112 protein-coding genes and 1 pseudogene (1 of these 113 running past the window's edge) are annotated in these 113,096 nt (G+C 73.9%); 46 read left to right on the top strand and 67 right to left on the bottom strand.

The window, feature by feature from the left end; all coding sequences use genetic code 11:
- Positions 1-280, top strand: the 3' portion of a protein-coding gene (locus tag ACI79T_RS13875; RefSeq protein WP_456610655.1) for a cation:proton antiporter regulatory subunit. The gene continues 215 nt to the left of window position 1, outside the view; 280 of the gene's 495 nt are visible here — the last part of the coding sequence; its start codon lies off the left edge, out of view; the stop codon is at positions 278-280.
- A 7-nt stretch (positions 281-287) separates the two neighbouring features.
- A complete protein-coding gene (locus ACI79T_RS13870) occupies positions 288-1,454 on the top strand; it encodes a cation:proton antiporter (protein ID WP_456610654.1) in 1,167 nt (388 codons plus the stop codon).
- 4 nt (positions 1,455-1,458) lie between these two features.
- On the opposite strand, the gene ACI79T_RS13865 is transcribed toward ACI79T_RS13870, so the two are convergent.
- From ACI79T_RS13865 to ACI79T_RS13800, 14 genes are all read right to left on the bottom strand, one after another.
- Positions 1,459-2,082, bottom strand: coding sequence for a GDSL-type esterase/lipase family protein (locus ACI79T_RS13865; protein ID WP_456610653.1), 624 nt, complete (start codon positions 2,080-2,082; stop codon positions 1,459-1,461).
- Positions 2,083-2,128: 46 nt separating this feature from the next.
- Positions 2,129-3,712 carry an MDR family MFS transporter gene (locus ACI79T_RS13860; RefSeq protein WP_456610652.1) on the bottom strand — a complete coding sequence of 528 codons (1,584 nt, stop codon included), beginning with the start codon at positions 3,710-3,712 and terminating at the stop codon, positions 2,129-2,131.
- Between the two features lie 57 nt (positions 3,713-3,769).
- A complete protein-coding gene (locus tag ACI79T_RS13855; protein ID WP_456610651.1) occupies positions 3,770-4,378 on the bottom strand; it encodes a TetR/AcrR family transcriptional regulator in 609 nt (202 codons plus the stop codon).
- A gap of 64 nt (positions 4,379-4,442) precedes the next feature.
- Positions 4,443-5,216, bottom strand: a complete 774-nt coding sequence (locus tag ACI79T_RS13850; protein WP_456610650.1) for a crotonase/enoyl-CoA hydratase family protein — start codon at positions 5,214-5,216, stop codon at positions 4,443-4,445.
- Positions 5,217-5,319: 103 nt separating this feature from the next.
- Positions 5,320-6,093 (bottom strand): 3-oxoacyl-ACP reductase FabG, encoded by a 774-nt coding sequence (gene fabG, locus ACI79T_RS13845; RefSeq protein ID WP_456610649.1) that lies wholly within the window; start codon positions 6,091-6,093, stop codon positions 5,320-5,322.
- A 135-nt stretch (positions 6,094-6,228) separates the two neighbouring features.
- On the bottom strand, positions 6,229-6,636 hold the full coding sequence (locus tag ACI79T_RS13840) for an AAA family ATPase (RefSeq protein WP_456610657.1): 408 nt from the start codon (positions 6,634-6,636) through the stop codon (positions 6,229-6,231).
- A 20-nt stretch (positions 6,637-6,656) separates the two neighbouring features.
- Positions 6,657-8,066, bottom strand: a complete 1,410-nt coding sequence (locus ACI79T_RS13835; protein WP_456610648.1) for an AI-2E family transporter — start codon at positions 8,064-8,066, stop codon at positions 6,657-6,659.
- A gap of 56 nt (positions 8,067-8,122) precedes the next feature.
- Entirely contained in the window at positions 8,123-8,521 is a 399-nt protein-coding gene (locus tag ACI79T_RS13830; RefSeq protein WP_456610647.1) for an ankyrin repeat domain-containing protein, read from the bottom strand.
- A gap of 71 nt (positions 8,522-8,592) precedes the next feature.
- Entirely contained in the window at positions 8,593-9,084 is a 492-nt protein-coding gene (locus ACI79T_RS13825; RefSeq protein WP_456610646.1) for an N-acetyltransferase family protein, read from the bottom strand.
- Positions 9,077-9,841: a dienelactone hydrolase family protein gene (locus tag ACI79T_RS13820; RefSeq protein WP_456610645.1), complete on the bottom strand. Its 765-nt coding sequence runs from the start codon at positions 9,839-9,841 to the stop codon at positions 9,077-9,079. The genes ACI79T_RS13825 and ACI79T_RS13820 overlap by 8 nt, the downstream gene beginning before the upstream one ends.
- A gap of 35 nt (positions 9,842-9,876) precedes the next feature.
- Positions 9,877-10,422, bottom strand: a complete 546-nt coding sequence (locus ACI79T_RS13815; RefSeq protein WP_456610644.1) for a hypothetical protein — start codon at positions 10,420-10,422, stop codon at positions 9,877-9,879.
- Between the two features lie 73 nt (positions 10,423-10,495).
- On the bottom strand, positions 10,496-11,014 hold the full coding sequence (locus ACI79T_RS13810; protein WP_456610643.1) for a hypothetical protein: 519 nt from the start codon (positions 11,012-11,014) through the stop codon (positions 10,496-10,498).
- Positions 11,011-11,598 carry a hypothetical protein gene (locus tag ACI79T_RS13805; RefSeq protein WP_456610642.1) on the bottom strand — a complete coding sequence of 196 codons (588 nt, stop codon included), beginning with the start codon at positions 11,596-11,598 and terminating at the stop codon, positions 11,011-11,013. The genes ACI79T_RS13810 and ACI79T_RS13805 overlap by 4 nt, the downstream gene beginning before the upstream one ends.
- A gap of 38 nt (positions 11,599-11,636) precedes the next feature.
- Positions 11,637-12,104: a PPOX class F420-dependent oxidoreductase gene (locus tag ACI79T_RS13800; RefSeq protein WP_456610641.1), complete on the bottom strand. Its 468-nt coding sequence runs from the start codon at positions 12,102-12,104 to the stop codon at positions 11,637-11,639.
- A gap of 76 nt (positions 12,105-12,180) precedes the next feature.
- Here ACI79T_RS13800 and ACI79T_RS13795 point away from each other — a divergent pair, with 76 nt between their 5' ends.
- Entirely contained in the window at positions 12,181-13,512 is a 1,332-nt protein-coding gene (locus ACI79T_RS13795) for an AI-2E family transporter (RefSeq protein WP_456610640.1), read from the top strand.
- A 114-nt stretch (positions 13,513-13,626) separates the two neighbouring features.
- A complete protein-coding gene (locus tag ACI79T_RS13790) occupies positions 13,627-14,580 on the top strand; it encodes a proteasome assembly chaperone family protein (RefSeq protein WP_456610639.1) in 954 nt (317 codons plus the stop codon).
- 208 nt (positions 14,581-14,788) lie between these two features.
- Here ACI79T_RS13790 and ACI79T_RS13785 read toward each other — a convergent pair whose 3' ends face one another.
- The 10 genes from ACI79T_RS13785 to ACI79T_RS13740 all read right to left on the bottom strand — a co-directional run bounded on the left by ACI79T_RS13785 (position 14,789) and on the right by ACI79T_RS13740 (position 24,991).
- Positions 14,789-16,447 (bottom strand): catalase, encoded by a 1,659-nt coding sequence (locus ACI79T_RS13785; protein ID WP_456610638.1) that lies wholly within the window; start codon positions 16,445-16,447, stop codon positions 14,789-14,791.
- Entirely contained in the window at positions 16,444-16,950 is a 507-nt protein-coding gene (locus ACI79T_RS13780) for a Fur family transcriptional regulator (RefSeq protein WP_456610637.1), read from the bottom strand. Before ACI79T_RS13780 ends, ACI79T_RS13785 begins: the two co-directional genes overlap by 4 nt.
- 98 nt (positions 16,951-17,048) lie before the next feature.
- Positions 17,049-17,930 (bottom strand): formyltetrahydrofolate deformylase, encoded by an 882-nt coding sequence (purU, locus tag ACI79T_RS13775; protein WP_456610636.1) that lies wholly within the window; start codon positions 17,928-17,930, stop codon positions 17,049-17,051.
- An 80-nt stretch (positions 17,931-18,010) separates the two neighbouring features.
- Positions 18,011-19,537 (bottom strand): DUF222 domain-containing protein, encoded by a 1,527-nt coding sequence (locus ACI79T_RS13770; protein WP_456610635.1) that lies wholly within the window; start codon positions 19,535-19,537, stop codon positions 18,011-18,013.
- A gap of 39 nt (positions 19,538-19,576) precedes the next feature.
- The gene (locus ACI79T_RS13765; RefSeq protein ID WP_456610634.1) at positions 19,577-20,224 is read right to left on the bottom strand and encodes a DUF6518 family protein; all 648 of its coding nucleotides are present in this window, start codon (positions 20,222-20,224) and stop codon (positions 19,577-19,579) included.
- An 83-nt stretch (positions 20,225-20,307) separates the two neighbouring features.
- On the bottom strand, positions 20,308-20,736 hold the full coding sequence (locus ACI79T_RS13760) for a hypothetical protein (RefSeq protein ID WP_456610633.1): 429 nt from the start codon (positions 20,734-20,736) through the stop codon (positions 20,308-20,310).
- Between the two features lie 9 nt (positions 20,737-20,745).
- Positions 20,746-21,678 carry a non-homologous end-joining DNA ligase gene (ligD, locus tag ACI79T_RS13755; protein ID WP_456610632.1) on the bottom strand — a complete coding sequence of 311 codons (933 nt, stop codon included), beginning with the start codon at positions 21,676-21,678 and terminating at the stop codon, positions 20,746-20,748.
- Positions 21,675-23,159 (bottom strand): non-homologous end-joining DNA ligase, encoded by a 1,485-nt coding sequence (ligD, locus tag ACI79T_RS13750; protein ID WP_456610631.1) that lies wholly within the window; start codon positions 23,157-23,159, stop codon positions 21,675-21,677. The genes ligD (ACI79T_RS13755) and ligD (ACI79T_RS13750) overlap by 4 nt, the downstream gene beginning before the upstream one ends.
- Position 23,160: 1 nt before the next feature.
- Entirely contained in the window at positions 23,161-24,258 is a 1,098-nt protein-coding gene (ku, locus tag ACI79T_RS13745) for a non-homologous end joining protein Ku (RefSeq protein ID WP_456610630.1), read from the bottom strand.
- A gap of 148 nt (positions 24,259-24,406) precedes the next feature.
- Complete coding sequence (locus ACI79T_RS13740; RefSeq protein ID WP_456610629.1) at positions 24,407-24,991, bottom strand: DUF1360 domain-containing protein; 585 nt, start codon at positions 24,989-24,991, stop codon at positions 24,407-24,409.
- Between the two features lie 194 nt (positions 24,992-25,185).
- On the opposite strand from ACI79T_RS13740, the gene ACI79T_RS13735 reads away from it, so the two are divergent.
- Both ACI79T_RS13735 and ACI79T_RS13730 read left to right on the top strand, forming a co-directional pair.
- Positions 25,186-25,599, top strand: a complete 414-nt coding sequence (locus tag ACI79T_RS13735) for a hypothetical protein (protein ID WP_456610628.1) — start codon at positions 25,186-25,188, stop codon at positions 25,597-25,599.
- 262 nt (positions 25,600-25,861) lie between these two features.
- Positions 25,862-26,260, top strand: coding sequence for an STAS domain-containing protein (locus ACI79T_RS13730; RefSeq protein WP_456610627.1), 399 nt, complete (start codon positions 25,862-25,864; stop codon positions 26,258-26,260).
- A 110-nt stretch (positions 26,261-26,370) separates the two neighbouring features.
- Here the strand turns inward: ACI79T_RS13730 and ACI79T_RS13725 are convergent, their stop codons facing one another.
- Together ACI79T_RS13725 and ACI79T_RS13720 are read right to left on the bottom strand one after the other, a co-directional pair.
- Positions 26,371-27,378, bottom strand: coding sequence for a DNA topoisomerase IB (locus ACI79T_RS13725; RefSeq protein WP_456610626.1), 1,008 nt, complete (start codon positions 27,376-27,378; stop codon positions 26,371-26,373).
- 58 nt (positions 27,379-27,436) lie between these two features.
- Positions 27,437-29,254, bottom strand: coding sequence for a SpoIIE family protein phosphatase (locus ACI79T_RS13720; RefSeq protein WP_456610625.1), 1,818 nt, complete (start codon positions 29,252-29,254; stop codon positions 27,437-27,439).
- Between the two features lie 220 nt (positions 29,255-29,474).
- Between ACI79T_RS13720 and ACI79T_RS13715 the strand changes: the two genes are divergently transcribed.
- Both ACI79T_RS13715 and ACI79T_RS13710 read left to right on the top strand, forming a co-directional pair.
- On the top strand, positions 29,475-29,972 hold the full coding sequence (locus tag ACI79T_RS13715) for an ATP-binding protein (RefSeq protein WP_456610624.1): 498 nt from the start codon (positions 29,475-29,477) through the stop codon (positions 29,970-29,972).
- Positions 29,969-30,889 carry an RNA polymerase sigma factor SigF gene (locus ACI79T_RS13710; protein WP_456610623.1) on the top strand — a complete coding sequence of 307 codons (921 nt, stop codon included), beginning with the start codon at positions 29,969-29,971 and terminating at the stop codon, positions 30,887-30,889. The genes ACI79T_RS13715 and ACI79T_RS13710 overlap by 4 nt, the downstream gene beginning before the upstream one ends.
- Positions 30,890-30,973: 84 nt before the next feature.
- On the opposite strand, the gene ACI79T_RS13705 is transcribed toward ACI79T_RS13710, so the two are convergent.
- Positions 30,974-32,182, bottom strand: a complete 1,209-nt coding sequence (locus ACI79T_RS13705) for an SPFH domain-containing protein (protein ID WP_456610622.1) — start codon at positions 32,180-32,182, stop codon at positions 30,974-30,976.
- Positions 32,183-32,260: 78 nt separating this feature from the next.
- Positions 32,261-32,695, bottom strand: a complete 435-nt coding sequence (locus tag ACI79T_RS13700) for an NfeD family protein (RefSeq protein WP_456610621.1) — start codon at positions 32,693-32,695, stop codon at positions 32,261-32,263.
- Positions 32,696-32,769: 74 nt separating this feature from the next.
- Here ACI79T_RS13700 and ACI79T_RS13695 point away from each other — a divergent pair, with 74 nt between their 5' ends.
- Positions 32,770-33,504, top strand: a complete 735-nt coding sequence (locus ACI79T_RS13695; protein WP_456610620.1) for a hypothetical protein — start codon at positions 32,770-32,772, stop codon at positions 33,502-33,504.
- An 84-nt stretch (positions 33,505-33,588) separates the two neighbouring features.
- Here ACI79T_RS13695 and ACI79T_RS13690 read toward each other — a convergent pair whose 3' ends face one another.
- The 7 genes from ACI79T_RS13690 to ACI79T_RS13660 form a co-directional block, all read right to left on the bottom strand.
- Positions 33,589-34,737, bottom strand: a complete 1,149-nt coding sequence (locus tag ACI79T_RS13690) for a ferrochelatase (RefSeq protein WP_456610619.1) — start codon at positions 34,735-34,737, stop codon at positions 33,589-33,591.
- 69 nt (positions 34,738-34,806) lie between these two features.
- Positions 34,807-35,580, bottom strand: coding sequence for an enoyl-ACP reductase FabI (fabI, locus tag ACI79T_RS13685; protein WP_456610618.1), 774 nt, complete (start codon positions 35,578-35,580; stop codon positions 34,807-34,809).
- Complete coding sequence (fabG, locus tag ACI79T_RS13680; protein ID WP_456610617.1) at positions 35,580-36,293, bottom strand: 3-oxoacyl-ACP reductase FabG; 714 nt, start codon at positions 36,291-36,293, stop codon at positions 35,580-35,582. Before fabG (ACI79T_RS13680) ends, fabI begins: the two co-directional genes overlap by 1 nt.
- 117 nt (positions 36,294-36,410) lie before the next feature.
- Positions 36,411-36,827 carry a DoxX family protein gene (locus ACI79T_RS13675; protein WP_456610616.1) on the bottom strand — a complete coding sequence of 139 codons (417 nt, stop codon included), beginning with the start codon at positions 36,825-36,827 and terminating at the stop codon, positions 36,411-36,413.
- Between the two features lie 21 nt (positions 36,828-36,848).
- Positions 36,849-38,120, bottom strand: a complete 1,272-nt coding sequence (locus tag ACI79T_RS13670; RefSeq protein WP_456610615.1) for a hypothetical protein — start codon at positions 38,118-38,120, stop codon at positions 36,849-36,851.
- The gene (locus tag ACI79T_RS13665) at positions 38,110-38,658 is read right to left on the bottom strand and encodes an RNA polymerase sigma factor (protein ID WP_456610614.1); all 549 of its coding nucleotides are present in this window, start codon (positions 38,656-38,658) and stop codon (positions 38,110-38,112) included. The genes ACI79T_RS13670 and ACI79T_RS13665 overlap by 11 nt, the downstream gene beginning before the upstream one ends.
- Positions 38,659-38,743: 85 nt before the next feature.
- Positions 38,744-39,664: a diacylglycerol/lipid kinase family protein gene (locus tag ACI79T_RS13660; protein WP_456610613.1), complete on the bottom strand. Its 921-nt coding sequence runs from the start codon at positions 39,662-39,664 to the stop codon at positions 38,744-38,746.
- 236 nt (positions 39,665-39,900) lie between these two features.
- On the opposite strand from ACI79T_RS13660, the gene ACI79T_RS13655 reads away from it, so the two are divergent.
- The 4 genes from ACI79T_RS13655 to ACI79T_RS13640 all read left to right on the top strand — a co-directional run bounded on the left by ACI79T_RS13655 (position 39,901) and on the right by ACI79T_RS13640 (position 44,990).
- Complete coding sequence (locus ACI79T_RS13655) at positions 39,901-41,652, top strand: SpoIIE family protein phosphatase (RefSeq protein WP_456610612.1); 1,752 nt, start codon at positions 39,901-39,903, stop codon at positions 41,650-41,652.
- Between the two features lie 108 nt (positions 41,653-41,760).
- Complete coding sequence (locus tag ACI79T_RS13650) at positions 41,761-42,210, top strand: ATP-binding protein (RefSeq protein ID WP_456610611.1); 450 nt, start codon at positions 41,761-41,763, stop codon at positions 42,208-42,210.
- A gap of 87 nt (positions 42,211-42,297) precedes the next feature.
- Complete coding sequence (locus ACI79T_RS13645) at positions 42,298-44,553, top strand: diguanylate cyclase domain-containing protein (protein WP_456610610.1); 2,256 nt, start codon at positions 42,298-42,300, stop codon at positions 44,551-44,553.
- Entirely contained in the window at positions 44,550-44,990 is a 441-nt protein-coding gene (locus ACI79T_RS13640; protein ID WP_456610609.1) for a hotdog fold thioesterase, read from the top strand. Before ACI79T_RS13645 ends, ACI79T_RS13640 begins: the two co-directional genes overlap by 4 nt.
- A gap of 12 nt (positions 44,991-45,002) precedes the next feature.
- Here the strand turns inward: ACI79T_RS13640 and ACI79T_RS13635 are convergent, their stop codons facing one another.
- Together ACI79T_RS13635 and paaK are read right to left on the bottom strand one after the other, a co-directional pair.
- Positions 45,003-45,602: a TetR/AcrR family transcriptional regulator gene (locus tag ACI79T_RS13635; protein WP_456610608.1), complete on the bottom strand. Its 600-nt coding sequence runs from the start codon at positions 45,600-45,602 to the stop codon at positions 45,003-45,005.
- A gap of 149 nt (positions 45,603-45,751) precedes the next feature.
- A complete protein-coding gene (gene paaK, locus ACI79T_RS13630) occupies positions 45,752-47,089 on the bottom strand; it encodes a phenylacetate--CoA ligase PaaK (RefSeq protein ID WP_456610607.1) in 1,338 nt (445 codons plus the stop codon).
- Between the two features lie 115 nt (positions 47,090-47,204).
- Between paaK and paaA the strand changes: the two genes are divergently transcribed.
- Genes paaA through paaE form a run of 5 tightly spaced genes read left to right on the top strand, consistent with a single transcriptional unit; the run spans position 47,205 to position 51,097 of the window.
- Positions 47,205-48,197 carry a 1,2-phenylacetyl-CoA epoxidase subunit PaaA gene (gene paaA, locus ACI79T_RS13625; RefSeq protein WP_456610606.1) on the top strand — a complete coding sequence of 331 codons (993 nt, stop codon included), beginning with the start codon at positions 47,205-47,207 and terminating at the stop codon, positions 48,195-48,197.
- A complete protein-coding gene (gene paaB / locus ACI79T_RS13620) occupies positions 48,194-48,559 on the top strand; it encodes a 1,2-phenylacetyl-CoA epoxidase subunit PaaB (RefSeq protein WP_456610605.1) in 366 nt (121 codons plus the stop codon). Before paaA ends, paaB begins: the two co-directional genes overlap by 4 nt.
- Before the next feature lie 22 nt (positions 48,560-48,581).
- Positions 48,582-49,493: a 1,2-phenylacetyl-CoA epoxidase subunit PaaC gene (paaC, locus tag ACI79T_RS13615; RefSeq protein WP_456610604.1), complete on the top strand. Its 912-nt coding sequence runs from the start codon at positions 48,582-48,584 to the stop codon at positions 49,491-49,493.
- The gene (gene paaD, locus ACI79T_RS13610) at positions 49,490-50,002 is read left to right on the top strand and encodes a 1,2-phenylacetyl-CoA epoxidase subunit PaaD (RefSeq protein WP_456610603.1); all 513 of its coding nucleotides are present in this window, start codon (positions 49,490-49,492) and stop codon (positions 50,000-50,002) included. The genes paaC and paaD overlap by 4 nt, the downstream gene beginning before the upstream one ends.
- A 3-nt stretch (positions 50,003-50,005) precedes the next feature.
- On the top strand, positions 50,006-51,097 hold the full coding sequence (gene paaE, locus ACI79T_RS13605) for a 1,2-phenylacetyl-CoA epoxidase subunit PaaE (protein ID WP_456610602.1): 1,092 nt from the start codon (positions 50,006-50,008) through the stop codon (positions 51,095-51,097).
- Positions 51,098-51,118: 21 nt separating this feature from the next.
- On the opposite strand, the gene ACI79T_RS13600 is transcribed toward paaE, so the two are convergent.
- Positions 51,119-52,369, bottom strand: a complete 1,251-nt coding sequence (locus ACI79T_RS13600; RefSeq protein ID WP_456610601.1) for a 3-deoxy-7-phosphoheptulonate synthase — start codon at positions 52,367-52,369, stop codon at positions 51,119-51,121.
- 163 nt (positions 52,370-52,532) lie between these two features.
- On the opposite strand from ACI79T_RS13600, the gene ACI79T_RS13595 reads away from it, so the two are divergent.
- Complete coding sequence (locus tag ACI79T_RS13595) at positions 52,533-52,736, top strand: zinc-ribbon domain-containing protein (RefSeq protein WP_456610600.1); 204 nt, start codon at positions 52,533-52,535, stop codon at positions 52,734-52,736.
- A 54-nt stretch (positions 52,737-52,790) separates the two neighbouring features.
- Here the strand turns inward: ACI79T_RS13595 and ACI79T_RS13590 are convergent, their stop codons facing one another.
- Positions 52,791-53,576, bottom strand: coding sequence for a substrate-binding domain-containing protein (locus tag ACI79T_RS13590; RefSeq protein WP_456610599.1), 786 nt, complete (start codon positions 53,574-53,576; stop codon positions 52,791-52,793).
- On the opposite strand from ACI79T_RS13590, the gene ACI79T_RS13585 reads away from it, so the two are divergent.
- Positions 53,488-54,594 (top strand): MFS transporter, encoded by a 1,107-nt coding sequence (locus ACI79T_RS13585; RefSeq protein ID WP_456610598.1) that lies wholly within the window; start codon positions 53,488-53,490, stop codon positions 54,592-54,594. The genes ACI79T_RS13590 and ACI79T_RS13585 overlap by 89 nt on opposite strands.
- Before the next feature lie 257 nt (positions 54,595-54,851).
- Here the strand turns inward: ACI79T_RS13585 and ACI79T_RS13580 are convergent, their stop codons facing one another.
- The 9 genes from ACI79T_RS13580 to ACI79T_RS13540 all read right to left on the bottom strand — a co-directional run bounded on the left by ACI79T_RS13580 (position 54,852) and on the right by ACI79T_RS13540 (position 68,551).
- Positions 54,852-56,372, bottom strand: a complete 1,521-nt coding sequence (locus ACI79T_RS13580; protein WP_456610597.1) for a PucR family transcriptional regulator — start codon at positions 56,370-56,372, stop codon at positions 54,852-54,854.
- 127 nt (positions 56,373-56,499) lie between these two features.
- Positions 56,500-57,603: a CaiB/BaiF CoA transferase family protein gene (locus ACI79T_RS13575; RefSeq protein WP_456610596.1), complete on the bottom strand. Its 1,104-nt coding sequence runs from the start codon at positions 57,601-57,603 to the stop codon at positions 56,500-56,502.
- A complete protein-coding gene (locus tag ACI79T_RS13570) occupies positions 57,600-59,081 on the bottom strand; it encodes an aldehyde dehydrogenase family protein (protein ID WP_456610595.1) in 1,482 nt (493 codons plus the stop codon). The genes ACI79T_RS13575 and ACI79T_RS13570 overlap by 4 nt, the downstream gene beginning before the upstream one ends.
- A 29-nt stretch (positions 59,082-59,110) precedes the next feature.
- Positions 59,111-60,475, bottom strand: a complete 1,365-nt coding sequence (gene gabT, locus ACI79T_RS13565) for a 4-aminobutyrate--2-oxoglutarate transaminase (RefSeq protein ID WP_456610594.1) — start codon at positions 60,473-60,475, stop codon at positions 59,111-59,113.
- 147 nt (positions 60,476-60,622) lie between these two features.
- On the bottom strand, positions 60,623-62,980 hold the full coding sequence (locus ACI79T_RS13560) for a penicillin acylase family protein (RefSeq protein WP_456610593.1): 2,358 nt from the start codon (positions 62,978-62,980) through the stop codon (positions 60,623-60,625).
- Positions 62,981-63,000: 20 nt separating this feature from the next.
- Positions 63,001-63,843 carry a polysaccharide deacetylase family protein gene (locus ACI79T_RS13555; RefSeq protein WP_456610592.1) on the bottom strand — a complete coding sequence of 281 codons (843 nt, stop codon included), beginning with the start codon at positions 63,841-63,843 and terminating at the stop codon, positions 63,001-63,003.
- Between the two features lie 40 nt (positions 63,844-63,883).
- Positions 63,884-65,497, bottom strand: a complete 1,614-nt coding sequence (locus ACI79T_RS13550) for a thiamine pyrophosphate-binding protein (RefSeq protein ID WP_456610591.1) — start codon at positions 65,495-65,497, stop codon at positions 63,884-63,886.
- A complete protein-coding gene (locus ACI79T_RS13545) occupies positions 65,494-67,122 on the bottom strand; it encodes an amidohydrolase (protein WP_456610590.1) in 1,629 nt (542 codons plus the stop codon). The genes ACI79T_RS13550 and ACI79T_RS13545 overlap by 4 nt, the downstream gene beginning before the upstream one ends.
- A 127-nt stretch (positions 67,123-67,249) precedes the next feature.
- The gene (locus ACI79T_RS13540) at positions 67,250-68,551 is read right to left on the bottom strand and encodes an IclR family transcriptional regulator domain-containing protein (protein WP_456610589.1); all 1,302 of its coding nucleotides are present in this window, start codon (positions 68,549-68,551) and stop codon (positions 67,250-67,252) included.
- Positions 68,552-68,775: 224 nt separating this feature from the next.
- Between ACI79T_RS13540 and ACI79T_RS13535 the strand changes: the two genes are divergently transcribed.
- The gene (locus tag ACI79T_RS13535) at positions 68,776-69,513 is read left to right on the top strand and encodes a 2-oxo acid dehydrogenase subunit E2 (protein ID WP_456610588.1); all 738 of its coding nucleotides are present in this window, start codon (positions 68,776-68,778) and stop codon (positions 69,511-69,513) included.
- A gap of 179 nt (positions 69,514-69,692) precedes the next feature.
- Here the strand turns inward: ACI79T_RS13535 and ACI79T_RS13530 are convergent, their stop codons facing one another.
- Genes ACI79T_RS13530 through ACI79T_RS13515 form a run of 4 tightly spaced genes read right to left on the bottom strand, consistent with a single transcriptional unit; the run spans position 69,693 to position 73,596 of the window.
- Positions 69,693-70,769 (bottom strand): extracellular solute-binding protein, encoded by a 1,077-nt coding sequence (locus tag ACI79T_RS13530; protein WP_456610587.1) that lies wholly within the window; start codon positions 70,767-70,769, stop codon positions 69,693-69,695.
- A 58-nt stretch (positions 70,770-70,827) separates the two neighbouring features.
- Positions 70,828-71,964 carry an ABC transporter ATP-binding protein gene (locus tag ACI79T_RS13525; protein ID WP_456610586.1) on the bottom strand — a complete coding sequence of 379 codons (1,137 nt, stop codon included), beginning with the start codon at positions 71,962-71,964 and terminating at the stop codon, positions 70,828-70,830.
- Complete coding sequence (locus ACI79T_RS13520; protein ID WP_456610585.1) at positions 71,961-72,788, bottom strand: ABC transporter permease; 828 nt, start codon at positions 72,786-72,788, stop codon at positions 71,961-71,963. The genes ACI79T_RS13525 and ACI79T_RS13520 overlap by 4 nt, the downstream gene beginning before the upstream one ends.
- Entirely contained in the window at positions 72,781-73,596 is an 816-nt protein-coding gene (locus ACI79T_RS13515) for an ABC transporter permease (RefSeq protein ID WP_456610584.1), read from the bottom strand. The genes ACI79T_RS13520 and ACI79T_RS13515 overlap by 8 nt, the downstream gene beginning before the upstream one ends.
- A gap of 290 nt (positions 73,597-73,886) precedes the next feature.
- Here ACI79T_RS13515 and ACI79T_RS13510 point away from each other — a divergent pair, with 290 nt between their 5' ends.
- The 6 genes from ACI79T_RS13510 to ACI79T_RS13485 all read left to right on the top strand — a co-directional run bounded on the left by ACI79T_RS13510 (position 73,887) and on the right by ACI79T_RS13485 (position 78,285).
- On the top strand, positions 73,887-74,987 hold the full coding sequence (locus tag ACI79T_RS13510) for an NADH:flavin oxidoreductase/NADH oxidase (protein WP_456610583.1): 1,101 nt from the start codon (positions 73,887-73,889) through the stop codon (positions 74,985-74,987).
- Entirely contained in the window at positions 74,978-75,817 is an 840-nt protein-coding gene (locus ACI79T_RS13505; RefSeq protein ID WP_456610582.1) for an SDR family NAD(P)-dependent oxidoreductase, read from the top strand. The genes ACI79T_RS13510 and ACI79T_RS13505 overlap by 10 nt, the downstream gene beginning before the upstream one ends.
- Positions 75,814-76,611: an SDR family NAD(P)-dependent oxidoreductase gene (locus ACI79T_RS13500; protein ID WP_456610581.1), complete on the top strand. Its 798-nt coding sequence runs from the start codon at positions 75,814-75,816 to the stop codon at positions 76,609-76,611. Before ACI79T_RS13505 ends, ACI79T_RS13500 begins: the two co-directional genes overlap by 4 nt.
- 46 nt (positions 76,612-76,657) lie before the next feature.
- Positions 76,658-77,071, top strand: a complete 414-nt coding sequence (locus ACI79T_RS13495; RefSeq protein ID WP_456610580.1) for a nuclear transport factor 2 family protein — start codon at positions 76,658-76,660, stop codon at positions 77,069-77,071.
- 57 nt (positions 77,072-77,128) lie between these two features.
- The gene (locus tag ACI79T_RS13490) at positions 77,129-77,725 is read left to right on the top strand and encodes a TetR/AcrR family transcriptional regulator (protein WP_456610579.1); all 597 of its coding nucleotides are present in this window, start codon (positions 77,129-77,131) and stop codon (positions 77,723-77,725) included.
- A 122-nt stretch (positions 77,726-77,847) separates the two neighbouring features.
- Positions 77,848-78,285 carry a hypothetical protein gene (locus ACI79T_RS13485; protein ID WP_456610578.1) on the top strand — a complete coding sequence of 146 codons (438 nt, stop codon included), beginning with the start codon at positions 77,848-77,850 and terminating at the stop codon, positions 78,283-78,285.
- A gap of 26 nt (positions 78,286-78,311) precedes the next feature.
- Here the strand turns inward: ACI79T_RS13485 and ACI79T_RS13480 are convergent, their stop codons facing one another.
- Both ACI79T_RS13480 and ACI79T_RS13475 read right to left on the bottom strand, forming a co-directional pair.
- On the bottom strand, positions 78,312-79,541 hold the full coding sequence (locus ACI79T_RS13480) for an MFS transporter (protein WP_456610577.1): 1,230 nt from the start codon (positions 79,539-79,541) through the stop codon (positions 78,312-78,314).
- A gap of 38 nt (positions 79,542-79,579) precedes the next feature.
- Positions 79,580-79,975, bottom strand: a complete 396-nt coding sequence (locus ACI79T_RS13475) for a sensor histidine kinase (protein WP_456610576.1) — start codon at positions 79,973-79,975, stop codon at positions 79,580-79,582.
- Between the two features lie 234 nt (positions 79,976-80,209).
- On the opposite strand from ACI79T_RS13475, the gene ACI79T_RS13470 reads away from it, so the two are divergent.
- The 5 genes and pseudogenes from ACI79T_RS13470 to ACI79T_RS13450 form a co-directional block, all read left to right on the top strand.
- Positions 80,210-80,716 (top strand): hypothetical protein, encoded by a 507-nt coding sequence (locus tag ACI79T_RS13470; protein ID WP_456610575.1) that lies wholly within the window; start codon positions 80,210-80,212, stop codon positions 80,714-80,716.
- A gap of 107 nt (positions 80,717-80,823) precedes the next feature.
- Complete coding sequence (locus tag ACI79T_RS13465) at positions 80,824-81,915, top strand: peptidoglycan-binding domain-containing protein (RefSeq protein ID WP_456610574.1); 1,092 nt, start codon at positions 80,824-80,826, stop codon at positions 81,913-81,915.
- Positions 81,912-82,625, top strand: a complete 714-nt coding sequence (locus ACI79T_RS13460; RefSeq protein ID WP_456610573.1) for an ABC transporter ATP-binding protein — start codon at positions 81,912-81,914, stop codon at positions 82,623-82,625. Before ACI79T_RS13465 ends, ACI79T_RS13460 begins: the two co-directional genes overlap by 4 nt.
- A 107-nt stretch (positions 82,626-82,732) precedes the next feature.
- Positions 82,733-83,839 (top strand): ABC transporter permease, encoded by a 1,107-nt coding sequence (locus tag ACI79T_RS13455; RefSeq protein WP_456610572.1) that lies wholly within the window; start codon positions 82,733-82,735, stop codon positions 83,837-83,839.
- Positions 83,840-84,232: 393 nt separating this feature from the next.
- Positions 84,233-84,439, top strand: a pseudogene (locus tag ACI79T_RS13450) (FCD domain-containing protein); the annotation flags it as partial.
- A gap of 290 nt (positions 84,440-84,729) precedes the next feature.
- On the opposite strand, the gene ACI79T_RS13445 reads toward ACI79T_RS13450, so the two are convergent.
- The 3 genes from ACI79T_RS13445 to ACI79T_RS13435 all read right to left on the bottom strand — a co-directional run bounded on the left by ACI79T_RS13445 (position 84,730) and on the right by ACI79T_RS13435 (position 87,798).
- Positions 84,730-85,815, bottom strand: coding sequence for a sensor histidine kinase (locus ACI79T_RS13445; protein ID WP_456610571.1), 1,086 nt, complete (start codon positions 85,813-85,815; stop codon positions 84,730-84,732).
- Positions 85,812-86,513, bottom strand: coding sequence for a response regulator transcription factor (locus tag ACI79T_RS13440; RefSeq protein WP_456610570.1), 702 nt, complete (start codon positions 86,511-86,513; stop codon positions 85,812-85,814). Before ACI79T_RS13440 ends, ACI79T_RS13445 begins: the two co-directional genes overlap by 4 nt.
- A gap of 160 nt (positions 86,514-86,673) precedes the next feature.
- Entirely contained in the window at positions 86,674-87,798 is a 1,125-nt protein-coding gene (locus ACI79T_RS13435; protein WP_456610569.1) for a VanZ family protein, read from the bottom strand.
- A gap of 510 nt (positions 87,799-88,308) precedes the next feature.
- Here ACI79T_RS13435 and ACI79T_RS13430 point away from each other — a divergent pair.
- From ACI79T_RS13430 to ACI79T_RS13385, 10 genes are all read left to right on the top strand, one after another.
- Entirely contained in the window at positions 88,309-89,292 is a 984-nt protein-coding gene (locus ACI79T_RS13430) for a tripartite tricarboxylate transporter substrate binding protein (protein WP_456610568.1), read from the top strand.
- A complete protein-coding gene (locus tag ACI79T_RS13425) occupies positions 89,289-89,861 on the top strand; it encodes a tripartite tricarboxylate transporter TctB family protein (protein ID WP_456610567.1) in 573 nt (190 codons plus the stop codon). Before ACI79T_RS13430 ends, ACI79T_RS13425 begins: the two co-directional genes overlap by 4 nt.
- Positions 89,858-91,363: a tripartite tricarboxylate transporter permease gene (locus tag ACI79T_RS13420; protein ID WP_456610566.1), complete on the top strand. Its 1,506-nt coding sequence runs from the start codon at positions 89,858-89,860 to the stop codon at positions 91,361-91,363. Before ACI79T_RS13425 ends, ACI79T_RS13420 begins: the two co-directional genes overlap by 4 nt.
- Positions 91,335-92,255 (top strand): sugar kinase, encoded by a 921-nt coding sequence (locus ACI79T_RS13415; RefSeq protein WP_456610565.1) that lies wholly within the window; start codon positions 91,335-91,337, stop codon positions 92,253-92,255. The genes ACI79T_RS13420 and ACI79T_RS13415 overlap by 29 nt, the downstream gene beginning before the upstream one ends.
- A 20-nt stretch (positions 92,256-92,275) precedes the next feature.
- A complete protein-coding gene (locus ACI79T_RS13410; RefSeq protein WP_456610564.1) occupies positions 92,276-93,019 on the top strand; it encodes an IclR family transcriptional regulator in 744 nt (247 codons plus the stop codon).
- Complete coding sequence (locus ACI79T_RS13405) at positions 93,016-93,648, top strand: bifunctional 4-hydroxy-2-oxoglutarate aldolase/2-dehydro-3-deoxy-phosphogluconate aldolase (RefSeq protein ID WP_456610563.1); 633 nt, start codon at positions 93,016-93,018, stop codon at positions 93,646-93,648. Before ACI79T_RS13410 ends, ACI79T_RS13405 begins: the two co-directional genes overlap by 4 nt.
- Positions 93,649-93,672: 24 nt before the next feature.
- Positions 93,673-94,707, top strand: a complete 1,035-nt coding sequence (gene mgrA / locus ACI79T_RS13400) for an L-glyceraldehyde 3-phosphate reductase (protein WP_456610562.1) — start codon at positions 93,673-93,675, stop codon at positions 94,705-94,707.
- Positions 94,704-95,195 carry a heme-degrading domain-containing protein gene (locus ACI79T_RS13395; RefSeq protein ID WP_456610561.1) on the top strand — a complete coding sequence of 164 codons (492 nt, stop codon included), beginning with the start codon at positions 94,704-94,706 and terminating at the stop codon, positions 95,193-95,195. The genes mgrA and ACI79T_RS13395 overlap by 4 nt, the downstream gene beginning before the upstream one ends.
- 265 nt (positions 95,196-95,460) lie before the next feature.
- Complete coding sequence (locus ACI79T_RS13390) at positions 95,461-95,838, top strand: helix-turn-helix domain-containing protein (protein WP_456610560.1); 378 nt, start codon at positions 95,461-95,463, stop codon at positions 95,836-95,838.
- A gap of 98 nt (positions 95,839-95,936) precedes the next feature.
- The gene (locus ACI79T_RS13385) at positions 95,937-98,348 is read left to right on the top strand and encodes a phosphoketolase family protein (RefSeq protein ID WP_456610559.1); all 2,412 of its coding nucleotides are present in this window, start codon (positions 95,937-95,939) and stop codon (positions 98,346-98,348) included.
- Positions 98,349-99,032: 684 nt separating this feature from the next.
- Here the strand turns inward: ACI79T_RS13385 and ACI79T_RS13380 are convergent.
- From ACI79T_RS13380 to ACI79T_RS13355, 6 genes are all read right to left on the bottom strand, one after another.
- A complete protein-coding gene (locus tag ACI79T_RS13380) occupies positions 99,033-99,449 on the bottom strand; it encodes an MGMT family protein (protein ID WP_456610558.1) in 417 nt (138 codons plus the stop codon).
- A 38-nt stretch (positions 99,450-99,487) separates the two neighbouring features.
- Complete coding sequence (locus ACI79T_RS13375; RefSeq protein ID WP_456610557.1) at positions 99,488-100,630, bottom strand: DNA alkylation repair protein; 1,143 nt, start codon at positions 100,628-100,630, stop codon at positions 99,488-99,490.
- Positions 100,631-100,686: 56 nt separating this feature from the next.
- Complete coding sequence (locus ACI79T_RS13370) at positions 100,687-101,472, bottom strand: SDR family oxidoreductase (RefSeq protein WP_456610556.1); 786 nt, start codon at positions 101,470-101,472, stop codon at positions 100,687-100,689.
- Between the two features lie 84 nt (positions 101,473-101,556).
- Positions 101,557-102,207, bottom strand: coding sequence for a trimeric intracellular cation channel family protein (locus ACI79T_RS13365; protein ID WP_456610555.1), 651 nt, complete (start codon positions 102,205-102,207; stop codon positions 101,557-101,559).
- Positions 102,208-102,291: 84 nt separating this feature from the next.
- Positions 102,292-103,041, bottom strand: coding sequence for an alpha/beta fold hydrolase (locus ACI79T_RS13360; protein ID WP_456610554.1), 750 nt, complete (start codon positions 103,039-103,041; stop codon positions 102,292-102,294).
- A 118-nt stretch (positions 103,042-103,159) separates the two neighbouring features.
- Positions 103,160-104,128: an alpha/beta hydrolase gene (locus tag ACI79T_RS13355; protein WP_456610553.1), complete on the bottom strand. Its 969-nt coding sequence runs from the start codon at positions 104,126-104,128 to the stop codon at positions 103,160-103,162.
- Between the two features lie 227 nt (positions 104,129-104,355).
- Between ACI79T_RS13355 and ACI79T_RS13350 the strand changes: the two genes are divergently transcribed.
- Positions 104,356-107,112 (top strand): AAA family ATPase, encoded by a 2,757-nt coding sequence (locus ACI79T_RS13350; RefSeq protein WP_456610552.1) that lies wholly within the window; start codon positions 104,356-104,358, stop codon positions 107,110-107,112.
- Here the strand turns inward: ACI79T_RS13350 and ACI79T_RS13345 are convergent.
- From ACI79T_RS13345 to ACI79T_RS13335, 3 genes are all read right to left on the bottom strand, one after another.
- The gene (locus ACI79T_RS13345) at positions 107,105-107,824 is read right to left on the bottom strand and encodes a hypothetical protein (RefSeq protein WP_456610551.1); all 720 of its coding nucleotides are present in this window, start codon (positions 107,822-107,824) and stop codon (positions 107,105-107,107) included. The genes ACI79T_RS13350 and ACI79T_RS13345 overlap by 8 nt on opposite strands.
- Positions 107,817-107,984, bottom strand: a complete 168-nt coding sequence (locus ACI79T_RS13340) for a hypothetical protein (RefSeq protein WP_456610550.1) — start codon at positions 107,982-107,984, stop codon at positions 107,817-107,819. The genes ACI79T_RS13345 and ACI79T_RS13340 overlap by 8 nt, the downstream gene beginning before the upstream one ends.
- Before the next feature lie 117 nt (positions 107,985-108,101).
- Positions 108,102-110,858: a helix-turn-helix transcriptional regulator gene (locus ACI79T_RS13335; RefSeq protein ID WP_456610549.1), complete on the bottom strand. Its 2,757-nt coding sequence runs from the start codon at positions 110,856-110,858 to the stop codon at positions 108,102-108,104.
- Positions 110,859-111,001: 143 nt separating this feature from the next.
- On the opposite strand from ACI79T_RS13335, the gene ACI79T_RS13330 reads away from it, so the two are divergent.
- Positions 111,002-111,685 (top strand): GntR family transcriptional regulator, encoded by a 684-nt coding sequence (locus ACI79T_RS13330; protein WP_456610548.1) that lies wholly within the window; start codon positions 111,002-111,004, stop codon positions 111,683-111,685.
- A gap of 14 nt (positions 111,686-111,699) precedes the next feature.
- On the opposite strand, the gene ACI79T_RS13325 is transcribed toward ACI79T_RS13330, so the two are convergent.
- Positions 111,700-112,053 (bottom strand): nuclear transport factor 2 family protein, encoded by a 354-nt coding sequence (locus ACI79T_RS13325; protein WP_456610547.1) that lies wholly within the window; start codon positions 112,051-112,053, stop codon positions 111,700-111,702.
- Positions 112,054-112,117: 64 nt separating this feature from the next.
- On the opposite strand from ACI79T_RS13325, the gene ACI79T_RS13320 reads away from it, so the two are divergent.
- Both ACI79T_RS13320 and ACI79T_RS13315 read left to right on the top strand, forming a co-directional pair.
- Entirely contained in the window at positions 112,118-112,453 is a 336-nt protein-coding gene (locus ACI79T_RS13320) for a MerR family transcriptional regulator (RefSeq protein WP_456610546.1), read from the top strand.
- A gap of 43 nt (positions 112,454-112,496) precedes the next feature.
- Positions 112,497-113,096, top strand: a 600-nt coding sequence (locus ACI79T_RS13315; protein ID WP_456610545.1) for a DUF4062 domain-containing protein, incomplete at its 3' end; no start/stop codon positions are given.

Below are 113,096 nucleotides of genomic sequence, written 5' to 3'. Positions count from 1 at the left end.
CCGGCTGACCCAGCGGTTCGCCGACCTCTCCCGGGAGGTGCCCGGGCTGGAGTCCGGCCGGATCACCGTCCGCGAGGGCTCCCCCTTCGCCGGTCGCACCCTGGGTGACACCCGCGCGCGGACGCTGACCGGCTGCTCGGTGGTCGCGATCGTCCGCGGTGCCGACGTCGTCCCCTCCCCCTCCCCCGGCGACCCGCTGTCCGCCGGCGACGTGCTGGTCGCCATCGGGTCGGCGGCCGGGCTGGAGCAGCTGGACCGGCGGCTCGCGGGCACGGGGTAGGCCGGCGGTGGACCACGTCGCCGCCCTGCTGCTCGAGCTGGGCCTGCTCTTCCTCGGGCTCTCCGCGCTCGGGCTGCTGGCCCGGCGCCTGGGGCTCTCCCCCATCCCGTTCATCCTGCTGGCCGCGCTGGCGCTCGGCGAGGGCGGCCTGGTGCCGGTGGAGAACGCCGCGCCGTTCCTGGAGGCGGCCGCGGAGATCGGCGTCGTCCTCCTGCTGCTGACCCTCGGCCTGGAGTTCTCCGCCACCGAGCTCTTCGCGTCGTTCCGCCGGCACGCGCCCTCGGGGCTGGTCGACCTGGTGCTCAACGGCCCACCCGGCTTCGTCGCCGGGCTGCTCCTCGGGCTGCCCTGGGAGGGGGCGCTGGCGCTGGGCGGGGTCACCTACATCTCGTCGTCGGGGATCATCGCGCGACTGCTGGGCGATCTCGGGCGGCTGGCCAACCGCGAGACCCCGGCGGTGCTCTCGGTCCTGGTCCTCGAGGACCTCGCGATGGCCCTCTTCCTGCCGCTGCTCGTGGTGGCGCTGGCCGGCGAGGGGCCGGTGCAGGCCGCCGGCGGCATCGCGCTGGCCGTCGGGGCCGTCCTGCTGGTGCTCCTGGCCGCGCAGCGGCACGGGCACCGGCTGGGCCGGCTGCTCACCCACGACGACGACGAGCAGGTGATGCTCCGGCTGATCGGGCTGACCCTGCTGGTCGCCGGGGCCGCGCAGGCGATGGGGGCCTCGGCGGCGGTCGGTGCGTTCCTGGTCGGGCTGGCGCTGCCGGCGTCCTTCGCCGAGCGCGCCCGGGCGATCCTCGGCCCCCTCCGGGACCTGTTCGCCGCGACCTTCTTCGTCGCGTTCGGCCTGGCCACCGATCCGGGGGCGATCCTGCCCGTGCTGCCCGCCGCGCTGGCGCTGGCCGCGGTCACCACGGTCACGAAGATCGGCACCGGCTGGTTCGCCGCGAAGCGGGACGGGGTCGCCGTCCCGGGCCGGCTGCGCGCCGGCACCGCGCTGGTGGCCCGCGGCGAGTTCTCCATCGTGATCGCCGGGCTGGCGGTCACCGCCGGGCTCCCGGCCGTGGGCCCCGTGGCGACGGGGTACGTGCTGGTGCTCGCGGTGACCGGGCCGGTGCTCACCCGCTTCGTCGAGCCGCTGTCCGCCCGGCTGGTGCGCGCCCCCGCGCCGGCCTGAGCGGTCAGGCCGCGGCGTCGTCCCGGCGGGCGCGGGCCGCGGCCAGCACGGCGGGCGCCAGCAGCTCGGCGATGCGCGCGTAGCCCGCCGAGGACGGGTGGAACCGGTCGGCGGAGAACAGCGCCGGCTCGGCCGAGAAGGCGCGCGCCACCTCGGCGGCCACCGGCACGACCGTGGCGCCGCCGGTGGCGGCCACCTGCGACTGCCGCTGCTGGAGGACCGCGCAGGCGCCCCGGACCAGCGCCCGCAGCGCCGGCGGCACGAACGGCACCATCGACATGTCCGGCGCCGGGACCACCACCACGTCGGTGCCGGCGGCCCGCAGCGCGGTCACCGCGGCCGAGAGCGCGGTCGCGGCCTGCTCGGCCGGCACGAACCGGGCGAGGTCGTTGGCGCCGATGACGACGACGGCGAGGTCGGCCGACAGCGGCAGGGCCCGGCGCACCTGCTCGGCCAGCCCGGCCGAGACGGCGCCGGGGACGGCGAGGACGTGCAGGTCGACGTCGAACCCGTCGTCGGCCAGCGCGCGGGTGAGCCGCGGTCCGAGGGCGTCGGCCGGGCGGGCGGCGCCGGTGCCAAAGGCGAGGGAGTCACCGAGGAGGAGCAGGCGGAGAGCGGGGCGGTCCACGTCGTGGAGAACGACGCGGACCGCCCCGGTATGCCTGCCCGGCACCTCAGTGCAGCGGCACGCCGGACCGCTCCTCGGCCAGCCGCTGGCTGCCCGACGTCGTCTTGAGCGCCCGCTCCTCGATGAACAGGACGGTGACCAGGGCGAGCGCCGCCAGCGGCGTGGCGATCAGGAACAGCTCCGCCGTCGCGTCGCCGTAGGCGTTCTCCACCACCGCGCGCACCGGCTCGGGCAGCACCGAGACGTCGGGGACGGCACCGGCCTCCGACCCGCTCGCGGCCCCCAGGACGCGGAGGTCGTCGCTCACCCGCCCGGCCAGCAGGGCACCGAGCGCGCTGACGCCGATCGTCCCGCCGAGGCTGCGGAAGAAGGAGACGACCGAGGTGGCCGCCCCGAGCTCCTGCGCGGGGACGTCGTTCTGGGCGGCGAGCACCAGGTTCTGCATGAGCGCACCGACCCCGGCGCCCAGGACCACCATGAAGACGCCGAGCAGCCACGGTGACGTCTGCGCGTCGATGGTCGAGAAGAGCCCGAAGCCGATCGTCATGAGGAGGGCTCCGCCGACGAGCCAGCCCTTCCACCGGCCGGTCTTCGTGATCAGGGCACCGGCCACCGTCGACGACACCAGCAGACCTCCGACGAGCGGCAGGGTGAGCATGCCGGCCGCGGTCGGCGAGTAGCCCTGCGAGATCTGCAGGTACTGCGCGAGGAACACCGTGCCGCCGAACATCGCGACGCCGACGAGGGCGCTGGCGACGACCGACAGGGTGACCGTCCGGCTGCGGAAGATGGCCAGCGGGATGATCGGCTCGGGCACCCGCGACTCGACCAGCACGGCGAGCCCGAGCAGCAGGACGGACCCCCCGACCATGAGCGCGGTCGGGCCGGACAGCCAGGCGAACCGGTCGCCGGCGAAGGTGACCCAGACCAGCAGCAGGCTCACCCCGCCGGTGAGCAGCAGGGCGCCGAGCCAGTCGATCGAGGCCTTGCGGCGCGCGACCGCGGGCAGCTTGAGGGTCCGCTGGACCAGCACCATCGCCAGCAGCGTGAAGGGCACACCGAGGAGGAAGCACCAGCGCCACCCCAGCCAGGAGGTGTCCACGATGACCCCGCCGATCAGCGGCCCGCCGACGGTCGCGACGGCGAAGATGGCGCCGAAGACGCCGGCGTAGCGGCCCAGCTCGCGCGGCGGGATCATCGCCGCCATCACGATCTGCACCAGCGCGGTGAGCCCGCCGGCGCCCATGCCCTGCAGCGCCCGGGCGACGATCAGCATCGTCGTGTCCTGGGCGAACCCGGCCAGCAGCGAGCCGGCGATGAAGAGCGCGAAGGACAGCTGGAGCAGCAGCTTCTGGCTGAACAGGTCGGCCAGCTTGCCCCAGAGCGGCACGGTGGCCGTCATCGCGAGCAGCTCGGCGGTGATCACCCAGGTGTAGACCGACTGGCTGCCACCGATCTCCGGGATGATGACCGGGAGGGCGTTGGACACGATCGTCGCGGCCAGAATGGCCACGAACATGCCCATGAACAGGCCGGACAGCGCCTGCAGGACCTCGCGCCGGGACATCGGCGCGAGCGCCGTCCCGTCCGGCCCCGCCGCGGCGGCGGGGGGCTCGGCAGTGGTGGACACGGTTCTCCTCTGGACGGACGACGGAGGGGCGGGCACGGCGGGCGCCGTGCCCGGGGCTCAGCTCGGCGAGCCGGGGTCGGGCAGCCCGGCCGCGAGGGCGTCCAGGGCGTCGTCGAGCAGTCGCGGGAGCGGCTCGCGCCCCGCCAGGCGGTGCCAGCGCGCGAGGGTGACGCGGACGGCGCAGCCGAGGACGGCCCCCACCAGCGCCGGGTAGAGGTCCCGCTCGGCGTCCAGCCCGGTGCGCGCGGCGACGGCCGCGGTCATCTCGCGCTCGCCGGTGGCCCCGAGCTCGACCAGCCGCGGGAGCAGGGCCTCGTCGTCGGCGATCACGGTGAGCCGCAGGTGCCAGGCGGCGCGGTCGGACTCCAGGACGGCGAGCTCCTCGTGCAGCGCCGCCCGGGCGGCGGCGAGCACCGGGAGGGCCGGGTCCTGGGCGAGCAGCCGCGGACCGAACGTGCCCGCCTCGGCGCCGCCGGGGCGCAGCAGCGCCTCCTCCTTGCCGGAGAAGTAGTTGAAGAACGTCCGGTAGGACACCCCGGCGCGCGCCGCGATCTGCTCGACGGTGACCGCGGCCAGCCCGTGCTCGGCAGCGAGCTCGAGGGTGGCCGCGGCCAGCGCGGCACGCGTGTCCTGCTTCTTGCGCTGGCGCAGGCCCGGTTCGGTCACCGGCCCACTACAGCAGTTTCTTGCACACCGTGCAATGTTGCTCGGTGTGCAACCTGTCACCCGGTCAGCGGCCGCGCCACACCGGTGGACGGCGTTCGGCGAAGGCGGTCGAGCCCTCGCGGGCGTCCTCGGAGCCGAACACCGGGCGGACGACCTGCTCCTGGCGCTCCCACGCCTCGTCCGCCGGCCACGAGGGCGCGTCGAGGACGACCTGCTTGGTGGCGGCCACCGCCAGCGGGCCGTTGGCGGCGATCACCTCGGCCAGGGCGACGGCCGCCTCCACGGCGTCCCCCTCGTCGACCACCCGGTTCACCAGCCCGACCGCCGCGGCGCGCTCGGCGTCGATCGGCTCACCGGTCAGGAGCAGCTCCAGCGCGACGGCGCGCGGCACCCGCTGCGGCAGCAGCAGCGCGGCCCCACCGGCCGCGACGAGCGAGCGCTTCACCTCCGGCACCCCGAACCGGGCGCCGCGGCCGGCCACCACCAGGTCGCAGGCGAGGACGAGCTCGAACCCGCCGGCCAGGGCCCAGCCCTCGACGGCGGCGACCAGGGGCTTGCGCGGCGGCGTGCGGGTGATGCCGCACAGGCCGCGCCCCTCGATCGCCGGGCTCTCGCCGCGGAGGAAGGCCTTGAGGTCCATCCCGGACGAGAAGGTGCCGCCCGCGCCGGTGAGCACCCCCGCCCGCAGGTCGCCGTCGGCGTCCAGCTCGTCGACCGCGGCCGCGACCGCCCGGGCGACGTCGCCGTCGAGGGCGTTGCGCGCGGACGGCCGGTTGATCGTGATCACCTGGACGGCGCCGCGGCGCTCCACCAGGACCTTGTCGTCGTCGTCGACCATGACGCCTCCTCGGGGATGGGGTGGAACGGCGCGGGGCCGGGCAGCCGGTGCGGCTGCCCGGCCCCGCGGGAACGGCCCGTCCGGCGAGGGACGGGGTCCGAGCTCAGGCCTTCGGGCCGCCGGCGGCGTAGACCACCTGGCCGGAGACGAAGCCGGCGCCCTCGCTGACGAAGAACGACACGAGGTGCGCGATGTCCTCCGGCTTGCCCGTGCGGGCCACCGGGATCATCGCGGCGGCGCCCTTGATGAAGTCGTCGAACGGGACGCCCATGCGGTCGGCGGTCGCCTTGGTCATCTCGGTCTCGATGAATCCCGGGGCGATGGCGTTGGCGGTGACGCCGAACTTGCCCAGCTCGATGGCGAGGGTCTTGGTGAAGCCCTGCAGGCCGGCCTTCGCCGTCGAGTAGTTGGCCTGACCGCGGTTGCCCAGCGCCGAGGTGCTGGACAGGTTGACGATCCGGCCCCACTTCTGGTCGATCATGTGCTTCTGGGTGGCCCGGGTCATCAGGAAGGCGCCCTTGAGGTGCACGTTCATCACGATGTCCCAGTCGGAGTCCGACATCTTGAACAGCATGTTGTCCCGGAGCACACCGGCGTTGTTGACCAGGACGGTCGGCGCGCCCAGCTCGGTGGCGATCCGCTCGACGGCGGCCTCCACCTGCGCGGCGTCGCTGACGTCGGCGCCGATGGCCAGCGCGCGGCCGCCGGCGGCCTCGATCGCCTCGACGGTGCCCTTGGCCTGCCCCTCGTCCAGGTCCAGGACGGCGACGGCGAAGCCGTCGGCCGCCAGCCGCTGGGCGGTCGCCGCGCCGATGCCGCGGGCCGCGCCGGTCACGATGGCCACGCGGGACGCGCCCGTGGTGCCTGCCTCGCTCATGAGAGTTCCCTTCGTCATGGATGCCGGCGGTCACCGGGGCGGGGGCCCCGGCGCGCGGCGAGCTGCGCCCGACACGTTACGGCCGCCGGTCGAGGCGCCGGTCACAAGGTCCGGCCGGCATCGCACCCGTGCCGGTCAGGGCCCGCCGCGGACGACGTCGACCCGGTCGAACCCCTCGCCGGTGGACGGGGGCACGAAACGGGCGCGGGTGCCGAGCAGTCCGGCCAGCGGTACCTGCGCCCGCCCCTCGCGCGCGGCGTTGCGGTCCAGGCAGACCTCCAGCGGGGTGTCGATCCACACCGCGCGCACGGGCACCCCCGCCTCGCGGGCGAGCGCGACCAGCGGTGCGCGCTCCGCCGGCGAGGGGTTGGTGTTGTCGACGACGACGCTGCGGCCCTCGGCCAGGAGGCCGGCGACCACCCGCTGCTGGCGGGCCTCGCGGCGCCGGGCGTTCGGCCAGTGGTCCTTGCTGACCACGGCGTGGGTCCCGACCAGGGACCGGGCGGTCCAGGTGCTCTTCCCGCTGCCCTGGAGCCCGACCAGGACGACCAGTTCGGCGCCGCTCAGGCCAGGCCCGCCGGGCTGCTGGTCGTCTCCTGCGCCGCCGGGTCCCTGCGGTCGGCCCCTTCGGGCTCGGCGGGGCCCGGGCGGCGGTGCGGGTGGTGGGGCAGCCGCCGCATCGAGGCCAGGGTGGCCCGGCGGGCGTCCATCCGCCGGCGCGCCCGCATGGTGCGGGGCGCCCGGGGCTCCTCGCGCAGCAGCGCGTCCAGCCAGTGGCCCCGCGGGTCGACGTCGACGAGCAGCGCCTTGACCAGCAGGGTGAGCGGGATGGCCAGCAGGGCGCCGAGCGCGCCGAGCACCCAGCCCCAGAACAGCAGCGCCACGAAGGTGACGGTCATGGACAGGCCCACCGAGTCGCCGACGAAGCGCGGCTGGATGAGCGTCTGCACGACGAAGTTCAGCAGCGAGTAGACGACGATGATCGCGACCAGCTCGCCCCAGCCGCCGGCGAGCAGGCCCAGCACGGCCGGGGGCGCGACGCCCAGCAGGAAGCCGATGTTGGGCACGTAGTTGGTGATGAAGGCCAGCAGCCCCCACAGCGGCGCGGCCGGGACCTCGAGCCACGCGAGGGCGATGGTGTCGCCGACCGCGACGATCGCGCCGAAGACGGTGCTGACCAGCAGGTAGCTGCGGGTCCCGCGGGTGAAGAGCGTCATCGCCACGGGCAGGTGCGGGCGCTCGGCGCCGACCAGCGCCATCCGGCGGCCGAAGCCGCTGCTCTCGATGGACATGAAGACCAGCGCCGACAACAGGAGCAGCAGCGTCGTCGCCGCGTCGGTGAGCCGGCTGAGCAGGTCGGTGGCGAGGCCGACCAGCGAGCCGTAGTCGATCTGCTCGACGAGGTCGGAGAGCTGACCGGAGACGATGCCGCGGCTGTTCAGCTCGGCGACGACGTCGTTGATCAGAAACTGGGCGCGATCGGCGTAGTCGGGCAGCAGGGCGGCGAACTGGGCGACGGAGGCGACCAGCAGCGCGACGAAGGCGAGCAGCACCGCCCACACCAGCAGCAGCAGGACCGTGGTGGCCAGCCAGCCGGGTACCCCGATCCGCCGCAGCCACCGCTGCACGGGGGTCAGCGCGATGACGACGACGAGCGCCAGGAACACCGGCGCCACGAGCCAGGCGACCGCCTGCAGGCCGGCGATGGCGATGGTGGCGGCGGCCACGCCCCCGACCAGCAGCAGCCAGCGCGGCAGCCCCGACGACGGCGCCTGCGCCAACGGCTCCCCGGCGTCGGCCCCGGCGGGCAGGTCGGCTGCGGGCAGGTCGGCTGCGGGCAGGTCGGCTGCGGGCAGGTCGCCGTCGGGCAGGTCGGCTGCGGGCAGGCCGGCCGAGCGCTCGGGATTGCCCGGCTGCTCCGCACCGTCCGGCGGCAGCGGCCCGGCCGCCGGCAGGTTCCCTCGTGCCGCCATGCCCTCCCCCTCGGTCCCGCGTGGTCCCGCCCCGCCGCCGCGGCGGGGCGGGCTGGTCAGCTCCGGGCGTCCAGCATCGCGGTCATGGCCGGCAGGTCGAAGAACGTCGCGGTCTCCCGGGCGCTGGGGCCACCGCCGTCGGGGTCGGCACCGGCATCCAGCAGGAGCTGCACGGTCTCCGCCGACTGCTTGAAGACGGCCGCGGCCAGCGCCGTCTGGCCGCGGTCGTTGGCGCGGCTGTGGTCGGCGCCGCGCTCCAGCAGCGCGGCGACCGTGCCGGCGTGGCCGTAGTAGGCGGCGAGCACGAGCAGGGTGTCGCCCTTGTCGTTGGTGAGGTCCACCGGAACGCCGGCGTCGACGTACGCCGCCAGCTCGTCGGTGTGACCGTTGCGGGCCAGGTCGAAGACCCGCCCGGCGAGTTCGATGACTCCGGGATCGATCGGCTGGCTGCTCACGGCACCAGCCTAGGAGACCGCCGCCAGCCGGGCCGCGACCACGGCACCGGGCCGCCACCCGCGGCGGCCCCTCAGAGCTCCAGCTTGTAGCCGACGTGCGACCCGACGAAGCCGAGCTGCTCGTAGAACCGGTGCGCATCGGCGCGCGACCGGTCGGTGGTGAGCTGCACGAGGCCGCACCCGCGCCGCCGGGACTCCGCGATCGCCCACCGGAACAGGGCGCGCCCCACGCCGGTGGACCGCCGGTCCGCCCGCACGCGCACCGCCTCGACCTGGGCCCGGAGCACGCCCCGGCGGGAGAGGCCCGGCACGAAGGAGAGCTGCAGGGTCCCGATGACGTCATGCCCCTCGGCGGCCACGACGAGCAGGTGGGCAGGGTCGGCGTCGATCCGCTCGAACGCCGCGCGGTACGGCTCCGGGTCGGCGGTCTGCTCGCGCTGCCGGCCGAGCGGGTCGTCGGCCAGCAGGGCGGCCAGCACCGGCAGATCGGCCGCCGTGGCCGGGCGCACGAACGCAGCCACGTCGGGCAACGGCCCCCAGGCCGGGCCGGGTGGCTCAGCCACCGCGGCGCTGCTCGCCGACGCGGTCGGTGAGCGCGAGCACGTGCTCCCAGGCGTCGCGGCAGGCGTCGGCCCAGTCCGCTGAGGCCCGGTCGAAGAAGGAGTGCGGCGCCCCGTCGTAGACGACGGCGTCCACGTCGGCCCCGGCTGCGCGCATCCGGTCGGCCAGGGCCAGCTGGTCGGCCAGCGGCGTCACCGCGTCGGCCCCGGCGATCAGCAGGACCGTCGGCAGGACGGTCCGGTCGGCGGCGTCACCCACCAGGGCCGGCCGGCCGTAGAAGCCGGCGCAGCCGGCGAGGTCGGGCCCGCCGGCGGCCAGCCGCCAGGCGTGGCTGCCGCCGAAGCAGAAGCCGACCGCCACCACCGGCAGGTCGGCGCCCGCCTGCTCGCGGAGGTGGGCGATCGCCGCGGCGACGTCGGCATCGATCCCCTCCGGCGTCGTGCGCGGGATGTGCGCCTGCCAGTCGAAGTCCTCGGGCCGGGCGCCGTCCGCGCAGACGCCGGCGGTGCGCCCGAACCAGTCGATGGAGACCGCGGCCACGCCGGCCTCCGCGAACCGCTCGGCCAGGGCGACGTAGTACGGGTGCAGGCCCCGGATGTCGGGGAGGATCACCACACCCGTCCGCGGGGTGCCCTCGGGCAGGGCGGTGGCAGCCGAGAAGGCGGTGCCGTCGGCGGAGGTGAGCGTGGTGGTGGATCGCTCCCGCACCGGCCCGCTGCGCGGCGGGGCCGGCGGGCGGCTGTCGTGGCTGTGGCACATGGCGCGGACTCCCTGCTCAGATGTCGGTGGCTTGCTCAGATGTCGGCGGCGTCGCCGGCGGCCTGCGGCTGCCCGCCGAACACCGACGCCGCGACGTCGCGCCGGGCCTCGGAGAGCCAGCGGTGCTGCGCGTCGGCCTGGTCGATCAGCCGCTCGAACAGCGCGGTGTCGATGCGGTCGTCGACCTCGCCGAGGGCGCGGAGGGTCTCGAACCCGGCCCGCTTGGCCACCACCGCGGTGGCGATGAACTCGAACTCGACCAGGTCGCTGAGCGGCGACCGGGTGAGCACCCGCCCGTTGAGCTTGCCGCGGGACAGCTTCTCGGCCACCCAGACGCCCAGCTGCTTGTACTGGGCGACCGGCAGGCCCAGGGCGCCCAGCGTCGTCCGCAGCGCGGCGCGCTCCTCGCGGAGCTCGTCCAGCAGCTGCTCCAGCGGGCCCTCGTACCGGCCGCCGCGGTGCCGGCCCAGCATGCGGACGACCAGCTCGACGCCACCGGTGGCGGCGGCCAGGTGGTCGTCGCAGTAGATGGTCAGCAGGTCGGGGTTGCGGCCGACACCGGTGGCGGGTGTCTCGGGCACGGGGCCTCCAGGAGGAGCGGCGTCGGTCGCCCGCCATTGTGGTTGCCCCGGGATCGCCGCGCTCGGTGTGCGGTCAGCCGCGGAGCAGCACCGCGACGCCCACGCAGGCCGCCGCCCACAACCCGCTGGCCAGCGTGCCTACGATGAAGCGCTCGGCCGCCGCGGGGGCACGCAACTCGGAGAACCGGCCCAGCCCCTTGACGGCGAGCACGACGGCGAGCCCCTCGGGCCAGCCGACCAGCAGCGTGCCGGCGATCGCGCCGCGTTCCAGCACTCCGATCCAGGCGCCACCGCGGAGGATGTCGGGGTCCTGCGGGCCACCGGACACCCCGGCGGCCGCGGGATCGGCGGCGTGCAGCACCGCCGTCGCCACCGGGCCGCCGCCGGTGACGGCCGCCAGCACGGCGAGGACGGCGCCGGTCTGCACCGGACCCGCGCTCCCCTCCGCGGCCCAGGCGAAGGCCCCGGCGACGGCCAGCGCGGCGACCAGGACCACGGCGCCGGCCGCAGCCCCCGGCCGTTCGCCGCGGACCATGAACGCCAGGCCGGCGAGCGCGACCAGCCCGAGCAGCACCAGGACGGCCGCGGTCATCCGGCGGCTCTCCCCAGCAGCCGCGCCGCCGTCGGCCGCAGCTCGCGCTCCAGCTCCCAGGACGCGGCGGCCAGCCGCTGCCCCACCGCCTGGCGCGTGATGCCCAGCGCCGCGGCGGCCTCGGCCTGCGTCCGTCCGTCCTCGACCAGCTCGATCGCCTCCCACGCCTGCTCGCTGCGCCGCCCCACCAGCACCGCCAGGGCGCTCAGGACCGCCTGCGCATCCGCCGCGTCCGGGGGCATCGCGCCCCGCACGGCCAGCCTCACCGACCGTTGCTTCGCCGCATCGACGGCGCGCCGAGCGCTCAGGAAGGCCGGGCCCGCCGCGGCCCGGGTGCTCGACGGCAACGGGGACTGGACGGCGCCCGCACCGATGCCGATGCTCCAGCCGCCGAGGCGGACGAGTCGCAGGGCGACGTCGACGGCGGTCTCGGGCGTCGCCAGCACGCCCTGGAACTCGTCACCGGCGGTCCGCTCGAAGGCGAGCACGGCGCGGACCTCGGCGTTGAGCCGGTCGAGGACCTCGGCCACCCGGTCGGGCCCACGCCGGCTGGCACGCTGGTCGACGGTCAGCACGAACGGCATTGCGCAAGTCTGGCATCTTTCCCAGCCCTAAGCAAGGCTCACACCTTGTCGGCCACATCGGCGGGGAAACCGCCGGTGGCGACGGGCCCCCACGCGGTGACGGTGACGCGCAGCAGCGACTTCCCCTGCCGCGCCATGGCGGCGCGGTACTCGTCCCAGTCGGGGTGCTCGCCGCTGATGGCCCGGTAGTAGTCGACCAGCGGCTCCAGGGCGTCGGGCAGGTCCAGCACCTCGGCCTCGCCGTCGAGCTGCACCCAGGGCCCGTCCCACTCGTCGGAGAGCACGCACAGCGACACCCCGGCGTCCCGCCGGGCGTTGGTCACCTTGGCCCGCTGCGGGTAGGTCGCCACCACGACCCGCCCCTCGGCGTCGACCCCGCAGGTGACCGGGGACAGCTGGACGGCGCCGTCGCGCCGCCGGGTGACGAGCACCGCGCGGTGACGGGGGCGGAGGAATTCCAGGAGCGCGTCCCGGTCGACCCGGTCGGCGGTCGCGATCTTCGGCATGACCGAACGCTACGACGCGGGTGTGATGATCGTTTCCCGACCGGCCCCGTCCGCGCATGTGTGCTGGGATCGCTGCATGAGGATCCGCCTGCCCGGTCGCACCGACCCGTCCCCGGAGGAGGCGGCCGACGTCGAACCCGACCAGCCGTCCCCGGAGTCCGGTGTCCGCGCCGGGACGCACGCGCCGGCCCCGACCACCATGCGCGGGCAGCGTCTCCAGCGGGCGAGCCGGGCGGTGGCCATCGCCTCGGCCGAGCTGCTGCTGATCGTCGGCGGGCTGATCGTCGTCGGGTACGTCATCGGGAAGCTCTGGGTCGTCCTGCTGCCCGTCGTCCTCGGGCTGCTGTTCACCACCGTCCTGTGGCCGCCCACGCGCTTCCTCCGCAACCACGGCTGGCCGTCGGCGCTCGCCGCGATCACCGTCCTGATCACGTTCCTCGCCGCCTTCGTGGGCATCATCGCGCTGATCGCGCCGCCCGTCGTGGGCCAGGTCGAGGAGCTCGCCGCCGGCGTCAGCGTCGGCCTGCAGCAGCTGCAGGAGTGGCTGACCGGCCCGCCGTTCAACCTGGGCCAGGAGCAGATCGGCGGCGCCGTCGACCAGGCGATCGACTCGATCCAGGGGAACGCACAGAACATCGCGCAGTACGCCGTCACCGGCGCCACGGCGATCGGCGGCCTGCTGATCAACCTGGTGCTGGCTCTCGTGCTGACCTTCTTCTTCCTGAAGGACGGTCCGCGCTGGGTGCCGTGGCTGGCCGCCCAGACCGGCCCGCCCGCCGCCCCGCACGTGGCCGCGCTGTCCTACAAGACGTGGTCGACGCTCTCGGAGTTCATCCGCCAGCAGGCCATCGTCGGGTTCGCCGACGCCTTCTTCATCGCCCTGGGCCTGTGGATCCTCGGCGTGCCGCTGGTGCTGCCGCTCGCCGTGCTCACCTTCTTCGGCGCGTTCATCCCGATCATCGGTGCCTTCGTCGCCGGCGGTTTCGCGGTGCTCATCGCACTGGTCGACAGCGGCCTCACCACTGCGCTGATCGTGCTGGGCATCGTGATCCTCGTGCAGCAGCTCGAGGGCAACGTCCTGCAGCCGATCCTGCAGGGCCGCGGGCTCAACCTGCACGCCGGCGTGGTCATCCTGGCCGTCACCGCGGGCGCCAGCCTGGCCGGCATCATCGGCGCCTTCCTCGCCGTCCCGGTGACCGCGCTCATCGCCGTCTCCTACCGCTACGCGCGGGACCAGCTGGACGGGAAGTCGCCGGAGATCCTGCCCGACGGCACCCGCGCGCAGATCGCCGCCGACGAGACCGGCGCGCACCTGGTCAGGGAACCGGCGACGACCCCGGAGGACGACCGGACCGACGCGCGGAGCGACGACCGGACCGACGCGCGGGAGGACGAGGCGGCGCGCTGAGCGGCCACGTCCGGGGGACGGCGGCGGCGCCCGCGGGAATGCGGCAGCCCACGGCGGGGCTGTTACCGGCAGGCGCGACCTGGTGTCGCGCCGTCGACCCCCAGGAGGACCACCGTGCCCCAACGACCGGAGGATCTCGTCGAGCTGCTCCCGGCGGCGGAGCCCTTCCTCGCCCGCGAGTCAGCCATCGAGGACCCCACGCAACGCCGCGGGCTCGTGCTGGTGCACGACCTCGCCGGTGACTTCGACGCCGCATCGGCCGGCACGCTGGCCGGCGCCCACCTGCTGGCCACCCTGCCGCACGAGGTCGTCGCCCGTTTCGACGCCGACAGCCTGGTCGACTACCGCGCCCGCCGGCCCCGCATGACCTTCAACGCCGACCGCTACGAGGGCTTCACCGCGCCGGAGATCGCGCTGTACGCGGTCGAGGACGACGCCGGCGAAACCTTCCTGCTGCTGCACGGGGCCGAGCCGGACTACGCGTGGGAGCGCTTCGTCGCCGCCGTCGGGCAGCTCGTCGACCGGCTCGGGGTCACCTCCGTCGTCGCCCTGCAGGCCATCCCGATGCCGGTGCCGCACACCCGGCCGGTCACGGTCACCGCGCACGCCACGCGGCGCCAGCTCATCGAGCCCTATCCCGTGTACTGGGGCGAGATGCGCATCCCCGGCAGCGTCTCGGCCCTGCTCGAGCTGCGCCTGGGCGAGGCCGGCGTGGACGCCCTCGGCGTGGCCGCGCACGTCCCCCACTACCTCGCCCAGGCGACCTACCCGGCCGCCTCGGTCACGCTCCTGGAGCACCTCGGGCGGCTGACCGGTCTCCGCCTGCCGACCGAGTCGCTGCAGGAGGCCGCCGAGGCCAACCGCACGGAGATCGACGAGCAGATCGCGCGGTCGACCGACAACACCGCCGTCGTGGCCGCCCTGGAGCAGCAGTACGACTCGTTCGCGGCCGCCCGGGAGGGCAGCGACCTCCTCGGCAGCGGCGGCCAGGTGCCCAGCGCCGAGGAGATCGGCGCGGAGTTCGAGCGGTTCCTGGCCGACCAGGACCGCAACCGCCCCCGCGACTGAGCCGAGCGCGTACCCCGCGACGCACGGCGACCGAGGCCGGTTCCCACACCTGTGGGAGCCGGCCTCGGCCGTGTTGCGGCGAGCACAGCGCCTGGACCGCTCCCTGCGCACGGATGCGGGAAGGGGCCACCCGGACGGCGGACGGGCCGCGACCGGAGATCCCGGTCGCGGCCCGCCGCGGTGGTGCTGTGTTCCCGAACGCCTGAGGTCAGGCGACGGTGACGTGCTCGTTCGGCACGCAGTGCGTCATGACCAGGCCGGTCACGTCGCGCGGACCGTTCTTGCCGAGGTTGGCGGCGCGCTGCAGCTCCTCCTCGGAGAGGGTCTGCGTCTGCAGCGGCGGCAGGCCGCGGACGTCGTCCGCGGTGATGCCGAGCGCGTCACCGACGCGCTGACCCCACTCGTCCTCGCACATGAAGAAGTGCCAGACCATCCGCTCCTGGATCTCGCGGCGGCACTGCTGGAGGGCGCCGACCAGGTTGGCCACCAGGTCGTCCTTCTCCCACTGCTCCGACAGCAGGTAGCGCTCGCCGGCCTGCTTGTAGTCGTTGGTGCGCGGGATCCGCTTGCGGGTGAGCCGGCCGTTGATGACCGGGCCCTGCTCGTCGTGCGTGGGGTAGGTGGCCTCACGCAGGCCGCCGGTGATCGACGGCTCGTAGTTGACGTGCGGGTTGTCACCGACGTTGTCGCGGCCGTAGGACATCGGGCCACCCTGCTGGTTGGTGTTCACGCCCACCTTGGGGCGGTTCACCGGCAGCTGCAGGTAGTTCGGGCCCACGCGGTACCGCTGGGTGTCCGAGTAGGAGAACGTCCGGCCGACCAGCATCTTGTCGTCGGAGAAGTCCAGCCCGTCGACGAGGACACCGGTACCGAAGGAGATCTGCTCGTTCTCGGCGAAGAAGTCCTCGGGCATCCGGTTCAAGGTCATCGTCCCGACCTTGCGGAGCGGGAAGACCTCCTCCGGCCACACCTTGGTGTCGTCGAGCGGGTCGAAGTCGAGCTCGGGGTGCTCGTCGTCGCTCATGAGCTGCACGTGCAGGTCCCACGACGGGAAGTCGCCGTTGGCGATCGAGTCGTAGAGGTCCTTGGTGTGGGCACCGAGGGTCTGCGCCTGGACGGCGGCACCGTCAGCGGCGGTGTAGGACTTCACGCCCTGCTTCGGCAGCCAGTGGTACTTGACCAGGACGGTCTCGCCCTGGGCGTTGACCCACTTGTAGGTGTTCACGCCGAAGCCCTGCATGTGCCGGTAGCTGGCCGGCAGGCCGCGGGGGCTGAAGACCAGGGAGACCATGTGCATGGCCTCGGGGGTCTGGCTGAAGAAGTCGAACGCCCGCTCGGCGACGCTGGCCTCGAACGTGACCGGGTCCGGCTTCTGCGAGTGGATGAAGTCGGGGAACTTGATGGCGTCCCGGATGAAGAAGACACCCAGGTTGTTGCCGACGAGGTCCCAGTTGCCCTCCTCGGTGTAGAACTTCACGGCGAAGCCGCGCGGGTCGCGCGCCATCTCCGAGGAGTCCCGGCCACCGGCGACGGTCGAGAAGCGCAGCGCGACGTCGGTCCGCTTGCCCTTCTCCTGGAACAGCTTCGCGCGGGTGTACTTCGAGACGGGCTCGTCGCCGACGGTGCCGTCGGCCTCGAAGTAGCCGTAGGCGGTCACGCCGCGGGCGTGGACCACGCGCTCCGGGATGCGCTCCCGGTCGAAGTGGCTGATCTTCTCGAGGAACTGGTAGTTCTCCAGGGTGGCGGGGCCGCGAGCTCCGACCGTCCGCTGGTTCTGGTTGTCGTAGACGGGGTGGCCCTGACGGTTGGTCAGGACCGGCTTGCCGGACTGGCTGGGCGCGGTGCCCTGCGATGCGACGTCGGTCATGCTCCTGCTCCTCCTCGGATGTGGTGCTGGTGTTCGACCTGCATGTGTTCGACCTGCATGGCGTCGGGAAGTGCCGCGACCTCGCGGTCACGGCTCCGACAGGTGGCACAGAGCCCCCAGAACACGACCTCGGCCTCGTCCACGACGAAGCCGGCGGTGTCCGAGGGGCTCAGACAAGGGGCCGCGCCCACGACGCAGTCGACATCGGCGACCGCGCCGCACGAGCGGCAGACCAGGTGGTGGTGGTTGTCGCCCACCCGCAGCTCGAACAGCGCAGGCGCCCCGGCGGGTTCGATCCGGCGGGCGATCCCCGCGGAGACGAAGGCCTTGAGCACGCCGTAGACCGCCTGCGGGGAGAGCGAGGGGTGCAGCTGCCGCGCGCCGGTCACGATCGTGTCGGCGTCGGCGTGGGGGTGGTCGGCCAGCACGCTCAGCACGGACAGGCGGGGCCGCGTCACGCGCAGCCCGGCCTCCCGCAGCTGGTGCGTCCAGGTCGTCTCCATCGCGGTTCATCCAACGCGCTTTTCTTGAACGAGTCAAGACAAGCGCGTGAACGATCGCGGACGTGTACCTCTGTGGGGGCCCCTGATCGATCCGGGGATCAGGCGAAGACGATGGTGCGGTCGCCCTCGGCGATGACCCGGTCCTCCACGTGCCAGGTCACCGCCTGGGCCAGCACCTGGCGTTCCACGTACCGGCCGACGCGCCGCATGTCCTCGACCGTCGCCCGGTGGTCGACCCGCGCGACCTCCTGCTCGATGATCGGCCCGGCGTCCAGCTCCGGGGTCACGTAGTGCGCGGTCGCCCCGATCAGCTTCACGCCCCGGTCGTGCGCCGCCTGGTACGGGTTCGCGCCCACGAAGGCCGGCAGGAAGCTGTGGTGGATGTTGATCAGCCGCTCGGGGAACCGCGCGCAGAACTCCGGCGAGACGATCTGCATGTAGCGGGCCAGCACGACCAGGTCCACGCCGCCCACGATCTCCAGCGCCCGCGCCTCGGCCTCGGCCTTGGTGTCCGGGGTGACCGGGACGTGGTGGAACGGGATGCCCGCGGCGGCCGCGACCGGCTCCAGGTCGGGGTGGTTGGAGACGACGGCGACGATCTCGGCGCGCAGGTCACCGGCGCGCACCCGGTAGATCAGCTCCTGCAGCACGTGGTCGGCGCGGCTGACGAAGACCGCCACCGTCGGCCGGTGGGTGGCCTCGGTGAGGCGCCAGGTCAGCTGCCACTTCCCCGCCAGCTCCGCGAGCCGCCGCTCCAGCTCCGGCCGCCGCTCGACGAGCCCGGCCAGCACGAACTCCAGCCGCAGCGTGAACGTGCCCCCGCTGGGGTCCGAGGAGTGCTGCTGCGAGTCGGTGATGTTGGCGCCGACCTCGGCCATCAGCCCGCTGAGCACGGCGACGATCCCCGGCCGGTCGGGGCATCGGACGACCAGCCGTCCGACGTCGGTGGTGCGGGGATCCTGCGGACCTGCGACTGACATGGGCGAATGGTCTCATTCCGGACGGCCATGATCATCGCCGCGGCTCGAGGCGCACCCACGGGCCGCCACGACGACCGTCCTCAGAACGGTGGTGGCGTGACGTCCGGTGGCAGCGGTGGTGGCGGGGGTAGCGCGGGTTGGCGCGCGGGGTCGCGCAGGCCCGGTGGCCGAGTGCTGCGGGTGATCCCCGAGGGCGTTGTCACGGTGAGCATGCCGCCGGGCTGCAGCCGGAACCGCCAGCCGCGGGCGAAGGTCTTGAGCCGGTGGTGCGTGCGGCACAGGCAGCACAGGTTGTCGCACCCCGTTCGCCCGCCGCAGTCGTAGGGCACGACGTGGTCGAGATCGGTGCGCCCGGCCGGTTGCGCGCAGCCGGGGTGCCGGCAGGTGCGGTCACGCAGCCGGACGAAGCGTTCCTGCGCGGCCGACCGGTCATAGCCGGGGCTCTCTCCCGGCGGCCCGAGCAGCGGGCAGCTGCAGGCGTCCCGGCCGTGGGCGGGGCAGCCGCGGGCGGCCAGCCGGGCCAGCTCGGCCGGGGTGGAGGTGGCCAGCAGCGCGCCGTGCTCGTCGGAGATCGCCACCGCCAGGCTGCCGCCGGGAGGGGCGTGGAGCCCGAGCGCGCCGATCCCGGCCATCAGTTCCCGCAGGTGCGCTGCGGTGATGGGCTGCCCGGTTACCGCCGGCCCGCACTCCCCTGCCGGCGGCCGCCCACCGTCGGTCTCCGCCGTGGCCGGCTCGTCGCGCCGGTCCTGCAGCGCCGACAGCGGGGCGAGCACGGTGACGTGCGCAGTGAACCCCGCGCCCTCCGCCCCACCCGGGTTCAGCACCAGGGCGGCGTGCGCTTCGGCGCGCAGCAGCCCGATCGGCCGGTCGTCCCCGGCGGTGCGGGCCAGCTGCGCGGCCTGGTCGATCACCGACCACATCGCTGCCGCCACCGACGACGGCAGCTCGCTCGCGAGCACCGACATCCCGTCGGCAGTCGGGTAGGCCCGGACTCCCGCGCGGCGCTCCGCCTGCTCCCGGCGCTGCTCGGCGAACTCCTCGTCCGCCGCGATCGCCGCCGCCACGAGCCGCCTGCGCAACTGCCCCGACGACAACCCCGCCGCCACCGGCAGCTGCTGCGCCACCACCGCGCCCACCACCTCGTCGGAGGCGCCGGTGAGCACGTCGGCGAACACCCGAGCCCGGAACCAGTCCAGCTCCCCGTTCGCGCAGGCCCGCCACACCGCCGGCATCCGCTCCACCACCTGGTGGGCGTCAGCGAGTACGCCGACCGCGAACGGCCGGCCGCAGTTGAGCACCAACGCCAGCTCATCGGGCAGGAACTCCGAGGTGCCCGGCACCGGCGACCCGCTCCCCCGCCGCCGCACACCCGGATGCCCCGGCGGCGGATCATCGACATCCGGTCGCTGCGCGGCCAGCGCCATCGCCAGCTCCGCCTCGTAAGCGGCGTCCATCGCCTTGCGCGCCTGCACCCGCGCCAGCTCCGCGGCTACCTCGGCGTCGGTCAGCACCGCCACCGGCAGCCGGTCCACCGACGGCTCCCGCGCCAGCAACCAGCCCACCAACGCCCCCTCCACCGGGGAACGCTCGGCGACAGCTGCTGACATGACTCGAACATATGTTCGAGGTACGACAGTTCCCGGCGACTACCAGGCGGCGAACACGCGGTCGACGATCTCGGTCCCGAGCAGGCCCAACGGCACGACCACGGCCAGCAGGGCGAGAGCCGCCAGCCGCTGCCGCCAGGACCGCCCCAGCAGAAGTGCGACCACCACCCCGACGGCCGCCATGATCACGCCCGACGACCCCTGCCACGGGAAGCGGACCGCCCGCATCAGCCCCTCGCTCACCAGCACGCCCGCCAGCAGCGCCACCGCGACCGAGCCGCGCCAGCCCTCCCCCGCACGCCACCACGCTCCCGCGATGCCGAAGACCATCCCCGCGACGACGCCGGCGGCCAGCCACCCGACTGCCGTCGAGGTCGCGTGCGGAACATCCTGCGCTGACTGCGTCACGTAGTAGGAGGTGACGAGCAGCAACTCGGTGACGACTCCGGCGACGGCCGCTACCAGCACCCGGACCGCGAGGGCTCCGACAGCGAAGGCGGGCACGCACCAGGCGGCGACGGAGTTCGCCCACATCGCCCAGGGGCCGTCGAGCACGCCCTGCAGGTGCTCGGTCAGCACCCCGCCGCCGGTACCAAGCACGAGGACTGCCAGGGCGAGCACCGACCACGGCGCGGGCTGAGTTCTCCGGGTCACGACGTGCTCGGGGAAGGCAAGGGTGCTGGTCACGGCACCAGCCTGGCCGGGACCGGCGTTCCCGTCGTCCCACCCGAGGTGGATCCGGGTCTGCGACCAGAGGCGGACTGACCGGCTCAGGCCGAGGGATCCGCCGGGTAGTGCACGATGCTCCGACGCCTGCCCAGGACCCATTCCTTGCCGTCGACGGTGATCCGGAGGAAGGTCCGGGTGCCGAGCAGGCCCCGCCTGTGATCGACGCGGCCGCCACCCCGCAGGTAAGCCTGGGCCAGAAGCGCCAGCGCCGCGAGGATCGCCTCCATGTAGCCCTCGTCGTCGTACTCGACCAGCGACGTACCGATGTGCAGGTCCGGCACGGTCATCTCGAAGTAGCCCGTCGTCGCCGCACTCAGCCGTACGGTGCGCCGGTGCCCGTCCGGCTTGGCGCTCAGGGGAACGCGGTAGACGTGCGGAGCACCGGGTTCGGTGTCCCACACCGCCTCGACGTCCTCGCCGAACGTGCCCTCGTGGACCCGGCGGAGCAGCCCCGCGACATCCAGCGTCACCCGCACACCTCAGACCTCGGGCAGCGGCGCGCGCGTGGCGCCGGCGACGTCGAACAGGTCGCCGTACTCCTCGACCCGGGCGAGCACGTCGTCGGTGGTGAACCGCAGCGCGGTGGGATCGAGCGAGCCGTCGCGCACGGCGTCGACCTCGTCCCAGCCGACCGGCGTGGAGACGGTGGCCCCGGCGCGCGCCCGCAGCGAGTAGGGCGCCACCGTCGTCTTGGCGGGGTTGTTCTGGCTCCAGTCGATGAGAACCTTGCCCGGGCGCAACGCCTTCTCCATGCGCCAGACGACGTCCTCCGGCGTCTCGGCGGAGAGCTCCTGCGCCAGCATCCTGGCGTACCGGCTGGGGTGCTCCCGGTCGGTCGGCCGCTCGATCGGCGCGTACACCTGCATCCCCTTGGAGCCGGACGTCTTCACCACCGGGTCCAGGCCGTCGGCCTCCAGCCGCTGCCCGAGCCGCTCGGCGACCTCGCAGCACTCGGCAATGCCGGTGTCCGGGCCAGGGTCGAGGTCGAGCACCAGCAGGTCGGGCAGCTGCGCCGCACCCTCGTCGTCCACCTGCCACTGGGGCAAGTGCAGCTCCAGCGCCGCGAGGTTCGCCGCCCAGGCCAGGTCGGCGACGTCCTCCAGCACGACCATGTCGAGGGTCTCCCGGCCCTTCGAGCTGCCGGGGCTGGGCAGCGTCACCCGGCGCACCCACTCGGGCGCGTGGCGGGCGCTGTTCTTCTCGAAGAACGCCTGCCCCTCCACGCCGTCGGGCCACCGGGTGAAGGTGACCGGCCGGCCGGCCAGGTGCGGCAGCAGCACGGGCGCGATGCGGACGTAGTAGTCGATGACCTGCGCCTTGGTGAACGCCACCTCGGGGAACAGCACCTTCTCCAGGTTGCTCACCGCCAGCTGCCGCCCGGCGATCTCCACCCGCTGCCTGGTCGGGCTCACGGTTCCCGCACCACGTCGTCGGGCTCCAGGTCGTCGCGCACCCCGCGCCACGCCGGGTGCCGGAGCCGCCCGTCCGCCGTCCACACGGCGTAGGCGACCTCGCCCACGAGGTCCGGCTCGACCCAGTGCGCGTCGCGGGTCACCTCGCGCGGCAGGGAGCCGGCGAAGGGCGGCGTGGTGCGCGCCGTGAGGAGACGCTGCAGGTCGCGCAGGTCCTGGTCGCGGAACCCGGTGCCGACGTGCCCCACGTAGACCAGCCGCCCGTCGTCGTCGGGCACCCCGACCAGCAGCGAGCCGATGGTGCCCGACCGGCGGCCCTGGCCGGGCCGCCAGCCGCCGACGACGACCGCCTGGGTGGAGAAGTTCTTGACCTTGCGCCAGTCGGGGCTGCGGACGCCCTCCCGGTAGGGCGAGGTCAGCCGCTTGGCGACGACGCCCTCCAGCCCGTTCTCCTCGCTGGCCGCCTGCACGTCCGCGCCGCCACCGCGGAACCACGGCGTCAGCACCCACCGGTGTCCGGCCGGGGCGAGCTCGTCGAGCAGGTCCCGGCGCGCGGCGTAGGGCCGGGACCGCAGGTCCTCGCCGTCGAGCTCCAGCAGGTCGAAGACCAGGTACGTCACCGGCGCGGCCGCCGCCATCCGCGGGACCTCGGGCCCGGTGCGGTGCATCCGGTTCTGCAGCGCCCCGAAGTCCGGGCGCCCGGCCGCGTCCATCATCACGATCTCGCCGTCGACGACCACGTCGCGGCCGGCCAGCGCGCCGGGCAGCCTCCCCACCTCCGGGTAGCGGACGGTGATGTCGGTGCCCTTGCGCGAGGACAGCGTCGGCACACCGGCCCGCACGGTCGCGACCGCCCGCACGCCGTCCCACTTGAACTCGAAGCCCCAGCCGCCGTCCTCCGCCGCCGGCGGCAGCTGCCCCGCGGTGGCCAGCATCGGCAGCGGCGCGGGAGTCGCCTCCACCGATGGGGTCGCGTCCAGCTTCCGCACGTTCCAGGTGCCGTCGGCGAGCGGGAAGAGCGCATAGCGGCCGGTGAGCCGGCGGCCGTCGAAGGTCACGATGACGTGCCGCTCGTCCCACTTCTCGGTGGCGTAGCGGCCGGCGTCCCAGATGGTCACCTCCCCGCCGCCGTACTCGCCCTCGGCGATGGTGCCGGCGAAGGACGCGTACCCCAGCGGGTGGTCCTCGGTCGGGACGGCGAGCCGGTTGCTGCCCGGTTCCAGCGGTGGGCCCTTGGGCACCGCCCAGCTCCGGAGGACCCCGTCCCGCTCGAGCCGGAGGTCCCAGTGCACCCGCTCCCCCGTGCGGCCGCGGGGCGTGTGGTGCTCCTGGACGACGAACGTGTCGTCCCCGCCCGTCGGCAGCGGTTGCCCGGCCGGCGGCACCGGCTCGGCGGTCCGGGCCGGGTCCCGCTTGGCGCGGTACTCGGCCAGCGGGTCCGCACGTCGAGCCGGGCGCCGGCCGCCGGGGCGGGCGGGCACGTCAGGCGCTGCGGCGGGCGCGCTTGGCCGGCGGCTTCTCGGCGCCCGCGGTCTTCTGGGCCGCTGCCGTCTTCTTCGAGGCCGTCGTCTTCTTGGCCGCGGCGCTCGTCGCCGGCGCGCTCTCCGCCGCCGCGGTCCTCCCCGTGGCCTTCTTCGCGGGGGCCTTCTTCGCAGCGGCCCTCTTCGCCGGGGCCTTGGCGGCCGCCGCCTTCCGCGCGGACGCGCGCTTCGCGGGGGCGTTCCCGGCCGGCGCGGCGTCCTCCCCCGCGTCGGCGTCGCCAGCCCCCTCGGAGGCGGTCCCGGAAGCGGTGTCGTCGTCCTGGGCCCCGCCGCGGGCGCGCTCGACGCTGCGGCGCAGCGCACTCATCAGGTCGACGACGGCGGCCCCGTCGTCGGGCGCCTCCGCCTGCGGGGCGACCTCGCCGCCGCTCTGCTTGGCTTCCAGCAGGGCGGTCATGGCCTCGCGGTAGTCGTCGGTGAACTCGGCAGGATCGAACTCCGCGGTCATCGAGCCGATGAGCGCCTCGGCCATCTTCAGCTCCTGCGGCCGGACGGAGATGTCCTCGTCGAGGAAGGCGAAGTCCGGACGGCGGATCTCGTCGGGCCAGCGCATCGTGTGCAGCACCAGGACGCCGTCGCGCACCCGGAGCGCGGCCAGCGACTCGCGCTGGCGGATGGCGATCTTCGTGATCGCCACCTGTCCGGCGTTCTCCAGGGCGTCACGCAGCAGCACGTACGGGCGCGCAGCCGGGCCGTCGGGCTCCAGGAAGTAGGTCTTCTCGAACATGATCGGGTCGATCTCGTCCTGCGCGACGAACTCGAGGACCTCGATCTCGCGCCGGGTGGAGAGCGGGAGCTCCTCGAAGTCCTCGTCGGTGAGGATCACGACCTCGCCACTGGGCAGCTCGTACCCCTTGGCGATGTCGCTGTACTCCACCTCTTCGCCGTCGATGGAGCAGACCCGCTTGTACTTCACCCGGCCGCCGTCGGTGGCGTGCACCTGGTGGAAGCGGATGTCCTTGTCCTCGGTGGCCGAGTACAGCTTCACGCCGATGCTGACCAGGCCGAACGACACGGCGCCGCGCCAGATCGATCGCATGCCGCCCCTCCCTCGCACCCGGTTCGCCGGGCGGTCCCGGACCCGGAGCCGGGTCAAGATCACACGATAGGTGCGGACCCGTACCCGCGGCAGCGCGAACGACGCGCCACCTCCCCCTGACGGAGGACCGCCGCTCGGGCGACGGTGGTCAGGACGGCGGCTCGTCCTCGCCCTCGGCCCCGTTCTCGCCCGTCAGCGCGCCGTTCTGGATGGCGTCGTACACGAACTGCAACACGTCCGAGCCGGCGACCGTGGTCATGGTCAGCGCGGCCAGCCGGGTCGCCCGCGGCGCCGCGACGTAGCCGAAGACGAACGCCGTCCCCACCCACTGCGCCAGGCAGAACGGGCAGGTGAGCAGCTCCCCCACGGCGTGCTTCACGCCGCCGTGCTCGCGCACCTCCTCGGCCACCTCGGCGTGCCCGGAGGGCCCCTGGAAGGAGGTGAAGGGCGCGCGCAGCGGCGCGGTCACCGGGTCCTTGGCCAGCCGGCGGGCCAGCCGGAACGTCGCGACGGTGAGCAGCGCGGCGTCACCGAAGGGGATCCGCTCCGGCAGCTGCCGGCCGGAGGCGCGCACCGCGACGGCGCCCGCTGCCACGAGACTGCCGTACACGCCCATGGCACCCAGGTCACCGCCGAGCGGCCGCGCCTCGCCGTGGGTGTACTCGCGCTTCTGGGTCCGCGCCCACCGGAAGATCGGTGCGCCGACCCGCTGCACCTCGTCTGCGATTGCCATGGCCCCCGGCTACCCCCGGCGGGCCGCCGCCATGCCGCCGGCGCTGCCGGAGTGCGCCGACGCACACCGGCGCATGCCCGCGCACGCGCCGGGTAGGGCGGTTGTCCGACGCCGGTCCCCCCGACCGGCTCCGCGTCCCCCGCCGGACGCACGCACAGCACGCGCGCACGCCGCGCAGAGACGGAGACACCGCAATGACGCAGCCCGAGGGCCAGACCGCGCGCGACATCTTCCCCGAGGACGACGGCATCCCCGAGGTGTCGCAGGACGACTCGCCCACCATGGAGCGGGCCGAGGACCCCCAGTTCGAGCCGATGCCCGGCGAGCACGCCACCGCCACCACCGACTTCGGCACCACCGCCTTCGAGCAGTCCGAGGGCGAGTCGCTCGGCGGCCGGCTCGACCGGGAGCTCCCCGACGACGCCGCGGACCTGCGTCCCGCCGAGGACCCGCAGCGCGCGGACGCGCAGCTGGAGCAGGACACCTCCACCACGCCCGAGAGCGACTCCGGCACGAACCGCACCGCCGACGACGTCGAGGCGACCGCCGACGTGGCGATCGGTGGCGAGGGCCCCGAGGAGAGCGCCGTCCACGTGACCGACGGCTGATCGCCGCCCGCGTCCCGCTCCCGGACCCACCCCCCGCCGACCCCTGCTCGGGTGTCGCCCGGGGGGTGGGTTGGCGCGCGCCCGTCAGGTTGTCTACGTTTGGTCCGCGGTTCAGCAGGTAGCCGCACGTGCCGGACCGGCGGTCCGGCACGCACCACGTTCGACCACCGGCGCTTCGGGGACCACGAGTCCCCGGGACGCACCAGCGGTAGATTGTCCGGGCGGGCAGCCGTCCGGGTGCCGCCGAGAGGAGCAATTGTCCGTGACCACTTCCGACCTGCCTGCCGAGGGGCAGCCCGACGTGTCGACCGAGGGCACCGAGGCGCCCTTCGACGACGTGATCACGCTGTCGACCTCCACCGACGAGGACGGCACGGTCACGGTGACGGTCGTCGGCGAGGTGGACACCTTCACCGCCCCCGTGCTCCGTTCGACGCTGGACAGCCAGCTCGAGCAGCAGCCGCGTGAGCTCGTGATCGACCTCTCCGGCGTCCAGTTCCTGGGCTCCGCCGGGCTGGCCGTGCTCGTCGAGACGCAGAAGTCGGCCCGCAGCCGCGAGGTCGCCCTGCGGCTGATCGCCACGACCCGCGCGGTCACCCGGCCGCTCGAGGTCACCGGGCTGATCGACCTCTTCACCATCGCCGACAGCCCCACCCGCTGACGGCGGGCCCCTCAGCGGGCCGGCGACGAAGGCCCCTGCCGCACCCGCGGCAGGGGCCTTCGTCGCGCTCAGGAGGCCATCGTCGCCGCTCAGAGGGCCATCGTCGCCGCTCAGGCCGACAGCAGCGCGCAGACGGCCTGCTCGAGCGTGCGCTGCGCGTCCCGGTCGGCCTCGACGTCGGCCGCCGCCCGCAGCGCGTCGGCCACCGTCTCCCCGTGCTCGAACCGGTCGACCACCCGGGGGTCGACGTAGCTGGCCTTGCACACGGCCGGGGTGTTGCCCAGCTGCTCCGAGACGGCCTTGTAGGCCGCGCTGATGACCTTCTTGCGCGCGGTCTTCGTCGCCGGGGGCGCGCCCTCGGCGAGGGTCGCGGCCATCATCACCGTGGCGTTCCAGGTGCGGAAGTCCTTGGCCGTGATCTCCGCCCCGCTGATCTCCTTCAGGAACGCGTTGATCTCGTCGCTGGTGACGTCCCGCCACCCGCCGTCGTCGGTCCGGTAGGCCAGCAGCTCCGCGCCGGTGCCCTCGGGGCGCTCCAGCAGCTGCCGCACGACGGTGGCGGTGGGGCGGTCGGTCAGCTCGATCTCGCGCTCGATGCCGCCCTTCGCGGTGTAGGAGAAGAAGGTCCGCTCCCCGCGCACCCGCACGTGCTCCCGCCGCAGCGTCGCCAGCCCGTAGGTGCCGTTCTCCTCGGCGTACTGCTCGCTGCCCACCCGGAAGGCACCCAGGTCGAGCAGCCGGACCGCAGTCGCCAGCACCCGCTCCCGATTGAGCCCACGCGTCCGCAGGGCGGAGACGACGGCGTCACGGACGTCGGGCAGCTGCTGGGCGATCTCCAGCACCCGCTCGTGCTTCTCGGCGTCGCGCCGGGCCCGCCAGGCGTCGTGGTAGCGGTACTGCCGCCGTCCGGCCGCGTCCACGCCGGTGGCCTGGATGTGCCCGTTGGGCCACGGGCAGATCCAGACGTCCTTCCAGGCCGGCGGGATGGCCAGCGCCCGGATCCGGTCGAGGCGGTCGTCCTTGAGGAGCGCCCCGTCGGTGTCGTAGTAGGCGAAGCCCCGCCCTGCCCTCCGGCGCCGGTAACCAGGGCCGTGCACGTCGCTGCGCCGCAGTCTCACGGGCGGTGCATGAGCACCGGGGGCGTTCCGCAAACCCCCCGGGACGGAGAGTCACGCCTCAGCGCAGCTCGACCAGGCCGTCGAGCCCGCTGATCTCCAGCACGTGCCGGGTGACCCCGCCCTCGGGTGCGTGCACCACCAGCCGCCAGGACTCGTCGCGGGCGATGCGGGCCATCGCCAGCACCACGCGGACGGCGGCGCTGCTGAACAGGCTCACCCGGGCCAGATCGAGCTCCATCGGCGTCGCCCCGCCGTGGCTGGCCTCCAGCATCCGGATGCGCAGCTGCTCGGCGGCCGGCACGTCGACCGCGCCGCTGGCCCGCACCACCGGGCGTTCGCCGTTCCGGTCGACCACCACGTCGGCGTTGTCGGGCAGCCGGGGCTGGTCGAGGTCCTCGTCCGGGGTGCGGCGGAGCCGGAAGCTCAGGGTGACCGTCGTCCCGTGGTCCTCCTCCAGCGTCACGCCGTCGACCAGCTGGCGCATGATCAGCAGCCCGCGCCCGCGGTCGCCGGGATCGCGGTCCGGCGGCCGCCACGTGCCCTCGTCGTGGACGATCACGGTGAGCACCCCGTCGACGTCCACCTGGGCCGCCACGGACATGGGCCCGGGTTCGGTGCCCCGGTAGGCGTGCTCGGCCGCGTTGGCGCAGGCCTCGCCGACCGCGACCATGACGCCCACCCGGTCCTGCTCCCCCATGCCGAGCCCGCTGAGCCAGGCGTTCAGCTGCCGGCGCACCCCCGGCAGCGCCGACGGCACCGCCGGCGGGTCCAGCCGCAGCGCTCCCGGCGTGGTGGCCCGGCGGTGCGCCACCAGGACGGCGACGTCGTCCAGCCAGCCGTGCGGCCGGCGCACCCCCTCGGCGATGGCCCCGGCCAGCCCGGCCACGCCGTCCACGTCCAGCGCGCCGGGGGCGCCGAGCACCTCGCGGGCCGCCTGGCCGAGGCTCTCGAGCGCCTCTGCGGGCTCGGCCGCGCCGGCGACGGCGCCGTTGGAGAAGAGCACCAGCGTGCCGCCGTGCGGCAGCACGCCCTCGTGCACGGGCGCCGGCGCCCCGGGGAGGCTGCCCAGCGGGGGCCGCGGCGTCACCTCGAGGAAGGCGGTGCCGCCGTCGGGCCGCACCACGAGGGGCGCGGGGTGACCGGCGGCGCTGTACACCAGCCGCCCGGTCGCGGCGTCCAGGACGCCGTAGAAGACCGACGTGCCCTCGACGTCGTCCATCTCCGCGGCGAAGGCGTCCAGGGCGGCCAGCACCACCGCCGGCTCCGGATCCCGCAGCAGCGTGGAGCGCAGCGCGCCGCGCAGCCGGCTCATCGCGCCGGCGGCGGGCACCCCGTGCCCGACGGCGTCGCCGACGACGAGGGCGACCCGTCCCTTGCCCAGCGGCACGGCGTCGTACCAGTCGCCGCCGGCCACCGACAGATCGCTGGCCCGGTGGTAGCTGCCCGACAGCCCGACGTCGGGCAGCATCGGCAGCGACGGCGGGAGCAGCGACAGCTGCGCGCGGTGCACGTCGCCGTCGGCAGCCGCCTCGACGACGACGAGGGCACCGGCCCCCCCGGCGACGGTCATCGGCCGCGCGGTGGCCGTCGCCGCCGGCCCGTGGTGGCCCAGGGTGCCGTGCAGGGTCTCCGCCCGACCGCTCTTCACCGCGGCCTCGACGAGGTCGGCGAGGGGGCGCCCGGAGATCTCCGGCAGACCGTTGCGCCCGGGGCCGAGCGCCCGGGCGCGGGCGTTGGCCCACAGCGGCGCGGGAGCGTCCGCGGCCAGGCAGAAGACGGCGTCGGGCGAGCTCTCGAGGGCAGCGAGCAGGACAGCGGCACCCTCGTCCAGGGTGCCGTCGGATGCGGGTGGCAGACTGCCGGAACTGGCGCTCATCTCGGGCCAGGAAACAACAGGGTCCCGGCCGCGGCAACCGCGGCCGGGGGCCGTCGAAAAGCGTGGTGACCACCACGTTTTACGGGCCCCTACCAGCGGGTAAACGGGCATCTTGGGCACCGGCCGGTGCCGGGTCCGCCCCCGTGGCCGGGCCGACCGGCAGGATGCACCGCCGCGACTCGAGGGTCGAGCGCGCCGGCAACGAAGGAGCGGACGACGGATGGTCGACTCGAGGGGCCCCCTCGCGCAGGACGGACGACGCACCGAGCGCCTGGAGCTGCGGGTACCCACCACCGCGACCCAGCTGCCCGCGGTGCGGGCGATGACCGGTGACCTGGCGATGCGCATGGACTACGACCTCGACGCCGTGGAGGACCTGCGGCTCGCCGTCGACGAGGCCTGCGCGACCCTGACGCCGATCGCCCTGGGCGACGCGCCGCTCACCGTGGTCTTCGAGACCACCCGCTCCGGGCTGCACATCGATGCCTGGGTGCCCACGGCCGACGGCACCGAGGTACCCACCGACGGTTTCGGCTGGGTGGTGCTCGCCGCGCTCGTGGACGCGGTCGAGGGCCGCCGGTCCACCGCGCGCGAGGTACCCGGCGGGGACGGCTCCGACGGCCCGGTCGCGGTCATCTCGCTGGACAAGTACCTCCCCGGCCAGCATCCGACCGGGGTGAGCGGCGGGCCGGAGCAGAACCTCACGGTGCCCCGGTGAGCCGGTCGGCTGCCACCGACTCCCGCGAGGAGGAACCCCTGAACACTGCCGACGGCACGCCGGCCGACCCCGCGGCCGACGCTCCGGTCGTCCCCCAGGACGAGCCGGTGGCCGAGGTCGCGCCCGTTCCCGAGCCCGACGCACCGCCGTTGTCGGAGAACCGCAAGCGGGCCGAGCGCACCGCACCGCTGTTCGCCGAGCTGGCGACCCTGGAGAAGACCGACCCGCGCCGCGAGCGGCTGCGGGAGATCCTCGTCGAGGAGCACCTGCCGCTGGTGCGGCACTTCGCCCGCCGGTTCAGCAACCGTGGCGAGCCGTTCGACGACCTGCTCCAGGTGGGCACGCTCGGCCTGATCGCTGCCATCGACCGGTTCGACCCGACCCGCGGGGTGGAGTTCCTCTCCTTCGCGGTGCCGACGATCACCGGTGAGATCAAGCGGCACTTCCGCGACCAGGGCTGGTCGGTGCGCGTCCCGCGCCGGCTCCAGGAGCTGCACCTGTCGCTGAACGCCGCCGTCGGTGAGCTGGCGCAGAAGAACGGCCGCGCCCCCACCCCGTCGGAGCTGGCCGAGCACCTGGGCATCCCGCGGGCCGAGGTGCTCGAGGGCCTGGCCGTGGCCAACGCCTACCGGAGCAGCTCGCTGGACGAGCGGCTCTCCGGCGAGGACGACTCCCCCACCCTGGCCGCGACGCTCGGCGAGGAGGACGCCGCGCTGGAGGGCGTGGAGTACCGCGAGTCCCTGCAGCCGCTGCTGGCCACCATCCCGGCCCGCGAGCGCCGCATCCTCATCCTGCGGTTCTTCGGCAACATGACGCAGTCGCAGATCGCCGCTGACATCGGCATCTCGCAGATGCACGTCTCCCGCCTGCTCAGCCAGACCCTGGCCAAGCTCCGCGAGGGCCTGCTCAAGGACTGAGCAGCGCCGCCCCGCGGGGGGCGGACACGACGGTGGCCCAGGACCGCACGGTCCTGGGCCACCGTCGCCCGACGGGAGTGCCGCCTACTGCTGCCCGTCCTCGGTCCCGAACTGCTGCCGGACGACCGGATCGGCCGCCGGGCCGCTGTCCCGGACGTCCTGCGTCACCTCCGACAGCGATGGCGGGGTCGGGATGGCGGGTGCGGAGTCGGTGATGCTGGACAGCTCGATCCGGGCCTCCGGCTGCTCGGCCGCGGCCGGCAGCTGCGACTCGAACCAGCTGCTGGTGTCCAGGCCACCGCCCGACGAGCCGTTGCCGGCGCCCTCCGCGGGGTCGACGTCCATCCAGGACTTGCCGCCCTCGGCGCCGCCGAGGCTGGCCAGCCCCTCCAGCGCCTTGCTGAACTCGCTGGGCACGATCCACATCTTGTTGGCGTCGCCCTTGGCGATCTGCGGCAGCGTCTGCAGGTACTGGTAGGCGAGCAGGCCCTGGTCGGGCTTGCCGTCGTGGATGGCCTGGAACACCGTCTCGATGGACTTCGCCTGACCCTGCGCCTGCAGGTAGAGGGCGGCGCGCTCACCCTCGGCGCGCAGGATCCGGCTCTGCCGCTCGGCCTCGGCCTCGAGGATGGCGGACTGCTTCTGGCCCTCCGCCGACAGGATCGCGGCGGCCTTCTCGCCCTCCGCGGACGTGATCGCGGCCTGGCGCTGCCCCTCGGCGGTGAGGATGATCGCGCGCTTGTCGCGGTCGGCGCGCATCTGCTTCTCCATCGAGTCCTGGATGGACAGCGGCGGGTCGATCGCCTTGATCTCCACGCGGGCGACCCGCAGGCCCCAGGGCCCGGTCGTGCCGTCGAGCACCGAGCGGAGCTGGCTGTTGATGCCGTCCCGGCCGGTGAGGGCGCCCTCGAGGTTCAGCCCGCCGACGACGTTGCGCAGCGTCGTCGTGGTCAGCTGCTCCATGCCGGTGATGTAGTTCGCGATCCCGTACACCGCCAGCCGGGGGTCGGTGACCTGGAAGTAGACGACGGTGTCGATGCCGACCTGCAGGTTGTCGGCGGTGATGACCGGCTGGGGCGGGAACGAGATGACCTGCTCGCGCAGGTCGATCGTGGCACGCACGCGGTCGATGAAGGGCACCAGGAGCGAGAGGCCGGGCGAGAGGGTCCGGCTGTACCGGCCCAGCCGCTCGACGACCTTGGCCTGGGCCTGCGGAACGATGGTCACGCTCTTGGCGATCACGACGATCACCAGGACGGCGATGACGAGCAGTGCGATGAGCGCCGCATCCACGGCTGGCTCCCTTCGTCGGGGGTCAGCCTCGATCCTCCCCCGCCGGGTACGCCCACGTCAGCACCCTGTGGACGATCGTCACTCCAGCGCGTCGCCGACGACCGCCGTCGCGCCGTCCACCTGGAGGATGCGCACCGTCTCGCCGGCGGCGAAGGACTCCCCGCCGTGCTGGCTCCGGGCCGACCACTCGTCGGCACCGACGCGGATCCGGCCACCCGAGACGTCGACGTCGCGGGTCACCTTCGCCGTCTGCCCGATGAGCGTGTCCACGCCGTCGAGCTGCAGGGGCGTGCGGTCGGTGAGGTGCTTCTGCGCCAGCGGCCGCACCAGCACCAGGAGCGCGCCGGAGATGACGATGAAGGTGACGATCTGCAGCACCGCGCCCCAGCCGAGCAGCGCGGCCGTCATCCCGCCGACGGCGCCACCGGCCAGCATGAGCAGCACCAGGTCGAGGGTGAAGACCTCACCGATCGCCAGGAGTCCCGCACCGATGAGCCAGAGCAACCACGCCATGACCCGAGTCTGGCAGAGCGGAGGCGTCCGGGTGCCGGATCGGCGGCCGGACCGCGCCGTCGTAGCCTCGGCCGGTGCACGACTTCCCCGCCGGCCGCCTCGCGGTCTGGTCCACCGCCTGGCTGTCCGGACGCACGTCCTACGACGAGGCGCTGGACTCGCTGACCGGCGCGCACGCGCACCTGGTGACGGGCATGCCCGGGGAGCCGGGGGCGGTGCCGCTCGGTGCGGCGCTGACGGCGCTGCGCGGGCTGGGCGAGCAGCGGCTGCGGCTGGTGCTGCCGGTGCCCGGCGACGTCCGGGGGCTGCCGGCGGTGCCGGGGCTGGCTCCTGCGGCGCTGGAGGCCGGTCAGGCCGCCGTCGGCGACCGGGTGGTGCTCGTGCCGCGGCCGGGCCCCGAGGTGGTCACCTGGACGGCCTTCCCCCTGGACGGCGCGGCGCCCCCGCCACCGCCGGTGGAGGGCACGCTGCGCGCGGCATCCGGCGCCCTCGACCTGGCCGTCGGCGACGCCGCCCGCACCCTGGTGGGCCTGGACCTCGCGCGCTGGCACCCCGAGGTGCCGGCGCTGCTGGCCGACCTGGCCCGCCCGAAGCCGGCCCCCGGTCTGCCCTTCGACCACGACCCGCTGGCGCTCTCGGTGCTCGGCCGCGCCCAGCGGCTGGCCGCCGTGCTGGACCTCGCCTCGACCGACGCCCCAGGCGCGGCCGTCACCCGGGGGCAGGCCGCCGCCCGCGACGCCGCCCTGCGTCCGCTCTCCGACGCGGTCCGTGAAGCCGTGGTGGCCGCCTACAACGCCGTCCCGCGATAACGGGACGGCATCCTTCCGCGCACAGGGACCCGCTCTGGGAGTCCCGCAGGCCCCCGGGAGCGCGAGGAGCACCCCCGGAGCGACCTAGCTGCTCGCCGGCCGGCCCGGTCGCGGCGGCACGAAACAACACGAAGCCGGGCAGTTGGTGCCGAGCCGGGGCTCGCCACCGGCCCGGCGCTCCTCCAGCAGCTCGCGCAGCGCCGTCACGAACGCCGGGTGGGTGCCGGCGGTGGCGGCCCGGGCGAAGGCCAGGCCGAGCTCCCCGGCGGTCTCCTTGGCCTCGTTGTCGAGATCCCAGATCACCTCGAGGTGGTCGCTGACGAAGCCCACCGGGAAGAGGACGACGGCCTGCTCCCCCGCCTCCGCGAGCGCCTTCAGGTGGTCGTTGACGTCGGGCTCCAACCACGGCACCGACGGCGGGCCGCTGCGGCTCTGCCAGACCAGGTCGAACTCCCGGCCCGGCGCGACGAGGTCGACCACCTGCCGGGCGGCGGCCTGCAGCTCCGCCTCGTAGGCGTGCCCCTCGGGGCCGGCGACGGCGGCCATCGTGTCGGGGATGCTGTGCGCCGTCGCGACCAGGCGGGCGGTGTCGCGCACGTCCTCGGGGAGCTCGGCCAGCGCCGCTGCGAGCGCATCGGCGTTGGCCCGCACGAAGCCGTCGGCGTCGAAGTAGTGCGGCAGCTTCTCCGCGGTCGGCCCACCAGGCGCGGCGGCGTCCCCGGTCAGCGCCGTCCGGGCCCGGGCGACGTCCTCGTGGTACTGCCGGCAGCCGGAGAAGGAGGCGTAGGCCGACGTCGCCAGGACGTAGGCGTGCTGGATGCCGTCGTCGGTCATCTGCTGCCAGACGTCCTCGACGTAGGGCGCCCAGTTCCGGTTGCCCCAGTAGACGGGCAGGTCGATCCCGGCGGAGCGGAGCTCGGCCTCCAGCGCGGCGACCAGCGCCTTGTTCTGGTCGTTGATCGGGCTGACGCCGCCGAAGTGGTGGTAGTGCTCGGCAACCTCCTCGAGCCGCTCGCGCGGGATGCCGCGGCCGCGGGTGACGTTCTCGAGGAAGGGCATGACGTCGTCATGGCCCTCCGGGCCGCCGAACGACAGGAGCAGCAGCGCCTCCCGCCGGCCGGGCGGGGCGGGCTCGGCCGACGGCGGGACGCCGCCGTTGTTGCGGACGGCGAGCGAGGGGTCCTCGTCGGGTCGCTGACCGGCAGGGGTGATGTCGACGATTGCGCGGGGCACGTAGGTTCTTTCCTGTTGCGGGGTGCCGGCGGATGCACGTCCCCGCCGACGGGGGTGTCTCTGGTCAGGTCACACGCCGACGGCGTGGAATCCCCCGTCGACGTGGACGATCTCCCCGGTGGTGGCGGGGAACCAGTCCGACAGGAGCGCGACGACGGCCTTGCCGGCGGGCTCGGTGTCGGTGACCGACCAGCCGAGCGGAGCGCGCCCCTCCCAGGCCTCCTCGAACTGCTTGCTGCCGGGGATCGACTTCATGGCCATGCTGCGCAGCGGGCCGGCGGCGACGATGTTCGACCGCACGCCGTCGGGCCCCAGCTCGCGGGCGACGTAGCGGGAGGTGGACTCCAGCGCCGCCTTGGCCGCCCCCATCCAGCCGTAGACCGGCCAGGCGACCGAGGCGTCGAAGGTGAGCCCGACGACCGAGGAGGGGTTGGCCAGCAGCGGCCGGCACGCCTGGGTGAGCGAGGCGTAGGACCACGCCGACACCTGGAACGCCGTCGCGGCGTGCTCCCAGGCGACCTCGGGGAAGCCCTCCCCCATCGCCTCCTGCGGCGCGAAACCGATGGAGTGGACGACGCCGTCGAGGCGGTCGACGCCCTGCTCCCGCAGCCGGTCGGCGAGCGTGGCCAGGTGCTCGGTGTCCGTGACGTCGAGCTCGACCACCGCGGCCTCCTGCGGCAGCCGCTTGGCGATCCGCGTGCACAGCGACAGGGCACGGCCGAAGTTGGAGAGGACGACGGTGGCGCCCTGCTCCTGGGCCAGCCGGGCGGTCGCGTAGGCGATCGACGCCTCCGTGAGGACGCCGGTGATCAGGACCTTCTTGCCCTCGAGAATCCCGCTCATCAGTGCCCCATCCCCAGTCCGCCGTCGACCGGGACGACCGCCCCGGTGATGTAAGCCGCCGCATCGGAGGCCAGGAAGCGCACGACGCCGGCGATCTCGTCGGCGTCGGCGTACCGCCCCAGCGGCACCTGCCCCAGGATCTCCTGCTGCCGGGCCTCCGGCAGCTCCGCGGTCATGTCCGTGGTCACGAACCCGGGCGCCACCACGTTGGCCGTGATGTTCCGGCTGCCCAGCTCGCGGGCGATCGAGCGGGCCAGGCCCACGAGGCCGGCCTTGCTCGCCGCGTAGTTCGCCTGCCCGGCCGAGCCCAGCAGCCCGACGACCGAGGACACGAAGACCATCCGGCCCGAGCGGGCCCGCACCATCTTGGCGGTCGCCCGCTTGGCCACCCGGTAGGCGGCGGTCAGGTTCGCGTCGACGACGTCGGTGAAGTCCTCTTCCTTCATCCGCATCAGGAGGCCGTCGCGGGTGATGCCGGCGTTGCTGATCAGCACCTCCACCGGCCCCTGGTGCGCCTCGACCTCGCCGAACGCGCGGTCGACGTCCTCGGTGCTGGTGACGTCGCACCGCACCCCGAAGAGGCCGTCGGGGGCGCCGCTGCCGCGGTGCGTCACCGCGACGGAGTCGCCCTGCTCGGCGAAGGAGCGGGCGATGGCCAGCCCGATCCCCCGGTTGCCGCCGGTGACCAGCACCGACCTGCCGCTCGCACCCACCGTGCCACTCCCCTGCGCCGACGACCCGGATCCCCGTCGAACCTATCCCCTGGTCCCAGGTCACACCGCCTACCGGCCGGTACGGAACCACCGCCGCACCCCGGCGGGCGACCCCGGTCAGCGGGCGTCGGGGGTCCGCGGCGCTCGGGAGGACCGCAGCCAGCCGCCGCCGAACAGCGCCCAGAGGACGAGGACGGGCTGGAAGAACAGCCGTGCGAGGCGCTCGCGGTCGGTGTCGAGGCCGAAGGCGTCGGTGCCTTCGAGGTACTGCGCGACGTTGCCGGGGAAGACGACCACGAAGAACGCCGCCAGCAGGGCCCCGACGATCCGGCGTTCGGCGGGGAACGCGAGGAAGGCCGCGCCCAGCCCGATCTCGACGACGCCCGACGCGACCACCGTCAGGTCCTGGTCGACGGGGAACCAGTCGGGCACCTGAGCCCCGAACTCCTGCCGCTGGGTGGTCAGGTGCAGCACCCCGGCGCCCACCATGACGGCGCCGAGCAACAGTCGGGCGGCGGTGCGCGCGGCGGCCATGCCGGCACCGTAGACCGCCGGTCAGGGGGTGTAGGTCATCCCGTCGGCCATGGCGAGCACGTCCTCGCGGGTGAGCGAGTCGGGTGCCTGGAAGAGGAACAGCGCGCCGTCGGGGAGCTGCGCCGACAGGTACCACATCCGGCGCCCGAGCTCCGGATCGGCGAAGTGGTCGGGCACCGACACGAGCGCGGCCGGCAGCCCGTTCACCGTCACCTGCTCCACGGGGTTGCCGTCGGCCATGCCCTGCAGCACGTCCCCGGGCTGGTCGTAACCGCGCCAGCGCTCCAGCAGGCTGACGGCGATCCGGTCGCTGAGGCTGGTCGGGTTCCGCTCGTCCACGAGCGCGAGGTTGGCCAGGCTCTCGTAGCTGGAGACGACCCAGCCGTCGGGGGCGAGGCCGAACTGCAGCTGGACCGGCTGCGGGCGGTCGACGATCGACTCGGCCACCTCCACCAGCGCCGACTCCCGGCCGTACCGGTCCCCCTGGCCCACGAGCGAGACCCACCGGCCGTCGTCCCGCTGGTAGACGAGCTCGGCGTAGGCGGTGCTGCACAGCTCGTCGGGTTCCTGCTCCTGCAGCGGCGTCGCCGGGACGTAGCGGCAGTCGGGCGTCTCGAACGTGGCCCGGACGAAGTCCGCCGGCTGCCCGTCGACGAGCACGGTGCCCCGCTCGTCGATCTCGTCGTCGGTGTAGGCCGGCGCCTCGAACACGCCCGGCTCGGGGATCCGCGGGTCCCCGGGCGAGATGCTGAACCCGAAACCCGGGTCGTCGGCGGAGCGGTAGCGCGCGGTGTGCACCACGGGGTCCACCGTCCCGAACGACTCCAGCCCGCCGTATCGGCCGAGGACGGGGGTCAGGTCCGCCGGTGCCGGGTCCAGCGAGTACGGGAAGGTCACCGCCTCGGCCGCGACGAGGGTGAGCCCGCCGGGCGGGTCGAGCGGGAGCTCCGTCGGCGCGGCGGGCGCCGGGGCGGGCTGCGTCGGAGCGGGTGTCGCGGCCGGCGGCTCCCCCGGCGAGCTGTCCACGACGACGGCGGTGGTCCACGCCGCGGCGACCACCAGCACGCCGGCACCGGCCCGCACCAGGACCTTCCGCCGGGGGCGGCGTGACCGGCGGGTGGTGCGCGCGGCGTGGGCGTCGGCGACCAGCTGCCGGGCGGCGACCACGGACGCCGGCTCGCCGGGCCCGCTCCGCAGGGCGGCGAGGAAGTCGTCGGGAAGGGGCGGCAGGTCGGCGTCGCGGACGCCGGCGGCGGCCCGGAGCAGGGTGTCCAGCTCTCGGTCAGCGGTCACGGGAGGTCTCCTCGGGGGTAGCGGGGACGTCGAGGGCGGCCCGGAGCCGGGCGCGGGCGCGGTGCAGCCGGACGCGGGCGGTGCCGGCGGTCAGGCCGAGGGCGGTGGCCACCTGGGCGGGGGTCAGGTCCTCCCAGGCGACGAGCGTCAGCAGTTCGCGGTCCTCCTCCGACAGCTGCCGGAGGGCCGCCCGCACGCGCCCGCCGTCCGCCGTCCGCTCGTGCAGGACGGCGGGGTCGGGCACCGCGCCGGGTTCGAACGCCCCGGCGAGACGCTCGCCGAGCCGGGCGGCCCGGTCGTTGCCGCGCAGCGAGTTGGCCAGGCACCTGCGGGCGATGCCGAACAGCCAGGGGCGCGCCTCGTCCGGGTCGGTGGGCATGTCGGCCCGGCGGCGCCACGCCGTCGCGAAGGTCTCGGCGACGACGTCGAGGGCGTCCTCGCGCGAGGCGCACCGGCGCAGGGCGTAGCCCAGCACCGCGGTGCCCGAGCTCCGGTAGACCTCCTCGAACGGGTCGCCGCCCGGGAGCGGGCTGGTCATGGGTGGCGGCCCCTGCGTCGCGAACACATCCGGTACATGTCCGGCTCGGACGGATCGTTCCAGGGCGGCTCCGGACCGTCGGGAGCTATCCGGGTGCCAGCACCGACCAGGCGGCGGGTTGCACCCGCCACGTCCGGGCGACGGCGACCTCGTCCAGCTCGCCGTCGGCGTCGATCGCCACCGCGCTGCCCGAGACGCGCACCTCCCGGCCCCGGGTGACGAGCACGTCGGCGCGGTCCCCGTGCCGGCCGCCGGTCAGCGCGGCTCCGTAGGCGACCCGGGCGACCGGGCCGGTCGCGGCGCTGACGACGACGTCGAGCCAGCCGTCGTCGGGCCGGGCGTCCGGGGCCAGCGGGGTGCCGCCGCCGATGGTCGGCCCGTTGCAGATCCCGAGCATGAGCAGCCCCGTCGTGCCGTCGGCTGCCCAGCCCTCCGCCTCGGAGGTGGCGACCCGGCCGTCGATCTCCACGCACAGCTCCCAGCCGGAGCCGGACATCCCGGCGATCGCGGCGCCGAGGGGGTAGGCGACCGCCCCGAGCCGGCCCTTGAGACGGACGGCCTCCGCCGCGGCCTCGGCACCGACACCGGCGTGGACGGCGTTGACCACGATGCCGCCGTCGTCGTCGCGGACCAGGTCCAGGGGGCGGGGCGCCCCGGCCAGCACCGCGGCGGCGCCGTCGACCGGGTCCAGCGGCAGCCCGAGGGCGCGGGCGAGGTCGTTGCCGGTGCCGCGGGCGATGATGCCGACCGGCTCGACGGGGGTCAGCCTCCCCGCCCGGTCGAGCGCGGCCACCACGGCGTGCACCGATCCGTCGCCACCGAGCACGACCACCCGGCGGTCGGCGTGCGAGCGGAGCGCATCGTCGAGCTCCGCGGCGTCGGCGGTCGCGGCCACGGCGACGTCGGCGCCGGTGCGCAGCTCCGCCAGCGCCGCCTCGACCGCGTCGTCCCCGGCCGTCCCCGCGGACCGGTTGACGACCAGCAGCAGGTCGGGGCTGTCGGGCACGGGCGTCTCCAGGCATTGCGGTCGCAAGGGGCGTGAGCAGCCAAGTCTCCGCCGACGATGCCCGGGCACCGCTACCCGTGTCACCCGCTCGGGCGCCGCCGGGACGTCGGCCGCCGCGACCGTCCTCCCGCCGTCTGCTAGAAGGGTGATGTGCAACCGAATCCCGTGCCAGCCGTTCCGGCGACGGCCTCGTGAGCGGCCGGAGACGCGCCGGGGATCCTGCACGCCTCGCGGCGGTGCGCGCCACCGACCTGCTGGACGCAGCCGCCGGCGCCACGTTCGACCGGCTGACCGCGCTCGCGCGGCGGCTGACCGGCGCCCCCCTGGCGTTCCTCACCGTGGTCGACGACGAGCGCTCGTACTGGCTCAGCCGCCAGGGCCTGCCCGCGGACGGCCCGGTGCAGAACACCGTCGACGAGTCGTTCTGCCAGTACGTGCTGGGTGGGAACCCCCTGGTGCTGTCGGACGTGACCGCCGACGACCTGACCCGCGACAACCCGTCCATCGAGGGCATGGGGGTCCGGGCGTGGGCCGGCTTCCCGGTGCACACGCCCGACGGCCAGGTGCTCGGCAGCTTCTGCGTCGTGGACACCGACGTGCACGACTGGACCGCCGACGACGTCGCGCTCCTGGAGGACCTCGCGGCCATCGCCACCCGGGAGGTGGCCCTTCGCGTGGCCACCGCGCAGGCCGAGCAGGCGACGGCGGCGGCCCGGGCCGAGGCCGAGCGCGCCGCGCTGCTCGCCCGGATCGCGGACCTGCTGACCGCGGGCTCCGACCTCGCCGACGTGTGGGAGGCGATCGCCACCCTCGCCGTCCCCGCACTGGGCGACTTCGCCTACGTGTGCACCGTGGCGCGCGACCGCAGCCTCACGCCGGTCGCGGCGCGCCACCGCGATCCCGCAGACCTGCCCACCCTGTGGGACTGGATCGCCTCCGCCGGCCGGCGCGCCGGCGAGAGCGCCGGGCCCGGTCACGTCGCCGTCACCGGCGAGATCGAGCTGATCGACCTCCCCCACGCCCCGGGGCTGACGCCCGAGCAGCTCGAGGCCGCCGACCGGCTCTCGGTCTGCAGCGCGCTGATCGTGCCCCTGACCAGCCGCCGCGAGGTCGTCGCCGTGCTGACCGTCGCCCGGACGACAGGCTCGGCGCCGTACTCCGCCACCGACCGCGACCTGGTGGCCGCCGTCGCCGACCGGGCGGCGCTGGTGGTGGAGAACGCGATGGGCCGCGCGTGGGAACGGACGCTCTCCGAGACCATGCAGCGGGCCCTGCTGCCTCCCCAGCTGCCCCAGCCCGACCGGCTGCAGCTCGCCTCCCGCTACCAGCCGGCGGGGGACGCGCAGCTGGTAGGCGGCGACTGGTACGACGCCTTCCTCGACGCCAGCGGCGGCATCAGCGTGGTCATCGGCGACGTCGCCGGGCACGACATCGACGCCGCGGCGACCATGGGCGAGCTCCGCACGATGCTGCGGATGGCCGGCCACCACGGCACGGCGACCGCCGCCGGTGTCCTGACCGCCGTGGACGCCGCCTGCGACTCCCTCGGCCACCAGGTCTTCGCCACCGCGCTCGTGGCGCAGGTCCGCTCCGCGACCACCGGTCAGGACGGCCGGGAGATCCGGTGGTCCTCGGCCGGTCACCCGCCGCCGCTGCTGCTGCACCCCGACGGCCACGTCGACGTGCTCACCGACCCGGTCGGCCTCCCGCTGGGCGTGCACCCGGACCGGCCGCGCGCGGCGCACCGGACGGCGCTGCCGCCGGGCGGCACGCTGGTGCTCTACACCGACGGGCTGATCGAGCACGGCGGGACCGACGGCTCCCGCGACCTCGACCACGGGTTGTCTCGGCTGGTCGGCCTGCTGACCCGGTCCGCCGGCGCGGACCTCGAGGAGCTGTGCGACCGCCTGGTGACCGAGCTGCTGCCCGCGGCCGGCGCCGACGACGACGTCGCGCTGATCGCGATCCGGGCCGGCCACGATGCCTGACGCCCGCACCGCCGCTACCGTGGGAGCCCGCGGGCTCGCAGCACCTCCTCGGCCACCCGGCCTCTCGTCGTACCGGACGCAGACCCCGCCGAGCACCCGTGGGGAGCGATGAGCACCGACCGGCCCGACGCCTGGGCGCCCCGCCCCGTCCCCACCGTCTCCGGTGTCAACGGCACCTGGGCGTGGACCATCACCTCCCCCGCCGAGCTGACCGGGGCCCGGAACGAGCTCCGCCGCGGGCTCACCGCCGGGACGCTGCCGCGCGGAGCCGATGCCGACGACGTCGACCGGCTGCTGCTCGCGTTCGAGGAGCTGGCGTCCAACGGCCTGCGGCACAGCGGCGCCGCCGTGCAGGTGCGGGTCGTGGGCTGCGACGGCGGCTGGCTGGTCGACGTCAGCGACGCCCGCCCCGACCGGCCGCCCGTTCCGGCCGTCGACCGGGACCCGGCCTTCGGTGGACTCGGGCTGCACCTGATCGCCCGGATGTCCCGGGCCTTCGGGTGGGCGGTCGTCGGAGCCCGCAAGCACGTCTGGGCGGCCCTGGTCCCCGCCTCCTGACCCGGCGCGAGCCCGGGCACGCGGGCGGGCCGGCCGGCGGGTCGTCGACGCCGCGCTGGCCGACGGGCCGCGTGGGAGGCTCGGCCCATGATCGGGCCGGAACACCACGGGCACGTCGTGCGGTCGCGCTACCAGCCGATCGTCGACCTGCACGACGGCAGCCTGGTGGCGGTGGAGGCGCTGTCCCGGGGGGAGCCCGGGCCACTGGAGTCGCCGACCGCGCTGTTCGCGGCCGCGGTCGTCGCGGGGACGACGACCGCGCTCGACACGGCGTGCCTGCGGGCCGCGCTGCGCGGGGTGGCGGGAGTCGCCGAGGCGACCACGCTGTTCGTGAACGCCGAACCGGCGACGCTGTCGACCCTCTCCGCCCAGGACCTGGCCGAGCTGGCCGAGCTGACGCCCGCTCGCGTGCAGGTCGTCCTGGAGGTGACCGAGCGCGACCTGCTCGAGCGCCCGGCGGAGCTCGTCCGCGGGGTCCGGCGGGTGCGCGGCATCGGCTGGCGGGTGGCGCTGGACGACGTCGGCGCCGAGCCGGCCGGCCTCGCGCTCATGTCGTTCCTGCGGCCGGACGTCATCAAGCTGGACCTCGCGCTCGTCCGCGGTCACACGGACCTGCAGGCGGCCGGGGTGGTCAACGCCGTGCGGGCCGACGCCGAACGGTCCGGCGCGGTCGTGCTGGCCGAGGGCATCGAGACCGAGGAGCACCGCCGGCGTGCGCTGGCGATGGGCGCCCGCCTCGGTCAGGGCTGGATGTTCGGCCGGCCCGGGGAGCTGCCTACCGCAGGGATGCGCGCCCTGCGCCTCCGGCCGGCCGCTCCGGGGCCGGCGCCCGGTGCGCCCGGAGCGGTGGCCACCCCGTACGACGTCCTCGCCGCCGCGTCGGATCCGCAGCGCACCAGCGTGCCCCTGCTCGCCTCGATGACCCGCCAGGTCGAGCGCCAGGCCCTGCTCCTGGACGAGCAGACCGTCGTCCTCGCCAACTTCCAGCACGCGGATCTCATGAACGCGCGCACGTGCCGCCGGTACGAGACGCTCGGCAACGTCACGGCGCTGACCGCGGTGAGCGGGGTGGGGATGCCCGACGAGCCCGCTCCGGGAGTGGTGGGCACCGCGCTGGATGCGGGCGACCCGCTGTCCGACCAGTGGGTCCTCACGGTCGTGAGCCCGCACTTCGCGGCCGCCCTGGCAGCGCGGGAGGTCCCACCCGTCGGGGAGACCGGCCCCCGCAGGCCCGACCCGGCCGACCCCGCCGGGCGCCGGCTCGACTACGTGCTGACCTACGACCGGCAGCGGGTGCTGGAGGCGGCCGGCCTGCTGCTGGAGAAGACGCGTCCCATGACGCCCGCGACGATTACGCCGCCACCGTTCGTGGACCTCCCGGCAGGACCGGTGCCGCGGGTCGCGGATGCGGAGCTGCCGGAGCTGATGCTCCGGGCCGTCGCCGGGGCGAGCAACGGCATCGTCATCGCCGACGCCCGGAAGCCCGACCTCCCGCTGGTGTACGCGAACGCAGCGTTCCTCCGGATGACCGGCTACACCGAGGCGGAGGTCCTCGGCCGCAACTGCCGCTTCCTGCAGGGTCCGGACACCGACCGCAGCCAGGTGGAGCCGATCCGCCGACGGCTGCTCGCCGGCCGGGACGTGGACGCGGTGCTGCTGAACTACCGGCGCGACGGCTCCCCCTTCTGGAACGAGCTGCGCATCAGCACCGTCCGGGACGAGCACGGCGAGATCACGCACCACATCGGCCACCAGCTCGACGTGACCGCCCGCATCGACCGGGAACGGCGCACGGCGCACCTGGCCCACCACGACGAGCTGACCGCCCTGCCCAACCGGGCGCACGTCCTGGAGCACCTCGACCTCGAGCTGCGCCGGGCGCGGCGCAGCGGCGCCAGCGTGGCGGCCGTGATCCTGGATCTCGACGACTTCAAGTCGATCAACGACCGGTTCGGCCACGCGGTCGGCGACTCCGCACTCGTCTGGACGGCGACCCGGCTGCACTCGGTCATCCGCTCCGGGGACGTCCTCGGCCGGCTCGGTGGGGACGAGTTCCTCGTCGTCCTGGCCGGTCTGCCCCCGGCGGGGCGAGGTCGGCCGGAGACGGGGGCGCGCGCAGGTGCGGCAGAGCTGGTCCGGCGGGTGCAGGAGCACCTGCGCGCCGCCCTCGACGAGCCGCTCGAGCTGGCGGGCACGGCGCTCCGGATCAGCGCCAGCTCGGGTGCGGCGATCTTCCCCGAGGACGCCGACACCCCCGCCGCGCTCGTCGCCCGGGCCGATGCCGCGATGTACCGGACCAAGCGCGCGGCGGGTGACCGACCGGTGCTCGGACGGCCCCGGTGACCGGCCCGGCACCGCAGCGTCTCGCCGAGGACGCGGTCCGCCGCTACCTCGCCGAGGACACCGTCGCCCGGGCGCTCGGGGTCACCGTCAGCTCCGTCGGCCCCGGTGCGGTCACCGCGCACCTGACCGTCGGCCCGCAGATGCTCAACGGAGCCGGCAGCGCGCACGGCGCGGCGCTGTTCGCCCTCGCCGACATCGCGTTCGCGCTGGCCTGCAACTCGCACGGGTACCCGGCGGTCGGACGCTCCTGCAGCATCGAGTACCTGGCCCCGGCCGCCGCCGGCGACACCCTCCGGGCGACGGCCGTCGAGCGCGTCGTCGTCGGGCGGGGCGGCATCTACGACGTCGCCGTCACCCGGGAGGCCGACGGCGCGCTGCTGGCCGAGATGCGCGGCCACAGCCGGCAGGTGTCCGCCGCCCCGACCGCCCCGGCCTGAGGGGGGCGCCGGTCAGGGCCGCGCACGCAGCCCCTCGAAGCTGGTGACGACCAGCGCGTCGGCGAGGTCGTCGGCGGAGAGCCCACCGTCGGGGCGGTACCACTCGGTGAGGGAGTTGACGGCGCCGAACAGCAGCCGGCTGGTGACGGCGGGGTCGACGTCGGGCCGCACGTCGCCCTCGTCCTCGGCCGAGCGCACCAGGTCGGTGACGATCCGGTCGAACGCCCGCCGCCGCTCGAGCGCCGCCCGCTCCACCTCGGAGTTGCCCCGGACGCGCAGCAGGAGGGTGACCGACGGCAGCTCGGCGACCAGGACCCGCACCGAGCCGCGGACGACGTGCTCGAGCCGGTCGATGGCCCGGCCCTGCGTGGCCCCCGGCTCCTCGGTGACGGCGAACAGCGCGTCCAGCGCGCGGTCCAGCGCCAGGCGCAGCAGCTGGACCTTGCCGGGGACGTGGTGGTAGATGGCCGACTTGGTGACGCCGAGCCGCGCGGCCAGCTCGTCCATGCTCGTCGCGTCGTAGCCGCGTTCGTTGAAGGTCGCGACGGCGACGTCGAGCAGCGACTCCAGCGAGTGCCCCGGCCGCCCCCGCCGCACCCGGACGTCGGTCACGCCCCGGTCCGCTTCCCCTCGCCGGTTCGCTCCCGCGGGACGCTCCGCTCCTCGCTCGGACGTCGAGACCGGTTCCGCGGTCGATCCGCTCCTCGCTCGTTCCTCGCTGCGATGCTCCCTCCCTGTCACCGGCCGCCTCGCTGCGATGCTCACGTCCCTGTCCGCTCACGGTTGTCGGTCATCCGCTGCAGCTTGCCCACCGAGCGCGGCAGCGTGTCCGGGTCCACCACCAGCACGTCCACGGTCGTCCCGACGGTGTCCTTCACGCCCTGCGCCACCTCGACGGCGGCGCCGTCGCGTCGCCCGGCGGGGCAGTCGGGCCGCGCCTCGATCCGCACCGTCAGGTGGTCCATGCGGCCACGGGTGGTCAGTTCGAGGGCGAAGTGCGGGGACAGCCCGGGGGTGCGCAGCACGACCTCCTCGATCTGCGTCGGGAAGAGGTTCACCCCGCGCAGGATGATCATGTCGTCGGTGCGTCCGGTGATCTTCTCGATCCGCCGCATCCCCGGGCGGGCGGTGCCGGGCAGCAGCCGGGTGAGGTCGCGCGTCCGGTAGCGGATCACCGGCATGGCCTCCTTGGTCAGCGACGTGAAGACCAGTTCCCCCCGCTCGCCCTCGGGCAGCACCTCCTCGGTGAACGGGTCGATGACCTCCGGGTAGAAGTGGTCCTCCCACACGTGCAGGCCGTCCTTGGTCTCCCCGCACTCCTGGGCGACGCCGGGGCCCATCACCTCGGAGAGCCCGTAGATGTCGACGGCCTCGATGTCGAGGCGCTGCTCCATCTCCTGGCGCATCTGCTCGGTCCAGGGCTCGGCCCCGAAGATCCCGATCCGCAGCGACGACGCCCGGGGGTCGAGGCCCCGCTTCTCGAACTCGTCGATCACGGTGAGCATGTAGGACGGCGTCACCATGATCACCCGCGGCTCGAAGTCCTGGATCAGCTGGACCTGCCGCGGCGTCATCCCACCGGAGACCGGGACGACGGTGCAGCCGAGCTTCTCCGCCCCGTCGTGGGCGCCGAGCCCGCCGGTGAAGAGTCCGTAGCCGTAGGAGTTGTGCAGCGTGTCGCCGGGACGCCCGCCCGCCGCGCGGATCGACCGTGCCATCACGGTGGCCCAGGTGTCGAGGTCGCGCTCGGTGTAGCCGACGACGGTGGGCCGGCCGGTGGTGCCGGACGAGGCGTGCACGCGGCGGACCCGGTCGCGCGGGACGGCGAACATGCCGAACGGGTAGTTCTCGCGCAGATCGGCCTTGCTGGTCGTCGGGAACCGGGCGAGGTCGGCGAGCTCGCGGCAGTCGTCGGGGTGCACGCCGGCGTCGTCGAACGCCCGCCGGTAGTGCGGCACGTTCGCGTAGGCGTGCCGCAGCGTCCACTGCAGCCGCTCCAGCTGGAGGGCACGGAGCTCGTCGCGGCCCAGGCGCTCCGCGGGGTCGAGGGTCGCGGGCTCCGGGGCCTCGCCGAGCCGTCGTCGTGCGGTCGTCGTCATCGGTGCCGTCCTCGTCGCTCGGCTGCTCCGGCCACCGGCGGCCGCTTGTGGATGCCCGTGGTGTGGGTCACACTATTCCTGACCGGACGGTCAGTAAACAGCTCGAGGAGATCCGATGTCCGCGCCCACGCTGGACCGACCCGCGGCCGAGAGCCCCGACGAGGCCGCGCTGCAGCGGCAGTTCGACGCCACCATCGCCGCCGACCGGCGCATCGAGCCACGCGACTGGATGCCCGAGGGCTACCGGAAGACCCTCGTCCGGCAGATCGCGCAGCACGCGCACTCGGAGATCATCGGGATGCAGCCCGAGGGCGACTGGCTGCTCGCCGCCCCCAGCCTGCGGCGCAAGGCGATCCTGCTGGCCAAGGTGCAGGACGAGGCCGGGCACGGGCTCTACCTCTACTCGGCCGCCGAGACGCTCGGTGCCGACCGGGCCGATCTCACCGACAAGCTCATCGAGCGCAAGCAGAAGTACAGCTCGATCTTCAACTACCCGACGCTCACCTACGCCGACGTCGGCGTGATCGGCTGGCTCGTCGACGGCGCCGCCATCTGCAACCAGGTGCCGCTGTGCCGGTCGAGCTACGGGCCCTACGCCCGGGCGATGATCCGCGTCTGCAAGGAGGAGTCCTTCCACCAGCGGCAGGGCTACGAGCTGCTGATGACCATGATGCGCGGCACCGACGAGCAGCGGGCGATGGTGCAGGACGCCGTCGATCGGTGGTGGTGGCCCTCGCTCATGATGTTCGGCCCGCCCGACGCCGACAGCCCCAACTCGGCGCAGTCGATGGCCTGGGGCATCAAGCGGCACAGCAACGACGAGCTGCGGCAGCGCTTCGTCGACATGACCGTGCCCCAGGCGCAGGTCCTCGGCGTGACCCTGCCCGACCCGGAGCTCGCCCCGGACCCGGAGACCGGCCGCTACCGGTTCGGCGCCATCGACTGGTCGGAGTTCAAGCAGGTGCTGGCCGGCGGCGGCCCGTGCAACGACGAACGGATCGCCCGCCGCCGGGCCGCCCGCGACGACAACGCCTGGGTGACCGAAGCCGCCACTGCGTACGCCGCGAAGGCGACGCGTGCCATGAACACCGACAAGCACGCGTCATGAGCGACGTCACCGCGGAGGGCGGGCACGGCGCCGTCCCGACCGGGCCGCAGGTCCCCGTGGACGACCAGCCGGCCGTCAGCCGGCGGGACTGGCCGCTCTACGAGGTGTTCGTGCGCGGCAAGCGCGGCCTCAACCACGTGCACGTGGGCTCGCTGCACGCGCCGGACGACGAGATGGCGGTGCACGCCGCCCGCGACCTCTACACGCGGCGCAACGAGGGCGTGAGCATCTGGGTGGTCCGGGCGGCCGACATCACCGCCTCCAGCCCCGACGAGAAGGACCCGATGTTCGTCCCCAGCGGCGACAAGGTCTACCGGCACCCGACCTTCTACGAGATCCCCGAGAACGTCCCGCACATGTGAGACGACGGAAGGAGGCGCCGGCATGGGGCATGAGAAGACGGTCTACGACGCGCTCGACTCCGCGCACGGCGGCGAGGGCCAGTGGGCCTTCGGCACCGGCTTCGACGAGCCGCTGGCCGGGGTGGACACCACCGTGCCCGACGGCGTCGACCCGGCCGACCTGGGCGCCTACTGCCTGATGCTGGGCGACGACGCCCTCGTCCTCGCCCAGCGGCTCACCGAGTGGGTCACCGCCGCCCCCGAGCTGGAGGAGGAGGTGGCGGTCGCCAACATCGCCCTGGACCTGATCGGCCAGGCGAGGCTGCTGCTCGCCCGCGCGGGCTCCGTCGGCGTCCTCGGCCGCTCGCGGGAGAAGGCGACGCCGTCCATCCCCGACGAGGACGCGCTCGCCTACTTCCGGGACCCCGACGAGTTCCGCTGCACCGGTCTGGTCGCCGCGCCCAACGGGGACTTCGGGCAGACGATGGTGCGGCTGCTGGTGGCGTCGACGACCCGGCTGGCCCTCGTCGCGCGGCTCCGCTCCTCCCGCGACCCGGTGCTGGCCGCCATCGCCGCCAAGGGGGTGCACGAGCTGGCCTACCACCGGGACCACGCCGCCCGCTGGGTGCTGCGCCTCGGCGACGGCACCGCGGAGTCCGCCCGCCGGGCGCAGGCCGGTGCCGACGCCGTCTGGCCGCTGCTGGCCGACGTCCTCACCGCGACCGAGGTCGAGCAGCGGCTCGCCGCCGCCGGCGTCGCGGTCGACCCGGCCGACACCCGTGAGGAGGTGGTCGGCGTGCTCACCCAGGTCCTCGACCGGGCGACGCTCCTAGTCCCGGCGTGGCCGGCGGAGACCGCGCCGCAGGGCCGTCTCGGGCGGCACGGGGCGGAGCTGGCGGTGCTGCTCGCCGAGCTCCAGGGGCTCGCCCGCAAGCACCCGGCGGCGACGTGGTGACGACGCCGACGACCACCGAGGACCCGCGCCGCGTGGCGGAGTCGGTCACCGACCCCGAGCTGCCCATGGTCACCCTCGCCGACCTGGGCGTCCTGCGCGACGTCCGCACGGAGGACGACGGCACGGTGGTCGTCGAGATCACGCCCACCTACAGCGGGTGCCCGGCGATGGGCGTCATGCGCGCCGACCTCGTGCACGCGCTCCACCGGGCAGGGTTCCCGGACGTCGACGTCCGCACGGTCCTCGCCCCCGCGTGGAGCACCGACTGGATCAGCGCCGAGGGCCGCCGCAAGCTCGCCGCGGGCGGCATCGCCCCGCCCGGCCCGGCACCGGCGCGCACGGCCGGGCCGGTGCCGCTCGACCTGGGCCCGACCCGGCGCACCGCCGCCTGCCCGCTCTGCGGTTCGGCCGACACCGTCGAGCTGAGCGAGTTCAGCGCCACCGCCTGCAAGGCGCTCCGCCGCTGCCGCGCCTGCGGCGAGCCGTTCGAGCACGTCAAGGAGATCTGAGCCGTGCCCAGCGCAGAGACCGCGCCCCCTCCCCGCCGCCGGCCGCGGTTCCACCCGTTGACCGTGGCCCAGGTCGAGCGGCTGACCGACGACGCCGTCGCCGTCACCTTCGACGTGCCCGACCACCTGACCGAGGACTACCGATTCCGGCCCGGTCAGGCCCTCACCCTGCGGCGGGTGGACGGCGACCGCGACGAGCGCCGCTCCTACTCCATCTGCGCGCCGATGGGCGCCCCACCCCGCGTGGGTGTCCGCGAGGTCCCCGGCGGGTTCTTCTCCTCGTACCTGGTGCACGAGGTGCGGCCCGGCGACACGATCGAGGTCCTACCCCCGGCCGGCACCTTCACCGCGGACCTGTCCGTGCCGGGCGACCACGTGTTCGTCGTCGCCGGCTCCGGCATCACCCCGGCGCTCTCGCTGGCCGGCACGGTCCTGGGGGACGGTCGCTCCACCGTCACCGTCTTCTACGGCAACCGACGGACCAACACGGTGATGTTCGCCGACGAGCTGGCCGATCTGAAGGACCGCCACGGCCCCCGGCTGCAACTGGTGCACGTCCTCTCCCGCGAACCCCGCGACGCCGAGCTGACCAGCGGCCGGCTCGACGCCGCCCGCCTCCGCACGCTGGTCGACAACCTCGTCGACGCGCCGCGGGTGGACCACTGGTGGCTGTGCGGGCCGCACGGGATGGTCGGCGACGCCCGCGCGCTGCTGGCGGAGCTCGGCGTGCCCCGCGAGCGCGTGCACCAGGAGCTCTTCTACGTCGACGACGTGCCGCCCGAGCCGGTGCGCGGTGACGAGGAGACTGTCGAGGGCCCCAGCTCGCAGGTGACCGTCGTCCTCGACGGGCGGACCACCACGCTGGCCCTCCCCCGTGACGTGCCCGTGCTCGACTCCGCGCAGCGGGTCCGCGGTGACCTGCCGTTCGCCTGCAAGGGCGGCGTCTGCGGCACCTGCCGGGCGCGCGTGACCGACGGCGAGGTGGAGATGCGCCGCAACTACGCGCTGGAGGATGCAGAGGTCGAGGCGGGCTACGTGCTCACCTGCCAGACCCTGCCACTCTCCGACGCGGTGACCGTCGACTACGACGCCTGAGCAGTCGCGGACCCGGACCGGTCAGCTGTGCCGGTCGACGTCCCGCCGCGCCCTCGCCGCGGCCGCGAGCTCGGCCAGCATCACCTCGGTGGTGTCGAGGTCGACGCACGCGTCGGTGACGCTGCAGCCGTAGGTCAGCCGCTCGGGGTGGTGCTGGTCGAGGTCCTGCCGACCGGCGACGAGGTTGCTCTCGACCATCACGCCGCGGACGGCCGCCTCCCCGCCGGCGATCTGCGCCGCGAGGTCGCGCACGACCTCGAGCTGGCGCCGGTGGTCCTTCTGGCTGTTGCCGTGCGAGGCGTCGACCACGACCACCTCGGGCAGTCCGCGGGCGGCCAGCTTCTGCTTCGTGACGGCGATGTGCGCCGCCGAGTAGTTGGGGCCCGACTTGTCCCCGCGCAGGATGACGTGGCCGGTGGCGTTGCCCGTCGTCGACAGCTGGGCGCTCACGCCGTGGGCGTCGACGCCGAGGAACTGGTGCGGCGCGCGGGCGGCCATGATCGCCTGGATGGCGACGTCGATGCTCCCCTCGGGGGAGTTCTTGAACCCGACGACGGACGAGAAGCCCGACACCCGCTCCCGTGCGGTCTGGTCGGTGACGTTCCGGGCGCCCACGCCGTTGTAGGTGACCAGCCCGTCGACGTACTGGGGCGTGAGCGCGTTGAGCGGCTCCGCGGCGACCGGCACGCCGAGCTCGGTGATCCGGCACATCAGCATGCGGGTGGCGACCAGCCCGACGCTGATCCGGCTGGAGCCGTCGAGGTACGGGTCGTAGGCGAATCCCTTCCAGTCCACCTCGGTCCGCGGCTTCTCGGTGTAGGTGCGCATGAGGATCTCGAGGTCCGCCCCGTGCCGCTCCCGCATGCGGGCGAGGAAGGCGGCGTACTCGAGGGCGGCGGCCGGGTCGTGGATGGAGCACGGGCCGGCGATCACGACCACCCGGTCGTCGGTGCCGTCGAGGATGGCGGTCGTGGACCGGCGCGCGGCCCGGGTCGTGGCGACCGACGCCTCGGACAGCGGGACGACGGAGGCGACGGCGGCCGGGGTGACCACGACGCTGAGGCCGGTGATCCGTGCGTTCACCAGCCCGGCGAGATCTGCGGAGGGGCCCCCCGTGACGCCCAGCCGTTGCCGCACGTCCGGCAGCAACGCGGCCAGCGCGGCCTCGATCTGCCCGTTCACCCGGGTCTGCACGTCGATCAGCAGATCGGTGATCCGGGTGGCGTCCGCCAGGATCCGGTCCGGCGGTCCGGCGAGCTGCTCGGTGGTCACGGGTCCTCCAACGCCTCGATGGGGCCGCGCCGCGGGCCGCGGTCCGGCCCGGTCAGCATCCCGCGTGCCCTGTCCCGCACCTGCACCCGGCCCCGCTGGTGCGCCTGCTGCACGCCCTCCGCGACGCCGCGCGGCGGTCCGCCCCGCTCCCTAGGCTGACGTGATGTTCCTCCTCTTCGGCTTCGGCACCAAGCAGAAGCACGTCGGCCCCGGCGAGACCCGCACCTGCCCGAACTGCCGGAACACCACCCAGTGGGCGCGGGTCCGGCAGTTCAAGCAGTTCTCGTTGTTCTTCGTGCCGGTCGCCCGCTGGAAGCGCCGGCAGCTCGAGGTCTGCGGCGTCTGCGGCTTCACCCTCGCGGTCTGAGCACCCGGGGGCCGGGACCGACTGGGCCGCTCGGGCCGGGTCCGGCTGGGCCGCTCAGGCCGACTCCCGGACGACGACGTGTCCGGGCCGGGGCGCGAGCCCGGTCCGGTCGAGGCCCAGCGCGTTCCGCGCGGCGACCCGCCCGTGCGTCTCGGCGTCGACCCGCACGGTGGTCAGCGCGGGGGTGGTGAAGGCGCCGTGCGGAGCGTCGTCGAAGCCGATGACCGCCACGTCGCCGGGGACGGCGAGCCCCAGGTCCCGCAGGCCGACGAGCGTCCGGGCGGCCACGTCGTCGTCGAAGGCGGCGATCGCCGAGACCGCACCGTGCACGGCCAGGAACTCCTCGATCGCCGGTGCGACGGCCTCCCGCCGTGACGGGACCGCGAGAACCTCCAGCGGAGCACCGCCCCGCGACTCCGCCACCTCCCGGGCGAACCGCAGCCGCACCTCCGCCAGGAGCGCGCCCCCGGCCGGCAGCGCCATGGCCAGACGCTGGTGACCGCGGTCGAGGAGGTATCCGACCTGCAGCGCCACGTTGGCGGCCATCCCGCTCTGCCATCCGCCGTCGTCCAGATCGTGCCCGGTCAGGTACCCCTCGGCGAAGCGCAGGACCGCGCGGGGATTGAGGGTGTCGAGCACCTGCTGGGCGGCTTCCGGTGAGGAGTGCCCGTGGCGCACGAGCAGGACGTGACCGTGCCGCCCGAGCTCGTCGTCGAACCCGTGGACGAACGTCCGGGAGTAGTTCCCCTCGATGCCGGCGTCGGTGCACGTGCTGTGGGCCGGCCAGGCGGTCTCCGGTCTCGGCGCGGGGCTGCTGCTGCCCACCACGCTTGCGCTCATCGCGCACGCCGTGCCCGACTTCCGCGCCCGCGGCCGGTACGTGGGCATGTGGGCCACCGGCATGGTCGCCGGCCTGGCGGTCGGTCCGCTGATCTCCGGGGGCATCCTCGAGTTCGCCGACTGGGGCTGGGTGTTCGCGCCGATCGCCCTGCTCGCGCTCGCCGCCGCCGTCACCGCGCTGCGCCACCTTCCCGAGTCCAAGACGCCCGCCGGTCGGCACCTCGACTGGGCCGGGCAGATCACCGCGACGATCGCCATCGCCGCCTCCATCTACGGCGTCATCGAGGGCGGCGAGGCCGGCTGGGACAGCCCGCAGGCCCTCGTCGGGCTCGCCGTCGGCGCCGCCGCCCTCGTGGCCTTCGTCGTCGCCGAGCGGCGGTCGAGCTCCCCGCTGATGGACCTCACGCTGTTCCGGTCCCCCGCGTTCAGCGCCGCCGGCTTCGCCGCGGTGATCATCCTCTTCTGCGTCGTGGGCACGATGTTCCTGCTGAGCCTCTTCCTCGGCTACGTGCAGCAGCTCTCCCCGCTGGAGATCGGCGTCCGGCTGTTGTTCGTCTCGGGTGTCTCCGTCGTGGTCAACCAGGTCCTCGGCAGACTCGCCGGCCACGTCCCGCCGATCCGGCTGCTGACCAGCGGCCTGCTCCTCTCCGCCGTCGGCGTCCTCCTGCTGACCGGCGTCGACGAGACCACGGGCTTCGCCGACCTCGCCTGGCGGCTCGCGGTCTTCGGCGCCTCGATGTCGCTGATGCTCGCCCCGCTGTCGGTGGTGGCGATCAACTCGGTGCCGTGGCAGCTGGCCGGGATGGCCGCGGCCGGCAACACCGCCCTCCGGCAGTACGGCGGTGCGCTGGGCCCGGCCGTGCTCGGCGTGGTGATCGCCGACCGGCTGGGTGCCGGGGCCTCCCAGTCCTCGGCCCTGCACACCGCGCTGCTGGTCAACGTCGCCCTGCTCCTGCTGGCTGCGCTCGGCTGCCTGCTGGCCGCCCGCGCCCGTCCTGCTGCCCCGGCAGCCGCCTGACCCGGCGCCGGGCTGCCGGCCGGCCTCCGCCGCGGCGGGGGCCGGCCGGCTCGCCCGGTACCGCACCCCAGCTTGGTGAAGGCGTTCCGCAGGTGGGTCTTGACCGTGTGAGGCGACAGTCTCACCACCACCTCCCGGTCAATGCCCCCTCGCCACGAGTAGCACGACACCCAGGCCGACCAGGACAAGCGCGACGGCCGAGCTGATCAGCAAGGGCCCCCTTCCGCCTGGTCGTAGCGGTCCACCGGGGCAACCCGTCACGAGCGCAGCCGGGACAGCTCCCGGGCCTTCACGGCCAACCACAGCTCCGCTCGCACGTGGGCGGACTCGAGATCCTTACCCAGCAGCGACTCCGCCCTGCTGATGCGGTTCCGGACGGTGTGCCGGTGGACGCCCAGTGCCACCGCCGCGGTCTCCCACTGGCCGTTGTGCGCCAGGAACGTCTCGAGCGTGGCCACGAGATCGCCGCCGCGCGCGGCGTCGTACTCGTCGAGCGGCCGGAGCGCCGCCGCGGCGACGGCGCTGAGCGCCTCCTGGCTCTGCCCGCCCAGCAGGACGTCGTACGTCCCGAGCTCGTCGAACCGGATCAGGCCCCGCCCGCTGGTCCTGCTCACCCGCGCGGCCGCCTCGGCCTGACGTCGGCTGACCGCCGCTCGTCCGAGCGGCACCGGGCCGCCCAGACCGGCGCTGACACTGCGTCGCAGACCCGCCCGCAGCGCCGACTGGATGCGCTCGGGCAGCCCGGCGTCCGCCTGCGCGGAGAGCAGCACGGTCACCGTGTCCTCCTCGGCCGCGCTCAGGTGTGCCACCCCGGCGCTCCCCAACGCCTCCTCCAACACCCGTTCGGCCGTGAGCACCGATCCTGTCTCCATCAGCACGAGGACCACGACCTCGCCGTCCGGTGCGAACCCGAAGTAGCGGAGCTGTCCGAGGTCGTCGTCGAGGACCCCGGACAGCAGCGCCGCCAGCAGACGCGCCTGCAGCCGGCGCTCCACCGTGACCAACTCGGCAGGCTTCTCCAGCTCGATCGAGATGAGCGAGACGGCATGGCTGACCAGCAGCCGCCGCGTCGAGGTGAGCGGCGCCGGTGTCGCGACCAGGATCCGCCCCAGCCGCACCGTGCTCACACCCAGCGCCTGGCTGGTCAGGCACCCCGTGGTGTCCACGTGCACGCCGTTGGCACCGGAGCGCCGGGCGCGCGCGAGCAGCGCCTGCTGGCGCTGCGCCACCCGGCGCCCGGCGGATGCCAGGACGTGCTCGCGGACGTCGAGGACCAGCACGTCCGCGCCGAGCGTGGCGGCCAGCGCGTCGACGAGGCCCGGGATGCCGCCCTCGAGCGTCGCCCGGGCATGCCGCTGCTGCTGGTCCACCACCCTCTTGGCCGCGGCCTCGTCGTCCGCGGCGAGCGCCTCGGCCACGGCTCGGCCGATCGCGATGAAGGGCACCTGCGCGGCGACGGCCAGGACGGGGAAGTCCAGCCGGTCCGCCTCGGCCACCAGCTGCTCGGGGACGACGGTGTGGCGGGTACCGGTGTCCAGCGCGAGGGCGGTGACACCCCGGGCGTGCAGCCGCCGGACGTAGGCACGTTGCTCGGCGGGGTCCGTGGACAGGCGCAGGCCCGTCGTCATCACCAGTTCGCCACCGCCGAGCCAGGGAGTGGGGTCCTCCAGCTCGATGGCGTGCGCCCAGGTGATCGGCCGGTCGGCGCCGCGCGCCCCGGCGACCAGCGTGAGCCCCAGGCGGCGGTCGGTGAGCAGGCGGCCGACTGTCACCGCCATGTCGCCTCCCGTTGGACGCCGTGGCCACCTCCCGCGGCCGACCGGGACCCAGCGTAGAGCCGCAGGTCGCCGGGGACGGCGCGCTCCGCGACAGCGGACCGGATCGGGCGACCCGGGCCGGACGCCGTCAGGCCCCGAGCGCGGGAGGCGGGAGCCGGTACGTCGCCGGCGTGGCCGACATCCGCACCGGGTGAGCCGTTCCGGGCACCGGCGAGCCGGGGACCGTCACGGTCGGCTCCAGCCCGAGCCGGGACGCGAGCGCGAAGGCGTCGGCGAGGTCGTTGATGGGACCGGCCGGCACGCCGGCGGCGGTCAGCCGGTCGAACCACTCGTCCGCCCCGGCCCGCTGCAGCAGACCATTCAGCTCCTCGGACAGCGCGGCGCGGTGCTGCACGCGCATCGTGTTCGTCGCGTAGCGGTCGTCCGTCGCCAGCTCCGGCGCGCCGAGGACGGCGGCAAGCGCGGCGAACTGCCGGTCGTTGCCGACCGCGAGGACCAAGGGACGGTCGGCGGTCGGGAACACCTCGTACGGGGCGATGCTCGGGTGCCGGTTGCCCATGATGGTGGGCACCACGCCGGCGCCGAGGTAGCCGCTCGACTGGTTGGTCAGTGCCGACAGCAGGCTGCTCAGCAGGTTGACCTCGACGTGCTGACCCTGGCCGGTCCGCTCGCGGTGCCGCAGCGCCGCGAGGATCCCGACGCCGGCGTGCAGCCCGGTGATGACGTCGACCAGGGCCACGCCCACCTTGGTCGGCTCGCCGGGGTGCGGGCCGGTGACGCTCATCAAGCCCCCGACCGCCTGCACCAGCAGGTCGTAGCCCGGCATCGCGGCGCCGGCGCCGCTGCCGAACCCGGTGATCGAGCAATAGACGAGTTCCGGGCGCTCCGCCAGCAGCGTCTTCGGCCCCAGCCCCAGCCGCTCCATCGACCCGGTGCGGAAGTTCTCCACCACCACGTCCGCCCGGGAGACCAGCTCGCGGGCCGCCCAGGCTCCTTCGGGCGTCCGCAGGTCGAGCGAGACGGAGCGCTTGTTCCGGTTGACCCCGGCGAAATACGTGGCCGTCCCGTCGGGGCCGAACGGAGGGCCCCAGGCGCGCGTGTCGTCACCGGAGGGGTGCTCCACCTTGACCACCTCGGCACCGAGGTCGCCCAGCAGCATGGTGACGTACGGACCCGCCAGCACCCGGCTGAAGTCCGCGATGAGCAGCGAGTCCAGCGCTCCCGGCGTCACGCCGGGCCACCACCGCGCAGGTAGACCGTCGTGGTGTGCGTGAAGAACTCGCGCGAGGCTCGCCCCTGCTCCTTGGGCCCGTAACCGCTCTGCTTCGTCCCGCCGAAGGGCACGTGGGGGTCGGCGCCGGCCGTCTCGGAGTTCACGTGCAGCATGCCGACGTCGATCTCGTCGACGGCGTCCAGCGCCCGCGACAGGTCGTTGGTGAAGACCGCGGCGGACAGGCCGAAGGCGCTGTCGTTGGCCAGCTCGAACGCCTCGGCGGTGTCGCGGGCGCGCACGACGCCGACGACCGGGCCGAACAGCTCCTCCCGCCACAGCTCGAGGTCGGTCGACGGCAGCTCGAGCACCGTGGGTGCCATGAACCAGCCGTCGGCGAGCGAGCCACCGGGGAACGCGCTGCCGCCGGCCAGCGGGACCGCACCCTGGGCCAGCGCCGCCTCGACCCCTGAGTGCACGGTGGCGCGCGCGTCGGCGCTGACCAGCGGCCCCATCTGCGTCCCCTCGGCCACCGCGTCGCCGACGACCAGCGATCGGGCGCGGCGCGCGAAGGCGTCGACGAAGGCGTCGGCGATCCCGTCGGTGACGACGAGCCGGGAGGTCGCGGTGCACTTCTGGCCGGTCGACCGGAAGGCGCCCAGCAGCACCTGCTCGACCGCCAGATCGAGGTCGGCGTCGTCCAGCACGACGGCGGCGTTCTTGCCGCCCATCTCGGCCTGGATGGGCACCCCGCGGGCCGCGCAGGCAGCCGCGATGGACCGGCCGACGCCGGTCGAGCCCGTGAAGGTGACGGCGTGCACGCCGGGATGGTCGACGAGGTGCCCACCGGTCGAGCCGCCGCCGATGACCAGGTTGAGCACCCCCGGCGGCAGCCCGGCGTCGTGCAGCGCCTGCGCCAGGCGGAGCGCCAGCACCGGCACGAGGCTGGCCGGCTTCCAGACGACGGTGTTGCCGTACGACAGCGCGGGGGCGATCTTCCAGGCCGGGATCGCGATCGGGAAGTTGAACGGCGTGATGACGGCGACGACGCCGACCGGGCGCCGGGCCACCAGGATCCGCTCCCCGCGGCGCGGCGACGCGTACGTCTCCCCCGCCTCGCGGTCGGCCTCCCCCGCGAAGAACCGCAGAATCTGAGCCGCCCGGAGCACCTCCCCGATGCCCTCGGGCCGGGTCTTGCCCTCCTCCGCGGCCAGCTCGTGACCCCACGTCTGGGCGTTCTGCTCCACGATCGCCGCGGCCCGGGCGAGCACGCCGGCCCGCTCGTGGTGCGGCGTGCGCCGCCAGGAGGCAGCCGCACGGGTGGCCGCGGCGACGGCCTGGTCCACCTCGTCGGTGCCCGCGAGGGCACCGGTGCCGACCGCCTGGTCGGGGCGGGACGGGTTGGTGGACACCAGGTGCTGCCCGTGCCCGTCCTGCCAACGGCCGTCGATGAGGTTCTGCAGCTGGACCGTTGCGGTGCTGCTGGTCGTGGCGGTCAAGGTTCCGGCTCCCGGGTCCGTCGTCGGCGTCAGAGGACGGCGAAGGCCTCGGACAGGATGTCCAGGCCCTCCGCCAGCAGGTGGTCCGGCATGACCAGCGGCGGCAGGAAGCGCAGCACGTTGCCGTAGGTGCCGGCGGTGAGCACGAGCAGCCCGCGCTCCTGGCAGTACTTCACGACGGCGGCCACCGCGGCCGGGTCGGGCTCGGTCGTGCCGGGGCGGACGAGCTCCACCGCGATCATCGCGCCGCGGCCCCGGACGTCGCCGACGACCGGGGAGGAGGCGGCGATCTCCCGGAGCCGGTCGAGGAAGACGGTGCCGATGTGGCGGGCCCGCTCGACCAGCCCCTCCTGCTCGATCGACTCCATCACGCCAAGAGCGGCCGCGCAGGACACCGGGTTGCCGCTGTAGGTGCCGCCGATCCCGCCGGGGTGCACGGTGTCCATGATTTCCGCCCGGCCCGTGACGGCGGCCAGCGGAAGACCGCCGGCCAGCCCCTTCGCGGTGGTGATCAGGTCCGGGACGACGCCCTCGTGCTCGCAGGCGAACAGGTCGCCGGTGCGGGCGAAGCCGGTCTGCACCTCGTCGGCGACGAAGAGGATCCCGCGCTCGCGGCACAGCTCCGCGACGGCCGGGAAGAAACCGGGCGAGGGAACGATGAAGCCGCCCTCCCCCTGGATGGGCTCCAGCACCACGCAGGCGATCTGGTCGGCGCCCACCTGCACGTCGATGAGGTCGCGCAGCGCGGCGAGGGCGTCGGCCGTGGCCCGCTCGGCTCCACCGGGCGCGCGGTAGGGGTAGGCCATCGGGGAGCGGTAGACCTCGCCGGCCAGCGGACCGAAGCCCTTCTTGTAGGGCGTGTTCTTCGCGGTCATGGCCATCGTGAGCATGCTGCGGCCGTGGTAGGCGTGGTCGAAGACGACGACGCCGGTCCGTCCGGTGGCCATCCGGGCGTACTTCACGGCGTTCTCGAGCGCCTCCGCGCCGGTGTTGAAGAGCGCCGTGCGCTTCTCGTGGTCGCCGGGCGTCAGCCGGTTGAGCGCCTCGCACACCTCGACGTAGCCCTCGTAGGGGTTCACCAGGAAGCAGGTGTGGGTGAACTGCTGGAGCTGCTCCGTGGCCCGCGCGACGACCCGCGCCGCGCTGTTCCCGACGCTGGTGACCGCGATGCCGCTGCCGAAGTCGATGAAGCTGTTGCCGTCGACGTCGACGAGGACGCCTCCGCCGCCGGCCGCCGCGAAGACCGGCTGGGCGCTGGTGAGACCGGCGGGGAGGGCCGCGGCGCGGCGCGCGGCCAGTTCTCGGCTGCGCGGGCCGGGGAGCTCGGTGACCAGACGGCGCACCTGCTCCAGCTCGGGGCCATCCACGGCAACTGCCTGCTCGACGACGCTCACGGTTCCTCCTCGATGTGCGGTGCTCGAACGGTAGGCGCGGGTTCCGCCGACGGGTGATGGACGGCGCGTCCAGTGCTCCCGACCCTCGTGGACGGAATGTCGAGGATCGGCGACGCCGCGGCGGCGCGCGGCCCATCCCCCGGCGGGTCACGCCGGCGGGTCCGGGTCGGGTGCGGGGACCAGCACGATGCGGTGCCCGAGGTGCGCGAGCACCCGCTCCCGGCTGTAGAGCAGCGGGAACGACTCGTCCCGCCCCCACGGGCCGAGCAGGTCCTGGTAGTGCTCGCTCGTGGGCACGCCGGACTGGCCCGGCGAATTCATCGCCACGCTGTTGTCCCAGCCGCCGACGTCGACGACCAGCCGGAAGCTCGCCCCGACCGTCTGGGTGAAGTGCCGGTCGTAGGTGCAGCAGCCGACCGTGTCACCGCTGCCGCCGCGGGGCACCGTCTCGAGCGCGCTCCAGGCGGCGTGCCCGGGACCGAGCAGATCGGCCTGCGGGTGGCGCAGCCGGGCACGGTGCACCGTGCCCCACTCCCACGCCGCCGGGTCCTCCCCCAGCAGCTCCCGCACCTCCGCCCACGCCGACGCGAGCGAGCGCTCCAGCACGTCGGCGAGGACCCGGTCCGGGTGCGGCCCGAGCCGGTCACCCGGCCGCAGCAGCAGGTCCAGGTCCACCCGGCAGTCCGCCGAGGTGTCCTCGACCGGCGAGATCCGCGCCAGCGCCTCCGCCCGCCGGTCCTCGGGCAGCAGGCGGGCCAGCGCCGCGCCCAGCAGACCCGGACGCAGGTGCCGGCGGTACCAGATCTCGAACAGCGCGGCCGCCGCGGACCGGGGCCCTTCCTCGCCGTCCCAGCCCAGCAGCAGGTCCAGCGCTCGCTGCACGACGTCCTCGGTGCTGGACGGCACCAGCCGCGCCAGCTCGGCCACGATGCGCCGGGCCGGCACGCTCACGTAGTCGGTCTGCAGCTCCACGCAGTCCTGCACCGACCAGCCGTCCCGCGAACCGAGCCGCTCGGCGATGCGCTCGTGGCGCACGGCTGCGTACCAGTCGTAGGTGACCGTCCGCTCCGCGTTGGGGTAGTCGGCCGGCAGGTTCATCTCGTTGGCGGTGGCGAGCCAGCCGCCCTCGGGGTTCCTCGCCGAGGGCAGCTGGTCACCGTCGTAGAAGCCGTCCCACTCGTACCTGCCGTCGCCGGGAACCGGCAGCGTGCCGTCCCAGTTCGGACGGACCGGGACGAGCCCGGCGGGCTGCCAGCCGATCGTGCCGTCCGGTGCGGCGTAGATCTGGTTCTCCCCGGGCGCGCCCCAGCGGTTCATCGCCGTGACGAACGCATCCGGGTCCGGTGCGCCCATGTAGTCCATGCTGCCGAGGTACGGCGCCATGCCCGGCTGCAGCCAGGCCGCCCGGACGGCGAAGGCCGTGAGCCGGTCGGGGTCCTCGAACACGACCGGACCGTGCTGGGTGAACACCAGCTCGACCGGATGCTCGTCGGCGGGTCCCGACCGCACCGTCTCGTGCACCACGCGCATGCGGGACCAACCGCCGTCGTACCAGTACTCCCGCGGGTCGTCGGGGTTGGTGCGGTAGACGTAGAGGTCCTCCTGGTCGATCGCGAAGATCGTGAGCCCGAAGGCGATCCGGCCGTTGTGACCGATGGAGATCCCCGGCAGCGCCGGCTCTCCCCCGCCGATGACGTCCAGCCCGGGTGCGGACAGATGGGCCAGGTAGCGCAGCGCCGGCAAGGTCAGCGCGCGGTGCGGGTCGTTGGCCAGGATGGGCCGCCCCGTCGCCGTCCGGGACGCGGCCAGCACCCAGTTGTTGCTGCCCTCCGGGTCGTGGCGCGGGCCGGGGTCGGCGACCGCCTGGGCGAGCACCGGCGGGGTCGTGGCCAGCCGGTAGACGCGCAGCACGTCGTCGGGGATCAGCGAGAGGTCCAGCCCCTCCGGGACGACGAGCGGCGCGGCGGGCTCTCGCACCCGGCGCAGCTCCTCCACCTCGGGCCCGAAGTCGCGCAGCGTCCGGGCCCGCGCCACCTCCTGCTCCAGGTTGTAGAACAGCCCGTGGCTGCGGATCCGCGCCACGTCGGCCGGCTCCCATAGGGCGGGCAGGTAGCCGAGCTCTGCGAACTCGGGCGGCAGGTGGGACGGATCCGCTCGCGCCAGGCGCACGAACGCGTTGATCCCGGCGACGAAGGCGCTGACGACCCGCTTGGTGTCCGAGCCGTAGGAGAGCCACTCCGCGCGCATGTCACCCCGGTAGAGGAACAGCCGGGCGGCGCGGTCGCGCTCCACGTGCTCGGCGCCGAAGACCTCGGACAGCTGCCCGAGACCGCGGCGGCGCCACAGGTCGATCTGGAAGAGCCGGTCCCGCGCGGCGTTGAAGCCCTGCGCCAGGAAGACGTCGTCCCGCGAGCCGGCGTACAGGTGCGGCACGCCCCACTCGTCGACGAGGATCTCCACCGGCTCGGACAGGCCGGGGACCGGGTACTCCACGCCGTCGGCCATCTCTTCTGCTCCCCCGGTGCTCAGTCGTCGGTCCAGACGTCGTAGATGTCGCTCAGCGCGGCGAACCACACGCCGTCATGCCCCGCCATGTGCTCCAGCAGCCGCTCGAGCATGAGGATGTGGTGCGCCCGGCCGATCGTCTGCGGGTGCACGGTGAGGGCCAGCACGGCGTTCGGGACCCGCTCGTAGGCGTAGTCGAAGTGGTCCTTCCAGCGCTGGAACAGCACCTCGGTCGACCCCAGCCCCGGGCTCACCCGGGGCACGTACTCGGTGGGCGGGAAGTCGTCGAGGAACCAGGAGACCGGGAACTCCAGCAGGCGGCTCGGCGGACCGAAGACGTTCCCCTCCTCCCATCGGACCTCCACCGGACGCGGGTGGTACGGCTCGAAGTCCCGGCCCATCAGGGAGGAGTCCCAGTCGAAGCCGTTCTCCTCGAGGATGGCCAGGGTGTGCTCGGTGAAGTCCCACGCCGGCGATCGGTAGCCGCGCGGTCGCGTGCCGACGAGCCGCTCGTGCAGGTCGAGCTGCACCGCCATCAGGCGGCGCTCCTCGTCGTGTTCGAGCTTCGGCACCCCCTCGTGGAAGCAGCCGTGCGCGGCGATCTCCTGGCCGGCGGCCAGCACCTTCTCGAACGCCTCGGGGAAGGTCTGCATCGAGTGCGTGGGGGTGCACCAGGTGCCGCGCACGCCGTAGCGGGCGAAGAGCTCCAGCACGCGCGGCACACCGACCTCGGCCCCGAACTCGCCGCGGGAGAGGTAGCTCGGGCTCGTCAGCCCGAACGTCCCCATCCACACCGAGTGGGCGTCGAAGTCGGCCCCGATGTTCACCGCGATCCGCTTGCCGTCGGGAAGGTTCAGCGGCACGTCGTGCTCCTGTCGTCTGGGTGGGTGGTCGACGTGTCGGTCACTCGAGCGAGGTGACCCGGTACGGATCCAGCCGCAGGTCGATCAGCACGGGCCGGTCGCGGTCGCGCAGCGCGTCGTCGATGCGCCCGAGCTCCTCCTCCGACGTCACGGTGACGCCGCGGGCCCCCAGGGCCTCGGCCGTGCCGGCGAAGTCGGGCCAGTCGAAGTCGGAGAGCGACGGGTCGAGGTCGCGGTTGACGAACTGGATGTGCTCGGCGCCGTACGAGCCGTCGTTGCACACGATGCAGACCAGGTCGAGGCCCTGCTGGACGGCGGTCGTGAGCTCGTTGAGCCCACCGAGCATGAAGCTGCCGTCCCCGACCACCAGGACCGTCGGCCGGTCCGGTCGCGCCACGCAGCTGCCGATCGCCATGCCCATGCCCATGCCGATCGCGGCGAAGCCGGCTCCCGAGCAGAGCCAGGACCGTGCGTCCGGCGCCTCCATCACACGGAGGGCATAGAGGGCGAAGCGGCCGACGTCACACACCACCGCGTGGTCGTCGGGAAGGGCCTCGTCCAGGTGCAGCAGCGCCGTCTGCGCGTCGACCGTCCCCGGCCGGCCGGGGGTGCCGCGGCGGCTCGGCGGGACGAGCCGGCTCGTGGTCCGCTCGCCGTCGAACCGCGTCGTCGTGACGTCGGCCTCGCGCAGCCACTCGGTGATCGTCCGCGCGGTCAGCGCGGCGTCCCCGAGGACCGACGCGGACACCCCGACGAACCGGTCGATGGACGCGGGCTCCGCGTCGCAGTGGACGAGCGCCTTGCCGGTGAGCAGTTCACCGTCGTACGTCGTCTTCGGGTTCAGGCTGGCGCCGAAGGCGATGACGCAGTCGCTCTCGGCGATGATCTCCTGCGCGGCGATCGTCGACAGCGAGCCGAAGATGCCCAGGTTCGCCGGCTCACCGGCGAAGAGGTCCTTGGCCTGCATCGTCGTCGCCAGCGGGGCGCCGATCGCGCGGGCCAGCTCGACCAGCTCGTCGCGGGCGTCCAGCGCCCCCTGGCCGGCGAGCACGATCGGCCGGTTCGCCGACAGGATGATGCCGACGGCGGCGTCCAGCGCCTCGGGATCGGGAGCGGTCCTCGGCCGGGTCAGCGCCAGCGGAGGCCGCGCGGGCGACGGCTCGACGTCGACCCACATGTACTCGATCGGCATGTTCAGCACGATCGGCCGGCGTTCGGACCAGGCACGCCGCAGCGCGGTCTCCAGGTCCGCTTCCAGCGTGAGCGGGGAGCGGACCACCTCGAAGCCGGCGCCGGTTGCGAGCACCAGCGGCTGCTGGTCGACGTTCTGCGGCCCCCAGGTCTCCAGCCGCGACGTGTCGCCGGCGAGCAGGACCAGCGGGATGCGGCTCTTCACCGCCTCGATCAGCGCGGTGACCGTGTTGGCCAGCCCCGGGCCGTGGGTCACGGTGGCCACGCCGACCCGACCGGTCACGCGGGCGTGGCCGGCAGCCATCATCACGGCGTTGGCCTCGTGGACCGCCGGGATGTAGCGGCCACCGAGCTCGCGGACGAAGTGGTCGACGAAGAACAGGTTGCCGTCACCGATCAGCCCGTAGAGCGCACCGATGTCGTGCCGGAGGAGCGCCTCGGCAAGCTGGGCGTGGAACTTCATCGGACGTGCACCCGTCGCCCGGCGAGGTAGGTCTCGGCGGTCTCCATGCGGTGGAGGTTCTCCGGCCCGACGGCGAAGGGGTCCTCGGTGAGGACGTTCAGGTCGGCGGGGGCCCCCGGGCGGATCACCCCGAGGTGCTCCTCCTCGAAGGAGGCGTAGGCGGCGTCGCGGGTGTAGGCCCGGAGCGCGGCCTCGATCGAGATGTTCTGCGTCGTGTCGAGCACCTGCCCGCTGCGCGTGGTGCGGGTGACGGCCCCGTAGATGCCGAGCCACGGGTTGCCCTCGGTCACCGGCGAGTCCGAGTTCCCCGGCGCGACGATCCCGTGCTCCTGGAACGACCGGTGCGGGTACGCCCGCTGCACCCGCTCCGGCCCGAGGTTGGCCAGGTAGCTGTCCCCGAGGGTGTAGAGGAAACCGACCGACGACGCGGCGATGAGGCCGAGCCGCTTCATGTCGAGCAGGTTCTGCTCGGTCGGCAGCGCGCAGTGCTCGATCCGGTTGCGCATCGCGGTCACCTCGTCGTGCCCGAGCTCGGCGGTGGCCCGCTGCACCGAGTCGATGGCGACGTCGATGGCCCGCTCCCCGATCCCGTGGATGGCGACGCGCAGCCCGCCGGCGAGCGCCGCGGTCACCCAGGGGGCCGTCTCGTCCAGGCTCATGGTGAGGATGCCGGTGTCGCAGCTGTCCTGGAAGGGCTCGGCCACTGCGGCCGTCCGCCCACCGATGCTGCCGTCCAGCATGAACTTCACGCCCTGCAGGCGGAGCATGTCGTCGCCCAGACCGCTGGCGACACCCACCGTCAGGGCTTCGGCCAGGACGCCGTCCCACCCGTTCGCGTCCACGGCCCACAGCCACGGCCGGACCCGGATGTCGAGCTGCCCGGTGACGTGCAGGTGCTGGTAGACCTGCATGTCGGGGCCGCGCGCGGACATGTCGTGGACGGTGGTGACGCCCCACGAGGCGTACTTGGCCTGGGCCAGCCGGAAGCCGCGGCGCACGTCGCCGGCGCTGTACGGCGGCGGCACGACCAGCCCCTGCGCCTTCTCCTGCAGCAGCCCGGTCAGCCGTCCCGACGCATCTCGTCCGACGTGCCCGCCCGCGGGGTCGGCCACGTCGTCCGGGACGTCCATCGCCCGCAGCGCCGCGGAGTTGACGACCGCCATGTGACCGCAGACCCGCCGGAGCAGCACGGGATTCGCCGGCGCGACGCGGTCGAGCTCCTCCAGCAGGGGCGCCCGTCCCTCGGCGAAGTGCGTCTCGTCCCAGCCCCAGCCGAGGACCCACTCCCCCGGCTGCGACGAGGCGACCTTCGCGGCGACCGCGGCCTGCACGGCCGCGACGGAGTCGGCCACGGCCGGCCGGCAGTCCACCTCGAGCAGGTTCCTGCCGTAGAGCGCCGGGTGGGCGTGGCTCTCGATGAACCCGGGCAGCACCGTCGCGCCCCGGAGGTCCACGAGCTCGCACTCCCCCGCAAGCCAGGAGCGGGCCGTCGCGTCGTCCCCGACGTAACGGATGCGGCCGTCCGAGACGGCGATGGCGGTGGGGGCCTCCGCGCCCAGCGGGCCGTCCATGGTCAGGACCGTCCCGTTGACGAAGACGGTGTCTGCGTGATCGGCACGGCTCATCGGCTGCTCGCAATCTCGAGGTCGGAGGTCGCTCTCGCACGTCACGTCGGACGGTCGCCGGCACTCCACGTGACCGCCATGCTGGGCGATCCCCGGTAGTTTGTCAACGCTGACAAACTATGGCGCGTCAGCGCTGCGAAGCCCTCGTCACGTAGCCGAGTTCGCCGGCGGTGTCGAAGAAGGCGTAGGCGAACTCGGCGCCGTTGGTCACGCTTCGCCCCGACTGGACGACGGAGAAGCCGCCCCTGCGCATGGTGTCCACCGCTTCGTCCAGGGACTCGACCGGGACGTTGACGTAGTGGAAGCCCTCTCCGCGCTCCTCCAGCCAGTCGCGGTGGATGTTCACGCCGGCCACGGGTGACACGAGGTCCACCGCACCGTCGGGCCCCTCGGCAGTCGCGACCGCGACCGTCGACGACACAGCGCGCCCCCGGTAGGTCATCTCACCGACGGTCGAGGGACCGTACTCGAGCGTCCGCCACGCCCGGCCCCCGACCAGCCCACAGTGCCGCACCTTCGCGTCGTCCAGGTCGTGCACGACCAGGCCGACGTGGCTCACCCGCCCGATCACCGGTACAGGGCTAGGGCCCGGGCCGGAGCTCGGCCCGCCCGCCACGTCGGGCGCGAAACCCAGTGCAGCGCTGAGCTTCTGGGCGGCCCGGCGGACGAGCAGCTCGTTCCGCTCCTTCGATTCACCCAGCACGTGGCGGGCCTCGCCGCCGATCGAGATGGCCGCGCACACAGCGCCGTGCTCGTCACGGACGGGAGCACCGAGGGCGGCGACCCCGAGCACGACGTCGGAGTTGCTGACCGACAGACCGGTCAGCCGGATCTCCTCCATCTCCTCCTTCAACGCCACGAGCTGCGGGGAGAGGTGCTGCTCGAGCACGCCACGGATGTGATCGGCGACGCCCCCGCCTTCTTCGACGTGGCGGGCATAGGCGTCCCAGAGCGAGGGCCCGCCGTAAGCAAGCAGCACCTTGGCGGCTGCGCCGAGGTGTAGCGGGATGGAGGTGCCGGTGCGCAGGGACAGCAGGTGCGCCCCCTTCCCCTCGACCCGCTCGACGCAGAGCGCATCAAAGTCCTCACGGACGCACAGGTAGACCGTGACGCCGGTCTGCTCGCGCAACTCGATCAGGATCGGCAGGGCGAGCCGCCGGATGTCGTAGCGCCGGCCGGCGGCCTGACCGATCTTGAAGAGCTTGGCCCCCAGACGCACCCGGCCCCTGCTCGCGCCGACCTCCACGAACCCGACGCTGGTCAACGCCTTCACCAGGCGGTACATCGAGCTGCGCGGCTCGCCGGCGAGGTACGCCAGGTCCGCGATGGACAGGTCCTCGTGGATCGTGAGCAGGTCGATGACCATGCTGAACTTGCTGATCAAGCCCGGCTGCGCGGCGGCGGCAGGCTCCGGCTTCCCGTCGGTCACGCGGGCCCCGCCTCCCTCGGCTCGGTCGGTCGTCGCGGGGACGCCACGGACGGTCACGGTAACCGGTCCTCTCGATTGTTTCCAGCAGCTGACAACTGTCGATCGTTTTACAACGCGTTGTCCCATGTCGTGGACATTGCTGTCCGCTGAGTTGTAACTTCAGCCCCCTGGAGGTCGAGTGCGGGCGATGCCGCGGCTCGGCGCGCTCACGTGAGGGGTCACCGTTGCCGCGTAACCACCATCCGCGTCCGGTCGAGAGCGCTCCCTCCGAGATCGGCCACCGCTTCGACCCACCCGGGACCGCACACTTCACGCCCTCCCCGCTGGCCGCGGACCTGCGGTCGGAAAACTCGCCACCGCAGCAGTTCACGCTGTTCGCCAAGGTGGACATGACCGCCTGCATGGCGCTGCGTGCCCGAGCCGGCCGGACCGGGCCGGTGCCCACGTACAACGACGTCTTCGTCAAGGCCTGCGCGGTGGCCCTGACGTCGTTCCCGACGCTGAACGCCACGTACGAGCGTCACCGTGTCGTCTTCCAGGACCACATCGACGTGGCGATCGTGATCGCGACCAACGGACGCCAGGCGTCGGCTTCGGTACAGGATGCCGACGTCCTCTCGCTCGAGCGCGTCTCGACCCTGACCCGCCTCCTCAGCGAGGCGACGTGGAACGGCACGCTCCCCGCCCAGGCCGACAGACGGCCGGCGACCTTCACGGTGACTAACCTCGGCATGTACGGCGTGCGCCGGTTCTCGGCCTACGTGCCGCCGCGTCAGGCGGCCATCCTGTCGGTCGGTGCCATCGAGGTGCAGCCCGTGGTCACCGCGATGGGCACGATCGGCACCGCACCCATCGCGGAGGTCGGGCTCACCTGCGACCACCGCATCGTGTCCGCGGCCGACGCGGCGTTCTTCCTGGAGCGGGTCACCCAGCTCCTGACCGACGACGTCGACGACTTCTGACCCGACCGGGACGAGGCGGGGGCGCCCGCCCCGAGCGGCGGTGCGGGTGTCCACGGTGCCGCAGCGGCGGCACCCGGCGGCGTGGACCGGGCCGAAGGCATGGATGAGGCCGCCGGTCCGCCCGGCAGCCTCATCCGTGCCCTACCGGCGCGGGGCGGGACCCCGCGCCGGTAGGTCGGTCAGCCGACCTGCCACTGGGTGAAGCGCTCCTGCGTGGCCAGCTGGTTCTCGGCCCACCACTGGCTGTCCATCCAGACGAGGGTCTCCTGGTGCTCGTCGGTGAACGCGTCCACGAGCTGCTGGACGTCGCTGTAGTCCGGGGCGGACTCGGCGTTGGCCGGCGGAAGCGTCGTCAGCTCGGCGGCGACCGCCTGCGGCTCGGGCTGGGAGATGTACGCCAGCCAGTCCTTGGCCGCCTCGACGTTCGGCGCACCCTTGGGGATCCCGACGACACTGGCGGAGACGATGGTCTTGTCCCAGATGGGCGCGTACGGAGCGCCGTCCCCGATGGTGAACGACGCCCGCGACGGGGTCGAGAAGGCGAAGGCGACGTTGCCGGCGGCCATCGCCTGCTGCAGCTCGCCATAGTTGGCCGGAATGATCAGGTCGTCGCCGAGCGTGTCCAGCTTGGCCAGGGCCCGATCCACGTCGAGCGGGTAGAGCTCGTCGGGGGCGACCCCGTCGGCGAGCAGCGCCTCTTCGAGCGTGCCGGCCGTGATGAATGGCAGGAAGATCCGCTTGCCCGGGTACTTCTCGACGTCGAAGACGTCCTCGATCGTCGTCGGCGGGTCCTCGGCGAACTCGTCGGTGTTGTAGAAGGGGATGGCCGGTGCCGTGAACACCGGGACACCGCAATCACCGAGCTCTTCCTGGGACATGTACTCGTACACGCCCGGGTGCAGGTCGACGTCGGTCAGCGGCTCGAACAGCGTGCCGCAGTGCTGGATGGTCTCGGCGGCCGCCGCTCCCATGACGTCCCAGGTGACGTTGCCGGACTCCACCATCGCGGTGAGCTTGGCGAGGGTGGGCGGCGTGTCGTTCTGGAAGGTCGTGCCGGTCTCCTCGGTGAACGGCTCCTGCCAGGCGGTGACCTGACCGTCCTGGGTCTCCCCGCCGTAGCCGACGTAGGTGATGGTGCCCCCCTCGTCCGCGGACCCCGACGAGCCGGCGGAGCCCCCGTCCGAGCCGCAGGCTGCCGTTGCGACGGCGAGCACCCCGATGACGGCGATGCGAGCAGGCTTGATCGTGCGGTGCATGGACGATTCCTTCGTTAGTGGCTGACGGGGCTTCCGTGCGCTGCGACGTACCGGTCTGTCAATGAGCCACCACCGCTTGGTGCTCGGGCTCCCAGCAGGCGACGACGGTCGCCCCCGGCATGACGAGCAGCGGTGCGGCCGCGGGGACGACGGCGGAGCCGGTCGTCCCCCCGTCGAAGGTCAGGGCCACGCGGCTGTGGTCACCCGCGTAGACGATCCCCTCCACCCGGGCGCGCAGGCTGTTGAGCCCGCCGGCCGGGTCGTCTGCCACCGGGCGCAGCGTGATGCGCTCCGGGCGCACGAGCAGGGAACGGGGTGCGCTGCCGCTCACCCCGGTGGCCTGCTTGTCGGTGAGGCGCAGCCGCGCCCCCGCCGTCTCGAAGACACCGGCCCGCACGTCACCGGCGAAGGTGTTGGACTCACCAAGGAACTCGGCCACGAACAGGGAGGCCGGCTCCTCGTAGAGCTCCCGCGGGGTCCCGACCTGCTCGATGCGGCCGGCGTTGAAGACGGCGATCCGGTCGGAGAGGCTCAGGGCCTCGTCCTGGTCGTGGGTCACGAACACGAAGGTCATCCCGAGCGTCCTGTGCATCTCTGCGATCCCGGACTGAAGCTCGGTGCGCAGCTTCTTGTCCAGCGCGCTGAGCGGCTCGTCGAGCAGCAGGGCCCTGGGCTCGTAGACCACGGCACGGGCTAGTGCGACTCGCTGCTGCTCACCACCCGAGAGCTGGGCGGGCAGGCGCTGCGCCAGGTGCCCGAGCCTGACGAGATCCAGGGCCTCGGCGACCCGCCGGGTGATCTCGCCGGCGGGCACCCGGCGCTGACGCAGCGCGTACGCCACGTTGGCAGCCACCGTCATGTGGGGGAAGAGCGCGTACTGCTGGAAGACGATGCCGAGGTTGCGCTTGTGCGGCTTCAGTCCGCTGATGTCCTCGCCGTTGACCGCGATCGAGCCGCTGTCGAGGCGGGTAAACCCGGCGATCATCGACAGCAGCGTCGACTTCCCCGAACCGCTGGGGCCGAGCAGGGTGAGGAACTCCCCGGCACCGATGCTGAGGCTCACGTCGTCGACGGCCGGTCGGGCAGCCCCGGGGTAGCGCTTGGTGACCCCGACGACGTCGAGCCCGTGCCCGTGGCGCTCCCGGTCGTGGGCGCCGGCCGGCCGGCTGTCGGTCGTCTGGCTGTCGATCGTCATGACTTGGGCCTCCGCAGACGCAGGACTTCGGGGATCAGGAGGGCGATCAGGGTCGCGAGGACCATGAGGGTCGAGGCCACGGCCACGGTCGGGTCGATGTCGGACGTGACGCCCTCGTACATGCGGACCGGGAGGGTCTCGAAGCTGGGCGACTGCAGGAACAGCGCGATGACCACCTCGTCGAGCGAGGTGACGAAGGCGAAGACGAACCCCGACGCGATACCCGGCATGATCAACGGGACCGTGACGCGCAGGAAGGTCGTCACCGCGTTGGCCCCCATACTGGCCGAGGCGAGGCTGAGCTGGCGGTCGTAGCCGTTCAGGCTGGTCGTCACCGAGACGATCACGAACGGCACCGCGATCACGGTGTGGGCGAGCACGAAGCCCTGGAAACTGCCCGTCAGCTGCCAGTCCAGGAAGACGTAGTAGAGCGCGACCGCGATCACCACCGACGGGATGATCAGCGGCGCCAGGACCAGCTGCCGCACGAACTCCTTGCCGGGCAGGGACCACCGGTTGAGCGCGATGGCAGCCGCGATCCCGATCACCGATGCCAGCACCGCGACGACCAGGGCGACCCGCAGTGAGGTCGTGAAGGCCGTCGTCCACGCGTCCGAGGTGAAGAACTCCCCGTACCACCGGAGCGACCAGTTCTCCGGGGGGAACTGGAAGGTCCGCTCATCGGTGAAGCTCATGGGGATGACGACCACGGTGGGCAGGATGAGCAGCCCCATCACCAGCGCCACCCAGGTGCGCAGCCCCCAGCCGAGACCGTCGTCGGTCCCGCGCCTGCTCTTCGTCGTCGTGCGAGTCGGCTCAGTCATTGCGGGCGACCTCCGCGGCGCCGGCGACGGGACGGGCGATCCGGGCGACGGCCAGGAGCACGACGAGCGTGGCCACCAGGAGCAGGGCTCCCATCGCACTGGCGCCACGGAAGTCGAGGAGGTCGAAGACCCGGGTGGCGATGACCTGCGACAGCAGGGCCTGCCGCGGTGACCCGAGGATCGCGGGGGTCACGTAGAAACCGAGGGAGATGATGAAGACGAGCGTGAAGCCGGAGACGACCGCCGGCACCGTCAGGGGCAGGTAGACGTTCCGGAAGGCCGTGAACCGTGAGGCGCCCAGGCTCTGCGCCGCATCCAGCAGGCGGAGATCGATGCGGGCCATCCCGCTGTACAGCGGGAGGACCATGAAGGGCAGCATCACCTGGACCATGGCGACGGTCACCCCGTTGAGGGTGCCGAGGAGCACGACGTCCTCGAACCCGAGCACCGCGAAGAACCGCTGCAGCAGGCCACCCTGCTGCTCCAGGAGGTACCAGGCGAAGGTCCGCGCCATCAGGCTGGTCCAGAACGGGAGCAGGACGACGATGGTCATCATCCGGCGCGCCCGTGGACTCACCCGCGTCATGGCGAACGCGTACGGGTACGCGATCAGGAGCGCGAGCACCGCCACCAGGATGGCGGTGAGGATCGTGCGCACCAGCACCTTGACCGTGACGCCGTCTTCCAGCAGCGCCCGGTAGTGCTGCAGCCCCCAGGTCGGCTCGCTCAGGCTCGTGATCATCGTCGCGAGCAGGGGGTAGAAGAAGAAGACCGCCAGGACGACCACGACGGGCAGCAGCAGGAGCATGGTGCGGTTCGTCAGTCGACGCGACGGCTCCGGACGACCGGACGGCGCTGCTCCGGGTCCATCGGACGTGGCCGGAGCGGGAGCGGCACTGGGCCCGACTGTCGCGCCGGTGGGAGATCCGGACGAGGAGAACGTCGAGTCCCGCTGGGCGTTGGGCGACGGCACGTGAGGACCTTCTCCGATCGTCGTGGCGCGGGGCGCTTGCGAGGTCGGACACTGCCCGGGTCACCAGCCGCTGTCAATAGTTAGTCGTAGGTGACGACTTACGATTTGCAGGATAGGTTCCGGCCATGCCCTCACTCTTCGAGCCGGTGTCCCTGCGCGGGGTCAGGATGCGCAACCGCATCTGGCTGGCGCCGATGTGCCAGTACTCGTGCCCCGACCGCGACGGAATGCCGACCGACTGGCACCTCGTTCACCTCGGCGCACGGGCCACCGGCGGATTCGGCCTCGTGCTGACGGAGGCCAGTGCGGTGGTCCCCGAGGGCCGGATCAGCGCCGAGGACGCCGGCATCTGGAGCGACGCCCACATCGAGCCCTGGCGGCGGATCACGGATTTCGTGCACAGCCAAGGTGCGCCGATCGGGATGCAGCTCGCCCACGCCGGCCGCAAGGCGTCGACCTACGCGCCCTACGCGCCGGGGAGCGGCACGCTGCCCGCCGAGGAGGGCGGCTGGCCGACCGTCGCGCCCACGGCGCGCGCCTTCACGGGGTTCGCCGTGCCAGAGGAGATGACGGTCGACGACATCTCCGCCGTCGTCGACGCCTTCCGCGCGGCCGCCGCCCGCGCGGACGCGGCGGGCTTCGACGTGATCGAGATCCACGCCGCCCACGGCTACCTCCTGCACGAGTTCCTCTCGCCCCTGTCGAACGCCCGCACGGACTCCTACGGGGGGAGCTTCGAGAACCGGATCCGCATCGTCGTGGAGGTGGTGGACGCCGTCCGGTCCGCCTGGCCCGACGACAAGGCGCTGCTCATCCGCTTCTCGGCGACCGACTGGGTCGAGGGAGGCTGGACGACCCAGGAGACCGCCCAGCTCACCAAGCTGCTCGTCGACCACGGCGTCGACCTGGTGGACGTGTCCAGCGGTGCGCTGGTCGCCGAGGCGAAGATCACCGTGAGCCCCGGCTACCAGGTCCCCTTCGCCCGCGAGATACGCGAGTTCTCCGGGATGCCGACGGCCGCGGTGGGAGCCATCACCGACCCCGCCCACGCGCAGAGCGTGCTGGACGACGGCTCCGCGGACGTCGTCTTCGTCGGGCGGGCGAGCCTCCGGGAGCCCTCGTGGCCGCTGCGTGCGGCGCACGAGCTCGGCCTGTCGTGGCGGGAGGCGCCGTACCCGGCGCAGTACACCCGCGGCGCGTGGAGCAACGAGCCCGGATGGCGCTGACCGAGCCGCCGCGCGCCGGCGGAGACCTGCTTCCCGGCTCCGGTTCGCGGCCGGCTCCGGGGCGGTACCTCGTCCTCGGCGCGGACGGCGGGATCGGGTCCCGAGTGTGCGAGGCCCTCCGCGGGGACGGCCACCGGGTGACCGGGCTCGACCGTCCCGCGATCGACCTGACGCGGAGGGGCGAGCTCGCCGCCGTCATGGACCGACTGTGGAGGGAACAGGGACCTTTCGACGGGCTCGTCCACAGCGCCGGCCTGTTCCCGGCGGCGCGCGCCGTCGACACCTCCGAGGAGATGTTCGACGAGGTGCTGGCCGTCAACGCGCGGTCGGCTCTGGTCGCTGGGGCGAGCCTGGCCCGCCTGGCCATCGCGAGCGGCCGCACCGCCTCCGTCGTGGTGGTCAGCAGCGGGGCCGCGCTCCGCCCGCAGAACGGAACCGTCGCCTACGCCGCATCAAAGGCCGCCCTGGAGGCGGTCGTCCGGGGGCTGGCACTGGAGACCGGACCGTCGGGCATCCGGGTGAACGCGGTCGCCCCCGGTTTCGTGGACGTCCACTCGACGCTCAACCCGGTTCCCGACCACTACCGGGCGGCGCTCGCCGCGTCGTCCCCGCAGCGACGGCTGGCCGTTCCCGACGACATCGTGCCCAGCATCCTGTGGCTGCTCAGCCCGGCGTCCTCCTGGATCAACGGGCAGTCGCTCGGCGTCGACGGCGGCGCCAGCCTCGGCGCGCCGGATCGGCCCAGCTGGCTGGCCACCTCCGGCCCGAGAGCCGGAGCAGACCCAGGACCCGCCGCTGCCTCCGCGACGTCCCCGAGGAGCCCCGAGTGAATGCTGACCAGGCAGCTGTGGCACCCGGCGCCGGCCCGGTGGCGCTCGTCACCGGCGCAGCCGACGGGATCGGGCTCGCGGTCGTCGAGCGACTGCTCGACGACGGCTACCGCGTCACGGCCAGCGACATCAGCCCAACCGTCCACGACCGGTTCTCGTCGCCGTCGGATGCCGGCCGGGTCCGCACGGTCGTCGCTGACATGGCGGACCCGGACTCCGGTCGGGCACTGGTGGCCGAGACGCTCGACGCGTTCGGCCGGATCGACGGCCTGGTCAACAACGCCGGCGTCGCGGGGCCGGCTGCCGCCACCGAGCAACTAGACCTGGACGACGTGCTGCGGGTCCTCCGGGTCAACGTGCTCGGCACGGTGGGGCTGTGCCAGGCGGCGGTCCCCCACCTGTGCGCCCAGGGGTCCGGGAGCATCGTGAACATGGGGTCGCTGTTCGCCGCACGGCCCGTGCCGGAGGTGAGCGCCTACTGCATGTCGAAGGCGGCCGTCCGCACCTTCTCGGAGGCGCTGGCGATCGAACTCGGCCCACACGGCGTCACCGTCAACACCGTGGCGCCGGGTTACATCCTGACGACGATGCACCGGGCGTCCATGGCGCGGCAGGCCGCGAGCCGAGGGATCCCGGCCGAGGCGCGTGAGGCCGAGTTGCGGGCGAGCGTGCCGCTGCGGCGGCACGGCACCGGCAGCGATGTCGCAGCGACCGTCGCCTGGCTGCTTTCCCCCGACGCCTCCTACATCACGGGCCAGACCATCGGCGTCAACGGTGGCGTCCACCCCGGCTGAAGAGATGCCGGACCAGTACCCTCCCCCACGACTGATCGAGGTTGCCATGACGCTCACGACGGACGACCGCTTCGAGATCCAGGAGCTCTACGCGAGGTACAACCACGCCGTCGACCTGCACGGCGACGCGCCGGCCGTCGCCGAGTGCTTCGTCCCGGACGGTAGCTATCACCACGGTCGGCTCGGTTCCTACGAAGGGCGGCCCGCGATCGAGGAGTTCATGCAGCGGATCATCGACGAGCAGGGCGGGGGGTTCCAGCACTGGAACGACAACCTCCTGCTGACCGGCTCCGGTGACCGTGCGACGGGGTCGGCATACGTCGTGACGATCGACTGCCGCCAGGAGCAGCCGGTGCTGGCCCGAGCCAGCGCCTACCGCGACCGCCTCATGCGCACACCCGACGGGTGGCGGTTCGAGGAGCGACGCGTCGGCTATCCCATCCCCGGCCTGCGCAGGTGAGCGCGGCCATGGCGGGGTCGCGGCCGAACTCCCCGGAGGCGCCTGGCCGGAGCGACGATGGGTAGGCCCAGCCTGGCCGCCGAGCGCACCGAGCAGATCGTCATGGCGGCGACCCGCTGCGTCACCCGGGTGGGCTTCGACGGGACGACGCTCGAGGACATCTCGCAGGAGTCGGGCCTGAGCCGTGGGCACATCCGCCACTACGTGGGCAGCCGCGACGACCTCATGGTGCTCGTGTGGGCCCGCATCAGCGAGTCCTTCCTGAGCGCGCTGAAGCAGGCCTCCGCCGGTGCGTCGGAGCGTCGGATCGGTGACGTGCTGGACGTCCTACTCGGCAGCGCGGAGGTCACCGACGACGGCCCGCCGCACGTCGGCGAGCTCCTGCTGGGGGGCATCAAGGACGACGTCCTGCGACCCAAGCTGGACCGCACCCTCGTGCGGACGCAACAACTGCTGGGCACCATGCTGGACACCGTCGCTCCGCAGGCATCCGACGCCGACCGCGCCGCCACGGTGCAGGGCCTGATGTGCCTGGCCCTCGGCAGTTCCGGCATCGCCGTCATCTCGGGCCGGCGACGCGCGGACGGCCTCGCACGGGTGGCGGCGGAGCGGCTGGTCCGATCGCTGCAGCGGGGCGGCGCGCTCGTCCCGTGAGTCGGCGGGATGCCAACGGAAGATAGTCGAGGTTGACAATCTATTTGCGGGGAGACAGCATCGGGGCGATGGCTCACGCCGATGGCGTGACCGTGCCGCGTCGCAACCTCCCGAGGGAATCCATGTCGCTCCTCCCGGTCGAGCACCTCCGCCGCTACTACGACGGGCTGGTGGCCGACGAGCCGGACGCCAAGCGCCACGCGCTCTCCATGTGGAGCGACGACTGCACCTTGCACGTGCCGGGCTGCAACCTCTTCTCCGGGGCACACCCGCGGGCCAAGGAATGGATGGCCTCGGACTACCTCCCCGCCCTCGCCGCCGTGGGCACGGTGCGGCAGAAGGAGGAGTACTTCAGCCTGGTGGGCGACGAGCGGTTCGGACTCAGCCACTACCGCGAGACCTTCGCGCTCCCGCAGTTCGGCGTGACGCTCGCGGCCCTGCGATATGCGCTGTACGAGTTCGAGGAGGACCGCATCGTGTCCATCCGGCTGTTCGAGACCAACCCGGCCGAGGTCGACGAGTTCTTCAACACCTACTTCCCCGTGGCCACCGTCGACTGATCGGGTGGACACCCGCCGGTCATCGGCTACGGGCCCGGTTCCACCGGGGCAGCCGTCCCGACGGTGAGCACCACGACGGTGGCCACGGTGCCGATTGCCAGAGCTGCCACGATCACCGGCAGGTACTCCCCGGTGGCGCCGATCACCGCACCCGCGGCCGGGGGTCCGATCGCGGACCCCAGTGCCGCTGACGTGTAGAGGATGCCCAGCAGGCCACCGAGTCCGCGGACCCCGAACAGGTCGGCGACCAGCGGCGGGCCGAGCGCGACGAAGCCGCCGTACCCGATGCCGAGCAGCGCGGCGAAGACCACGAGCCGCGGATAGCCAGGCGCCCCGAGCCAGAGCAGGAAGCTGCCGGCCATCAGCGCGAAGCAGGCCTGGTAGGTGCGCAGCACCCCGGTGCGCGCGGCGGCGGCGCCCAGGGCCAGCCGCCCCACGATGCTGGCCGCCCCGATGACCCCGACCAGCGTCGCCGCCGCCACGTCCCCCGCGCCCCGGCTCACGGCGTACGCCGGCAGGTGCACGAACGGGACGAACAGCACGACCGAGAGCAGCAGCCCGCCCACGTAGAGGCGGAAGTACGCCGGGGTGCGCAGGCGAGGGAGCAGCGGCGCCGCCTCGCCGGACGTGGCCGCCGGGGCGGCGCGGACGAGCAGGGCGCAGACGACGAGCGCGACCGTGCTGACGGCGGCGAGGACGAGGTAGGCCTCGCGCCAGCCGTAGCGGGTGATGAGGTCGGCGGCCAGCGGGGCGACGAGCAGCGTGCCCAGGCCGATCCCGGACACCGCGATGCCGACCGCCAGGGTGCGACGGCGGGTGAACCAGCCCCCCACGACGGCCACCAGCGGTACGTAGCTGCAGGCCACCCCGAGCCCGACGCCGAGCCCGTGCCCCAGGTACGCCTGCCACAGCTCCGTGGCCCGCGAGGTGAGCACGAGACCCAGCCCCATCGCGAGAGCCCCGACGAGCACCACCCGCCGGGGTCCGAACCGGTCGACCGCCGGGCCGGACAGCGCGCCGAGACCGAACAGGCACATCGTGGTCAGGGAGAAGACGGCGGCGGTGGCCCCGGGCCCGGACTCCAGCGCGTCGCTCATGGGCAGCAGGAACGCCCCGAAGCTGTAGGCGACCCCGAAGCTGGTGAACATCGCGACGAAGGCCACCGCCACGATCGACCAGGCGCGCGAGCCGTCCTGCAGGTCGGGTGCGCCCGGCGCGGACGAGCCCGATGCCGGCCTGTGCACGGCCCGTGCCACGGCGCCCCCATCGGTCGCGAACTCCTGCGCGGAACGTACTAGCAGGTGCGGACCGCGAACCGTCGCGCTCCTGGCGCGGGGAGCACCACCCGTGCGCACAGGCCACCCTCCGGCGGCGCGGACAGCTCCAGGGCCGCCCGGTGGACCTGGGCCACCCGCGCCACGATGGCCAGGCCCAGCCCGCTGCCGGGCGGACCGGGGTCGTGGCCCCCGGCGCTCCGGCCGGCCAGCCGGCCCTCCCCCCGGACGAAGGGCTCGGCTGCGCCGAGCTGCGCGGGGACAACCGGGCCGGTGTTGACCACCCGCAGCTCGGCGCAGCCGCCGGAGGTCGTGCCGGTCGCCACCTGGACGCGTCCGCCGGGGCCGGTGTTGTGGCGCAGCCCGTTGAGCACCAGGTCCGTCACGAGGGCAGGTGGTCGGCGGGTGCTCTTCATGGTGGAGCTCCTCCCGCCGGACGGTGCCGGCGCGGACGTGCGAACTGGCGGACGGATCCAGTGCAGTCCAGCGGCGGTTGCCAGGGCGTCTCCGATTGCGCAAACGCGCACGACATACCCGCGCCCACCTGTCGTGGACGTATCCGTTTCCGCGAACGCACGCGCAACAGGCCGGCGGGTTGGGTCCATGGGGTCGCTACCGCGGCAACCTACCGCCGACCCAGGAGGACCACCGTGCTCGCTCTCCGTCCCACCCCGTTCCGTCGTCGGACGTCGGCGGCGTTGCTCGCCGCACCGGCGCTGGCCTTGGCGTTGGCCGCCTGCGGCACCACTGCCTCACCGACCGGCTCCCCCGCCGCATCGTCGGCATCGGCGGGGGGAAGCAGCGGATCGTCCACCGGCGGCGCGTCCGCCGAGCGGGATGCCTACGACCTGGAGCTGGCCCAGTGCCTGCGCAGCCGCGGACTGGACGTGGAGGATCCGGCCCCGGGTGCCGGGATCCAGGAGAGCGGCCCCGAGTTCCAGGCCGCGGCCGCGGACTGCATGGCCGAGATCGGCGAACCACCGACGCGCGACTTCAGCGACGAGGAGTTGCGCGCGATGCACGAGGGCGGGCTCGCCCTGGCCGAGTGCCTGCGCGAACTCGGCCACAACGTGTCCGATCCCGAGGTCGGGGCTCCGCTGGCCTTGAACGGCGTGCCCGACGCCGACTTCGCCGACTGCACGACACCGGCCGAATGACGCCCCGGCCAGCGGCAGGCCCGACGGGTGAGGCCGCGCGGCCAGCGCCCGGGGAGGTGCAACGGCCGAAGTCGGTCGAGCCCGCCGCGACGGCGCGCTCCGGAGCGGTGGCCGACCCGCCTGGCCCCGCGCGTCGGCGGTGGCGGGCGGTCGCGGCGGTCGGGCTGCTGGCCGCCGCGCTTGCCGGCGCCGGCGTCTGGACCCAGCAGGGAGTGCGGGAGGACGCCGCAGCGGCGCCCTCCACCCGACCGGCGACCGTCCCGGTGACCGTGGGGACGATGGTGGCCGCGACCGACGTGCGTGGGACCCTGCGCTTCCCGGTCGGGGTGCCTGTCACCTCCCGATCGCCCGGCGTGGTCACGATGCTCCCGGCCGTCGGCACGACGATCTCCGCCGGCGATCCGCTCTACACCGTCGACACCCGGCCGGTCGTCCTCCTCAGCGGGCAGGTACCGGCCTGGCGGACCTTGCGGGCCGGCGTGACCGACGGCGAGGACGTTCGGCAACTGGAGCAGAACCTGGTGGCGTTCGGCCACTTCACCGGCGCACCCGACGCGCGTTTCACCGATGCCACGGCCTCCGCGGTCCGGGCCTGGCAGAAGGCCCTGGGCGTGGAGCGCACCGGCGTCGTCGAGCGGTCGGCGGTCTGGGTCTCCGACCGGCCCGTCCGCGTGGCGGCGCTCACCAGCCGGCTCGGCGCGGAGGTGGCCCCCGGCACGGAGCTGTTCACCACATCGGGCACCGACAAGGTCGTCGATGCCGACCTCGGGCTGGACGACCAGAGCCTCGCCGTCGTCGGCGCCGCGGTCACGGTGGTGCTGCCTGACGGGACCGAGCTCCCCGCCACCGTGCGCAGCGTGGGTGAGGCCGTGGAGCGGCCCTCGACCGACGGGACGAGCACGAGGATCGTGGTGCCGGTCACCCTGGACCTGGACGACCAGACCGGCGCGGCGGCCTTCTCCCGGGCGGACGTGCTCGTCCGGTTCACCAGCACCCTCGGCGAGGACGTCCTGACCGTCCCGGTCGAGGCGCTCGTCGCCGTCGACGAGACCACCTTCGGCGTCGAGGTGCCCGGCCGGCGGGCCGGTGACCCGACGACCGTCGTCCCGGTCACCGTCGGCGCATTCGCCTCCGGACGCGTCGAGATCTCCGGCGACGGCATCCGCGAGGGTCTCCACGTCGTGGTGCCGACCCGATGAGCGCCGTCCTCCGCCTCGACGACGTCACCCGGAGCTACGGAACGCCCCCCGCGCGAGCGCTGGACGGGATCACCCTCGCCGTGGAGGCGGGCGAGTTCGTCGCCGTGGTCGGTCCCAGCGGGTCGGGCAAGTCCACCCTGCTCAACGTCATGGGCACCCTCGATCACCCCACCTCCGGTCGGGTCTTCGTCGACGGCGTCGACATCGGCGGGCTGTCCGACGCCGGCCTCTCGGCCCTGCGGGCCTTCCGGATCGGGTTCGTGTTCCAGCAGTTCCATCTCGCCGAGGGGGTGAGCGCCGTGGACGCCGTCGCCGATGGGCTGCTCTACACCGGCGTGCCTCGCCGCGTTCGCCGGGAGCGGGCCCGTGCCGCGCTGGACGGAGTGGGGCTCGGGCACCGACTCGACCACCTGCCCTCCCAACTCTCCGGGGGCGAGCGGCAGCGCGTCGCGATCGCTCGCGCCGTCGTCGGGAGGCCACCGCTGCTGCTGGCCGACGAGCCGACCGGGAACCTCGACTCCCGCTCCGGGGGCAGCATCGTGGAACTGCTGCACGAGCTGCACCGGACCGGGACGACGGTCGTCGTCATCACCCACGATCAGCGACTCGCGGCCCGCCTGCCCCGGCAGGTGTCCATCGCCGACGGCCGGGTCGTGGCCGACTCCGGGTCCCCGATCGCCGCCGGTGGCGACGGACGGGGGACCCGGTGACCCCCGCCGACGGGGGCAGGCGACCTGGCTCCCCTGCGTCCCGGCTGCGCGCGGGGGATCTCGTGCACCTGGGCTCGGCAGGCCTTCGTGCCCGTCCGGTGCGCGCCGTGCTCTCCGCGCTCGGCATCGCCATCGGGATCGGCGCCATGGTCGCCGTGGTGGGCTTGTCCGCCTCCAGCCAGGCACGCCTGGACCGGCAACTGGCGGCGCTGGGCACCAATCTGCTCACCGCCGGCGTGGCCGACTCCCCCGGCGGGGTCGAGTTCCCGTCGCTCCCGGCCGATGCGGCAGCCCGGGTCGAGCGGATCGCCGGGGTCACCGCGGCCACGACCACCGCCGACCTCGGCGACGTCGCCGTCTACCGCAGCAAGGCGGTCGACGCCGGGCTGACCGGCGGCCTGACGGTCACCGCCACCGAGCTGGACCTGCTGGACGTCGTCGGGGGGCACGTGCGGACCGGTCGCTGGCTGGATGAGGCCTCCGCCCGCTTCCCCACGACGGTCCTCGGCGCCACGGCAGCGCGGCGGCTGGGGATCACCGAGGTGGGGCGGCAGGTCTGGCTGGGCGGCCGGAACACGACCGTGCTCGGCATCCTCGACCCGGTGCAGCTGGCCCCCGAGCTCGACGTCGCCGCCCTGGTGGGAATGCCGGTCGCGACGTCCGAACTCGGTTACACCGGGACGCCGACCCGGTTGTACGAGCGTTCCACGGACGCAACGGTCGCCGCAGTCGCCCGTCTCATCCCCCCGTCCCTGCAGCCGGCCCGGCCCGGCGCGGTCGCGGTCTCCCGCCCCTCGGACGCCCTCGCCGCGCGCGCTGCCGCCGACGAGGCGTTCACCGGGCTGCTGCTGGGCCTGGGCGCTATCGCGCTCGTCGTGGGCGGGATCGGGGTGGCCAACACGATGATCATCTCGGTCATCGAGCGGCGACGGGAGATCGGGCTGCGCCGTGCGCTCGGCGCCACCCGGCGGCACATCGCCGCCCAGTTCCTCAGCGAGGCGCTCCTGCTGTCGGCGCTGGGCGGCGCCGCCGGAGCGGGGATCGGGAGCGCGGTGACCGCGGTGGTGGCCGTGGCCAACGGATGGCTCCCCGTGGTGCCGCCCGGCGTCCCCGTCGTCGGCGTGGCCGCGACCCTCGGCATCGGCGCCGTCGCCGGGCTCTACCCGGCCCTGCGCGCTGCCCGCACACCACCGACGGTGGCACTGTCCGGGTGACCCGGCCGCTCGTAGCGGCCCGTGACCGGAACGGACGGTGTCACCGTCCGGGTGACCAGGCCGTCCCCCCGAAAAGCGCAGGAGTTCGCGTGTGCAAGGGGGCACGTCTCCCCCTGCGGAAAGCTGCCCAGCGCCGGAACGACGCCCTCCCGGTAGCTCCGCAGCAACTCGCCGAGGGCCACCCGGCGTCGGTCTGGGTGACCTGCTCGCTCTGCGGCGCAGGGGACGGAGGCACCTGCCCACGGTAGGGCGGCGCGAGGTCGACCGGCCCCCTCGAACGGATCAGCGGTACCGCGGGCACGCCCCGTGATCACGGAGAGTCACGGAGCGGGCCCGCACCAGGTGGCCGTCCGCCAGGCCGTCCCCGCCCTCACCGAGGCGGACGTGACCACCATGCGCGACGCCAACCGCCGGCTTGCCGCCGCCGTCGAGAGCGGCGACGTCGAGTCAGCCGTACGGGCCGACGACGAACTGCACGGCGTGCCCGTGACCATCTGCGGCAACCGCGCGCTGGCCACGGTCCTCGAGCAGTTCACCCCCACGCTGCGCCGGGCGGAGCGGCTCCTGTTCGGCTCTCCCCGGGGTCACGCATCCGGCGAGCAGCACGACGAGCCCATCCGGCTCTGCGCCGCCGGCGACGTGGAGGGTGCGGCCGCCGTCGCCTACGGCACCTGGCACAGCCTGCAGACCGTCCGCGCGTTCGCCACCGAGCGGCTGGCGGCCCGCGCCGACGCCGACGAGGTGCACCGCCGGCACGCGGAGTACGGCCACCGTGCGCGAGAAGCCCGACCAGGTGAGCGACCGGATCACCACCGCGGCCACCAGCCGCTGAGCATTGTCCTGCGTCGGGGAGCGCCAGCTCCGGCGTACCGCGGTCCGGCCACGGACCGTCACGTCCCCGGCGCGGGAAAGGACACCCGCACGGAGAGGCCGCCCTCCGGCGGTGCGGAGAGCTCCAGCGCCGCACCGTGGGCCTCTGCCAGCCTGGCCACGATCGCCAGCCCGAGTCCGCTGCCGGGCGGGACGGGGCCGCCCCCGCCGACCGACGTCCGGCCTTCTCCCCGCACGAAGGGTTCGGTCAGCTTCGCCAGCAGGTGCTGTGGAACCACCGGCCCGGTGTTGACCACGCGCAGCTCGGCCCGGCCGTCGGCGGTCGTGCCGGTCGTGACCTGCACGCACCCGCCGGGGCCGGTGTTGTGGCGGATCCCGTTGATCACCACGTTGGCCACCAGCTGGCGGACCAGGGGCTGCGCCCCGTCGAGGTCGCCCTCGCCCAGGTGCGCCTCGACGACGATCCCGGCCTCATCGGCGACCGCCGTCAGCTCCGAGACGACGTCGGCGGTGAGCTCGGCGAGGTCGACGGGGGTACGTAACGGGGACCGGCCCTGGTCGAGGGCAGCCAGGGCCAGCAGCGCCTCCACCGTCTCGGTACCCCGCCGGTTGGTCTCGTCGAGCCGGCGCAGCAGCCGTTCGACGTCCACGCCGTCAGGGTCGGCGAGCGCGACGTCGAGCATCGCGCGTTCGACGGCGTACGGGGTGCGCAGCTCGTGGGAGGCGTTGGCGGCGAACCGGCGGTGCTCGTCGAGGGAGGCCTGGAGCCGGTCGAGCATGGTGTCGAAGGTGTCGGCGAGCTCCCGGAACTCGTCCCGCGTGCCCTGCAGACGCACCCGGTTCTCCAGCGAGCCGGCCGCGACCTGCCGTGCGACGGCGTGGATGGAGTGCAGCGGTCGGAGCATGTGGCCGGCCAGGAACCAGCCGCCGATCAGACCGACGACCACCAGCACGCCGAGTCCTGCCGCGGCCCGCGGCCACAGCGCGGTCAGCAGGTCGTTCCGGTCCGGGATGAACCCGGCCGCGCCGGTGAGGTTGCCCTCGGGCACGAACCAGATGACCGAGACCAGCACCGCCACCAGAGCCAGTCCGGCGACGAACAGGAAGCCTGCGTAGCTGAGGGTCAGCCGCAGCCGGGCACTCACCGGAGGCCGGTACCGCTCGTGCCGTCGCTGCCGGTCGCCGGTTCCCCCACCCGGTAGCCGACACCGGGGACGGTGTGGATCAGCCACGGGTCGCCGAGGCGCTTGCGCAGGGAGGAGATGGTGATCCGGACGGCGTTGGTGAACGGGTCCGCGTTCTCGTCCCACGCCCGCTCGAGCAGCGACTCCGCGCTGACCACCCCGCCGCGGGCGGCCATCAGCACCTCCAGCACCGCGAACTGCTTGCGGGTGAGCCCCACGTAGCGGCCGTCGCGGTAGACCTCCCGGCGGAACGGGTCGAGGGTGAGGCCGGCGAACTCCACCACCGGCGGCGCGCCGTCGACCGGCCGGCGGCCCAGCGCGCGCAGCCGCACCACCAGCTCCGGCATGGCGAAGGGCTTGGTGAGGTAGTCGTCGGCGCCGAGCTCGAAGCCGGCGACCTTCTCCTCCAGCCGGTCCGCCGCGGTCAGCATGAGGATGCGGCTCGGCCGGCCCTCGGCGACCATCCGGCGGGCGACCTCGTCCCCGGAGGTGCCGGGCAGGTCCCGGTCGAGCACGACGACGTCGTAGGAGTTCACGGCCAGGTACTCCAGCGCGCTGTCCCCGTCGTGGACCACGTCGGCGGCGATCGCCTCCAGCCGGAGACCGTCCCGGATGGCATCGGCCAGGTAGGGCTCGTCCTCGGCGATCAGCACCCGCATGGGGCGAGGGTAGGGAGCCCGACGTATCGGCGACGTATGGGCGCGCGGGGCGGACGGAGGAGCGAGGTGCCGGGAGGGCACCCGGCGGCGCTCGTGGGCTTCGGCGGCGAGCTGCCGAGCCGCGACCACGCTGGCCGGCTCGCGGGCGGGGGTCACCCGGTCAGCCGGCGGTGGGGTCGGCGGCCGGCGCGGGGCACCGGCCACCGCGCTCGACGGCCAGCTCGTAGTGCCACATCTCGTTGCCGTAGGTCTGGCACAGGCCGTAGTCCGACCCGTGCTGGGCCAGCCAGCTCATCGCGTCCGTGGGCCCGATGTCGACCGCGTCGCCGGTGACGTGGGAGGACTCGTCGGGACGGAGTACCCATTCCCGGGCCGCGGCGGGGCTGCCGTACTGCTCCACCGCGGCGTCGAAGAGCGCCTGCTGGTAGGCAGCGCTGCGCCACCCGCTGGACACGTGGAAGTCCACCCCGTGGGCCGACGCGTCCCGGGCCGCGTCCTGCACCGCCGTGCGCAGCGCGCTGTCCAGACCCGTGATGGCCGGGACGTCGGCGAACGCCGACAGCTCCTCACCGTCGGCGACGTGCCCGTGCTCGACGGTCATGACTCCCCCGTCGTCCGATGCGCTCAGCGGGGGCGCGTCGACCGTCCCGGCCGACGCGCTGGTCACCGGCCCGGCGGCAGGACCGCTCGACGAGCACCCGGTTCCCCCCGCGACGAGCAGGGGCGTCACGACCAGCGCGGACAGCAGCCCCCGCCGGGGACGGCGCGCCCCGCCCCGGCGCCGGGCGGCCCGACGCACTGCGGCCCGACGCGACGCGGCCCGGCACAGGATCACGACCGCGACCCCCACGACCGTGCCCGCGGTGTTGGCGGCCACGTCGACCAGGTCGGGCACCCGGCCGGGCAGCGCGGTCTGCGCCAGCTCGATCCCCACCGACGTCGCAGCCCCGAGAGCGAGGGGCAGCGCGGGGCCGGAGCGCCGGAGGGCCAGGGCAGCCAGCGCACCCACGGGCACGAAGAGCAACGCGTTCACCGCGGCCTCGACGTGGGCCCGGTGCACGGTGCCCGGCCACGGCGCCGCCAGGGCGTCGATCCCGGCCATCACGGTCCGGCGGGCGTCGGCGACGAAACCGGCCGGCCCCAGGGTGACCCAGCCGACCGCGAGCAGCACGGCGACCGCGGCCAGCACGAGCAGCGCCGTCCGTCGGGAGCCCGGCGATCCGGGCGCGGATGCCTGGGGTGGCCTGCTCGCCCGGTGGGTGGAGGTGTGCGAGGTGGTCGTCATCGGAGAACTCCTCTCCGCTCGGCTGAGCCGGTGCGGCATCGGGAACTGGTGGACAGCTGCCAGTGCACGCGACGGGCCGTTGCGAGGGCGTCTCCGATTCCGCATACGCCCACGACATGCGCCGGGCCGCACCTGTCGCCGACGTACCGAGGTCTGCGAACTCCCGGCGACCGGGGGATCGGCCCGAGCTGCCCCCATCGATCCGGCAGCGGAACAGCCGCTGGCTCAGCAGGAGCCCGTCCCCGTCCTGCCCACCACCCCCGACCCGGCACTGGCCCGCGCGGCGCTTCCCCGCTGCACCGGCGGCCCCGAGGTGAGCGCCGCTGCGTCGGCCTGCCCGGCCGAGGTCGGGGACCCGCTGTCGTACGCCACACCCACCGGACCCGGGCGATACCGCGCATCCGGACCGGTTCAGGTCCGGACGCCCTCTTGTCGGTGTGACGCGTCTGGCATAACGTGTGCGAACTAAGCACACCTGTTGCGTAAGGCGCAACATACGAGAGGACGCCGATGTCCACACCCGCTACCGCCCGCCGCACCGCCGCCGTCGTCGCGGCCGCTTCCGTCGCCGTCGCCCTGAGCGGGTGCGCCTCTCGTGGAGGAGGTGGCGAGACTGCCGAAGGCAGCGAGTTCCCGGACGACTCGATCACCCTGTACACGCCCACGGCGGCCGGTGGGGCCACCGACCTGACTGCCCGCACCCTGGGCGCAGAGCTCGAGGACGACCTCGGCGTCCCGGTCGTCGTGGAGAACCGGCCGGGCGCCTCCGGCTCGGTCGGCATGGAGTTCCTCGCCGGCCTGGACCCCGACGGCTACTCGATCGCCGTCCTGCCGGTCGAGGTGAGCATGCTGCAGTACCAGGACTTCGATGTCGACCCGGCGGACTACGACTTCCTGGGGCAGGTCAACGCCCAGCCGGGCACCATCGCCGTCCCGGCCGACAGCCCGTACCAGACCCTCGAGGACCTGATCACGGCGGCGAAGGAGGCCCCGGGCACGGTGTCGGTCTCCACCGCCGGTGCCGGCTCGATCTGGGACGCCGGCGTGACCGCGCTGTCCCAGGCCGCCGACATCGAACTGCAGGCTGTGCCCTTCGACGGCGGCGCCCCCGCGGTCACCGCGGCCATCGGCGGCCAGGTCGACGCCGTGGTCGCCGGGATCGGCGAGACCGCCCCGGCCCACGCCGACGGGCGGCTGCGGGTGCTGGCGGTCTTCACCGAGGAGCCGGCTCCGGCCCTGGAGGGCGTGCCGACCGCGATCGAGCAGGGCTACGACGTCGAGATCGGCAGCTGGGCGGTCATCGCTGCACCGGCCGGCCTGCCCGACGACGTGCGCGACACCCTGGAGTCCGCCATCGGCACCGCCGTGGAGGCCCCCAGCTACATCGAGCTGATCGAGAGCGGCGGCAACATCGTCACCTACAGGGACGCCGACGAGGCGAGCGAGTTCGTCACCGAGGAGAGCGCTCGGTTCGCCGAACTGCTGGCGTCGTGAGCCCCCGGATCCCGGTGCGCCCGGCGGAGGCCGGGCGCACCGGCGGCCCGGCCGTCGAGCCCACCGGCCCGGACGCGCCGCCACCCGGTGACGCGGCGGACGGGCACGTCGACGCCGAGGCGCCTGCCCCCTACGGCCGTGCCCGTGACCTGCTGGTCGCCGCCGCCGTCGGCGGCCTCGGGGTACTCACCCTGGTCGCCGGTCGCGGCCTGCCGGCACGCACCGACGACGGGAGCCTCGGTCCCGACTGGTGGCCCACCGTGCTGGGGATCTGCCTCCTGCTGGCGGCTGCAGGCATCGCGGCCGCCGGCCTGCTGCGCCGCGCGGTACCCGACGACGACTCGGTCACCCGGCACGGGCTCCTGCAGCTCGGTGGCCTGGTCGCCCTGGTCATCGGGTACGGCACCGCCTGGCAGTACTTCCACTTCGTGCCCGTGACGTTCGTGTTCGTCGCGGCGCTGACCGCGGTGCTGGGCAGCCGGGGCGTCCGCGCCCTGGTGGTCTTCCCGGCGGTCGTCGTGGGGCTGTCCTACGGCATCTTCGGCCTGCTGCTGCGGGTGCCGCTGTGAGCGCCGTCGCCGAGGGGCTCGGCGCGCTCGCCGACCCGTTCATCGCGGTCTGCCTGGTCATCGGGGTGCTGCTCGGCTCGTTGGTCGGCGCCGTCCCGGGGGTCACCGCGACCATGGCGGTGGCGTTGGCAGCCGGGTTCACCCTCACCCTGGACCCGCTGCCGGGCCTGGCCGTGCTCCTGTCCATCTACGTCGCGGCCCAGTTCGGCGACCGGGTCCCCTCGATCCTGATCAACACCCCGGGGACTCCGGCCTCGATCGCCACCACCTTCGACGGCTACCCCCTGGCCAAGCAGGGCAAGGCCGGCATCGCGCTCACCAGCTCCGCACTGGTGTCCGCGGTGGGGTCGCTGACCGGAATCCTCATCCTGGTCTTCCTGGCCCAGCCGCTGGCCGCGTTCGCCCTGGAGTTCGGGCCGATCGAGCTGTTCTGCCTGGTCGTGTTCGGGCTCACCATGATGGTCGGCGTCTCCGGCGGGCGGATCGTCAAGGGGCTGACCGCCGGCGTCGTCGGACTCCTGCTGGGCGTCGTGGGCCGCGACCCGATCACCGGTGACCAGCGGTTCACCTTCGGCTTCGACGAGCTCGCGAGCGGCATCCCGTTCATCGCCGCGATCATCGGGCTCTTCGGCATCGCCGAGGTGACCAACCAGCTCGTCACCGCCCGCCCCGGCGTGATGCCGAGGCCGATCTCCCAGCTCGGCCGCTGGTGGCCGAACCGGGCGGAGGCCCGCTCGCTGGTCAGGCCGACGATGATCGGCTGCGCGGTCGGGTCGGTCGTCGGCGTCGTGCCAGCAGCCGGTGGCGACATCGCCGGCGTCGTCGCCTGGGACCAGGCGCGCCGCACCTCCGCGACCCCCGAACGCTTCGGCAAGGGCGCTCTGGAGGGCGTCGCGGCGCCGGACAGCGCCAGCTGCGCCACCATGGGCGGCTCGCTGACCACGACCCTGGCCGTCGGTGTGCCCGGCGACTCGGTGATGGCCGTGATGCTCGGCTCGATGGTCGTGTGGGGCCTGCAGCCCGGCCCGGCGCTGTTCGTCACGAACCCTGACCTGGTCTTCAGCCTGGCCGGCCTGATGACGCTGGCCACCGTCCTGGCCCTGGCCCTGGCCCTGATGCGCATGCGCGGGGTGATCAAGCTGCTGGCCCTGCCACCGCGCTACCTGGCGGTCGTCGTGGTGACGTTCTGCATGGTGGGAACGTTCGCGGTGCAGAACAGCGTCTTCGACGTAGCCCTCATGTGGGTCTTCGGTCTCCTCGGCCTGCTGATGCGCCGATTCGGGTTCCCGCCCGGCCCGCTGGTGCTCGGGCTGATCCTGGGCCCCCTCGCCGAGAGCAACCTGCGGCGGGCGTTGCTCATCGACGGCGGCGACGCGCTGTTCTCCAGCCCCATCGGGCTGACGCTGACCGCACTGAGCCTGCTCGCGGTCACCGTCCAGCCCCTGCGCAGCTATCTGAAAGGACGACGCTCACGTGAGCGCACCCCCACCCCCGTCGGCTGAGGCCGAGGCACCCGCGGTCGTGACCCTGGGCGAGAGCATGGCCATGGTCACCCCCACCACCCGGCAGCCGCTGCGGACGGCGGAGCACTTCTCCGTCCGTATCGGTGGCGCCGAGTCCACCGTGGCGCTGTACCTGACCGGGCTCGGTCACCGCGCTGCCTGGGTCAGCACCATCGGGGCCGACCCGCTGGGAGCCCGGCTGCTGGACGAGGTCAGCCGGCACGGCGTCGACGTCAGGTGGGTGAGCGTGGACCCCGCTGCACCGACCGGCGTCTACTTCAAGGATCCCGGCCCGGACGAGACCACGGTGCACTACTACCGCGCGGGCTCCGCGGCGTCCCGGATGGGTCCGGCGGTGCTCGACCGGGTGGACCTGCGGGGAGTTCGCGTCGTGCACCTCACCGGCATCACCACCGCGCTCTCGGACAGCTGCGCCCGGCTGACCGACGCCGCGATGACAGCCGCCCGGGCCGCCGGCGCCCTGGTCTCCTTCGACGTCAACCACCGGGCGGCGCTGTGGTCCCACGCCGATGCGGCTCCCGAGCTCGCCCGGCTGTCCGCCGCAGCCGACCTGGTGTTCGTCGGCCGCGACGAGGCCGAGGACCTGTGGGGCGAGGGCGACGCCGTTCAGTTGCACGCCCGGCTGGGGTTGCGCGGCACCGTCGTGGTCAAGGATGGCGGACTGGGCGCGACCGCGTTCGACGGGACCACCACGACCTTCGAGCCGGCGATTCCGGTCCAGGTGGTCGAGCCGGTCGGCGCGGGGGATGCCTTCGCCGCGGGCTACCTGTCCGCCATGCTCGGCGAGCAGGACGTCGGCGGCCGGCTGGGCTGCGGACACCGGACCGCGGCCCGTGCGCTGGGCAGCACCCACGACTTCGTTCCTGCCTGAGCCGACCCGAGGAGACGACGGTGTCCCAGAGCATCCAACGCGCGGCCGAGGTCCTGGAACTGGTCAGCCTGCGACCGCGCACCCAGAGCGAGGTCGCCGAGCACCTGGGCGTCCACCGCTCCACCGCGCTGCGCATGCTGCAGACCCTGACCGAGGCCGGGCTGACCCGCCGGCACGCCGACGGCCACTACGGCGTCGGCTACCGGCTGGCCGGCCTGGCCTCGGTCGCCGCCGAGCAGTTCGACCTGCGCAACATCAGCCGTCCGCATCTCACGGCGCTGGGTCGGGAGTGCCTGCACACCGTGCACCTGGCAGTGCTCGACGGCAACGCGATCGTCTACGCCGACAAGATCGAGCAGCCCGGCATGGTGCGGCTGTACTCGCAGGTCGGACAGCCGGTCGTGCTGCACACCGCTGGGGTGGCCAAGGCCATCCTGGCATTCCAACCCGCCGCCGTGGTCGACCGCATGCTGGTCGACCACGGCTTCGAGCGATACACGGAGACGACGCTGACCTCCCGCACCGCCTACGACGCCGAACTCGACCGGGTCCGCAGCCGCGGCTGGTCGGTGGACGACGCCGAGTACGAGGACTACGTCAACTGCGTGGCCATGCCGATCCGCGACGCCCGCGGGAACGTGCTGGCCGCCGTATCGGTAACGGCGCTCAAGGCGCGCGCCGACCTGGCGGCGCTGGAGCAGCTGCTGCCCCGGCTGCACGAGGTGGTCGACGACGTGTCGCGCGCCATCGGGTGGCGACCGTGAGCGCGGGGGGCGGCACCCCGCCGACCTCCACGCCGCTGACCTTCGACGAACTGTTCGCCCGGACCCCGGTGATGGCGATCCTTCGCGGCTACGACCCGGCCCGGACGGTCGAACTGTGCGAGCGCGCCTGGTCGGTCGGCATCGACGTCGTCGAGGTGCCCATCCAGTCCCCCGACGCCGTCGCCTCGCTGCAGGCTGCGGTGGAGGCCGCCGCGGGCGCGGGCCGGGTGGTCGGCGCCGGGACGGTGACCTCGGCCGAGCGGGTGCGCCGGGCCGCCGGAGCCGGCGCCGTGTTCACCGTGGCCCCTGGCTTCGACCCGGCCGTCACCGCGGCCAGCCGGGCCGCCGGACTGCCGCACCTGGCCGGCGTCGCCACCCCCTCGGACGTGCAGGCCGCGCTGGCCGACGGCCAGACCTGGGTGAAGGCGTTCCCGGCTTCGGTCCTGGGGACCGGGTGGTTCGCCGCGATGCGCGGTCCGTTCCCCGATCTGCCACTGGTGGCCACCGGTGGCATCGACGCGCACAACGCCCGGGACTACCTCGCCGCCGGCGCCCGCGTGGTGGCCGTCGGATCGGCCCTCGGCGACCCCCGCCAGCTCGATCTGCTCGCCGAGCTCACTGCCGGCTGAGCCCCTCCACGGAAGAGAGTCCTGATGAGCTACACCCCGGCCCCCGACCGCTACGACCGGATGCCGCACCGCCGCGTGGGCCGCAGCGGCCTGCAGCTGCCTGCCGTGTCCCTGGGCACCTGGCACAACTTCGGGGACGACACCCCGCTGGTGCGCCAGCGCGCCCTGCTGCAGCACGCCTTCGACCTGGGCATCACCCACATCGACATCGCCAACGGCTACGGCCCACCGGCCGGTTCGACCGAGCGCAACGTCGGCCGCATCCTGGCCGAGGACTTCGCCGGGCTGCGCGACCAGCTGGTCATCGCCACCAAGGCCGGCTACCCGTTCTTCCCCGGCCCGCACGGCACCGGCGGAGGACGCAAGCACCTGCTCGGCAGCCTGGAGCACTCGCTGCGCAGCCTGCAGCTGGACTACGTGGACATCTTCTACATGCACCGTTTCGACCCCGAGACGCCGCTGGAGGAGACCGCTGCGGCACTGGACGCCGCCGTCCGCGCGGGAAAGACCCGCTACGTGGGCATCTCCAGCTTCTCGGCCGCTCGCAGCGCCGAGATGAGCGCGCTGCTGCGCGAGCTGGGCACGCCGCTGCTGATCCACCAGCCCTCCTACTCGATGCTCAACCGCTGGATCGAGGAGGGCGATCCCAGCCTCCTCGACGTCGCCGAGCAGCAGGGTTTCGGGGTCATCGCCTTCTCCGCCCTGGCGCAGGGCCTGCTCACCACCAAGTACCTGCACGGGGTCCCGGAGGGCTCGCGGGCGACCCAGGGCAAGACGCTGCGCGAGGGCATGCTGAGCGAGGCCAACATCGAGCGGGTCCGGGCACTGAACACCATGGCCGAAGAGCGCGGGCAGACCCTGCCGCAGATGGCGCTGTCCTGGGCGCTGCGCGACCCGCGGGTCACCTCGGTGCTCATCGGCGCCAGCCGTCCCGAGCAGCTGGACGACACCGTCCGGTGCGTCGAGGCCCCCGGCTTCACCGCCGCCGAGCTGGCCCGGATCGACGAGCACGCGCAGGACGGGGGGCTCAACATGTGGGCCGCCTCGTCGGACGCGTGAGCGCCCCGGTGGGCGAGCGGGCGGACGCCGCCGCCGCGCTGGCCCGGATCACCGCCGAGGAGCGCGAGCTGGTGTTCCCGCGCTTCGACCGGGAGACCGGCTGGGCGCTCGGCGTCTTCCTCCGCGACGCCGCACTGGCCCGCGAGCTGCCCGTCGTGGTGGGGGTGACGCTGGCCGGGCAGCGGCTCTTCCACGCCGCCCTGCCGGGCGCCGCCCCGGACAACGACGCCTGGCTGGACCGCAAGGCCGCCGCAGTCGTCCACTTCCAGCGCTCCTCGCTGGGTGTCCGGGAGCAGTTCCGCGCCGCCGGCCGGGACTACGCGACGGATTCCCGGCTGGACCACGCGCTCGTCGCCGCCAACGGCGGCGTCTTCCCGATCACGGTCGCCGGGGTCGGGGTGGTCGGCACTGTCGGCGTCTCCGGGCTGCCGCAGGTCGAGGACCACGCCTTCGTGGTCAAGCAGCTGCGCGCGTTCCTGGCCGACTGACACCGCTCGCCGCCCCGGCCGGTCCGGCCCGGGGCGGCGAGCCGGCCGCGGATTCACGGGACCACCGCCGACGCCACCACCACGCCACCCGCGGACCCGCCCCGAGCGCACGGTCAACATCTGACGAACCGGACCAGTCCGTCTCGTCCTCCGTCCCCCTGGCGGCCGCTGCCAGGCGTTGCCTACTCTCGGTGACAGCACGGGCGCACATGGTTGCCGACGACGGGCCGGCTCCGCGACCCGCGAATCCCCCGAGGAGATCGACGTGTCCCTGCCCCAGCGCTCCCCCGCTCCGGTCCTCCCCCGCCCGGCCGCCTACGGCCAGCGCCCCACCGGCCGCTACGCCGCTCCCGCCCCGGTCCCGGCGGTCCGGCGCCCCGTGGGCGCGCACCCCATGGCCGCCCGCCCGGCGCCCGGCCACCCGATGACGGCCTCCCCGGCGATGCAGCGGCCGGCTCCCCGCGCGGCCGTCTCGTTCCTGACCGTCGCCGAGGTCGCGGCGATCATGCGGGTCTCGAAGATGACCGTGTACCGCCTGGTGCACGGCGGCGAGCTGACCGCCGTCCGGGTCGGCCGGTCCTTCCGGGTTCCCGAGCCGGCCGTGCGCGAGTACCTGACCGGCGCGCGCACCGACGTCGCCTGACGACCGGGGCGCTGCGCCCGGGCCGCTGAGCTCGGGGCGCGGCCGCAGGCCACCCGGCCGGCGCACGGCGTTCACCTGGATGCGGCAAGGTCGGGCACATGGCGATGCATGAGGCCACGGCCGAGTCCACGCAGTCACCGACGTCCTACTCCGAGGACGACCTCGACCTGGACCTGCGGTGGTGGGCAGCCGCCAACTACCTGACTGTCGGGCAGATCTACCTGCGGGACAACGCGCTGCTGCGCAGGCCGCTGCAGCACAGCGACGTCAAGCCGCGGCTGCTCGGCCACTGGGGCACCAGCCCGGGGCTGTCGGCGCTCTACGTCCAGCTGAACCGGCTGATCAAGCGCACCGGCACGCCGTGCGTCTACATCGCCGGCCCCGGACACGGCGGCCCGGCGCTGGTGGCCGGCACCTACCTGGAGGGCACCTACAGCGAGGTCTACCCCGCGATCGGCCGGGACGCCGAGGGCATCCGGCGGTTGTTCCGCCAGTTCTCCAGCCCGGGCGGCATCCCCAGCCACGTGAGCGTGCAGACCCCCGGGAGCATCCACGAGGGCGGCGAGCTCGGGTACGCGCTGGTGCACGCCGCCGGCGCGGCGTTCGACTCCCCCGACCTGCTGGTCGCCTGCGTCGTCGGTGACGGCGAGGCGGAGACCGGGCCGCTGTCGGGCTCGTGGAAGATCCCGGCCTTCCTCGACGCACGGCGGGACGGCGCCGTCCTCCCGGTGCTGCACCTGAACGGCTACAAGATCAACAGCCCGACGGTGTGGGGCCGGTCCAGCGACGACGAGGTCGCCGGCTACCTGACCAGCCAGGGCTGGTCACCGGTCTTCGTCGCCGGCGACGATCCGCGCCAGGTCTTCCGCGACCTGGAGGCCGCGCTGCGCACCGCCCACGACCGGATCCGCGAGATCCAGACCGCCGCCCGCAGCGGGGCCGAGGACCTCCGGCCGGGCTGGCCGGCGATCGTGCTGCGCACCCCGAAGGGCTGGACCGGCCCGCACGAGGTGGACGGCGTCCAGGTCGAGGGCACCTACCGGTCGCACCAGGTCCCGCTGTCGGGGGTGCAGACCGACGACGCGCACCTGGCCCTCCTCGAGGACTGGCTGCACTCCTACTCCCCCGAGACGCTGTTCACCGACGACGGCGCCCTGGTGCCCGAGCTCGCCGCACTGGCGCCCGAGGGCGATCTCCGGATGGGGTCGACGCCCTACGCCAACGGCGGACGACGGCGCACCCCGCTGGACCTCCCGCCGCTGGAGACCTACGCCGTCGACGTGCCCGCGCCCGGCGCCACGTTCCACCAGACCACGCACCCGCTGGGTGAGCTGCTCCGCGACGTCTACGCGCGGACCACCACCGCCGACGGCGGCGGGACGTTCCGGCTGTTCTGTCCCGACGAGACCGCGAGCAACCGGCTGCAGTCGGTCTTCGAGGTGACCGACCGCTGCCTGCAGGCCGACGTGCTCCCCACCGACGACCACCTCTCGCCGCACGGGCGGGTGATGGAGGTGCTGAGCGAGCACCTGTGCCAGGGCTGGCTGGAGGGCTACCTGCTGTCGGGGCGGCACGGCATGTTCGCCACGTACGAGGCGTTCGCGATGGTCAGCGCGTCGATGGTCATCCAGCACGTGAAGTGGCTGCAGCACGCGGCCGGGCTGCCCTGGCGGGCACCGGTCTCCTCCCTGACGATCCTGCTGACCAGCACCTGCTGGCGCAACGACCACAACGGGTTCAGCCACCAGGGCCCGGGCCTGCTGGACACGGTGATCCCGTTGTCGCCCGAGGTCGTCCGGGTGTGGCTGCCGCCGGACGCCAACAGCCTCCTGTCGGTCGCCGACCACTGCCTGCGCAGCACCGACCACGTCAACCTGCTGATCGCCGACAAGCAACCGCACCTGCAGTACCTCACGCTGGACGAGGCCAACGCGCACGCCGCGGCCGGGGCGTCGGTGTGGTCGTGGGCCGGCACCGAGGGGAACGGGGACGAGGAGCCGGACATCGTGCTCGCCGCGGCCGGCGACGTCCCGACCATGGAGACCTTGGCCGCTGCCGAGCTGCTCCGGCAGTGGGTGCCCTACCTGCGGGTCCGGGTGGTCAACGTGATCGACCTGATGGCGCTGCTCCCGCAGGCCGACCACCCGCACGGCTTCTCCGAGGACCGGTTCCTGGAGCTGTTCACCCGCGACACCGACGTCGTCGTCGCCTTCCACGGGTACCCGCGGGCGGTGCACCAGCTGCTGCACGGGCGCACCGAGCCGGGTCGCTTCCACGTTCGGGGCTTCGAGGAGCAGGGCACGACGACCACCCCGTTCGACATGGTGGTGCTGAACCGGATGAGCCGGTACCACCTGGTGCTCGAGGCGCTGCGCAGGTCGCGCCGCGTGCCCGAGCGCGGCGAGGAGCTGGCCCGGTTCTGCCGCGACCAGCTGGCGAGGCACCACGACTACGTCCGCGAGCACCTGGAGGACATGCCGGAGGTGCGGGACTGGACCTGGACGGGGTGATCGACGGCCGCCCGCCCTTCTGGGCGCCGGTGCCGGACGGTGATCACGGCCCGGCACCAGTCGGCCGCGACCTCCGGCGCCGCCTCAGCCCTTGTCGTGGACCGTGACCGCGTAGCCGTCCAGGTCGGCGAAGGACCGGAGCGCCACGAAAGGTGGCGCACAACACGACGACGCCATCATGGGGCATGCGCGTCTCGGACCGGCGGCGACCCTCAGGTGCTGTCGGAACCGTCCAGGACGATCAGCCGCTCCCTCCGCGACGGACGTCCTCCGAGGGGCACGGGTCCGCCGGTGCGGGACGGACCCTGCGGCAGCCCGAGCAGGTGTCCGCTCGCAGCCGGGCTGCCCTGCTCACCCAGGAGCCAGCCACCTGGCCCCGGCTGCATGCGTGCTGTGCAGGTCACCCGCTTCGGCGGTCCCGAGCTCTTCGACGCCGTCAACATCCCCGAGCCGGAGGCCGGTCCCGGCTAGCAGCGCTACGACGTCTCCGCCGCCGGCGTGAACGTCGCCGACACCCACCACGTCCTGTCGACCGACCGACCTGTCGACGAACCGACCTGTCGACCGGTGCCACGTCGATGCAGCGTCGCGCCGAGGTTCTCGAAGTCAACGCCGCCCCGCGACGCATGGGACCCACGGACGCGTGAGCGCAGGTACCTCGCGACGGCGGGGTCCTCGGTCAGGTCAACGACCCGCTCGTGAGCCTCCGCGGCGTCCAGTTCTGCCGACTTCGTGGCTGCTCCACGATGCGTGCGCGAGGTCCACCCGCACGTCGTCGCCACGGTGCAGCAACGGGGTGGATTCCTCGAGGAACTGTGCGAGTGCCTCGTGGGCCGCGCCTCTGACCGGCCGCCCCAGGGCATCCACCACCCGCCACCACGGCACGTCGTGACCGCCCTTGCGCAGGATCTGACCGACGGCGCGCGCACCGGTGCCGGCCGCCTCGGCGACATCGCCATAGGTCATCACGTGTCCGCTGGGGATCGAGGACACGGTGCGCAGAACCCGCTCGGCCACTTCGTTCACGATCTCACCCTCACTGCCTTCGTCGACTGCCCCTTGCAGTTGTCGTCGACCATTCCGATCGACGCCGGGGTTCACCTCCGGCAGGGTCGGCGGCCGCCCCGACCTGCTGACCCTCAGGCGCCTCGCCGCCCTCGACGCGCGTCATCACCACCGTGCTCGTCCCCGTCCGGCCGTCCCAGGACGAACCCCTCGGGTGGAGAGAGGACCCCGTTCGCCTGCACGGTGACGGAGTGCGGCCCCGGGTAGTACGTCCGGGTGGTGATGGGGCGGAAGGAGTGGGTCTTCGTGACCACGGTGCTGCCGCCGGCGGCGATGCGTCGTGACCCGAGCTTGAAGGTCTTCGCGCTCACGGACCCGTTGGCGCGCTGGAATCCGATGGAGTAGTCGATCGCCACGGTTGCGTCCGTCTCGCCGTCGTTGGTGACGACGGCCGTGAACGTGAGATCCCCTCCCCAGGGAACGACATCACCGGAGATGCGCGGTCGGGCCACGCGCAAGCTGTTCCCGGTGAATCCCACGAGTGCCAGCGCAGTGGGATCGGCCCGCTTGATCAGCGTCCTCAGGCCGTGCCGGAGCACCCATGGCGTAGTGGCGTCCGGGGCGCCGGCCCACGCGGCGGCCGCTTCCGTGACGACGGAGGGATCGACGCGACTGAGGTCGTTGAGATGGTTGGCGACCGAGCGCCGTACGTACTCGGCCGGGTCGCGATAGGTGGCGTCCAGGATGCCTCGTGTCGCACGAGGATGGGCGAGCAGCCAGGGCACTCGTTTCGCCCAGGGCAGGTAGGCGCGAGAGCCCTCGGTGGCGAGTCGCCGCACGTGCTCGCTGTCGTGCCCCGTCCAGGTCTGCATGATGTGAAGGCCGCGCTCGGGTCGCGCGTTCAGGAGCTCGCGGACGGCGAATTCACCCGTCAGACCGACGGTGAGCCGGGCCAAGAGTGCCATGGCGGCGTCGAAGTCCCGCGTCGACGCGGTCTCGAGTGCACGCGAGGCGATGAACTCCGTGGTGGGCCAGATCATCCACCCGCCGAAACGCGGCTCGTCCAGCACGTCGAGCACCACTCGCTCGGCGGCGGCGAACCCCGCCGGGACGTCGCTGAGCAGAGCATCGCGGACGACGTCCACCCGCTCCCGGAGGCGGACACCCCGTACGGCACCTTCCGCCTGCGCCAGAGCGGAGTAATCGCCGGTGGGCGCGACCGCCTCCAACGCAGCCCGTAGCCGTGCAACGACGACCGGGCTGATCAGTTCGTCCATGGCGCCCACGGCAACTCCTCTTCCGCAGAAGCACGTCTTCTGCATCCGGTCTCGGGCTAGACCGTCGGAACGGTCCCGCCGTCGATCACGTACTCCGCACCGACGATCGCCGACGCCTGGTCGGACACCAGGAACCCCGCCAGATCGGCGATCTCCTCCGTCCTCGCGAAACGGCCCAGGGGCACTCCGCCGAGGGAGTCGAGGATCTTCTCCTTCGCTCCCTCCCGGCTCAGGCCGTTTCCCTCCGCGATCCGGTCCACGAACCTCTCGTAGGCCTCGGTCTCGATCCCACCAGGACTGATCGCGTTGACCCGCACACCCTGCGGCGCGAGCTCGTTCGCCAGGCCCTTGCTGTACGTGCGCAACGCGGCTTTCGCAGCCGCGTACGCGAGAGATGCGTCGTACTGCGGCAGCTGCCGCTGGATGGACGTGAAGTGGAGCACCACACCGTGCCCGGACCGGATCATCGACGGCAGCAGCGCTCGATCGAGCCGCACGGCGCCAAGGAAGTTGAGCTCGAGCTCGATCATCCACTGCTCATCCGTGATCGCCGCGAACCCTCCGGATGGCGTGGACGCGCCTCCCACGACGTGCACGAGGATGTCCACACCACCGGCCTCCTCGATACGCGACGCGACGAGCGCCGTGCCCTCGACGGTCGAGGTGTCGGCCGCGATGAAGCGGTTCGGGGACTCGTACCCGTCGGGCATCGTCCGGGCCGTTACGTACACATCGGCGCCGAGCTCGCGAAGCCGTTCAGCCACGGCTCTCCCCGATCCCTTCGACCCGCCGGTGACGAGCGCTCGACGCCCATCCAGGCGCCCGCGATCTGAATTTCCCATCTCTGTTCCTCCGTTGTCGTCCAGAACGGTGCGGGGCCCTCGCGCCCTACGACGCCTGTCATGTCGTGCTGTCCTCTCGTTGCGTCAGGAAGGTGGCGCTCCGCCCACCGGGGGCGGGCCGACCGGGGATCGCCGCCCGCGCGCCCGCGGACCTCGCCAGTGGCGCTGCAGGGCGAGCACGCGGACGACGAAGATCGCGCCGGCGACGCCCGCGCCCAGCGCGGGGCCGTAGGCGTCGAAGGTCGAGGCGATGCCGACGACGAGGGCTCCGGCCAGTGCCGGCACCGCGTAGAGCTCGGAGTCCGCCCGGAACAGCGCCGGGGTGTCGCGGGCGAGGACGTCCCGGAGGACGCCGCCGCCCACGGCGGTCGTGACCCCGAGCAGGGCGGCCGCCACGGGCGCGAGGCCGTGGTCGAGCGCCTTCTGGGTCCCCGCGACGGAGAAGAGCCCCAGGCCGGCGGCGTCGAAGACGAGCAGGGGTCTGCTCAGCCGACCGAGCCAGGGGTGGGCGACGGACGTGACCGCGGCCGCCGCCAGGGCGACCACCAGGTACTGCCACCTGGTGAACGCCGGAGGCGGCGTGTCCCCGAGCACGAGGTCCCGGACGATGCCGCCGCCCAGCGCGGTGACCACCGCCAGGATCGCGATCCCCACCACGTCGAAGTCCCGGCGGATCGCCATGAGGGCGCCTGAGACGCCGAAGGCGAAGATGCCGATCAGGTCGAGCGCGTGCATCCCGCCTCCCGATCCCTGCGGGGCCCGCCCCGCCCTCTCCCGTCTCGACGACGGGGCGGGCCCGGTATGGCAATCGCCGTCCGGTCAGCCGGCCGTCGCGCGGGCGGCCTCGTCGATCAGCCGGGCGACAGCCTCCGGCTGGGAGACCGTCACGGCGTGGGAGGCGTCGATCTCGACGTTCGTCGCCCCGGCACGCTCGCCCATGAACTGCTGCGATTCGGCGGGGACGGCGAGGTCCTGGCGCGTGATCAGGTTCCAGGAGGGGACGGTCTTCCAGGCTGCCTTCGTCGCCTTTCCCTCGAGCGCGTCGGCGACGATGGGACGCTGGGTGACGGCCATCAGCGCGGCGACGTCCTCCGGCACGTCCGCGGCGAAGACCGCCCGGAACTTCTCCTGCTCGATGTAGAGGTCGTCCACCGGCTGCCCGTCGGGACCGGTGACGGGCACCGGGCGCAGGGCCGGCCCGAGCTCGTTGCCGGGGAACTTCCCGGCCAGCTCACCGGTGCTCTCGCCCTCCTCCAGGAGGAAGCTGGCGACGAACACCAGCGCCTTCACCTTCGGATTGCCGTCGGCCGCCTCGCTCATCACGCTGCCGCCGTAGGAGTGGCCCGCGAGGACGATCGGCCCGTCCACGTTCTCGAGGACGCTGCGCAGTAGCTCGGCGTCGCGGTGCAGGTCTCGGAGCGGGTTGGCCACCCCGAGCACGGGATAGCCGTCGGCCCTGAGCTGGGTGATCACGCCGTTCCAGCTGGACGAGTCGGCGAAGGCCCCGTGGACGAGCACCACGGTGGGCTTGGTCGGGTCCGTGCGGACCTCGAGGGTGCTGGTGGTCATCGGTTCTCTTCCTCTCGGTGGACAGCGGCCCCGGTGCGTCGGATCCGACGTCGCGGCGCTGGTGGAGCGAACGTAGGAAGCGCGGCGGCGGCTTCGCGTACGTCGATCGACTGTTCTTTCACTTGCCGAAGGCCGCCCGGAGCATCGCGATCGACTGCGCGATGGCGGCGCGTGCGCCGAGGGTCTGGCTGACCGGGTCGAGCATCATGAAGTCGTGGTGCACCCCGTCGTAGCGGACCGTGGTGATCGGGACGCCGGCCGAGCGCAGCGCGGCGGCGTACGCCTCGCCCTCGTCGCGCAGGACGTCGGCCTCGGCCACCAGGAGGAATGCCGGCGGAAGACCCGCGAGCTGCTCCGGGGTGGCCCGCAGCGGCGACGCGGTGACCTGGGCACGCTGGGCGGGGTCGGTGGTGTAGGCGTCCCAGAACCACTCCATGGCCTTCGCCCTCAGGAAGGGCCCCTCGGCGAACTGGGCGTACGAGGGGGTGTCCATCGCGGCGTCGGTGACCGGGTAGTACAGCGACTGGTGCACGAAGGAGACGTCACCGCGGTCCTTGGCCATCAGGGTGAGGGCCGCGGTCATGTTGCCGCCCACCGAATCGCCGGCGACGGCCAGCCGGGCGGCGTCCAGACCGTGCTCGGCGCCCTGCTCGGTGATCCACCGAGCCGTGGCGTAGCCCTGCTCGATGGCCACCGGGTACTTCGCCTCCGGTGACCGGCTGTACTCCACGAACACCACGGCGGCGCCGGCGCCGACGGCCAGCTCGCGGACCAGCCGGTCGTGCGTGCCCGCGTTGCCGAGAACCCAGCCGCCGCCGTGCATGTAGAGCAGCACGGGGAGCCGGCCGGACGATCCGGCGGGCCGGACGATCCGGACCGGCACGTCGCCGACGCCGACGCCGACCGGGACGGTGATCCAGTGCTCCTCCACCGGGAGCTTCTCGACGGTGCCGGACTGGATGTCGTCGAGCACCTTGCGGGCGGCCTCGGGGCCGAGGTCGTACAGGTAGGGCGGGTTGGCCGTGGCGTCGGCGAGCTGCTGGAACTCTGGCTCGAGGACGACGCGTGGGGTCTGCTGAGTGGTCACCGATCTGCTCCTTCCGGGCGGGACGACGCGCGCTGCGCCGTCGGACGGCAGACGCTGGCACCGCTCCTCCACCCCAGGCATCCGTCGATCGACTGCACCGCCGGTGCGCTGCGACGTCCGCGGGGCAGCTCGGCTGCCCGGCCGGCCCCCGCTGGGCCCGGACCTGGACTACCGTGCTCCCGCCGGGGCCGACGGCGTGGCCCTGCTCGGAGCAGGAGGGACCGGCGGTGCTGATCGGGCGGGAGTCGGAGCTCGCCGCGCTGCGCGAGGCGGTCCGCACCGCGACCGCCACGGGTCTCGCGCTGGTCGTCGAGGGCGACGCCGGCCTGGGCAAGACCGCGCTGGCCGCGGCCGCGGCCGAGATGGCCCGGTCGGCCGGCTTCCGGGAGCTCCGGTGCTCGGGTGTCCTGGGCGAGGCGTCCCTGGGGTTCGCCGCCCTGCACGAGTTGCTCCACCCGGCGCTGCACCGGGTCGGCGCCCTACCTGCGCGCCAGCGGACCGCGCTGCTGACGGCGTTCGGGCTGGAGGAAGGACCGGCGCCCGACCCCCTCCTCCTCTCCCTCGCCGTGCTCCGCCTGATGGAGGACCTCGTCGCCACCGGGCCCGCCCTCGTCGTGGTCGAGGACCTGCACCACGTCGACCAGTCGAGCATCGACGTGCTCGTCTTCCTCGCCCGCCGACTGGCCGACCTCCCGCTGCTGCTGCTGGCGACCGTGCGGAGCCGCCCGGACGCACCGGTCCCCCAGGCGGATTTCCCGGGCCGCCGGCTCACCCTGGCTCCCCTCGCCGAGGCGGAGTCCCGTCGGCTGGTCGAGCAGGTGGCCCCGGAGGTGGAGCCGGCGGTGCGCGAGGCGGTCGTCGCGGTGGCCGGCGGGAACCCGCTCGCGCTCACCGAGCTGGCCACGGCGCCCGGCGGGTTCCGACCGGCCGTGGCGGCGCTCCCCGATCAGCTGCCGACGACGGCACGGATGAAGCAGGCGTTCCTCGAGTCGTTCGACCAGCTACCGGCCGCCAGCCGGCAGTTGCTGCTCGTCGCAGCAGCTGACGGGGGGCACGTGCCGCTGTTCCGCGTCGTGGCCGCCGCGGGCGGCTTCGACGAGGCGGTCGCACTGCTCAGGCCGGTCGAGAGCACGGGCCTCGGGGCGGTGACCGGCGGCCACTTCTCGTTCCGGCACCCGCTCATCGGCTCGGCCGTCTACGGCGCCGCGACGTCGGCGGAGCGCGCCGCGGCGCACCACCTGCTGGCCGGGCTGGCGGACGATCCCGAGCGCGTCGCGTGGCACCGCGCGGCGGCCAGCTACGGCCCGGACGAGTCGGTCGCGGAGGGGCTGGAGGCCGCAGCGGCACGCGCCCTCCAGCGCGGTGCCCGGTGGGAGGCGTTCGCCGCCCAGCGCCGGGCCGCCGCGCTCTCCCCCGCTCTCGGGAACCGGGTCCGCCGGCTCGCCTCCGCCGCGGAGTCGGCCCGGCGTGCGGGCCTGACCCGGGAGGCGGTCGATGCCCTGCGGGAAGCCATGCCGCTCGCCGAGGACGGTGACGCCGTCCGCGAGCTCACGTTGGCCGAGTGGGCGCTCAGCCGCGGGACCGACCTGGTGGTCGGCCGGTCCCCGGAGGAGCTGGTGGCGGTGGCCGGACGCCTGGGCGGGCCGTCGGGCCGTGACCATCCCGAGGCCCGTGTCCAGCTCCTCGCCGCGGCAGCCACGCGAACCTGGGAGCTGGCGGCGCCCGAGACCACCCGCGCGGCGGTCCGCGGAGGGCTGGCGACCCTCGACGACTCCCCGCACCCCCTGAAGACGGTCGGCCTGGCGCTGCTCGATCCCTCCACCCGCGCCGCGGAGCCCCGATCCGCCCCGCTGGAGCTGCTGGACGTCGTCCGGGCCCGGTACCCGTGGGCGCTCGCGAGCCTCGCAGCGATGGCGGAGGCGCTGCACGACGTGCCGGCGGCCCAGGCGGTCTGGGACGACGGCTGCCGACTGCACACCCCGGCGGAGGCGCCGGGCGACGCGGCATCGTTCCTGTGCGGCCGGGCAGCGATCCGGGTGCTGAGCGGGCAGTTGGTCGACGCGCTGGCCGACGCCGAACCCGCAGCCCGGACGGCGCTGGACTCCCAGCTGCCGTTGCTGGCCGCCGCGGCCGAGGTCGTGGCCGCACGGGTCCACGCCTGGCGCGGTGCGGACGCCGCAGCACAGGCGGCCCTGCGCCGGCACCGGGAGCTGGCCGGATCGCACCGCACCGCCGTGGTCAGCGCCCGGGCGCACTGGGCCGCCGGGCTGGTGGCGATGAACCAGCGCCGTTACCGGGCCGCGCAGCAGGAGTTCGCGCTCGTCGAGCAGCACCCCACGACCGCCGCGTGGGCGGTGGCGGACCTGGCTGAGGCAGCGGTGCGTGCCGGCCGCGGGAACTCGGCGGCCGTCGTGGTCGCCGACGCCGAGCGCCGGGCCCGCTCCGTCGACTCCCCGTACCTGTGGTCTCTCGTGCACCGGGCGAGGGCACTGCTCTCCGTCGGCGAGGAGGCCGGGGAGGCCTACGCGCTCGCGGTGGCGGCCGGGCTCGGCAGTGGCGCGCCGCTGGAACTGGCCCGCACCCGGCTGGTCTACGGCGAGTGGTTGCGCCGTCAGCGGCGGATCGCGGCCGCGCGGGAGCAGCTCGCCGCCGCACTGGAGACGCTGACCGCCGCCGGCGCGAGCCCCTGGGCCGACGCCGCCGCGGCCGAGCTGCGGGCTGCCGGCGGCACACCGGACACGGCGCCGCGGCGAGGGGCACCCCCGACCGAGCTCACCACGCAGGAGCGGCGGATCGCCGAGCTGGCTGCCGAGGGCCTGACCAATCGCGAGATCGCCGCGCGCACAGCCCTCTCCCCCCGCACCGTGGCGACCCACCTGGCCCGCGTGTTCCCGAAGCTGGACATCGCCCACCGGGCCCAGCTCCGCGACGCCCTGCGGACGCAGCCGGGCGGTCGAGGGCCGGCGGCGCCGCCGCTCAGGTGACGGTGACCTCGGCCAGGTCCACCGAGACGAGGACCGGGCCGGGCAAGGCGTGATCCGCGGCGTCCCTGCCGTGCACGACCCGCCGGGTCGGGACGACCAGCCCGGAGTACTCGCGGTGCTCGCTCACGACGTCGGCGCCGGGCAGGCCGCCGGCCACGTCGATGCTGTAGTCCCGGCGGCGGATCAGCCCGTCGTCGTCGACGTGGAGCAGCTGCTCGCGGCTGTGCGTGGCCATGGTGACCGGATAGGTGGCCAGCAACCGGCGCAGCCGCCGGCCGCCCTCGGTCCACGGATCGATCTCCACCGTGCGCACCCCGGGGAAGGTCAGGTGCCACGGCTCGGTGAGCCAGGTCCACATCGCGTACCCGCCGACGTAGGCCTGCTGCAACGCCGTCCACGGCGTCGTGATCCCGTGGCCGGTGAACGACGCCCGCGGGTCCGGCAGGGACTCGAGCGTCCGGCCGTCCTCGGTCTCGACGTGGACCAGGCCCGGGGTGACGGACGTGCGCTGCCCCGGACCCGGGAACTGGGCGTACGAGACGCGCTCCCGGTGCAGGTCCACGGACACCTCGACGTCGGCCAGCGCGTCGGGCTGCCCCTTGACGGCGCCGAGCCGTCCGCCGGTGTGCTGCCGCCCGGTGATCCGCTGCGCCGCCCGCCAGCGGTCCAGGCCGCCGTGGGCCGCGAGGAGCAGCTCGAGGAGGTCACTCATGGCCGTCGTCGTCCGGGGGCGGGGCCGGCCGGCTCCCGGCGGGGCGGCTTCTCGCGGCGTCGAGGCGGAGCCGGGCTCGGACTCCGTCCTTGCGGCGCTGCCTGGCCTCGGTGGCCAGCTGGCGCATGGCGACCACCCAGGCGGGTTCGCTCTCGTCCACGGCGCCCTCCTCCCCCGGTCTCGAACGGATGCGGTACCGAAGCTAGGGAGCACCGCCCGGATGCCGCATCCGCACGATGACCACTCCGCCAGGACCACTCCCGCCGATGGGGCAGGCTCAGGCTCCGACCGGGCCGAGGACGTCGCGGAGCTGGCCCCGGCTGGTGACGCCGACCTTCGGGTAGATGCGGTAGAGGTGCGCCCCGATCGTGCGGTGCGAGAGGTAGACCCGGTCGGCGATCGCCTTGTTCGTGAGGCCGCTGGCGGCCAAGCGGGCGATCTGGAGCTCCTGCGCCGTGAGCACCTCGGCCGGGTCGATCCTGGTGGAGGGCACACTGCGGCTGGGGACCACTCCCGCCGCGCGCAGCTCCGCGGCCGCCAGCTCCGCCCATGGCGCCGCGCCCTCGGTGTCGAAGACGTGCAGCGCCTCCGCCAGGTGGCCACGCGCCGACACCACCTGGCCGTGCCGGCGGAGCCACTCGCCCCACGCCAGCCGGCTCCGGGCGAGTTCCAGCGGCGAGCCTGCCCGCCGTCCGGCCTCGACGGCCGCCTCGAAATGGTCCGCCGCCTCGGCGCCGGAGGCCAGCAGCGCCCGGCTGCGGTGCACCAGCGCCTGCAGGTGCACCGAGCGCAACGCCTCGGCGACGCGCTCGGTCTCGGCCACCACCGGTTCGACAGTGGGGGCGGCACCGGATCGGACGGCGGCCTCGGTCAGGTCTCCCAGGGCGAGCAGCGCGGTGCTCGGGTGGACCGACACGTCGCGCAGGGCCGCCAGCGCCACGTCGTGCCGGCGGCGGCCGAGCGCCCCCAGACCGGCCGCCCAGGCGACCAGCGCCCGGACCAGCGCCGAAGGGTGCTCACCCGAGAGCTCGAGAGCGCGGGCACCGGCACGGGTCGCCGCCTCGTCCGCGCCCGACCAGGCATGTCCCCGCGCGGCGGCGGCCGCGGCGAGACCGGCCAGCACCGGCAGGTCGAGCGCCTCGGCCAGCCGTTCTCCGTGCGCCGAGTCGGCGAGCCCCTCGTCCAGTCGGCCGGTCGCCAGCCGGAGGGCACCACGCCCGGTGAAGACTTGCGCCTCGTCGCTGAGCGCCCCCGTACCGCCCCGGAAGAACAGGGCGCCGAGGTCCCAGAGGGTGGCGGCCGCCGAGAGGTCCTGGATCGACTCGGCCATGCGCGCGGCCGCGAGCACCAGCTCGCTGCTCCCCGGGTGGTTCTCGGTGCCGCCGGTGTAGGCGTAGTCGGAGACGAACCTCGTGAGCCCGGGCAGCGCCGCTCGGGCACGTGCCGCGTGCGCAACCGGGTCCACGAGGGCCGACCCGATCGCGACCATGGGATCCCCGCCCTCCGGGTCGAGGGCGGTCAGGGCGCCGGCGAGGCGGTCCCTCGCCGGCTCGTCGACTCCCTGCAGCCAGGCCCACGCCGCGGCCCCGACCAGCACCTGTGCTCGCCGCGTCCGGTGGTCGTCGCCACTGCTGCCCGACAGCCGCCCCACCAGCGCGACGGCCTCCCCGACGGTGCGGACCGGCGTGCCCACCGTCACGCCGAGCATGACCTCGGTGGAGGCGGCAGTGGCGACCACGTCCGCGGCGGTCGCGAGGGGCAGCGCCTCCTCCAGCAGCTGGACGGCTTCGCTCGCCCGGCCGCCCTGGCGGGCGGCGACGGCCGCCGCGATCAGCCGACGCGCCCGGGCCTCGGTCTCCGCCGAGAGCGCCGCGGCGCGGCGCAGCGTGACCACGGCGTCGGGCCGTGCCCCCCGCTGCAGGGACCGCCGAGCCGCCGCCTCCAGCTCGGCGGCGATCGTCTCGTCCGGCGCGAAGGCGAGCGCCGCGCGGTGCCAGGCCGCACTGCCCGGGTCCGACGTCGCCGCCGCCAGTGCTGTGTGGGCCGCCGCGCGGTCGGACCAGGTTGCCGCTCCTCGGACGGCCGAGCGGAGCAGCGGATGGCGGAAGCGCACGCGCTCCCCCACCAGGGTGACAGTGCCGGCGTCCTCGGCTGGTGCCAGGTCCTCGGGCGTCAGGTCGAGCAGGCGCCCGGCAGCGACGAGCTCGGGCAGCGTCTCGACGTCCGCGACCGCGGCGAGGAGCAGGAACCGACGGCTGGCCTCGGGCAGGGCGTCGACCTCGGTGAGGAGGGCACGCTCGAGGCGTGCGGTGGTCGGCAGCGGGCCCGCCGGGGCCGGACTGCCGTCCCGGGCGCTCACGGCGGCGGCGAACTCGCGCACGGCCAGAGGGTTCCCGGCGGCCTCGGCGAGGATCTGCCGCCGTTCCTGCTCGCCGAGCCGGTGCGGGAGACCGTCCAGCAACAGGGCGGCCTCCACCTCCCCGAGGGGTTCCAGGTGCAGGCGCGTGATCTGGGCGGAGGGCAGCGGGGTGGGTTCGCCGGACTCGGTGCGAACCGTCGCCACCATCAGGATCGGGGCGTTGCTGAGCCGGCGGGCGACGAACTCGAGGGCCTCGGCGCTGGACCTGTCCAGCCACTGCAGGTCCTCCACCACCACGAGCAGCCGCTGCCGGTGCGCGACCTCCTCCAGCAGGCCCAGGACGGCGAGGTGGATGAGCAGTCGGTCCGCGGGGCCGTCGGACTCCCCGAAGGCGGAGCGCAGGGCGGCCCGCTGGCGCGCCGGCAATGCTGCGGCGTCGTCGAGCACCGGCCGGAGCAGTTCGTGCAGGCCGGCGAATCCGGCCATCGCCTCGCTCTGGACCCCGGTGCAGCGCAGCTCGCGGAAGCCGACGTGGCGGGCCCGCGCCGACAGCGCCGCCGCGAGGGTGGTCTTGCCGATGCCGGCCTGGCCCGAGACGACGGCGGCCTCGCCCCCCGGGGACACCGAGTCGAGCATCGCCGTCAGCACGGCCAGCTCCTCGGAACGTCCGATCACGATCCGCTCGCCGCCGCGCGATCACCGGGACGCATGAGCGATATATTGCCGGAGATGAGCTGAGCCGACAATGGCCACCTGCGCCCTCCTCCGCCCATGCGCTGCGAGCGGCTCCGCGGCCTGCCCGGAAGGAAGGTCCGTAGGTGCCGATACCCGAGACGGCTCCCGGTCTCGGCCGCGACCTCCTGCGCGACGACGTCTACCGCCGTCTCCGCGACGCCATCGTGGACGGGACGTTCGAGCCCGGTGAGCAGCTCAAGGACCTGGACCTCGCCGCCTGGCTCGGCGTGAGCAGGACGCCCGTGCGGGAGGCGCTGCTCCGACTGGCGCAGAACGGGCTCGTCGTGGCTCGGCCGGGGCGTTCGACGGCCGTCACCCCGCTCGACGCCCGCCAGATCCGGGACGCCCGGGACGTCGTCGCGGCGATGCACGAGGTGGCGGTGCGCGAGGCGGTCGACGGGCTCACCGAGGCAGACCTGGCGGCGATGCGCGACGCCAACCTCCGGTTCGCCGCCGCCCTCGGGGCCGGCGACGTGGATGCGGCCCTCCGTGCCGACGACGAACTGCACGGTGTGCTCGTGACCATCGCCGGCAACCGCGCGGTCGCCACCGTCCTCGAGCAGTTCACCCCCACCCTGCGCCGCGCGGAGCGGTTGCGGTTCGGCTCGCTGCGGGGCCAGGCATCCGTCGCCCGTCACGACCAGCTCATCCGGCTCTGCGCCGCCGGTGACGGCGACGGTGCGGCGGCCGTCGCCTACGACACCTGGCACAGCCTGCCGACCTCCGTCGAGCCGGACGACGCGTCCACCACTGCCGCGGAGGACTGATCGCCGTGCCGCCGTCACCGAGGAGCGATGACCAACTCCGCGATGAGGGCGTCCGTCGTGAAGCGGTAGTCGAGGTCGGCGACGCCGCCCGGGAAGTCGCCCTCCAGGTGGTTGGTGGCCACCCAGCACGTGTCGTCGATGCGCTGGGCGCCCAGGGGCTCGGTCGTGTACGTGAACTCGGCTCCGGCGCCTCGCGGGAAGCCGAGGATCTCACCGGTCCCGCGGAAGCTCTCGCCCTGGTCGACGACCACGGCGGTCGGGCCGAACTCGACGATGGCGGCGTCGACGTCCCGGGCCGCGTGCGCCGTCGAGTAGCCGCGGATCATCGCCGGGAGTTCGCCGGGCTGGATGCTGGTCGGTGCGGTCATGCCCCGACGGTGCGTCCTCCCGCGGCGGGAGGGTCGAGCACTGGACTCTCCCCCGGGGAGAGGGGTGCACAGTCCTCCGGTGCTGGCCTACGGCGAGTTCTCCCGCCTGACCCACCTGAGCGTGCGGACCCTGCGCCGCTACGACGACGCCGGGCTGCTCGAGCCCGCGACGGTGGACCCAGACAGCGGCTACCGGCACTACACCGCCGACCCGATCGCGACCGTTCAGGTCATCCACCGCCTGCGCGAGCTCGACGTCGAGCACGACGACGTCCTCGACCGGTACGCCGGCGCCATGGCCGAGCTGGACGCCGTCGAGCTGCCGGTCACCACGCTCGTCGGGAAGCGAGAGTGCGCAGCCCCGGGGGTTGCCCGTCCGATCCCGCCCGGTTCAGGATGACCCCGGCCTCCCCCGGCCGGCGTCGCACGAGAGGCCGAGCTTGATGTCGGGCATCCGGACACCTGACCAGCGGCTGCGGGTCTTCGTGAGCTCCACGCTGGGCGAACTGGCCCCCGAGCGGCGGGCGGTCTCGCGAGCGCTGTCGGCGTTGCGGCTCACCCCGGTGATGTTCGAGACCGGCGCCCGCCCGCAACCTCCCGGCGAGGTGTACCGGGCGTACCTGGCGCAGAGCGACGTCTTCATCGGGCTGTACTGGCAGCGGTACGGCCAGCTCGTGCCTGATCTGGACGTCTCCGGTCTCGAGGAGGAGTTCGAGCTGTCCCGGGGCATGCCCCGTCTGCTGTACCTCAAGACCCCGGCCCCCGACCGGGATCCGCGCCTGGCGGAGCTGGTCCACCGGATCGAGCAGGAGGCGTCGTACCGCCCGTTCTCCACCCCTGCAGAACTGGGCCGGCTGGTCCGCGACGACCTCGCCCAGCTGCTCAGCGAGCGGTTCACCGCCGCCGTGGGTCCGCCCGACCAGCCCGTCCCGTCGCCGGCCACGGGGGGGGGGGGGGGGGGGGGGGGGGGGGGGGCGGGGGGGGGGGGGGGGGGGGGCGGGGGGGGGGGGGCGGTGGTGGGGGTGTTCGTGTACGGAGATCTG

The organism is Blastococcus sp. SYSU DS0619 (assembly GCF_054051035.1).
This window is presented reverse-complemented; position numbering and strand designations above follow the sequence as displayed.

Coding starts and splice junctions, on each gene's coding strand:
- ACI79T_RS13850 (WP_456610650.1), bottom strand. CDS start 5,216: ATGGTCGACGACGACGACAAGGTCCTGGTGGAGCGCCGCGGCGCCGTC.
- fabG (WP_456610649.1), bottom strand. CDS start 6,093: ATGAGCGAGGCAGGCACCACGGGCGCGTCCCGCGTGGCCATCGTGACC.
- ACI79T_RS13835 (WP_456610648.1), bottom strand. CDS start 8,066: ATGGCGGCACGAGGGAACCTGCCGGCGGCCGGGCCGCTGCCGCCGGAC.
- ACI79T_RS13820 (WP_456610645.1), bottom strand. CDS start 9,841: ATGTGCCACAGCCACGACAGCCGCCCGCCGGCCCCGCCGCGCAGCGGG.
- ACI79T_RS13810 (WP_456610643.1), bottom strand. CDS start 11,014: ATGACCGCGGCCGTCCTGGTGCTGCTCGGGCTGGTCGCGCTCGCCGGC.
- ACI79T_RS13805 (WP_456610642.1), bottom strand. CDS start 11,598: ATGCCGTTCGTGCTGACCGTCGACCAGCGTGCCAGCCGGCGTGGGCCC.
- ACI79T_RS13800 (WP_456610641.1), bottom strand. CDS start 12,104: ATGCCGAAGATCGCGACCGCCGACCGGGTCGACCGGGACGCGCTCCTG.
- ACI79T_RS13795 (WP_456610640.1), top strand. CDS start 12,181: ATGAGGATCCGCCTGCCCGGTCGCACCGACCCGTCCCCGGAGGAGGCG.
- ACI79T_RS13785 (WP_456610638.1), bottom strand. CDS start 16,447: ATGACCGACGTCGCATCGCAGGGCACCGCGCCCAGCCAGTCCGGCAAG.
- ACI79T_RS13780 (WP_456610637.1), bottom strand. CDS start 16,950: ATGGAGACGACCTGGACGCACCAGCTGCGGGAGGCCGGGCTGCGCGTG.
- purU (WP_456610636.1), bottom strand. CDS start 17,930: ATGTCAGTCGCAGGTCCGCAGGATCCCCGCACCACCGACGTCGGACGG.
- ACI79T_RS13770 (WP_456610635.1), bottom strand. CDS start 19,537: ATGTCAGCAGCTGTCGCCGAGCGTTCCCCGGTGGAGGGGGCGTTGGTG.
- ku (WP_456610630.1), bottom strand. CDS start 24,258: ATGCGATCGATCTGGCGCGGCGCCGTGTCGTTCGGCCTGGTCAGCATC.
- ACI79T_RS13740 (WP_456610629.1), bottom strand. CDS start 24,991: ATGGCAATCGCAGACGAGGTGCAGCGGGTCGGCGCACCGATCTTCCGG.
- ACI79T_RS13735 (WP_456610628.1), top strand. CDS start 25,186: ATGACGCAGCCCGAGGGCCAGACCGCGCGCGACATCTTCCCCGAGGAC.
- ACI79T_RS13720 (WP_456610625.1), bottom strand. CDS start 29,254: ATGAGCGCCAGTTCCGGCAGTCTGCCACCCGCATCCGACGGCACCCTG.
- ACI79T_RS13715 (WP_456610624.1), top strand. CDS start 29,475: ATGGTCGACTCGAGGGGCCCCCTCGCGCAGGACGGACGACGCACCGAG.
- ACI79T_RS13700 (WP_456610621.1), bottom strand. CDS start 32,695: ATGGCGTGGTTGCTCTGGCTCATCGGTGCGGGACTCCTGGCGATCGGT.
- fabI (WP_456610618.1), bottom strand. CDS start 35,580: ATGAGCGGGATTCTCGAGGGCAAGAAGGTCCTGATCACCGGCGTCCTC.
- ACI79T_RS13675 (WP_456610616.1), bottom strand. CDS start 36,827: ATGGCCGCCGCGCGCACCGCCGCCCGACTGTTGCTCGGCGCCGTCATG.
- ACI79T_RS13665 (WP_456610614.1), bottom strand. CDS start 38,658: ATGACCAGCCCGCTCCCGGGCGGCGACCCGTTCGAGGAGGTCTACCGG.
- ACI79T_RS13650 (WP_456610611.1), top strand. CDS start 41,761: ATGAGCACCGACCGGCCCGACGCCTGGGCGCCCCGCCCCGTCCCCACC.
- ACI79T_RS13645 (WP_456610610.1), top strand. CDS start 42,298: ATGATCGGGCCGGAACACCACGGGCACGTCGTGCGGTCGCGCTACCAG.
- paaK (WP_456610607.1), bottom strand. CDS start 47,089: ATGACGACGACCGCACGACGACGGCTCGGCGAGGCCCCGGAGCCCGCG.
- paaA (WP_456610606.1), top strand. CDS start 47,205: ATGTCCGCGCCCACGCTGGACCGACCCGCGGCCGAGAGCCCCGACGAG.
- paaB (WP_456610605.1), top strand. CDS start 48,194: ATGAGCGACGTCACCGCGGAGGGCGGGCACGGCGCCGTCCCGACCGGG.
- paaC (WP_456610604.1), top strand. CDS start 48,582: ATGGGGCATGAGAAGACGGTCTACGACGCGCTCGACTCCGCGCACGGC.
- ACI79T_RS13595 (WP_456610600.1), top strand. CDS start 52,533: ATGTTCCTCCTCTTCGGCTTCGGCACCAAGCAGAAGCACGTCGGCCCC.
- ACI79T_RS13585 (WP_456610598.1), top strand. CDS start 53,488: ATGCCGGCGTCGGTGCACGTGCTGTGGGCCGGCCAGGCGGTCTCCGGT.
- ACI79T_RS13590 (WP_456610599.1), bottom strand. CDS start 53,576: ATGAGCGCAAGCGTGGTGGGCAGCAGCAGCCCCGCGCCGAGACCGGAG.
- ACI79T_RS13580 (WP_456610597.1), bottom strand. CDS start 56,372: ATGGCGGTGACAGTCGGCCGCCTGCTCACCGACCGCCGCCTGGGGCTC.
- ACI79T_RS13560 (WP_456610593.1), bottom strand. CDS start 62,980: ATGGCCGACGGCGTGGAGTACCCGGTCCCCGGCCTGTCCGAGCCGGTG.
- ACI79T_RS13550 (WP_456610591.1), bottom strand. CDS start 65,497: ATGAAGTTCCACGCCCAGCTTGCCGAGGCGCTCCTCCGGCACGACATC.
- ACI79T_RS13545 (WP_456610590.1), bottom strand. CDS start 67,122: ATGAGCCGTGCCGATCACGCAGACACCGTCTTCGTCAACGGGACGGTC.
- ACI79T_RS13530 (WP_456610587.1), bottom strand. CDS start 70,769: ATGCACCGCACGATCAAGCCTGCTCGCATCGCCGTCATCGGGGTGCTC.
- ACI79T_RS13525 (WP_456610586.1), bottom strand. CDS start 71,964: ATGACGATCGACAGCCAGACGACCGACAGCCGGCCGGCCGGCGCCCAC.
- ACI79T_RS13520 (WP_456610585.1), bottom strand. CDS start 72,788: ATGACTGAGCCGACTCGCACGACGACGAAGAGCAGGCGCGGGACCGAC.
- ACI79T_RS13515 (WP_456610584.1), bottom strand. CDS start 73,596: ATGCTCCTGCTGCTGCCCGTCGTGGTCGTCCTGGCGGTCTTCTTCTTC.
- ACI79T_RS13510 (WP_456610583.1), top strand. CDS start 73,887: ATGCCCTCACTCTTCGAGCCGGTGTCCCTGCGCGGGGTCAGGATGCGC.
- ACI79T_RS13505 (WP_456610582.1), top strand. CDS start 74,978: ATGGCGCTGACCGAGCCGCCGCGCGCCGGCGGAGACCTGCTTCCCGGC.
- ACI79T_RS13495 (WP_456610580.1), top strand. CDS start 76,658: ATGACGCTCACGACGGACGACCGCTTCGAGATCCAGGAGCTCTACGCG.
- ACI79T_RS13490 (WP_456610579.1), top strand. CDS start 77,129: ATGGGTAGGCCCAGCCTGGCCGCCGAGCGCACCGAGCAGATCGTCATG.
- ACI79T_RS13485 (WP_456610578.1), top strand. CDS start 77,848: ATGTCGCTCCTCCCGGTCGAGCACCTCCGCCGCTACTACGACGGGCTG.
- ACI79T_RS13475 (WP_456610576.1), bottom strand. CDS start 79,975: ATGAAGAGCACCCGCCGACCACCTGCCCTCGTGACGGACCTGGTGCTC.
- ACI79T_RS13460 (WP_456610573.1), top strand. CDS start 81,912: ATGAGCGCCGTCCTCCGCCTCGACGACGTCACCCGGAGCTACGGAACG.
- ACI79T_RS13440 (WP_456610570.1), bottom strand. CDS start 86,513: ATGCGGGTGCTGATCGCCGAGGACGAGCCCTACCTGGCCGATGCCATC.
- ACI79T_RS13435 (WP_456610569.1), bottom strand. CDS start 87,798: ATGACGACCACCTCGCACACCTCCACCCACCGGGCGAGCAGGCCACCC.
- ACI79T_RS13430 (WP_456610568.1), top strand. CDS start 88,309: ATGTCCACACCCGCTACCGCCCGCCGCACCGCCGCCGTCGTCGCGGCC.
- mgrA (WP_456610562.1), top strand. CDS start 93,673: ATGAGCTACACCCCGGCCCCCGACCGCTACGACCGGATGCCGCACCGC.
- ACI79T_RS13385 (WP_456610559.1), top strand. CDS start 95,937: ATGGCGATGCATGAGGCCACGGCCGAGTCCACGCAGTCACCGACGTCC.
- ACI79T_RS13375 (WP_456610557.1), bottom strand. CDS start 100,630: ATGGACGAACTGATCAGCCCGGTCGTCGTTGCACGGCTACGGGCTGCG.
- ACI79T_RS13370 (WP_456610556.1), bottom strand. CDS start 101,472: ATGGGAAATTCAGATCGCGGGCGCCTGGATGGGCGTCGAGCGCTCGTC.
- ACI79T_RS13365 (WP_456610555.1), bottom strand. CDS start 102,207: ATGCACGCGCTCGACCTGATCGGCATCTTCGCCTTCGGCGTCTCAGGC.
- ACI79T_RS13360 (WP_456610554.1), bottom strand. CDS start 103,041: ATGACCACCAGCACCCTCGAGGTCCGCACGGACCCGACCAAGCCCACC.
- ACI79T_RS13345 (WP_456610551.1), bottom strand. CDS start 107,824: ATGAGTGACCTCCTCGAGCTGCTCCTCGCGGCCCACGGCGGCCTGGAC.
- ACI79T_RS13325 (WP_456610547.1), bottom strand. CDS start 112,053: ATGACCGCACCGACCAGCATCCAGCCCGGCGAACTCCCGGCGATGATC.